The sequence below is a fragment of the Streptomyces sp. NPDC087901 genome (assembly GCF_044742205.1).
GTDB lineage: Bacteria > Actinomycetota > Actinomycetes > Streptomycetales > Streptomycetaceae > Streptomyces.
The window spans coordinates 56,535-169,838 of record NZ_JBIUUC010000016.1; the positions used below are offsets into that span (position 1 = coordinate 56,535).

Genomic DNA, 113,304 nt, shown 5'->3' on the forward strand with positions numbered 1-113,304 from the left:
ATCGGCTTCGTCTTCCAGAACTTCCACCTCTTCCCCCACCTCACCGTCCTGGAGAACGTCACCGAGGCCCCGGTGGCCGCCCTCGGCCGTACGAAGAAGGAGGCCGTCGACGCCGCGCACCGGCTCCTCGCCCGCGTCGGGCTCGACGACAAGGCGACGGCGTACCCGAAGCAGCTCTCCGGCGGTCAGCAGCAGCGCGTCGCCATAGCGCGGGCGCTGGCTCTCGAACCGAGACTGCTGCTCTTCGACGAGCCCACCTCCGCGCTCGACCCCGAACTCGTCGGCGAGGTCCTCGACGTGATCAAGGACCTGGCGGAGCAGGGCACCACGATGATCGTCGTCACGCACGAGATCGGGTTCGCCCGCGAGGTGGCCGACACCGTCGTCTTCATGGACGAGGGACGGATCGTCGAACAGGGCCCGCCCGCCGACGTACTCGGCCGGCCGCGCCACGACCGCACGCGCGCCTTCCTCTCCAAGGTCCTGTGACCCGGGATTCCCGGGCCTCGAAGCCACTTCCGAACCCTTCCGAAAGAGCCCGCCATGTCGCACCTCCGCCCTCTCCACCTGGCCGCCGAGATCGGCGGCCCGCCCCGCTACGACCCCGCGCACTACACGGGCCTTGCCCGGCTCGCCGAACGAGGGACCCTCGACTTCGTCACCCTCGGCGACTCGTTCGCCCGGCCCGGACCCGACGCACTCGCCGTGCTCTCCCGGGTCGCGCCCGGCACCCGCAGGATCGGGCTCGTGCCGACGGTCACCACCACCCACACCGAGCCCTTCCACGTGTCGTCCGCCGTGGCCACGCTGGACTGGGTCAGCGGCGGCCGGGCCGGCCAGTGGGTGGACGTGTCGACGACGGCCGCCGAGGCCCGGCTGTTCGGCCGCCGCGCCGCCGCGCCCGCCGCCGAACTGTGGCGGGAGGCCGGCGAGGCCGCCGACGTGGGAGCGCGTCTCTGGGACAGCTGGGAGGACGACGCCGAGATCCGGGACGCGGCAGGCGGCCGCTTCCTCGACCGCGACAAGCTGCACTACGCCGACTTCGAGGGCGCCGCATTCCGCGTCCGCGGACCCGCCATCGTGCCCCGGCCCCCGCAGGGCCACCCGGTCACGGTCGTCGACGGGACGGCGGACCCGGCCAGGGAGACCGCCGCCCGGCATGCCGATGTGGTGCTCGTACGGGCCGGCACACCCGAGCGGGCCGCCGGGATCCGTGACGACGTGCGCCGCCGTGCAGCGGCCCACGGCCGCGACCCCGGGACGCTGCGGGTGCTCGCCGCGCTCAGCGTCGACCTCGGCGACGCCGAATCGGCCCCGGAACCGGGGCTGGCGAGCGGGCCGCCGCTCGCCGGGCACGGCACGTACTACCGCGGCGGTCCGGTCGACCTCGCCGATCTGATCACCCAGTGGCACCGGGCCGGAGCCGTCGACGGATTCCACCTCACCCCGATCACGCCCGAGCGAGACCTCGAAAGGATCGTCAACGGCACGGTGGCCCTGCTCCAGCACCGCAGCCTGTTCCGCACCTTCTACCCCGGCGGCACCCTCCGCGAGCACCTGGGCCTGGCCCGTCCGGCCAACCGGTACGCCCGCCAAGGAGAACGGGTATGACGGCCGCCCCGAAGCAGATGCATCTCGCCGCGCACTTCCCGGGTGTGAACAACACGACCGTGTGGAACGACCCCCGCTCCGGCAGCCAGATCGAGTTCTCCTCCTTCGAACATCTCGCGCGTACGGCCGAACGCGGTCTGTTCGACTTCTTCTTCCTCGCCGAGGGGCTGCGGCTGCGCGAGCACAACGGCCTGATCCACGACCTGGACGTGGCCGGCCGCCCCGAGTCCCTCACCGTGCTCGCCGCGCTGGCCGCCGTCACCGACCGGCTCGGCCTCGCCGCCACCGTCAGCGCCACCTTCAACGAGCCCTTCGAACTGGCCCGCCGGCTCGCCACCCTCGACCACCTGAGCGCCGGCCGGGCCGCGTGGAACGTCGTCACCTCGTCCGACGCCTTCACCGGTGAGAACTTCCGGCGCGGCGGCTACCTCGACCGGGCCGACAGATACACCCGCGCCGCCGAGTTCGTCGCCACCGCTCGCGAGCTGTGGGACTCCTGGACACCCGACGGTGCCCCGCGCCCCTTCGTCCACCGCGGCCGGCACTTCAACGTCCAGGGTGAGTTCACCCTCCCGCGCTCCCCGCAGGGCCACCCCGTCGTCATCCAGGCGGGGGACTCCCCGGAGGGCCGCGAGTTCGCGGCGTCCGCCGCCGACATCGTCTTCACCCGGCACGGCACCCCGGAGGCGGGCCGCGCCTTCTGTGCCGACGTCAAGGGACGGCTCGCGAAGTACGGCCGGGAACCCGGCGAACTGAAGATCATGCCCGGCGTCGGTGTGGTGCTGGGCGACAGCGACGCCGAGGCGCGGGAACGGGCGGCGGGGATCCGCCTCCAGCAGGTCTCGCCGCAGAACGCGATCCTGGCCCTGGAGCAGGTCTGGGGCCGCGACCTCTCCTCGTACGATCCCGACGGGCCGCTTCCCGAGAGCGACCCGGTCCCCGAACCGGAGCTGAGCCAGGGCCGGGTCCGGCACGGCGACCCCCTCGTGGTCGCGGCGCGCTGGCGCGAACTGTCCCGGGAGAAGGGGCTGTCCATCCGGCAGACTGTCATCGAGGCGACGGGCCGGCAGGCGTTCGTCGGCAGCCCGCGGACCGTGGCGGCCGAGATGGCCGAATTCGTCGACACGGGGGCCGCCGACGGCTTCATCCTCGTGCCGCATCTCACCCCCGGCGGCCTCGACGACTTCGTCGACCTGGTCGTCCCGCTCCTCCAGGAACGAGGGGTGTTCCGCACCGCTTACACCGGTTCCACCCTGCGGTCGCACCTCGGGATCGCCGAGCCGGTATGGAAAGGTTGACCACATGAGCACGGACGCACAGCAGCAGGCAGCACGGGACTGGAACCACTGGCACCAGGAGCGGACCACCACGGTCGCCGCACCGTACGGGCCGCTCTCCCTCACCGGCACCCACTGGCTCTCCGACTACCCGGAAGGGCGAATTCCGGCCGTCCCGGGCCACTGGCGGGAGGACGGCGAGGAGGTGGTGCTCACCGCCGGAGCCGAGGACGGGCTGAGTGTCGACGGGAAACCCTTCACCGGCGAGGTCCGGCTCGGTGCCGACCGCGGCCCGATCGACGCCTCCCGGGTGGCGCACGGGGAGCGCCGGCTCGTCGTGCTGAGCCGCGAAGGCCTGTGGGCGGTACGGGACTTCGACCCGGACTCCGCGCCACGGCGCGCCTTCCGCGCCATCGAGGCCACACCGTACGACCCGCGCTGGGCCGTGCCGGGCCGCTTCCGCCCGTACGACACCTCCCGCACCGTCCGGGTCGAGAACGCCGACGGTGTCGAGCGCGGGCTGGGGCTCGGCGGGGAGATCGCCTTCGAGCTGGACGGCGTCGAGCACACCCTCCAGGTCGCCGTCGAGAGCGACGGCTCGCTCTGGGCGGTCTTCGCCGACACCACCAGCGGGGACACCAGTTACCGCTTCCGGTTCCTGCGGCCCGCCGCCCCGGCCGACGACGGATCGGTGACGGTGGACCTCAACCGTGCGCTGCTGCCGCCCTGCGCCTTCGCCGATCACTTCATCTGCCCCTTCCCGCCGCCCGGCAACACCCTCCCCGTCGCCGTCGAAGCGGGCGAGCGCCACCGGACCGACGGCTGATCCAGCGCCTCCGTCCGACCGCGTCCGGCCCCGGCAGACCCTTCTGCGCCGGGGCCGGACACATGCGCGGAGACATCCGGAATCCGGGAAGCTCAGGCCAGAAGGCGCTCTTGCGCAAGAAGTTGACGCCTTGAATACTCCCGAGCAGCGCTTGTCAGGGGCACGGCACATCCGGAACGCGAGCAGATGGCCGCGCCCATGACTGCGCCTCACGGGTCCGACCACCCCACGGGCGGACCCCCGACTCCCCTCGGGAGGAAACAAGTGAGGATCAAGCGCACCACCCCCCTCAGCACTGCCGCGAGACGCAGCAGGGCCGTCGCCATCGCCGCAGGTCTCGTGGCGGTTGCCGCACTCGCCGTCCCCAGCGCACAGGCCAGCTCCAACGGAACGTACAGCGCGAACCAGCTCTCCGCCGCGAGCGACGCCGTCCTCGGCGCCGACGTGGCCGGTACGGCCTGGAACGTCGACCCCGTGACGAAGAAGCTCGTGGTCACGGCCGACAGCACGGTCTCGGCCGCGGAGATCCAGCAGATCAAGGACTCCGCGGGCGTCAACGCCGGTGCCCTGCGCATCGAGCGCACATCCGGGAAGTTCAGCAAGCTGCTCTCCGGGGGTGACGCCATCTACGCGCCCGGCTGGCGCTGCTCCCTCGGCTTCAACGTCCGCAGCGGCAGCACGTACTACTTCCTGACCGCCGGTCACTGCACCGACGGCAACCCTCCCTGGTACACCAACTCCTCGAACACCACCTACATAGGCCCGACGGTCGGCTCCAGCTTCCCGACCAACGACTACGGTCTGGTGCGCTACGACAACGCCGCCGTCTCCCACGAGGGCACCGTCGGCAGCGTCGACATCACCAGCGCGGCGAACGCCACGGTCGGGATGTCCGTCACCCGCCGCGGCTCCACCACCGGCATCCACAGCGGCACCGTCTCGGCACTCAACGCCACGGTCAACTACGGCAGCGGTGACATCGTCTACGGCATGATCAAGACGAATGTGTGCGCGGAGCCCGGCGACTCGGGCGGCCCGCTCTACTCCGGCTCCAAGGCGATCGGACTCACCTCGGGCGGCAGTGGCAACTGCAGCTCCGGTGGTACGACGTTCTTCCAGCCGGTCACCGAGGCGCTCAGCGCGTACGGCGTCAGCGTCTACTGACATGCGGGGTGGCCGGTTCTGTCCCCCGGAACCGGCCCTTCCCTCGAAAGCGCATGTCGAACACGTCGAGCCCCCGCCCGAATTACGAGCGGGGGCTCCCGCTGAGGCCGCGGCTTTTGAGAGGATGTGACCAGGACGGTCACGCAGGAGCAACGGGGGCGGACGCTGCGCCTCCCGGAGGGACGCCCTCCGGGAACCCCCGGCAGACACCCCAGGGGGTTCCAGGTCCGTGAAACGCATCGGAGTGACCGGTCACCGCAGCATTCCGCAGGAAGTCCATGACCATGTGCTGGCGTCGATGCGAGCGGCGTTCCGCGGATTCGACGGCTCGGTCGAGGCGCTGTCCAGCCTGGCGGTCGGGGCGGACCAGCTCTTCGCGGACCTCGCCCTCGCCCACGGTGCCCAACTGACCGTGGTCATCCCCAGCGGCGACTACGAGGCGTGCTTCGCCGACGGAGCCGAACTGGCCCGCTACCGGGCTCTCAAGGCCCGCGCCGTGCGGGAGGTCAGGCTCGATTACCCGCACTCCACCGACGAGGCGTACTACGCGGCCGGCGCCTACATCGCCGACCACTGCGACCGGCTGATCGCCGTATGGGACGGCCGGCCCGCCCGTGGCCTCGGCGGCACGGGGGACATCGTGACCTACGCCCGCGGGCTGGGCCGCCCGGTCACCGTGATCTGGCGCGACGGGGTCGAACGGAGCTGACCCGCCGTCATGGGCGCCGGCAGGTCGCGCGCGTGCGGCCTGCACATCACCGGACCGGGTGCCGGGGTCGTCACATCTGGTGCCGGGCGAGCCAGTCGGTGTGCTGGGGGGAGACGATGCGCTCGGTCTCGAACACCGCCCGCGGCCACTGGCGCTCGTTCAGCGTGGTCTCCATCGCTATCTGCATCGACTCCAGATCCTTCTCCACCAGGGAGTGGGCCGAGATCAGCGGATGGTGGCGGCGCATCTCGCTCCAGGCGAGACAGGCGGCGGCAGCCGCCGAGAGCACCCCGGTCAGCGCGAAGGACTGGCCGGCCGAGAAGGCCCTGAGGAGGGCGAGGGCCAGGGCGAGCGCCGTCAGGGTGGCGATGGTGGTCGACCAGACCAGGGTGGCCCGCCGGGACACCTCCTGGCGGCTGCGATACCAGCTCCGCTGTTCGATCAGCCGGTCGCGCACATACGTTTCCTTGCGCACGGTGAATGCCTTGTCCCGTAATGCGTGCATGGAATCGGTGATGAGCCCGCCGGAATCGGCTGTCCGGTCACGGGGGTCGGCCCAGCCCACCTTGCGGAGCTCCTGCAGCCCCTCTTCGAGCCGGTTGGCGAACACCGCTTCGGGGTGCTGGGTGCCGGTATCGAAAGGTGAGCCATGCACGGAGTAGCGCCAGCACATCGATTTGATGAACTCTGCCGCGGAGCGATTGAGCTGCCAGTGCGACTTCGCTTTCCGCCGGGAGGTGAGGTAGGTGGCGACCAGGACGCCGAGGTAGGCCAACACGGCTACGCAGTCCGTCAGTTGGAGCGTTCCGGCAACCTCCGCATGCCAGGGTAGCGCCGCCGGGACCGTGCCCACGACCAGCAGGATGAGCTGCCATCGGGTGGTATTCACCGACTCCCGCTGGCGGGCGATCGCAATGGCGTCCGTGTGGTGAAAGAGCTCCGGCAGATCAGCGTTCCTGAAGACCATGCTCTGCAGTGGTCCGGGAATCGCCGTCATGTTCACTCCCGTCTGCGGTTATGTCATCACTCCGATGGCGGAAGTAACGGTTCCGCTTGATCGCGGCGGGTCCCATGTGACGCTCTTGTTCCAAGTGGGCGTCCTCAGTTGCCAACCGAGGTCATGAGAGTAAAGTCGTGCCGCCGGACACTGCAATGGTGCAGGTACCAACGCTGGTTTCCTGTCCGGAACCATTCCATCGGAACGAATCCCCTCAAGGACGGCCGTGAAGACCACTGAATCCTCCCTCTCCTTCGCCGTTGCGAAGAAGAGCCGTGTGCCGCTCGCCGCGATCGACGCGCGTGGTGGCGAAGCAGCCAGGAAGCTCGGTCGGGTGCATGTCGCCTCCGCCGGTCGCCCCAGCCAGGCATCCACCTTCAACTCCTCCCTCTGATCCCGCATTACGGATCACTCCTCCGGGACGGCCGGTCTGCCGGATCACCCTTCCACGCTGGCTAGACTGGTGGAATGACAGGACCCCTGGTCCCTTTCCGTGAAGTAGTCCTCAAGGTTCACAGCAGGTGTGATCTTGCCTGTGACCATTGCTATGTCTACGAACATGCCGATCAGAGCTGGCGAACCCGTCCGAAAACAATCTCTGACGAAGTCATCTTCCGGACTGCTCAGCGCCTGGCTGAGCATGCCAAGACACATGCACTGCCCTCCGTGTCAGTAATCCTGCACGGAGGGGAGCCTCTGCTGGCGGGCCCTGCCCGGCTGCGGCGCATCTGCGAAGAGCTCACCTCCGCCTTCGACGGCGTGGCCGCCCTCGATCTCCGGATCCATACCAACGGCCTGCAGCTCAGCCCGCGCTATCTCGACCTCTTCAGCGAGTACGACGTCAAGGTGGGCATCTCCCTCGACGGCGACCGCGCGGCCAACGACCGGCACCGCCGCTTCGCCGATGGCCGCAGCAGTCACCCCCTGGTCCTCAAGGCCGTCGAGCTGCTCCGGCAGGAGCGCTACCGCCATCTCAACCTCGGCCTCCTGTGCACCATCGACATCGCGAACGACCCGGTCGCGGTCCTCGACGCGCTCACGGAGCTCGAACCGCCGCTCATCGACTTCCTGCTTCCCCACGCCACCTGGGACGATCCGCCGCCGCGGCCGGACGGATCGCCCACCGCTTACGCCGACTGGCTCCTCGCGGTCTTCGACCGCTGGCAGGAGCAGGGGCGTCCCGTGCCGGTGCGGATCTTCTCCTCGGTCGCCTCCACGCTCACCGGCGGCCCCAGCCTCACCGAGTCGCTGGGCCTCGCGCCGACCGACCTCGTCGTCGTGGAGACCGACGGCCGGCTGGAGCAGGTCGATTCGCTGAAGAGCGCCTACGAGGGCGCGGCGGCCACCGGATTCGACGTCTTCGCGAACGCCTTCGACGAGGTCGCGGCACACCCCGGGGTGCGGGCCAGGCAGCTCGGCCTGGAGGGCGTCAGCGAGACGTGCCGCCGATGCCCCGTCGTACGTTCGTGCGGGGGAGGCCTGTACACCCATCGCTACAACTCCGCGGGCGACGGCGAAGGATTCGACAACCCGTCCGTGTACTGCCATGACCTCGCCGCCCTGGTGCGCGGCATCGAGGCTCGTACGCCCGCGGACACCGTGGCGCCCGCGGTGGCCGATCCGGTCGAACTGCTCACGGCCCAGGAGGACCTCACCCGCACCCTGCTGGCCCGGCTGCACGCGGACCTGGACGGCCTGGGCGGTGAGCGGTGGGCGGCGGCGTGGGAGCTGGCGGCCGTGCTGGAGGGCTCGGAGGAAGGGGCCAGGGGGCTGGACGGCGTACTAGCCCATCCGTACACCCGTACCTGGCTGCTCGACGCGCTGGACGCGCTGCACGAGGCCCGGCCGCAGGCGGCTTCCACAGCCGCGGACGGTCTGCAGACCCTTATCGCTGCGGCCGCCGTACGGGCCGGCCTCGATCTGCGGGTACCGGTGCCCTACCGGGACGGCGGGCTCGTGCTGCCCACCCTTGGCCGGCTGACGGTCGCCGGGCCGGGGGAGCGCGGCACCGTGCTGGTGCGCGCGGCCGGGGACGGGTTCCTGGCCGGTCCTGCCGCCGGAGCGGCGGAGCGGCGGATCCGGCGGTCCGCCGAGGCCGAGCCGGGCTGGCTGCCGGTGCGCGCGTTCGCCCTGCCGGGCGGCCCGTTCCCGGGCCACGGCTTCGTGATCGACGATCTCGACCCGTACCGGGACTGTTTCGGCGCACCCGCCGCCCCCACGCTCGACGCGGTGGGTGCGGGCCGTCTGGGTGACGCGCTCACCAAGGCCTGGGCGCTGATCGAGGAGCGGGCTCCCGCCCACGGTGCCAAGTGCGCGGACGGCCCGTTCCCGCTCACCTTCACCCCGCTCACCGGCCTGACGCCGGGCGAGCCCTCGGTGGGACGGCACGGATACGGCGCGTTCGGTATCGGGGCGGACGAGGAGGCCGGCACGCTGGCGCTCACGCTGCTGCGCGGAGTGCGGCGAGCGAGATTCCGGGCACTTGTGGACGTCACGGATCTTTACGCGGCGGACGGCTCCTGGGAACATCGAATGCCCTGGCGGGAAGAATTGGTTCCGTTTTCCCGGATGCTGGCCGACGTCCATGAACGGCTGGCGCTCGCGGCATTCGATTCCCGGTACCGGGACGGAGTGCCGCAGGCGCTCGATACGCTCGAAGGGGCGGCCGAACTCACCGTCGGCGGAAAACGGTTGCTGGCTCTGATGCGAAAGGAATTCTGAATACAGAATTCCGGTTCGAAGGGGAGGGGGGTCGCAGACTCGGGACAACCGGGAGGAACGGCATCAGACCGCATGCGCGCAGAGGCGTGATCGACGGGGCCCGGGAACAGATGACTGAAAAGTGGCGTTGATTGACCGAACGTCATGGGGGTGGAGCAAGGTCCGCTCCGGAATGATGAATTCGCTCGCATTCTCTTCACTCCTCGGGTGCGGGTGCTCACACAGGACGGGGGTCGTGTGCACGCGACGACGCAGCAGCGAGCGGCGGACCATCGGCCGTACTTCTTCTTGAGTTACGCCCACACACCGGGGTACGGCGGTGGCACGGACCCCGATATGTGGGTCGAGCGGCTCTTCCAGGATCTCTGTGGCCATGTGATGGCCATGACCGATCTGCCCGCGGGCGCACCCGCGGGCTTCATCGACCGCGAGATACGTTCCGGCGAGGGCTGGTCGGAACGGCTCGGCGAGGTGCTCGCCACCTGCCGGGTGTTCGTACCACTGTTCTCGCCGCGCTACTTCGCCAGCGAGATGTGCGGCAAGGAGTGGTACGCCTTCGCCCAGCGCGCCATTCACCACCGGGCCCGCTCCAACCAGCCCGCCGAGGCGATCGTCCCGGCGCTCTGGGTGCCGGTCCCGCCCAGCCAGCTGCCCGGGCCGGCCGAGCGATTACAGTTCAACCACCGTGATTTCGGGGACCGTTACGTCAGTGACGGACTCTACGGGCTGATCAAGCTCAAACTCTTCAACGAGGAGTACGAGCGTGCGGTGTACGAGCTCGCCAAACGCATCGTCAGCGTCGCCGACACGGTGCGGATCGGCACCGGCCGGCCCGTCGACTACCGGCTGGCCCCCAGTGCCTTCGGCTCGACGGGCAGCGGAGCCGGCGGCCCCCGTCCCATGCAGGTGACCATCGCCGCCGCCACCCGCCACGACCTGCCGGAGGGGCGCAACGCCGACTACTACGGCGACAACCCGCAGGACTGGAACCCCTACCACCCGGACGCCGCACGGCCCCTGGCCTATGTCGCCGAGGACCTGGTGCGCTCCCTCAACTACCAGGCCACCATCACCTCCTTCGACGAGGAGGCCGGCCTTCCGGTCGGAAAACAGCCCACCACACCGGAGATCCTCCTCGTCGACCGCTGGGCGCTCCAGGACGAGGACCGGTGCAGACGGCTCGCCGCCTTCGACGCCGAGCACCGGCCCTGGGTGACGATGGTCGTCCCGTGGAACCGCGACGACCACGAGAGCAGGGCCGCGGAGGCCGAACTGGCCGCCAAGCTCGAACAGACCATGCCGACCAAGATGCGCCAGGGCCGTGCCTACTGCCGTGCAGCCGCCAAGGGCGTACCGAGCATGGAGGCCTTCGGTCAGATCCTGCCGCAGGTGGTCGAGGTGGCCGCCCAGCAGTACCTGAGACACGCGGCTGTCTATCTGCCCGCCACCGGCGGCGGAGGACCCACCGAACGGACGCGCTTGATGGGACCGATGGCGCAGACCCAGTACATCCCCCGGACACATGACGCTGCGACGGATGCGGAGGACACGGATGACGGCCAGTCGTGACGGACGCATCGTCACCTTCTACTCGTACAAGGGCGGTACGGGGCGCACCATGGCCCTGGCGAACACGGCCTGGATTCTCGCCGCCAACGGCAATCGGGTGCTGGCTGTCGACTGGGATCTGGAGGCACCCGGACTCCACCGGTTCTTCCACCCGTTCCTCGACCCCTCGACCCTCGGCGCCACCACCGGTGTCATCGACCTGATCACCGAGTACGCCTGGGCCGCGACCAGCCCGGTGCAGCGGGCGGACGACTGGCACCGGGAGTACGCGCGGATCCAGCCGCACGCGGTCTCGCTCACCCCCGAGGCGCTCGGCTGGGAGTTCCCGCAGGGCGGAACGCTCGATTTCGTCTCCGCCGGACGGCAGAACCGCGAATACTCCGCGACCGTCTCCACCTTCGACTGGGACAACTTCTACGACCGGCTCGGCGGCGGCCACTTCTTCGACGCCCTGCGGGACGACATGAAGGCCAACTACGACTACATCCTCATCGACAGCCGTACCGGCCTCAGTGACATCGCCGACATCTGCACCGTCCACCTGCCCGACGTGCTCGTCGACTGCTTCACCCTCAGCGACCAGTCCATCGACGGCGCCGCCTCGGTCGCCCGGCAGATCTCCGAGCGGTACACCGGCCGCCCCATCTCCATCTTCCCCGTCCCGATGCGGATCGACGAGGGGGAGAAGGAGAAGGCGGACGCCGGCCGTGCCCTGGCCCGGCTGAAGTTCGACCGGCTGCCGCGTGACCTGTCGGGAGACGAACTCACCGCCTACTGGGGCGCGGTGGAGATTCCGTACCGTCCCTACTACGCGTACGAGGAGACGCTGGCCACCTTCGGGGACGAGGCGGGGCTCACCAACTCCCTTCTCTCCGCCTTCGAACGGCTCACCTCCGTCATCACGGACCAGCAGGTCACGTCGATGCCTCCGGTCGGGGAAGAGGTGCGGCTGCGCATCCGTGACGCGTTCACCCGCCGCAGGCCCGCGCTGCCCGCCGATCTCTTCCTCAGCTATGTGGCGGAGAACCGGATGTGGGCCGACTGGATCGAGTCCGTCCTCACCCGGGCCGGATTCCGTGTCGTGCCCCGCGACGTGTCCGCCGAGCGGGGGCCCCAGGACGAGGGCGCCACCACGGAGAACGCGGTCCGCACGGTGGTGCTGCTCTCCAGCGCGTACCTCAAGTCGCAGCGCGCGGTGAGCCTCTGGGACCGGGCCGTCGCCGAGGACCCGGGCGGCGGGCGGCGCCATCTGCTGCCCCTCAGAGTCGGTGACGTACGGCTGTCCGCGCCCTACATCGACCGCAACCCCGTCGACCTGTTCCGGCTCGACGAGGTGCACGCCACCGCCGCCCTGTTACGCGCCCTTGACCGGCCCGTACAGCTCACCGACGCGGTCTCGCCCGGCCCGCGCTTCCCCGGCACCGTCCCCCGGATCTGGAACGCACCGCCGCGCAACCCCGGGTTCACCGGCCGCTCCCTGGTCCTGGAGCGGATGCGCGACCAGCTCGGCGGCGGCATGGCCGTCGTGCTGCCTCAGCCACAGACCCTGTACGGACTCGGCGGCGTCGGCAAGACGCAGGTCGCCCTGGAGTACGTGCACCGGTTCATGGCCGACTACGACCTGGTCTGGTGGATATCGTCCGAACAGACCGACGACGTGGTCGCCGGGCTCGCCGAACTCGCCGTCCGGCTGGGCGCCCAGGGCGGCGACGACATGGCCGCCGCCTCCCAGGAGGCGGTCGACCTGCTGCGCCGCGGTGTCCCGTCGGACCGCTGGCTCCTGGTCTTCGACAACGCCGACGACCCCGAACGGCTGCGGCGCTACTTCCCGCAGGGCGGCTCCGGGCACATCCTGGTCACCTCCCGCAACCAGGCCTGGTCCCAGCACGGCGACGCGCTGCCCGTCGACGTCTTCCTGCGCGAGGAGTCCATCGAGCACCTCCAGCGCCGGGCGCCGGGACTGAGCGACGAGGACGCCGCCCAGGTGGCCACCGCGGTGGGGGACCTGCCGCTCGCCGTCGAACAGGCCGCGGCCTGGATCGCGGAGACCGCCACCCCGATCGACACCTATCTGGAACAGCTGGCCCAGCAGGCCCCGGAGGTCCTGGCGCTCAACCAGCCGGCCGGATACCCCGAGCCGGTCGCCGCGACCTGGAACATCTCCATCCAGCGCCTCAAGGAGCGCTCACCCGCCGCGGTGCGCCTCCTCCAGCTCTGCGCCTTCTTCGCCCCCGAGCCGATCTCGGGGAACCTGCTGTACAGCAAGGAGATGATCGAGGCGCTGAAACCGTACGACGCCTCGCTCCAGGAGAAGCTGGTGCTGGGCCGGGTCATCCGGGAGATCGGCAGGTTCGCCCTCGCCAAGGTCGACCAGGTCTCCAACTCCATCCAGGTGCACAGGCTCGTCCAGGCCGTCATCCGGGCCCAGCTCACCGAGGAGGAGCAGCGGGACGCCCGGCACGCCGTCCACCGCATCCTGGCAGGTGCCCGGCCCGATGACGACGAGCCGATCGACAACCCCGCCAACTGGCCGCAGTTCGCCTCGATATGGCCGCACCTGGGCCCGTCGGACGCCCGTAACTGCAAGGAGCCCGAGGCCCGCAGGCTCCTGATCGACCGGGTGCGCTACCTGTGGAAGCGCGGTGACTTCAGGACAGCCACCACGCTCTGCGAGGAGCTGCGCGACATCTGGCGCGAGACGCTGGGGGAGCGGGACATCCAGTACCTCTACCTCTGCTTCCACCTGTCCAACATCTACCGCTCGCGCGGCCGTTACGTGGAAGCCATGGAGCTCGACGAGATCACCCTGGCGACGCAGCGGGAGGTGCTGGGCCCGGAGCATCCGCACACGTACATGAGCACCAGCAGCCTGGCCACCGACCTCGGCACGCTCGGCGAGTACACCAGGGCGATCGAGCTGGCGACCGAGGCCACCGACGGGTTCAACCAGATCTTCCACGACTCCCACCCCAGGGCCCTGGCAGCGGCCAACAACCTGGCGTTCACCCTGCGGTCCATCGGCCAGTACGCCAAGGCCCGCGAGATCGACCAGGACGTCTTCGACCGGCGCCGCGAGGTGCTCGGAGAGGAACACCCGTACAGCCTCTCCTCGGCCATGAACCTGGCCCGGGACCTGCGGGACGTCGGCCGGTACGAGGACTCGGTCGGCATCCTCAGCCGTACGTACGACAGCTACAAGGCCACGCTGGGCCGGTCCTTCCCCGGCACGCTCAGCGCGGCCAAGAGCCTGGCGGTCTCGCTGCGCCGGGCAGGCAGGCTGGAGGACGCCCGCCGGCTCACGGTGGCGACGCGGGCCCGGTACCGGGCCAAGTACACCTCCGCCAACCCGGAGTCGCTGGCCTGCGATCTGAATCTGGCGGCCGACCTGTTCGCGGGCGGCGAGGCGACCGAGGCCCGCGACGCCGCCCAGGAGGTCGTCGACCAGTATGTGAAGGTGCCGGGCGAGAAGCACCCGTACACCCTGGCGGCCCTGAACAATCTGGGTGTCTATCTCTGGGGGAGCGGTGCGGCCGAGGAGGCGGAACAGGTACTGACCCGGGTGGTCGCCTCGATGCGCGAGGTGTACGGGCGGGCGCACCCCAACACGCTGTTCAGCGTGATGAACCTGGCCAATGCCACGGCGGAGCGGGGCGATCTCGACCTGGTGCTGAAGACCGAGCGGGAGCTGTCCACGCAGTTCCGGGAGGTGCTGGGCGCACACCATCCGGAGACGCTGGCCATGAAGTCGAACATGGCGGTCACGCTCGACTCGATGGGGCGCAAGGACGAGGCGCTCCAGGTCAGGATGGAGACGGTCGAGGAGCTGTCCCGGCAGCTCGGTGACGACCATCCGCTCACCCGGATCGCCCGGGACGAGCGCCGGTTCCAGCGCGAACTGGAACCGCAGGCGGTGTGAGCCGCGGGAGCGTCCGGCCTCCGCCGGACGCTCCCGCGTCCGCTGCTCACCCCTCGGACGTGTCCAGCAGCCAGTTGAGGATCCGGGGGAGTGCGTGCAGCGCGTCGAAATGCGCGGCCGCCGGTTCCACCACGACGGTGGCGCCCGGGATGCGGCTCGCCAGCCAGCGGGTGTGCCCGACCGGTGAGAACACGTCCTTCTCGCCGTGCCACAACAGCACCGGACCGGTGATGTCGGCCGGGTCGAATCCCCACGGGCGGCTGAACGCGAGTGCGTCGTCGATCCAGCCGTACGCCGAGGTACGCAGCCCCTCACGGTAGTTGCGCAACAGCATGGTGCGGACGCCGGCGTCGTTGACCACCATCCGGTCGGAGTCGGTCAGCTCCCGGCGCAGATCGTCGATGAGCCGGACAGGATTCTTCCTGATCACCGCGGACCGCGAGATGAACGATTCCGCGAGCCCGGCCGGGTCGGCGGTCGCCGTGGTGTACGCCAGCACATTGGAGGCGGCCATCCCGTTGAACCAGTCGAGGCCCTCGGCGTCCCGGGGGGCCAGTCCGACCAGGGCAGCGGTACGCGTGACCCGCTCGGGCATCAGCGCGGCGCAGGCCAGGGCGTGCGAGGCGCCACCGGACCGGCCCACCACGGCGAACCGGTCGAGTCCGATGTGGTCCGCGATGGCCCGTACGTCCTGGACGGCGTCGGCGACGCTTCTGCCCTGCAGTCGGTCGGAGTCGCCGTATCCCGGCCGGTCGTAGGTGATCAGCTGTGTCTTGCGCTGGTACAGCACCATGCCGCGCGGCGCCGGACCGAGCCTGCTGCCGGGCATCCCGTGCAGCAGGAAGACCGGTCTGCCACGAGGATCCCCCAGCCGCTCCACCACCAGTTGCCGCCCGTCGGCCGCGCGCACCCGACTGCGCACTCCGTGCCTCCTCGCGATTCCTGCGGGCACGACGTGCCCGGCTTTCCCCGCACCTTCCGATGATGACCCATCAGAGCCGTTACCGGGATGGCGCGTGGTGAGAATCTGGGAGGCTCCGGGGCGACGGGCCGGTGCGGGTGCCCCGGGGATGCGCCGGGAATCGGGTCCGCGGGGGCGAATACCGGACAGGACTAGTCCTCACCCGCTGCCGACCCGGCGGTTGCACCGGGTGTTCGCAGAAGGAATCGACAAGGCCTGACCACCGGTAAGTGAACGTGACACGACCGAACCGGTGTTGTCGTGTGTGCGTCCTGAAGTCGGCCTTGTGTGCTATCTGGGCGGTCGGAATAGTGGGCGCCCCATCCTCCGTGTACGGGCGACCCCACATCATCCGTGCGCGGCCCCACAGGAGGTCGAAGTTGAAGCATCGACGCATGTCCAGGAAGCGCGCAGTGCTGGCCGGTTCGGCCGTGGTCGCCCTGGTCGCGGCAGGAGTGACGTTCCAGAGTGCGAACGCCAGTGACGACGTACCGCAGTTCACCGCGCGGACGCTCGACGCGGTGGCGGCCGGAAAGCTCGCCACCGGTCTGGGCAAGGACCTGGGCACAGACGCGGCGGGCGCGTACTACGACGCCTCGTCCAAGAACCTCGTGATGAACGTGGTCGACGAGGCCGCCGCCGAGCAGGTGCGGCAGGCGGGCGGCAAGGCGAGAGTCGTGCAGAACTCGCTCGCCGAGCTGAAGGCGGCCAGGCAGACCCTGACCGGCAAGGCCACGATCCCCGGCACCTCATGGGCCGTCGACCCGGTCAGCAACAAGGTGGTCGTCACCGCGGACCGCACGGTCAAGGGCGATGCCTGGCAGAAGCTCAGCTCGGTGGTCGAGGGGCTGGGCGGAAAGGCCGAGCTCAAGCGGTCCGCCGGGGAGTTCAGGCCGTTCATCGCGGGCGGCGACGCGATCTGGGGCAACGGCGGGCGCTGCTCGCTCGGCTTCAACGTGGTCAAGGACGGCGAACCGTACTTCCTGACCGCAGGACACTGCACCGAGGCGATCTCCAGCTGGTCGGACTCCCAGGGCGGCGCGGAGATCGGTACGAACGCGGGCTCGTCGTTCCCCGACAACGACTACGGCCTGGTGAAGTACACCTCCGGCACCGCGCACCCCAGTGAGGTCGACCTCTACAACGGCTCCGCCCAGCCGATCACCCAGGCGGGCGAGGCGACCGTCGGGATGACGGTGACGCGCAGCGGCTCCACCACCCAGGTGCACGACGGCGAGGTGACCGGGCTGGATGCCACGGTCAACTACGGCAACGGCGACATCGTCAACGGGCTCATCCAGACCACGGTCTGCGCCGAGCCCGGCGACAGCGGCGGCTCGCTCTTCGCCGGCGACAAGGCGATCGGCCTGACCTCGGGCGGCAGCGGCGACTGCTCCTCGGGTGGCGAGACGTTCTTCCAGCCGGTGCCGGAGGCGCTGTCGGCGTTCGGGGCGGAGATCGGCTGACAGCTCTCCCGCAGTGGTGAATGGCCCCCGGCGTCGCCGGGGGCCATTCCTCTGTGTCCGGAAGGCGCGAGGCCCCCGTGCGGGTGAGCCGCCGGCACCCTTGCATAATTTTGCGGGAACGATTCGTCCCGCCGGGGCCGTCGTGGCCCCGACTGAGTCCCGCCCGGCGCCTGCGGTCCGTGGGTCCGGAGTGCTCTTCCCGGAGTGCTGATCGCTTCGTTCACCCTTCAATCGCTGGCGAAATAAGCAGGGTTGGCCTGTTTCCTGTGCTCGGGCACCGTCGTAATATCCCGATCGGGTGGCCCTTCGCGGCTCGCGCGAAGGGGTGCGTGTCGACATGAAAATTGTTGGCAAAGACCGGTATATGTATGCAGGTACCCGCAAAGGCGATGGGAAGACCACCCTGCGCGTGTGCATGCCGTCGCCGTGTGCCGCACCTTTCGGCCGAGGGCGGACCGGCCTTCCGGATTCCGCCACCGATCCACGCGACAGCCCCGTCGGACCTGACTCCGCCTCTGGCGTGGGGTCGACCGTCACGGCCGGTTCACGGCCGCATTCAAGGAGAGAGACATGCGCTACGGAAGCGCCCTGCGCGAGCAGATCCAAACGCCCGGAACCACCCCGCTCGTCGGCATCTACGACATGTACTCGGCGTCAGTGGCCGCCCGGCACTACGACGGCTTCTTCGTGTCCGGGTTCGGTTTCGCGGCCTCCTACTACGGGCTGCCGGACATCGGCTTCATCGCGTGGCCGGACATGGTCGCCTTCGTCGAACGGCTCCGGCTCGCCTTCCCGTCCCACCATCTGCTGGTCGATATCGACGACGGATACGTCGACCCGGAAGTGGCGTGCCATGTGGTGCGGCAACTGGAGCGGAGCGGGGCGTCCGGAGTCATTCTGGAGGACCAGAAGCGTCCGCGCCGGTGCGGCCACGCGGACGGCAAGACGGTGCTGCCGCTGGAGGAGTACCTCGAGAAGCTGAACCTCGTCCTCGAGAACCGGGGGGACCTCGTGGTCGTGGCCCGTACGGACGCCACGGAGGAGGAGGACATTCTGCGCCGAGCCCAGGCGCTCGCGGAGACCGACGCCGATGTGGTGCTGGTGGACGGGGTGCGGGATGTCGAGTGGATCCGCCGGATTCGGAAGGTCATCAACGACAAGCCGTTGCTCTTCAACCAGATCGCGGGCGGTAAGTCGCCGAGGCTCTCGCTGTCCGAACTCACCGACCTGGAATGCCAGGTGGCCATCTACAGCACGCCCTGCCTGTTTGCCGCTCACACCGCCATCGACACCGCGCTCAGCGAGCTGAGGGAAGCGGATGGACGGCTTCCGGAGTTCTCGCCCGGCTCGTCGGTGGGTGTGCGGGCCTCCACCGAACTGCTGGAGAGGAACCTCAGCCGGCACCACCCGGCCGAACCCCGGTTCGTCTCCGCCTGAGGCGGACAGCCGGGGAAGCCGTATCCGGGGGCAGGGGCCCGGGGCGCCCGACCGCGCCGTGCGCGGGTGCCCCGGCAGGCTTCGCGCCCGGTGCCGCATACGGGCCGGCACTGCAGCCGGCCCGTACGGCCGCACGTTCATCACGACAGTCACGGACAACACGTCCGGGAAGCGGGAACAGAGTCACGGACAACACGTCCGGGAAGCGGGAACAGAATAATGGGATTCACCGTGCCCAGGGCACGAGCCACCCTGGCGCTCGCCGTCGGTGTGCTGTGCGCGGCACAGTTCGTGGAAGGTACCGCGTGGGCCGACGCCCCCGACGGAGGCATGGAAACGACACACGGCCCCTCGCTGATCACCATCGACAATTCCAACGCCGACTCCTGGCTGGAGGTCGACAGAACGCTCAACGTGCTCGGACCACTGAGCAGGGGAACGGCGGGCAGCGACCACGACGGTGGCGGGGGCGCCATCGAACAGCACGTCGCGGGGCCTTCGGACGCACGGCTTCAGGCCGCGCCGGTGGAACAGGGCGAGGACGACGAGGAGGACGACCGCGAGGTGGGAGCGGCAGCCGGCGGCGACGACCCGGAGGGCGACGCCGACCGGGATGCCACTCCCGACACCGCACGGAACGCCGGAACCGATGGCACCGGGCCGCAGGAGGCGAGGCCGTGCGGATCCGGGACCGCCACGCCGCAGGAAGGACATCCGGCGTGTCCCTGACCTCGTCCGTGCGCGCGGTGTCGCGCCGCGTCGACCGGTACGTCCTGGCGCTGCTCGCCACCATCGGTCTCGCGGCGTTGCTGCCGGCCAGGGGCGCGTCCGCGGATGCCGTCGGCGGGGCCACCACCGTGGCGATCGGGCTGCTGTTCTTCGTCTACGGTGCCCGGCTCTCCCCGCAGGCAGCCTTCACCGGAATGCGGCACTGGCGGCTGCACCTGCCCATCCTCTGCTTCACCTTTGTGGTCTTCCCCGTGCTCGGCCTGGCGTTCACCGCTCTGCCGGCGTCCGTGCTGAGTTCCGATCTCGCCGCCGGTCTGCTCTTTCTGTGCGTACTGCCGTCCACTGTCCAGTCGGCCGTCGCCTTCACCTCGCTGGCCCGGGGCAATGTGGCCGCCGCGATCTGTTCCTCGTCGTTCTCCAGCCTGCTGGGCGTGTTCCTGACGCCCTTGCTCGCCGCCGCCCTGCTGCGCGGGGCGTCAAGTGGCGGTGTGCGGTTCTCGACGGACCAGATGCTGAGCATCGTGGTGCTGCTGATCGTGCCCTTCGCGCTCGGGCAGGCAGCGCGGCCCTGGATCGCGGACTGGGTCACCCGGCACCGCCGGATCACCCTCGTGTGCGACCGCGGATCCATCCTGCTGGTGGTCTACTCCGCTTTCAGTCAGGGGGTCGAGGCCGGAATCTGGGGACGGCTCTCCCCGGCGCGGCTCGGCGTGCTGCTGGTGCTGTGCGCGCTGCTTCTCGCCCTGGTGCTGGCCCTGACCGCTCTGGTGACCAGGAGGCTTGGCGTGGGGCACGAGGACCGTGCCACCGTCGTCTTCTGCGCCTCGACCAAGAGTCTGGCCAGTGGCCTGCCCATCGCCGGCGTCCTGTTCGCCGGGAAGGACGTAGGACTGGCCGTGCTCCCGTTGATGCTCTACCACACGCTTCAGCTCATGGTGTGTGCCGGCATCGCCCGTCGCTGGAGCGGGCCCGCGGTGACGGACCGACAGCGGCCGGCCGTCTCTCCCGCCCCGGCCTCCACGGTCTGACAACGACCGGGGCCCGGGCGACGGTCACTCGAGTTCTCGCGGTTGTCGTCACATCCCGGAGAGGCCCGGCACGGTGCGGTGCAGGCCGCCGCGGCCCCGGGAAACCCGGGAGTCCCGGGCCACGGCATGGTGGCCCGGGACTCCGAGCGGCGGGGCCGGTCAGGCGGACTGGGCCAGTCTGCCGGCGCCCGTCTTCGCCGGTGCGACTCCGAAGATGTCCACCGCGTGGTAATACGTCCAGGCCGTGGCGTTGCACGAGGTCAGCTTCGCGCCGGAGTAGGCGGTGCAGACGCGCTTGAGGTCCGAGTAGAGGGCGGAGTCGAGACGGGCCTTGTTGGCGGAGAACGTGCCGGCGGCCTTGTAGTTGCGGTAGCCGAAGTCGTGGCGGGCGCAGGCCGTCTGGAAGGGGAAGCCGAACGGGTTGTCGGGCGAGGTGCTGCAGTAGTCCGTCGACCAGTCGAAGCCGTAGGCGGCCCAGGAGCCCTGGTTGTTGCGGGCGGCGTTCCAGGTGTTGTAGCTGGAGGCGCTCGTCTGGGTCCATGAGCTGAGGACCTGGGGCTTGTCCGCAGGGGCGGCCGAAGCGGATGCGGCGGGCAGCAGGGCGAGCGGGAGCGAGAGGGTGACGGTGCCGAGCAGCATGGCGACGTGGCGACGCATGGCAATCTCCGTGGGGTGAGAAGGAGTTGGGGTGGCCGTGTACCTCGTGGGGTCATGAGGTCGCCCCAGGATGCCGTCATGCACCTGTCATGCCTAGTCGTTGCGCCGACTGGACGCCGAGAATTGCAGTGTTCGTCGAGCGATGGCCATGGGAACGCCGCTGCCGCCCCCGCCCATGACGGGGGCGGCAGCGGCAGCGAAGGGCGGTGAAGAGTGCGGACGGTTACCGGGCCGCTCCTCCCGTCACGTCAGTGTCGAGCCGCCGCCCGCCGTTCCGGCGAGCGGGGCGTCCGCCGCCTCCGGCTTCTTCCGCATCGCCATCAGCAGGGTGATGACCGTGCCCACCACCGCCCACGCGGAGAGCACCAGCAGCGGCCCGGTCACCGCGTTGCCCCTGAAGTACGCGATCGAGCGTGCCGTCCAGGTGGAGGCCCCCGGCGGCAGGGCGGGGCCGATCGCCCGCCAGAAGTCCGGGAGCATCGGGAGCGGGAAGGCGCCGCCCGCGCTCGGGTTGCCCGCGATCACGACGATCAGGACGGCCAGGCCGATGCCGACGATGCCGGTGAGCGCCTCCAGGGCGAGCGTGATCATGCCGACCGCGAAGACGGTCAGTGCGCCCAGGCCCGACATTCCCCAGAAGGATCCGGGCAGGGCTCCGAGGATCGGGCCGATGATGATCGCGCCGCCGATCCCGCCCGCGATCGAGTACAGCGCCATGACGCCGGTCCGGATCACCGCGCGCTGACGGTTGGCGGGACGGCTGCCCGCGCTGATCGCCAGGATCGAGGCGCAGAGGTAGCCGCCCACGCACCAGCCCACGGCCAGGTAGAACGAGGAGAGTCCGTCGAAGTCCTGGTCGGAGGCCGGGGCCACGTCCACGGCGCGGGCGGTGCGGTGCTGGGTGAGCTCGGCCTCCTTGATGATCTTCGTCAGGGAGGTGGCCAGGACGGTGCCCCCGCCGGAGGCGACCAGCACGGTGTCGGTCGTGCCCCTGGGATTGACGATCAGGGCGCCGTCGATGTCGCGGTCGAGGATCTGGCGGCGGGCGGTGGCCGCGTCGGTGACCGTGCGGGGGTCCAGGGGGCCGCCGGGGAGGTTCTTCAGTTCGGTGACGAGCTGGGCGGACACCTGCTGGGGTGCGACGACGCCGAAGGGGACGTCCGTCGGCTTCGGATTGTGGAGCGCTCCGATGTAGGACGCGATGAACAGCAGCTGCAGTGCCAGCACGCCGATGACGAGCAGTGCGGCCCGTGGAGTGACGGCGTTCTTCACCTCGTCGACGAAAGTCATGCCCCCACGCTCCGGGGTGTCCGACGTTCACGCAGGCGGGGCCGGGCCGAATGGCTGAGGGGTGGGGGAGATGGCTCACGCTCGAATATCGTACGAATGTTCGAAACTTGGTCTATGGTGGAGAGCGAGGGGGTGGTGAGTACGGATCGGTTCAGGAGGTGCGGGTGCCCGGGTTCACGCATCTGCATACCGTTTCCGGGTTCTCCCTGCGGTACGGGGCCTCGCACCCGGAGCGGCTGGCGGAGCGCGCCGCCGAGCGCGGGCTGGATGCCCTCGCGCTGACCGACCGCGACACCCTGGCGGGTACGGTCCGGTTCGCCAAGGCCTGCGAGCGGGCGGGAGTGCGGCCGCTCTTCGGGGCGGAACTCGCCGTGGCCCCCGCTGGGCGCGCGGAGGGCGACGGGCGTACGCACCGGCTGCGGACCCCGGTCCGTGGGGGTGCCTTTGTCGATGAATCCGCACCCAGGACCACCTTCCTCGCCCGCGACGGCGCCCAGGGCTGGGCCGAACTGTGCCGCCTCGTCACCGCCGCACATGGAGCCGTACCCGACGGCGGCCGCCCCCTGCTCGACCGCTCCGCACTGCCCGCCGAAGGGCTCACCGTGCTGCTCGGCCCCGCCTCCGAGGTGGGCAGGGCACTGGCCGCCGGCCGACCCGACCGGGCCGCGGCCCTGCTCGCCCCCTGGCGGGAGGTGTACGGCGACGACCTGCGGCTCGAAGCCGTCCACCACGGCCGCGACGGCACCGGACCCGGTTCGCTGCGGCTCGCCGCCCGTACCGTCGGCTTCGCCGCCGAGCAGGGGATACGGGCCGTGCTGACCAACGCGGTCCGGTACGCCGACGCGGGTCAGGGCCCGGTCGCCGATGTGCTCGACTCCGCCCGCAGGCTCGTCCCCGTCGACCCGCGCCGCTCCCCGCTCGACAGCGGGGAGCGCTGGCTCAAGGACGCCCACGCCATGGCGGAGACCGCCGAGCGGATCACCTCCGCCGCCGGACTCGGCCCCGGTGCCGGGGCGCGGCTGCTCGCGGAGACCCGGCGCACCGCCGACGCCTGCGTGGTCGACCCCCGGGGCGACATCGGCCTCGGCTCGGTCCACTTCCCCGAACCGCACCTCGTCGGCGCGGACCGCCGTACCGCCCAGCGGGTGCTGGCCTCCCGTGCCGCCGCGGGCATGGTGCTGCGCGGCTACGACCGCAGGCGCGAGTACTGGGACCGGATGCACCACGAGCTGGACATCATCGCCCACCACGGCTTTGCCTCGTACTTCCTGACGGTTGCTCAAGTCGTGGATGACGTACGGGAGATGAAGGTCAGGGTGGCCGCGCGTGGCTCCGGGGCCGGCTCCCTGGTCAACCACCTCCTCGGCATCGCCCACGCCGACCCGGTCGAGCACGGGCTGCTGATGGAGCGCTTCCTGTCCAAGCGCCGCTTCGTGCTGCCCGACATCGACATCGACGTCGAGTCCGCCCGCCGCCTCGACGTCTACCGCGCGATCATCGGCCGCTTCGGCGCCGAACGGGTCGCCACCGTCGCCATGCCCGAGACCTACCGGGTGCGCCACGCCATCCGCGACGTCGGCGCCGCACTCTCCATGAACCCGGCCGAGACCGACCGGCTCGCCAAGGCCTTCCCGCACATCCGGGCCCGCGACGCCCTCGCGGCCATGGAGGAACTGCCCGAGCTGCGCGAGGTGGCGAGGACGAAGGAGAAGTACGGGCGGCTGTGGGAGCTGGTGGAGGCGCTCGACGCACTGCCGCGCGGCATCGCCATGCACCCGTGCGGGGTCCTCCTCTCCGACGCCTCGCTGCTGCGCCGCACCCCCGTCATGCCCACCAGCGGCGAGGGCTTCCCGATGGCGCAGTTCGACAAGGAGGACGTGGAGGACCTCGGGCTGCTCAAGCTCGACGTGCTCGGTGTACGGATGCAGTCGGCGATGGCGCACGCGGTCGCGGAGGTGAAGCGGGCCTCCGGACAGGAGGTGGACCTGGACGGGGTGCCGCCGGGCGACCCGGAGACGTACCGGCTGATCAGGACCGCCGAGACGCTGGGCTGTTTCCAGATCGAGTCGCCCGGCCAGCGTGATCTGGTCGGCAGGCTTCAGCCGGCGGATTTCCACGACCTGGTGGTCGACATCTCGCTGTTCCGGCCCGGCCCGGTCGCCGCCGACATGGTGCGCCCGTTCATCGAGGCCCGGCACGGCCGGGCGCCGGTCCGCTATCCGCACCCCGACCTGGAGGGGCCGCTGCGCGAGACGTACGGGGTGGTGGTCTTCCACGAGCAGATCATCGAGATGGTCGACATCATGACCGGCTGCGGCCGGGACGAGGCCGACCGGGTCCGGCGCGGGCTCTCCGACCCCGAGTCGCAGGCCCGGATCAGGGTCTGGTTCGCCCAGCACGCGGCGGTGCGCAAGTACAGCGCCGAAGTGATCGCCCGTGCCTGGGAGATCATCGAGGCGTTCGGCAGCTACGGCTTCTGCAAGGCGCACGCGGTGGCCTTCGCCGTACCGACGTACCAGTCGGCCTGGCTGAAGGTGCATCACCCGGCGGCCTTCTATGCCGGGCTGCTCACTCATGACCCGGGGATGTACCCGAAGCGTCTGCTGCTCGCGGACGCGCGGCGGCGCGGAGTGCCGGTGCTGCCGCTGGATGTGAACCGGTCGGCGGCCGCCCATCGAATCGAACTGGTGTCTGACGCAGGGGAGAGGGAGGAGGCCTGGGGGCTGCGGCTGGCGCTCTCGGACGTCCACGGGATCAGTGCGGCCGAGGTCACCCGGATCGAGGCCGGACAGCCCTACACCTCGCTGCTGGACTTCTGGCAGCGGGCCCGTCCGGGGAAGCCCGCCGCCGAACGGCTGGCGCAGGTCGGCGCTCTCGACGCGTTCGGCGCCAACCGCCGCGATCTGCTGCTGCACCTGTCCGAACTCCACCGTGCCCAGCGGGGCGCGGGCTCCGGCGGCTCCGGCGCGCAACTGCCGCTCGGCGGCGGGCACCGCACCGGCTCCATCGGCCTGCCCGACCTCAACGAGGCGGAACGGCTCAGCGCCGAACTGGGCGTGCTGAGCATGGATGTCTCACGCCATCTGATGAGCGATCACCACGCCTTCCTGAAGGAGCTCGGCGCGGTCTCGGCCAAGCGGCTGCGCGAGGCACGGCACGGGGACACCGTGCTGGTCGCGGGCGCCAAGGCGGCCACCCAGACCCCGCCGATACGCTCCGGCCGCCGGGTCGTCTTCACCACCCTGGACGACGGTACGGGCCTGGTCGACCTGGCCTTCTTCGACGACAGCCACGCCTCCTGCGCGTACACCGTCTTCCATTCCTGGCTGCTGCTGGTACGCGGAGTGGTGCAGCGGCGCGGGCCGCGGAGCCTGAGCGTGGTCGGCGCGGCCGCCTGGAACCTGGCGGAGCTGGCCGAACTGCGGCGCACCGGCGGGCTCGACGCGGTCGCGGCCCGGCTGGCCCAGGTGCCTGCCGAGGCGGCCGCACCGGAGAAGGAGAAGGAGGGGGAGGAGGAGGCGTCCGCCGCCGACGACGGCCGCCGGATCCGGATGCCCACCGGCTACGAGATGAACCCCTGGTCGGACCTGCAGCCACCCGGCGAAGGGGCGCCCACCGGAAGGAAGCTGTGGCACCAGAGTCCGGGGAGTGCGGGATGAGCGAGCAGTCCGGCATCCTCTGCCTGCGGTTTCGCCGGGTCGGCGGCGGTCTCCCGGACGGCGCCGGCTACGCGGGGCTGCTCGCCCTGCTCGGTTCGTTCACCCCCCTCGTCGAGGCGGCCCCGCCCGACGGGGCGCTCGCCGATGTCCGTGGCGCGCTGCGCTACTTCGGGCAGGACGTGAAGGGGCTGGCCTCGGTGATCCGGGTCCGCGCGCTGGCCCTGCACGGGGTGGACTGCGCGATCGGGGCCGCGGAGAACCCGATGCTGGCCCGGATGGCGGCACGGCAGGCCGCACCCGGGACGACCTTCGTGGTGCCCGCCGGCGGGGCAGCCGCCTTCCTCGCGGACCGGCCGGCCGCCGCGCTGGACGGCGTCGGGGCGGCGACGGCCCGCACGCTGTGCGGATACGGGCTCGACTCCGTCGGCCGGATCGCGGCCGCCCCGCTCGGCACCTTGCAGCGGATCACCGGGGTACGGACCGGGCGCGAGCTGTGGGAGCGGGCGCACGGCATCGACCGTACGAAGGTCGTGCCGAACGCCGCGGCCCGCTCGCTCGCCGCCGAGCGGACCTTCCCGCGCGACGAACTGGACCGGGAGCGTCAGCGGCGTGCACTCATGTCGCTCACCGAGGAGCTGGGGGCGAGGATGCGCGGCGAGGGGCAGGTGTGCCGCTCGCTCGCGGTCTCCGTGCGCTATGCCGACCGGACCGGATACTCGACGCTGACCCGCAGCCGTACGCTCCGCGAGCCCACCGCGCACTCCGCGGAACTGACCGCGCTCGCCTACCGGATCCATGACTCGTTCGCCCTGCAGCGGGCCAGGGTACGGGGGATCGCGCTGCGCGCCGAGGGGCTCGGCGATGCCGGGCGGGCCGCGCACCAGCTGACCTTCGACCCGGTCGACGAACGGGCGCGGCGGGTCGAGGCGGTCGCGGACCGGCTGCGGGCCAGATTCGGTCCGCAGGCTGTGATGCCGGGGCGACTCGCGGCCTGACCTGCCCGTCGGCGACTGTCCTGAAGCTACGGTTACTACCGCGTCAGTTTTTACCGACGCGTAACTTCCCACGCAACCTTACTCATGCGTAAGTTGGCATGAGCACGTAGAACGTCGTCAGAACTTGTGGTCCGGGCCGCAGGGTGCACAGACATCGCAACTCCCTTGAGCCGCAAGGAGACCACACGATGCTGCCCTGGACCCGTGCGTCGCGTACCCCACGTGCGCGGACAACCCTCGCCGCACTGTTCCTCGCCGTCGCCGCAGTCGCCACCCCCACGGCCACTGCCGCTGCAGCCACCCCCACCGCCACTGCCACGGTCACCTCCCGTGGCTGGAACGACTACTCCTGCAAGCCCTCCGCAGCCCACCCCCGGCCCGTCGTACTCGTCCACGGGACCTTCGGGAACTCGGTCGACAACTGGCTCGTCCTCGCCCCCTACCTGGTCAACCGGGGCTACTGCGTCTACTCGCTCGACTACGGGCAGCTCCCCGGAGTGCCGCTCTTCAACGGCCTCGGCCCGATCGACAAGTCGGCCGGACAGCTTTCCGTCTTCGTCGACAAGGTGCTCGCCTCCACCGGAGCCCCGAAGGCCGATCTCGTCGGCCACTCCCAGGGCGGCATGATGCCGAACTACTACCTGAAGTTCCTCGGCGGAGCGGCCAAGGTCAACGCCCTGGTCGGGATCGCGCCCGACAACCACGGCACCACCCTCCTCGGCCTGACCAAGCTGCTGCCGTACTTCCCCGGCGCCGAGGACCTGCTCAACGCCGGCACGCCCGGACTCGCCGACCAGGTGGCCGGATCGCCCTTCGTCACCAAGCTCAACTCCGTGCCCGACACCGTGGCCGGCGTGCACTACACCGTCATCGCGACCAAGTACGACGAGGTCGTGACCCCGTACCGGACACAGTTCCTGAACGGGCCGGACGTACGCAACGTCCTGCTCCAGGACCTGTGCCCGGTCGACCTGTCCGAGCACGTGGCGATCGGGACGATCGACCGGATCGCCTACCACGAGGTGGCGAACGCCCTGGACCCGGCGCACGCCACCCCGACCACCTGTGCCTCGGTCATCGGGTAGGGACCGGCCCCTGACCGGACCGTCCGTCAGAGTCCGCGCCGGGTCGCTGCGGCGGCCCGGCGACGGACCGAGACCAGCAGCGCGCCCGCGCCCAGTGCGATCGCGGCCGCACCGCCCATGGCCAGCCGGCTCGTGGCGGCACTGCCGCCCGTCTCGGCGAGGTTGTCGGCCCCTGCGACGGGGACATCGCCCGACGCGCTGTCCGGCTCCGGGGCATTGGCCGGAGCCGTCGCCCCGGCGGCCTCGGTGACGGTCGCGGCCGTATCGGCGTCGTCGTCACCGTGGCCGCCGTGCTCGACCGAGGACTTCCGCGCACCCTCGGTGATCTCCTGTTCGGAGGGCGCCGACGCGGACGGCGCGGGCACGGCGGCGACCGAACCGCTGCCGCTCGCGGCGCTGCCGCCCGTACCGCCGAAGACCACGTCGGAGCACGCGTAGAACGCCTCGGGGGAGTCCGACCGCTGCCAGACGGTATAGATCAGCTGGCGCCCCGAGCGCTCGGGAACGGTGCCGTCGAAGACGTACGAACCGTCCACCAGCTCCGGGTCGGTGGCCTCGGCGAACGGCTTCTCCTCCAGGTCCGACCACTTCAGCGGTTTCGCCGGGTCGTAGCCGGTGGTGGTGAGATACAGCGCGAAGGACCCCTTGTGCGGGGCGGTGGCCCGGAAGCGGAAGGTGTGGGAGCCCGCCTTCATATCGGTGGCCGGCCAGTCGGCGCGCGGCAGATCGAGCCCCTTGAACTTGTCGTTGCCCGCGCTGCACAGCTTGCCGTCCGAGATCAACTGCCGATGCTGCCCTGCCGCGTTGGCGATGTTGACGCCGTTCCAGTCGTACAGCGCCTGGGTGCCTCCCGCCGCGACCGCGGCCACGCACGCGGCGGACCGCGGGTGTTCCGGACCCTCGGCGAAGCAGGCCGAGACCCTGCTGACCGGGTCCGTCAGCGAGCCGTGCGCCGAGGCCGGCGCCGCGGTCAGGGCGGTGAGTACGAGCGGCGTCGCACCGAGTGCGACGACAGCGGCGGCCCTGCGGCGGGCGGGAGTGATGGCAGGCATGGCGGGGTACTCCTTCAGCGGTCCACGGCGGTGTGCGGGGCGTCCCGCGAACAGCAAGCTAGCCCTGGACCGGCCCCGGAAAGGCCCGGGAAAGGGGCTGACGGCGATCGTTATGACGGCCTTAAGGGGCCACTCAAGAATGCTTAAGACCGGCCGTCGGCTGCCCCGGGACCGGGACGCCTCCCGGGGAGAGGGGCCGCCGCTGTCAGTGGCAGCTGGCACGATCGGTCCATGACGACGATCGACTGGGATTCGGCCGCAGGTTCCTTCGACGAGGAACCGGACCACGGCCTGCTCGACCCCGTGGTCCGGCACGCCTGGGCGCAGCGGTTGGAGAACTGGCTGCCCCGGGAACGGTCCGAGGTCCTCGACCTGGGGTGCGGCACCGGAAGCCTGGCGCTGCTCGTCTCCGGGCAGGGCCACCGGGTCACCGCCGTGGACCGCTCGCCGCGCATGGTGGAGCAGGCACGCGCCAAGCTGGCCGGTACGGGGACCGAGGTGCTGACCGGGGATGCGGCCGCGCCGCCGGTCGGCAAGCAGCGGTTCGACGTGATCCTGGTCCGGCACGTGGTGTGGCTGCTCCCCGACCCGGCGGCCGTCCTGAGCCACTGGTTCGGCCTGCTGCGGCCCGGCGGCAGACTGGTCCTGGTCGAAGGCGTGTGGAACGGGGTCGGGCTGTCCGCCGGGCAACTCACCGCGCTGATCACCCCGTTCACCGAGCGCATCCACCACGAGCGGCTCTCCGGCGACCGGGACCTCTGGGGCAAGGAGGTCGACGACGAGCGCTACGCCCTGGTGGCGCGGGCCGAACCCCCGCGCCGGCACGCCGAGGTCGTCGATGTGCATCTGATCCTCCGCCGCGGCTCCGACGTGCTGCTTGCCCGACGGGCCGGTACGGGGTACGCGGACGGGCTGCTGCACGCCCCGTCCGGGCATGTGGAGGACGGTGAGGACGTCCGTGACGCGGTGATCCGCGAGACGGCCGAGGAGATCGGGATCGCGCTCGAACCGGAGGAGCTCCGCATGGCCCTGGTCATGCAGCACCGGGGGCCGGGCGGCAACCCCAGGACGGGCTGGTTCTTCGAGGCGGAGTACGACCCGGACCGGCCGCCGTACAACCGTGAACCGGACAAGTGCTCCGGGCTGGAGTGGTTCCCGCTGGACGCCCTTCCGGACGACATGGTCGCGTACTGCCGCGCCGGCCTCGACGGTTACCGGGCGGGGGAGCAGTTCCTGATCCACTGGCACGAGGACGGCGACACCGTCGCGTACGAACCACGGGGCGTCCGCCGGGCCGTGCCGCTGCAGGCCGGCGGCGCTCGTACCGGGCGGCTGCACCACATCGAGCTGTGGGTGCCCGATCTGGCGGCCGCCGCGCCCGGCTGGGACTGGCTCCTCGGCGAGCTGGGTCATGTCCCGTACCAGCAGTGGGCGCACGGGCGCAGCTGGCGGCGCGGCGACAGCTATCTGGTGATCGAGCAGTCGCCCGACCTGGCCCCCGGAGCGCACGAGCGCCGACGCCCCGGGCTCAACCACCTGGCGTTCCACGTCGAGGACCGGGCCACCCTCGACGCGCTGGTGGCCCGGGCCCCCGACCACGGCTGGCGGCTGCTGTTCCCGGACCGCCATCCGCACGCGGGCGGCGACGGGCATGTGGCCGCCTACCTGGAGGACGCGGCGGGGTACGAGGTGGAACTGGTGGTGGGCTGAGGGGGCGGGCCAGAGGGCCCGGGGCGAGGGTTGGGCGAGGGGGCTGGCCGGCCGGGTTTCCCAGCCCTCTCTTTCGGGCCGGGACGAGGGCCCGGGTGCCGGACGGCCGGGCGCCCAGCCCCCTCTCTCGGCCGGGGCGCCTCAGCCCAGCAGCCCGGCGAACCCCTCCTCCGTGCGGGCGATGCGTTCCAGCTCGTCCAGCGCTTCCACGGCGGCCCTCGCCGCCTCCGGGTCGCGTCCGGCCAGGCCGCTCTCCTCGAACTCGTCCTCGTCCAGGCGCAGTACGGCGGAACGGTCCGCCGACACCCACAGATCGAGATCCAGGTCCTCGACGAGCAGCTCGCCGTCCCGCAGGACGGCCGGGCGGGTCACATCGCAGTACCAGCCCTTGAGTTCACCCGCCCCGGTGCGGACCTCCTTCACCGCGAACCACGCGTCGCGCCAGTAGTACTCGGTGAAGACGTCACCCGGCTCGAAACGTACGAAGCCGAAGTCGCGGACTCCGGGGGCGGCCCAGGGCGCACGTACCGTCACCCGGGTGCCGTCGTCGGCAACCAGGGCGGCGGGATAGCGGATCTTGGTCTTTCCGGCCTTGACCAGGACGACCGTCAGTTCGGACTCAGCCGAGTTTGCGGACATGGCGCACCTGCTTCGCACAGATCTCGTAGCCGAACCAGCGGTTGATCGCCAGCATCGGACCGTTGCCGGCGTCGTTGCCGGTGTAGGCGTCGGTGAACCCGGCGTCGCGCGCCCGGTGCAGCGAGTCGTTCTTGGCGAGCTTCGCCAGCCCGCGGTTGCGGAACGCCCGCCGGGTCCCGGTCATCCCCGACCAGTAGCGGTCCACTCCGTCGGTCTCCGCCGCGGTGAACGCCGCCACCTCGCCGTCGGCCACCACGACCGAGGTGAGGTGGTGGTCGAGGCCGGGACTGCCCCAGGTCTCCGTCAGCCACTCCTCGTAGTCCGACAGCCGGGCCGGTGTGTCGCTGGGCTCGTCCGTGGTGGTCTCGGCATCAGCCTCGAAGAGCGGGCGCGGATCGTCGGCGAAGTCGGCGCCGGTGCGCAGCTCGACACCGGCCGGCAGCTCCTGACGGGGCGGCAGTGTGGCGCCCGCCAGGCCGAGATGGAAGAAGTGCGCGGGCCTGCTCGACGCATAGTCGTGCTTCGCGGCGAACGCCCGGTCGCCGGGGGTGTCCAGGACCCAGACGTAGACCGAGGTCGCACCGGCCAGGGCCAGATACTCCTCGGCCGTACGCAGCAGCAGCGTGCCCGCTCCCCGGCCGGTCCGCTCCGGGTGGATGTACGGATTGCAGAACGCCTGCCCCGGCTCGGGGCTCTCGTACGCCAGCCCCGCCTGGGCCGTCCCGATGACCTCGCCCTCCTCCTCCGCGACCAGCAGCCGGTACCGCTTGTCAGGATGGGCGGTGGCCAGGTCGAACACGACCTGCTCCGGTGTGGTGACCAGGAATGGGAGCGCCGCGCGCCTCACCCGGACCCAGTCCTCGGCGTCGGCGGGCCGGAAATCGCGCACGATGACAGTCATGGCCCGGACCGTACCCGCAGGTCCGGCCCGTCCGCTCCCGAATTTCCGACGGTGGGGCAGAATCGGCCCGTGACTCTGAAGATCGCCGTTGACCCGGATTCCGGCACCGCTCCGTACGAGCAGCTGCGCACGCAGATCTCCGAACTGGCCCGCTCCGGCGCGCTGCCGGTCGGCTACAAGCTCCCGACCGTCCGCGGTTTCGCCGAGGAGCTCGGCCTCGCCGCCAACACCGTCGCCAAGGCCTACCGGGCGCTGGAGGGGGACGGGGTGATCGAGACACGCGGGCGCAACGGGACGTTCGTCGCCGCCGCGGGCGACGCGGCCGAACGCAACGCGGCGTCCGCGGCGCGCGAGTACGCGGAACAGGTCCGGCGGCTGGGGATGTCCCGGGCGCGGGCGCTGGAACTGGCGCAGGACGCGGTGCGGGCGGTGTACACGGGGTGAGGCGGGGCTGATCCGGCCGGGGAGTCCGCGCGGCCGCGGTCCGTTCAGAGGTACAGACCCGCGTCCGCGCCCGAGTCCTGCCTGGGGACCGATGCGGGGCCGGTGCCGCGGCGCAGCGCGTACAGCTCCGCCAGGGTCGCTCCCTCGCGCGCCACGTCCCGGCCGAGGCCCTCCTCCGTGCCGAGCCACGCCACGGACTCCTTGCGGGTCAGCGGTCCCACCTCGATCCGGGCCAGGCAGCGGCCGGGCCTGACGGCCGCCGGGTGGAGCCGTTCCAGGTCCTCGTTGGTGGTCACCCCGACGAGGACGTTGCGGCCCTGGCCCAGCAGCCCGTCCGTGAGGTTGAGGAGCCGGGACAGCGCCTGGCCGGCCGTGTGTTTGGCCTCGCCGCGGATCAGCTCGTCGCAGTCCTCGAGCAGCAGCAGCCGCCAGCGGCCTTTCGCGCTGCCCTCGTCCTCGCCGATCGCGATGTCCATCAGATAGCCGACGTCGTTGAAGAGCCGCTCGGGGTCGAGCACGCAGTCGACCTGGCACCAGTCCCGCCAGGACCTCGCCAGGGTGCGCAGGGCGGACGTCTTGCCGGTGCCGGGCGGTCCGTGCAGCAGGAGCAGCCGGCCCGAGATGTCGTCGGGCGTGACCTTCATCAGCCGGCCCATCGCATCGGCCACCGGTGCGGTGTAGTTGGCCCGTACCTCGTCCCACGTACCGGCCGCGATCTGACGGGTCGTGCGGTGCGGTCCGCGGCGCGGCGACATGTACCAGAAGCCCATCGTCACGTTCTCGGGCTGCGGCTCCGGTTCGTCCTGGGCGCCCTCCGTGGCGTCGTCGAGCACCTTCCGGGCCAGTTCGGGGGTGGTCGCGGTGACCGTGACGTCGGCGCCCCGGTTCCATCGCGAGATGAGCAGGGTCCAGCCCTCGCCCTCGGCGAGTGTGGCGCTGCGGTCGTCGTCGCGCGCGGCGCGCAGCACCTTCGCGGCCGGGGGCAGCAGCGTGGCCCCCGTCCGGACCCGGTCGAGGGAGGAGCTGTGCGAGTACGGCTGCTCGCCCGTCGCGAAGCGGCCGAGGAACAGCGCGTCGACGACGTCGGACGGGGAGTCGCTGTCGTCGACGGTGAGCCGGATCGGCAGAGCGGACTCGGGGTTGGCAGACATGGCGCCCATGATCCGGCACGGGGGCACCCCGCGCACCCAGGTTTCATCAGTGCCGATATGACGTGCGCCGGTGCTGATATGACGTGTGATCGGAGAGCGCCGGGAAAAGCTCATCCGTTCGACTTGGCATGGACACTTCCGGAATGGCCTTCGCTGCTGCTACCACGGACGTGGCAGAGATCCTGCCGGCAGATCCCTGGGAGGTTCCATGAAAATGTCCAGACTCGTGGCGTTCTCGTCCTCGCTCCTGCTCGGTGCAGTCATCGCCCTGACCGGGGCGGCCACCGCGAACGCCGCATCGTCCGTACAAGCCGTCGACTATGTCGCGCTGGGCGACTCCTACTCCTCGGGGGTCGGCTCCGGCAGCTATATCGGCTCCAGTGGTGACTGCAAGCGCAGCACCCTCGCCTACCCCTCGCTCTGGGCGGCCGCCAACGCGCCCGCCTCGTTCGCCTTCACGGCCTGCTCGGGTGCCCGCACCGGTGACGTGACGGCAAGCCAGCTCGGACCGCTCACCTCCTCGACCGACCTGGTCTCGATCTCCATCGGCGGCAACGACGCGGGATTCGCCGATGTCATGACGACCTGTGTCCTCCAGTCGGAGGCCACCTGCCTCAGCCGGATCGCCACCGCCCGCAGCTATGTGGACTCCACCCTGCCCGGCAAGCTCAACTCGGTGTACGACGCGATCAGCGCCAAGGCCCCGTCCGCCCATGTCGTCGTCCTCGGCTACCCGCGCTTCTACAAGATCGGCGGCAGTTGCGTCGTCGGTCTGAGCGACAAGGTGCGCACCGCCATCAACGGTGCCTCCGACTACCTCAACGCGGCCACTGCCAAGCGCGCCGCCGATCACGGCTTCACCTTCGGTGACGTCGCCGGAAAGTTCACCGGGCACGAGATCTGCTCCGGAAGTGCCTGGCTGCACAGTCTGAACTGGCTCAACATCGGTGAGTCGTACCACCCCTTCGCCTCCGGGCAGTCCGGTGGCTATCTGCCCGTCCTCAACGCGCTCGACTGACCGGCCCGCACCCACGTTCGTCACCCCGTCAGGCCGCCTCCCGGGGCGGAGGTCCCGCAGGCCGGGGCCTTCTTCCGGGGGCCGGCCCCGAGGTCGGTGAGGTGTCCAGAGGTTGGCGATCTGTCCAACTCGCCCTGGAATCGCAGTGATTCGCAGACAGGTCGTCAACCTCCGTATGTGTGTGCTCAATCCTGTGCCCGGGATACACGTGTGTCGCCGCGGGGCGATAGGGTTAACCTGCCCGGGCCGGGTGCCCTCGTACGGGTGGGGAGTGACATGGAACAGATAACGATGCACAGCAGGGCGCGTGTGCCTGCCATCACATGCGGGAGCAGCGCGACGAGTTCGCGCCTCGACCGTCACCTCGCAGTGCTGGGCGGCCCCGCCGTCCCGCAGCGCGAGTCCGCTGAGGCGACGCTGCTGATGCGCGAGCTCACCTCGCGTGATGCCGCGCACACCCGCCGGAGCAAGAGTGCGCGGGTCTCGCTCTTCGCCCCGCTGCGGCGACTGCGCCGCTCGCTCTTCGGCAGCCGCCGCTGAATCGACGAACCCGGTCCCCGGCGTCGCGCTGCTGCCTGCTCTTCCGTCATCCCCGGAGCCGGCAGTGGCGCTTCGCCATGTCCGCGCGAGCCCCTTGCGGGGTCGTGGCCGCATGGGTGTCGTCCGGTGACGTGAGGTCCGGTGAAGTGGGTGCCGAGATAATTCGGTGCCGAAATACTTCTACACTGTTCGCATGCCCGAGAAGCGAGCCGCGCGCCTGAGCCCCGACGAGCGAAGGGCGCAGTTGGTCGCCATTGGCGTGGACATGCTCGCCGATCGCTCGCTGGACGAGCTCTCCACCGACGATGTGGCGCGCCGCGCCGGCATTTCCCGGGGGCTGCTCTTCCACTACTTCGATTCCAAGCGTGACTTCTACCGCTCCGTGGTGCAGCAGGAGTGCGACGACTTCGCCGCAGCCACGGAGCCGGACTTCTCGCTGGAACCCGTCCCCTGGCTGCGGTCCTTCATCGCCGGGTTCGTGGCGTATGTGACGGAGCATCGCAGGGTCTATCTCGCCCTGGTCCGCGGCGCCGGAGGCAGTCACCCCGCCGTGGAGGACATCGTCGAGTTCACCCGCCACACTCTGGCCCGGCGGGTGGAGGAGGGGCAGCGGCGGCTGGGGATGCCGGACTCACCGCGGCTGCTGGTTGCCGCCCGGGCCTGGATGGCCTTCGCCGAGGAGGCTGTCACCAGCTGGCCGCTCGACGAACCGGACGCCCTCGACGAGCTCGGCGCCTTCCTGGAGTCGAGCTTCGTCTCCCTGCTGGGCGCGCTGGACCGGCCGGTCGCGCTGCCCGGCTGAGCGGCCCACCGACGACCTGATCCGCGCCGCGTCGCGCACCAGCCCGTTACGCCTTCATTCGCCGCCGCGCGCGTAGCGGCGTACGGACAGTGGCACGGCGACCGCGAGCAGCAGTGCGGACCAGAGCAGCGTCCCGGCCACCGGGTGGGCGACCGGCCATGCGGCGTCGGCGGCCGGCGAGGCATTGCCGAAGAGGTCGCGGGTGGCCGTGGCGACGGCGCTGATCGGATTCCACTCCGCGAGCGTGCGCAGCCACCCCGGCAGGTTGTCGGTCGGGATGTACGCGCTGGAGAGCAGCGGCAGAATGAACGTGGCGGCGCCCATCTGGCCGGCGGCCTCCTCGTTCCGGATCAGCAGCCCCAGCCAGCAGCCCACCCACGAGGTGGCGAACCGGAACAGCAGCAGCAGCCCGAACGCGCCCAGCGCGGCGGCCGGGCCGCCCTCGATCCGCCAGCCCACGGCGAGTCCGACCAGGATCAGCGGGATCAGGCCGACGGCCGTGGTCAGCAGATCGGCCGCGGTCTGCCCGAACGGCACTGCGGTCCTGCTCATCGGCAGGGTGCGGAACCGGTCCATCACGCCCCGGTGGCAGTCCTGCGCGGACTGGAACATCCCGGTCATGATGCCGTTCGCGGCGGTGGCCGCCAGCAGTCCCGGCACCAGGAAGGCGCGGTACTCCTGACCGGGCACGGCCAGGGCGCTGCCGAAGACGTACCCGAAGAACAACAGCATCGTGATCGGCATCGTCTGGGTCAGGATCAGGACGCCCGGGGCCGCCTTGATCCGTTGCAGATGGCGGCCGAGCATGGCCAGGGCGTCCGCGACCGGTGTGTTCGCGGCCCCGGTGGCGTCCGGGGTCCGGCGTTCCGTGACGAGTGCGTCGGTGCTCATGCTGCCGTCTCCTTCAGGGGGGCGCTGCGGCCGGTCAGACGCAGGAAGACCTCGTCGAGGGTGGGCGGCCGCAGGCTCGCGTCGTTCACCGCCGCGCCCGCCGCGTCGAGCTCGCGGACGATGCGGGGCAGGGTGAGCGTGGGGTCCGTGGCGACCGCGCCCACGGTGCGGCGTTCGTGGTCGAGCACCGGCGCGGCACCCGTCAGCTGGTCCAGGACGGCCGCGGCCGGGGCGAGCGCCGATGCGTGGGCGACGACGACCTCGGCGTAACTGCCGATCCGGGCCTTCAGTTCGGCGGGGCTGCCGCTGTGGGCGGCCCGGCCGCTGTCGACGAGGACGATGTCGTCCGCCAGCTGATCGGCCTCCTCCAGATACTGCGTGGTGAGCAGGACGGTGGTGCCGCCGCCCGCCAGCTCCCGTACCGCCGCCCAGATCTGATTGCGGCTGTGCGGGTCGAGTCCGGTGCTCGGCTCGTCCAGGAACAGCACCTGGGGCCGGGCCAGCAGACTGGCCGCGAGATCCAGGCGGCGACGCATCCCGCCCGAGTAGGTGCGGGCCGGGCGGTCGGCCGCGCCGGTCAGCTCGAAGCGTTCGAGGAGGTCGTCGGCGCGGGTGCGCACGGCCGCGCCCCGGTACTTGAGCAGCCGGGCGAAGAGCCGCAGGTTCTGCCTGCCGGACAGCTCGCCGTCGACGGAGGCGCTCTGCCCCGTGACGCCGATCGCCGCCCGTACGGCCCCGGGCTCATGCACCACGTCGTGGCCCGCGATCCGGGCGCTGCCACCGTCGGGGGCGGTCAGCGTGGTGAGGACGCGGACGGCGGTGGTCTTGCCGGCGCCGTTGGGCCCCAGGACTCCGCAGACGGTGCCCTCGGCCACGGCCAGATCGAGGCCGCTCAGCGCATGGACGTCGCCATAGCGCTTCTCCAGACCTTCACTAAGTACAGCGTACGTAGTTGTCATGCCGCAACGGTACCGTACTACGTACGGTGTACGTAACTACCATGGTGGTCGAGGTGATGATCAATGGTGGGGCGACCCGCTGTACCCGAAGTGATCTGGGCGCGCCCCGAGCGTGCGGGCCGCGGCCCCAAGCCCGCGTTCAGCCGCGCGGACATCGCGGCTGCCGCCGTGCGCATCGCGGACGCGGAGGGGCTCGACGCGGTGTCGATGCGGAAAGTGGCGGCCGAGCTCGGCTGCGGCACTATGTCGCTCTACAACTACGTGCCCCGCAAGGAGGACCTGCACGAGCTGATGCTCGACGCCGTCAGCGCGGGGTACGAGTACCCGGAGCCCTCGGGCGACTGGCGCGCCGACCTGCTCGCCCTGGCCCACCAGGCCCGGGGGATGATGCGCCGCCACACCTGGGTGCCCCGACTGATGTCACCCGTCTACGGGTTCAGCCCGAACGCCCTGCGGTACCTGGAGTACGCGCTGAGCTGTCTGGACGGCGTGGACGTGCGGTTCGGCGAGAAGATGGAACTCATCGCCATGGTCAACGGCGTGGTGACCACCTACACCGCCAACGAGATCGCCACGGCGGAGCGCAGCCGCTCGCTGCCCTGGTCCGAGGAGCAGGAGCAGGCTGCCCGCACCGGGTATCTGATCAGCCAGGTCATGACCGGGAAGTACCCGCGGATGGCGGCCGGGTTCGCCGAGGATCCCGGACCGATCGATCTGGACGGGGTGTTCGACCGGGCACTCGCCCGGGTGCTGGACTCGTTCGACCGGACATGATTCCGAACGCCTGCTCCATGCGTCGGAGGATTGGCCGCGCCGGGTGACGGGCGGTGCCGGCACGGACGACGGCCGGTGCTGCCCGGTGGGCGGGGGCGGCGGGTACGGCAAATACGGCGGGTACGGCAGGGCCGTGGGGGCGTGCTGCGGGACCTCTCCGTTCCGCGGCCGAGCGCTCGCGGGGCGGGCTCACCCCTCCGCGCGGGCCGCTCACCCTCCACCTGGGCAGCTCACCCTCCACCTGGGCAGCTCGCCCTCCACCCGGGCCGCTCACCCTCCGCGCGGGCCGTCCGGTGCTTCCGGCCGGCCGCCGTCCGTGGGGGCGGCGCGGCGCAGCGTGCGGATCGCCGGGATCGAGAGCAGCGCCACGCAGCCCACCAGGCAGGTGCCCGCAGAGACCAGCAGCAGCCGCTCCGGGGAGGCCAGTGCGGTGGCGGGCCCCGCCAGTATCTGGCCGACCGCGATCCCGGACACCGAGCCGGCCAGCTCGTACGCGGTGACCCGGTTGAGTACCGCGGGTGGGGTGTGGGTCTGCACGCTGGTCGCCCACATCACCGACCAGAACGCCAAGGCGCCGCCGCCGAGGACGTGGCCCGCCAGCAGCACCGGCAGCTCCGCGCCCAGTGCCACGCAGAGCGGCAACACCGTGAACAGTCCCATCGCCACCGCGCCTGCCGCCAGCGGCCGGGCGGGTCGCACCCGCAGCGCCAGCAGGCCGCCGAGCACGGTTCCGACGCCGAGGAACGAGACCGCCAGGCCGTAGGCGTTGGGGCCGGACCGGGAGCCGATCAGGGTCGAGGTGAGCGGGACCAGCGGGCCGAAGAGCAGCACGCCGTAGACCACCCAGATCAGGATCACCGCCCACATCCAGGTGCGGGAGCGGAACTCGTGCCAGCCCTGGCGCAGGTCGCGGCGGAGCGAACTCCCTCCGGGGGAAGGGGATCCGGCATCGGCCCGGGTGCCGGCGGGGGCGAGGCGGATGAGCGCCAGGCACAGGGCGCTGAGTACGAACGTGCCCGCGTCGATCGCGTACACGGTCCCGGCGCCGGTCAGCGCGATCAGCAGCCCCGCCAGGGCCGGACCGAGCAACTGGGCGAGCGCGTCGGCCACCTTCAGCGTGGCGTTGGCCCGCTGCGGCTCGCGGGTGACCAGCGGGACCATCCCGTTCACCCCCGGCTGGAACATCGCGGTGGCCGCACCGGCCAGGGCCGCCATGGTCACCAGCAGCCAGAAGGGCGGCGGCCCGGCGAGGAACGCGGCCGCCAGCACGCCCTGGGTGAGCACCCGGACGAGATCCGCGCCGACCATCATCCGGCGTGCGCCCCACCGGTCGGCGAACACCCCGCCGAACAGGACCAGGACGACGCATGTCCCGGTCCAGGTGCCGAGGACGAAGCCGACGCCGGAGACTCCGTAGAGCGCGCCCACCGCGAGCGCGGCGGCCACCGGCATCATCGCGTCGCCCACCAGCGAGACCGAACGGGCGACGAAGTAGAGCGTGAAGCGCCGGTCCCACAACGGAGGTCGTGCGGGCGGCCGTTCACCCGGTGGAGCACTGGGCTGCCCGCCGGGTGGATGGGCTGGGGGTGAGGACTGGTTCCGCGCTTGCGTAGTTGTCACAACGCACCATCCTGGTCCGGACCAATCGGCTGCCCCAGTGTCCCGAACGACATGATGGGGTACTTTCCCGCCATGACGCCTCGTTCGCTGCCGAAGTCCCCTGCGCCGCACCGGGTGGTGGCCCTGCTGCAGCCCCAGCAGTCGACCTTCCCGCTGGCCTGCGCAGCCGAGGTGTTCGGTGACCACGGCCCGGAGATCCCCGCCCGCTACGCGTTCGAGGTCTGTGCCGAGCAACCCGGGCCGGTGCGCACCCAGGCCGGCTACGACCTGCTGGTCACGGCGGGCCTGGACGCGCTGGAGCGCGCGGACACCTTGCTGGTGCCCGGTCGGCAGGGGCCGGCCGCCGCCGAGGTGCCGCCGGCGGTGGCCGCGGCGGTCAGCCGGGCGCACCGGCGCGGTGCGCGGATCGTGGCCATCTGCTCGGGTGCCTTCGTGCTCGCCGCCGCCGGGCTGCTGGACGGCCGGAGGGCCGCCACCCACTGGGCCAGGGCCGCCGAGCTGGCGGCAGGGTTCCCGCAGGTCCAGGTGGATCCTGGGGTGCTGTACGTGGACCACGGCGACGTCGCCACCAGTGCCGGATCGGCGGCCGGCGTGGACCTCTGCCTGCACCTCGTGCGTACCGACCACGGAGCCGCCTACGCGATGCGGATCGCACGGCAGATGGTGATGCCTCCGCACCGCGAGGGCTGCCAGCTGCAGTACGCCGAACTGCCCACGTCCGGGCCGGTCGCCGACTCACTGGCCCCGCTGCTGGAGTGGCTGGCCGGTCGCCTGGACCAGCCGGTCAGCGTCGCAGAGATGGCGGTCCGCTCCCAGGTCTCGGCCCGCACGCTGACCCGGCGCTTCGCCGAGCAGCTGGGCATCAGCCCCGGACGCTGGCTGCTCGACCGGCGGCTCGCCGCCACCCGGGCGCTGCTGGAGGAGACCGACCTGCCGGTGGAGACCATCGCGCGCCGGGTCGGCCTCTCCTCGGCCGTCAACCTGCGCAGGCGTTTCCACGAGGCGCTGCGCACCACGCCCGCCGCCTACCGGCGCACCTTCCGCGCGGACGAGGCCGGGTAGGGGCGCCGAAGCCGGCCTCCGGGGATGCCTTCCCCGAGGGGTGCCGAGCGGCGGTGTCACAGCTGCGGGAAGGTGCGGGTCCGCCGGTGTCACAGCAGCGCGAAGGTGCGGGTCCGCCGGTGTCACGGCTGCGCGAAGGCTCGGGTCCGGCGGTGTCACAGCAGCGCGAACTGGCCGTCCGGGCCCTCCTCCTGGTGGTCGAGCACGGACGCGGGCCGCCGGGCGGTGGCCGGCACCGGCAGCACGCCCGCCGCCCTCAGCTCGTGCACGCCGATCTCCGGGCCGTCCGCCAGCTCGTCCTGCCGGGGCCGCAGTTCGGCCAGCAGAGCGAGCAGCGCGATCAGTTCCAGCAGCTCCGACGTCCACTCCTGCGGCCAGGCACGGGGGCGTACCGCCTCCAGGCCGCCGGCCCCGGACACCGCCGCGCGGCGCTCGAACCAGAGCTCCAGCATCCGCACGCCGCCCACCCGGAACTCCCACGCACCCGCGGGCACCGGCGAGATGCGGCCCGAGCCTAGGCTCAGCACCTGCTCCTCGGCGTCGTACGACAGCTCCGACGGGACGGGCGGCACGGCGGCCCGCACATACGGGCGGCGCCCGCCCGGCAGCCGGGGGCGCTCCCCGCCCCGTGCCCCGCGCAACTGGAGCCGCAGCAGCTCCCGTCCCAGCTCCACCCCCGCCGACCAGCGCGCGGGGTCCGCGGGCAACGGCACCGCGCAGCCCGCGGGCGAGCGCCGGCCCGCCGCGATGATCCAGGCCAGCACGGACTCGGCGGTGACCGCGTCCCCGTGGCGGGCGCGCAGCAGGGCGAGGAGTCCGGGGGTCAGATTGGGTTCGGCGCCGCCGGGGCGCCGGTACAGCGGACGGATCCGGCCGGGCCGGCCCGCGGCGGAGTGGCCGTCGGGGAGCAGTGCGGTCACGGAGAGGGCGGGGCCCGTGTCCTGGGGGACTCGGCCGTGCTCGACGACGAAGACCTGGTGACCGTCGGCGACCCGCCACAGCTCGGGCCGGGCCACGTCGATCAGACGGTGGTCGGGGAGCAGCCACTGCTCGTCGAACGGCCCGTGCAGGATCCGTACCGGTTCCGGGCACGGCCCCGGCTCACGGGCGAACCGGCCGGTCCCGCCGGGCTGTCCGGGCAGGGCCGCCACCGGAGTCCACGGGGTACGCACACGGGTGGGCCCGAACAACTGCTCGCGCTCGGCGTCCGGTGCCTGCACCAGTCGATTCCAGCGGGCTCTGAGGGACGCCGCGTCCGGGGCGGTCACCCAGGGGCGCCCGGTCCGCAACGGCCGTACGGACCAGGGCATGAGGTCGTCGAGGAGCGGGCTGCGCGGGCCCTCGCCGGAGCCGGCCGCTGCCGGAGCTGCCACCGTGTCGTCCTCCCCGTCGCCACGTCTGCCGCCTTCCCCGGCATCGTAACGGCGTGGCCGCCGGTCCCGGCAGGGTGCCTGCCGGGACCAGCGGCCGTCAGTGGGCCTCCACCGTGACCGAGAAGGAGAACCGGTCGCCCCGGTAGCGGATCTGCGCCACATCGACCACCCGGCCGCTCTCGTCGTACGTCACGCCCGTGTAGTACAGGATCGGGCTGAGCAGCGGGACCCGGAGCAGTTCGGCGGTGACCGGATCGGCGAGCCGGGCCTCGACCGTGTCGGTGATCCGGGCGATGGGGACACCGACGCGGTCGCGCAGCACCTTGGTCATCGGCCAGCGTTCCAGGTCGGCGGGGTCGAGCCCGGCCGCGACCTCCGGATGGAGCCAGTTCTGCGCCCAGTTGGTCGGCTCGCCGGTGTCCTCCTCGCACCGCAGCCGTCGGTAGCCCGTGACCTCCGCGCAGTCGGGGAAGTACTCCACGACGTCGCCCGGCACCGGGCTCGGGCCGTGGTCGAGCACCGTGGTCCGCTCGCCCGACTGCTGGGCGACGATCGCGTCGATCGAACCGAGCAGCCGCACCGGCGACACCCGGCGGGCGCGCGGCTCGATGAAGGTGCCACGCCGGCGGTGCCGGCTGATCAGCCCCTCCGTCTCCAGCTCCTTGAGCGCCTGGCGCATGGTGAGGACGCTGACGCCGTAGTGCGCGGCGAGCTGCTCCTCGGTCGGCAGCCGCAGGGTGGCATCCGCCGTGCGGCCCAGTATCGAGGCCCGCAACGACTGCGAGACCTGGTACCACAGCGGGAGCTTGCGGTTCAGGACCAGCGAGTCGGGCGCGAAGGCGGCCCCCTGGGGCGCGGGGGGCTTCAGAGGCGTCTGCGGCACCTGGGTCACCTGCATTCGTTGTCGCTGAGGCACGTGGCCGGTTCACATGGGCCGTTACGGAGGGAGCCGTTACGGATGGAAGTTGCGGCTCAGACCCTGCCACACGTCGTCGTAGCCGTGCTGAAGATGGCCGGCCGTCGCCGCCTGCCCGGTCGCGACGACCGGCCAGCGGGTCTCGAACATGAAGGCCAGGCCGTCGTCGATCTTCTGCGGCTTCAGCTCCGCCGCGCTCGCCCGCTCGAAGGTCTCCCGGTCCGGGCCGTGCGCCGACATCATGTTGTGCAGGGAGCCGCCGCCCGGCACGAAGCCCCCCTTGCCGGCCGTCTTCGCGTCGTACGCGCCCTCGATCAGGCCCATGTACTCGCTCATGACGTTGCGGTGGAAGTACGGCGGCCGGAAGGTGTCCTCGCCCACCAGCCAGCGCGGCGCGAACACCACGAAGTCGACGCCGGCGAGGCCGGGGGTGTCCGTGGGCGAGGTCAGCACCGTGAAGATCGACGGGTCCGGGTGGTCGTAGCTGATCGAGCCGATGACGTTGAACCGGCGCAGGTCGTAGACGTACGGGGTGTGGTTGCCGTGCCAGGCGACCACATCGAGCGGCGAATGGTCGTACGTCGCCGACCAGAGGTTCCCGCAGTACTTGTTGACCACCTCGACCGGGTGTTCCACGTCCTCGTACGCGGCGACAGGGGCGAGGAAGTCCCGGGCGTTCGCCAGGCCGTTGGCGCCGATCGGGCCGAGGTCGGGGAGGACGAACGGCTGGCCGTAGTTCTCGCAGACATAGCCTCGGGCGGTGGCGTCGAGCAGTTCGACCCGGAAGCGGACACCGCGCGGGATCAGGGCGACATGGCCCGGCTCGGCACGCAGCAGGCCCAGTTCGGTGCGCAGCAGCAGCCCGCCCTGCTCGGGGACGATCAGGAGCTCCCCGTCGCTGTCGCTGAACACGCGGTCGGTCATCGCGGTGTTGGCGGCGTAGAGGTGGACGGCCATGCCGGTGCGCTGCGCGGCATCGCCGTTGCCGCCCACCGTCCACAGACCGGACAGGAAGTCCGTACCGGGCTCGGGCTCCGGGAGCGGGTCCCAGCGCAGCCGGTTGGGGTCGGGGACGGATTCGGTGAACGGGGCGGTGCGCAGAGTGCCGTTGCCGGTCCGGACGAACGGCGGATGGGCCGCGGAGGGGCGGATCCGGTAGAGCCAGGAGCGGCGGTTGTGGGCGCGCGGCTCGGTGAAGGCCGAGCCGCTCAGCTGCTCGGCATAGAGCCCCAGTGGTGCGCGCTGCGGTGAGTTGCGGCCGTGCGGCAGCGCCCCCGGTACCGCTTCCGAGCTGTGCTGATTGCCGAATCCGGCGGAATGTGCGAGCCCTTCCGCCGTCGTCCGCGCCTGCTCGATGCCGCTCATATGTGCTCCCGGTGCAAGGGGAAGGGATCGGAGTCCTGGAATCCTATGGGTAACCGTAGGAATCGAATCGCGGCGAGTCAACGGCATTCGTGCGGCACAGGGGGGTTCCAAAAGATGAACAATGCTCTACTCTCCGGCTCATGTCGTGGACACGAAGACTTCTGGTGGTTCTGGCGGCGCTCGCGGCCGCTCTTCTCGCGGCCCCGGCCGCCCAGGCGCACGAGGAACGGCCGGTCACCCTGCCCGATGGCACCGGCAGCGTCCCCGTGTACCGCGCGGGCGAGCCCGATCTCCTGGTCTGCAAGAGCGACCGGGCCGACTTCGAGCGCCGGATATCCGGATTCCCGGACGCCCTTCGGGCCAGGAATCTCACGCTCTTCGACCGGTGCCAGAAGTCCGGGTACCGCCATCTCCAGCAAGCCGTGGACGCCGTCACCGGGCCTGGGAAGAACATCGCGATCCTGCCCGGCCTCTACGAGGAGGAGCCCTCACTGCCGGCGCCGAAGGGGGAGTGTGCCCGGCTGAAGGCCCCCAACTCGCAGCTCGGCTACCAGATCCTGAGCTACGCCCAGCAGGCGAAGTGCCCACACAACCAGAACCTGGTGGCGATCCTCGGCAAGAAGGACCTCCAGATCGAGGGCACCGGCGCCGCGCGGACCGATGTCGTCATCGACGCCAAGTACCAGAAGCTCAACGCGGTCCGTGCGGACGGCTCCGACGGCGTCTACTTCAAGAACTTCACCGCCCAGCGCACGACGTTCAACTCGCTGTACATCCTGGCCCAGGACGGCTTCGTCATCGACGACGTCCTGACCCGGTGGAACGACGAGTACGGCTTCCTGACCTTCGCGAGCGACCACGGCCTGTACAAGAACTGCGAGTCGTACGGCAACGGCGACTCCGGCATCTACCCGGGCAGCGCGTCGGACATCAACGACGCGTACGGCTACAAGGTGCCGCGCTACTCGATCGAGATCACCGGCTGCCGCAGCCACCACAACATGGTCGGCTACTCCGGCACCGCGGGTGACTCGGTCTACGTCCACGACAACGAGTTCGACCACAACATGGGCGGCGCCTCGATGGACAGCGCCTTCCCGGGCCACCCCGGCCTGCCGCAGAACCACGCCCGCTTCGAGCGCAACCTGATCCACGACAACAACGCCGACTACTACCCGTACGTCGCCGACGGCACGTGTGCCAAGCCGCCCGTCGAGCGCGGTTACGAGGACGGGGTGGTCTGCCCGCAGATCTCCATGCCGCCGGGCACCGGCATCATCACCGCGGGCGGCAACTGGAACCTCTACGAGGACAACTGGGTCTACGGGCAGAAGCGTGCGGCGTTCTTCCTCAGCGCCGTACCCGCCTTCATCCGCGGCGAGGACGCGCTCGGCAAGCAGACCGACACCTCGCACCACAACCGGTACGCGAACAACCACCTCGGCACCGACAAGCAGGGCCGCTCGCGCCCCAACGGCGCCGACGTGTGGTGGGACGGTCAGGGGGCGGGCAACTGCTGGCAGCCGGACGCGGGTGCCTCCACGCCGCGCTCCCTGCCCGCGTGCGGGTCCGACCGGGGTGACGTCACCGGCAGCACCGACCGGCTGGTGGGCGAGCCCGTCAAGCTCGCCCAGCTGCTGGTCTGCGCCGACTACAACGTGCAGGCACGCAGGCTGCCGGCCGGCTGCGACTGGTACGGGGCGCGCGGCATCGAGCGCATCGAGGTGCAGGCGGCCCTGGGCATCGCGGTGGTGCTGGTGCTGGTCGGCGGGGTGCTGTGGTGGCGCAGGCTGCGGGCGAGCCGGCTCGCCACGGCTGCCACGGTCCTCGGCCTCATCGGCCTCGGTCTGGACGTGGCCGGCTCGACCATGGGCCTCGCCTCCTCGTACGTGCCCGCCCTCGCACTGCTCCTGACCGGGCTCTGGTGGACGGGCATCGGACTGGTGCTGCGGCGGGAGCGGCCGGGGCTGGGCTGGGTCACGGTGGCGCTGGGCGGCCTGACGCTGCTCGACGCGCTGGACAAGGGCGTGTTCATGATCCCGTGGATCCCGCTCAGTCCGGCCTGGGTGCGGGGGCTGCTCGGCCTGGTCTGGGTGGTGTGGGCCGTGGTGGCCGCCGCCCGTCACGGCGAGCGGGCGAAGGCGACGCCGGAGCCGGCGGAGGCGGAGCCGGCCCCGGACACCGATGCGGAACGTGCGCCGGCGCCGGAGAGCGCGACCGCGCCGGCCTCGCCCACGTCACCGGCCACCGCCCCGGACGGAGAACCGTCGTGAAGCGGCACTCGGTGCAGGCGCAGGGGCAGGCGCAGGCGCGAAGGCAGGGGCAGGCGCAGGGGCAGGCGACGGCGCCGGCGATGGTGACTGCGACGGCGACGGCGCCGGCCGGGCTCCGGGGCTCGGCCGCTCCGGCCCGGCGGCGCGGCCGCCGCGTCGCCCTTTCGCTGCTCGCCGCCGCCCTCCTGCTCGGCGCGAATGCCTGTGGAGGGCGGGCCACCACCCATCACAAGCCGGGCACCAGCCATGAGCAGGCCACCGGCAGCAACGGCCGGCTCCTGACCGCGGACGACGGCTCCGGCCACCGGCTGCGCCAGGTCGACGCCCAGGACGCGCCCGAGGTGGACCTGGCCGTGCGGCCGGACTCGGAGGACGGCTGGAACGTCCACCTCACGGTACGGAACTTCCGGTTCACCCCGGACAGTGTCGGCGGCGCCGCGCTCCTGGGACGCGGCCACGCCCGGCTCCTCCTCGACGGCCACCCCCTCGCCCGCGTCTACGGCACCTGGTTCCACCTTCCCGAGTCGCTCCTGCGCGCCGCCGGGGGCGGCACCCGGCTGACCGCCCGCCTCTACGCGGACGACCACACCGCCTGGGCGGTCGATGCAGCCCCGGTCCAGGCCACCGCCACGCTCGGCGGCGCCACTTCGACACCCACGCCCACACGCACCCCCGACGCCACCGTGGAGATCTCCGTCCGCGACGGCAAGGTCAGTCCCACCCCCGGGCGCACCGAGGTCAAGAAGGGCCGGACCGTGCGCCTCCAGGTCCGCAGCGACCGCGCCGACACCCTTCACGTACACGGCTACGACAAGGAGGCACGGCTGCCCGCCGGCCGGACCGTCACTCTCACCTTCACCGCCGACCGCACCGGGCTCTTCGAGGTCGAGACACACGAGTCCGACCTGCTCCTGACCCAACTCGTCGTACGGTGACGGCCCTCGACGACTCCCGTGCCGTGAGCGTCCTCGCCCACGGCATCGGCGCCCAGCACGACCTGCCCCTCTCGCCCTTCTATGCGTTCGCCGGAGCCTTCGCCGCGCTCTTCGTCTCCTTTCTCGCCCTCGGTCTGCTCTGGTCGTCCTCCCGGTTCCGGGGCGACCGGGCGGGCCGCCCGCTGCCCGCCGCCGTCCAGCGCGCGGCCGACGCCCGCCCCACCCGCGTCGCGGCCCGCGCGCTCGGCCTGGCCGCCGCGCTCCTGGTCGTGCTGCACCTCCTCCTCGGTCCGGCCGACCCGGACCGTAACCCCGCCCCCGGCGCCGTCTACGTACTCCTCTGGGTCGGGCTCGTCCCGGCCTCGCTGCTGCTCGGGCCCGTCTGGCGGCTGCTCAACCCGCTGCGCACCGTCCATCTCCTCGGCTGCCGCGCGCTCGGACGCGACCAGGCCGCCGGCCGCCCCCTGCCCCCACGCCTGGGGATGTGGCCCGCTGCCGCCGGGCTCCTCGCCTTCACCTGGCTCGAACTCGTCGCCCCCGACCCTGCCTCACCCACCGCCCTGCTGGTCTTCCTCACTCTCTATTCAGCCGCCCAGCTCGCGGGCGCCGCCCTGTACGGGGCCCGCTGGTTCGACCACGCCGACGCCTTCGAGGCCTACTCGGGCCTCCTCGCCCGGCTCTCCCCCCTCGGCCGCCGCCCCGCCGACCGCCGCCTCGTCCTGCGCTCCCCGTTCAACGGACTCGACGCCACACCCCCGCTTCCCGGACTTGTCGCCACCGTCTGCGTGATGCTCGGCTCCACGGCCTACGACGGTTTCTCCGACGGGCCCTCCTGGATCACCACCGTCCAGACCTCGGCGCTGGGCCGTACCACCACCGCCACTCTCGGACTCCTCGGAGCCGTCGCCCTCGTCGTCACCCTCTACGCCCTCTGTGCCGGTGCCACCCGGCTTCTCTCCGGCCGACTGCCGCACCCCCTCACCGCCTTCGCGCACTCCCTCGTCCCGATCGCCCTCGGCTATCTCGTCGCCCACTACTTCACACTCTTCGTCACCGAAGGCCCACGTACCGTCATGGTGGCACTCGGCACTGACAATCCCGCGCCGCCCGAACCGTTCCTGGGGCCGGGCGGCATCGCCACCCTCCAGGTCGTCGCGATCGTTCTCGGCCATGTCCTCGGCGTCGTCGCCGCACACGACCGCTCCGTCCGGCTCTTCCCGTCCGGACGTGCCGTCGTCGGTCAGCTTCCGCTCCTGGTCCTGATGGTCGCGTACACGATCGGCGGACTGGCGCTGCTCATCGCCTGAGCCCGCGGGCGGGGCGGTCCTCCGCCCCGTCGGTGTCCGGGACAGAGGACGGACCCCCGCCCCCGGCCGAGGAGGCCCACGGCATCATGGAACCCGTGCCCCATGCGAACACGAACCTCCGCCGCGCCCCCGTGCAGCAGCGCAGCGCCGAGCGCCTCGCCCGGATACTCGACGCCTGTGCCGAACTCCTCGACGAGACCGGCTACGAGCAGCTCTCCACCCGGGCCGTGGCCGTGCGTGCCGGGGTGCCCATCGGCTCCGTCTACCGGTTCTTCTCCAACAAGCGGGCGCTGGCCGACGCCCTCGCCCGTCGCAACCTGGACAGCTACGCCGAGCGGATCACCACCCGGCTGACCGCCATCCCGGTCGCCGACTGGCGCCGCGCCATCGACGCGGTGCTCGACGAGTACCTGGCGATGAAGAGCTCCGTCCCGGGCTTCTCCCTTGTCGACTTCGGTGCCCCCGGGCCCGACGACGACCCGGCCGACGACGCCAACCAGCGCGTCGCGGGGCGGCTCGCTGAACTGCTCGCCGGTCATCTGGAGCGCGACCCCGACGAGGATCTCCTTCGCTCCATACTGGTCTGCGTGGAGGCGGCCGACGCCCTGCTCCAACTCGCCTTCCGTACCGACCCGTCCGGCGACCGGGCCATCGTCGCCGAGACCCGGGTACTGCTTCAGGCCTACCTCGCGCGAGTGCTGGACTGAGACCGGCCTGACCGGCACCGGGGGGCCGGACCTCAGAGGCGGCCCCCTGTTCCGCGACGAGAACGCCCTCGGGGCAACCCGGCCCCCGGTACCGATGCGCTTCCCCGATCACCAGTTGCACGATGACGAAGGAGGGCTTCGATGAGGCGTGAGACGGTCACCGAGGAGTCCATAGCCGAGGCACGGGCGTTGGCCCAGGAGCAACCGAGCACCGGACTGCCGGTACTGGCCCGGCGCCTGCTGGGGTTCGGATGGCGGATCGATCGCGAGAGGCCGTCCGCGCGCATCCCGTATTTCGAGGAGGCCGCGGCCGTCTTCCGGAGCCTTCTCGCCGACGGATCCGATGAACACCTCGGAGCTGCGGCGCAGGCGATCTACTCGCTCGGTCTGCAGTACTCGCTCGCGCACGCCGATGATCGCTCCTTGGCCGCGAAGGGCGAGGCCGCGGTGCTCGCACGGCGGTTGAACCGTCACCGCGAGGACGGGAGGAAGGAGATCAAGATCCTCGGCGCGTTCGCCCACGGCCTTGCCGAGGCCGGCCGGTTCGACCGGGCCGTGACCGTTCAACGCGAGGTGGTCGACATCTACCGTGCGGCAACGGGCCCTGGAGACCACTTGTCACCTACCGGTCTCGCGTGGTCGCTCCTGGATCTGGCGATCTACCTTGATCTGGCCGGACGGACCGACGCGAGCCTGGAGATCGAACGCGAGGCGCTTCACCTCGAGCGCCGCATGGCCGAAGCAGAACCAAGCTGTCCGCCCGGACTGGTGATCTGGCTCGCGGGGGTCTCGCTCCGGTTTGCCGACACCGGGCATCCGCGGGAAGCCGGAGAACTCCTGGACGAGGCCATCGCCGCCTGCGACCTGCTTCCTCCGGAGGGCGACTGCGTGAACTTCGGATTCCATCAGGGAGTCCAGGCCGCGTTGTTCGCCAGGTCCGGTGCCCGGGACGAGCGGAGCGGCGGCGACGGGGCGATCCCGATCGGCGTCAGCCCGGATCCCCGGGCTCTCCGACCAGTGGCCGGCGTGGCCTTTCACTGGTGGGCGTTCAGCGTCCGGGAGGCCTACCGTGCCGGGCGCGAGGCCATCGATGACGCGATTTTCGCGACAGGAGACCGGTCTGCGCTCGATCCCGCACGGCTGGCCGGTCTCGGGACCCTTGTGCGCCGCCGCAACATCCGCCAATCGGTCGCCTTCGACTGCGCTCCGCGGCTGTTCAACGAGAACGTCATCCCTGCTCTGGCCGAAAGCGTCGCTCTCGAACGCCTGATTGCCGCCGCTCGTCCGAACAACGGCCCTCGACGCCTGATCCGGTCTCTGACCGACCAGGCGATGGGGCACCTGGTCGCCGGCGCGCATTCGGCAGCAGGCGAGGCTCTCCGTGAGGCCCGCGACCTCCACGTCGTCGCCGAAAGCACCCGGACGCCGACGACGAGGGCGACGACGGGCGGGCAGGACTGAGCGTCACCGGCCGGCCTGTGGTGCGCCTCAGCTGAACTTGTACCCGGCGAAGTCGGCGAGGTGGACGTACCCGATGCGCTGGTAGAGGGCGTTGCTCGTGGGGTTGTCCGGGTCCGTGAACAGGACGACGTCCGTCGCGCCCGCGGTCAGCGCGGCCCTGCTCGCCTCGACCGTCACGGCGCCCGCGTAGCCGCGGCCGCGGAGGCGGGCCGGGGTGTAGACGGGGTCCACCCGGACCATGCCGCCGATGACCGAGGTCGCGGCCGCCATGGAGACGGGGGTGCCGTCCGGGGTCTCCCAGAACGTGAAGTGCCTGTCGCCGAACCGCGAGTCGCCCCAGGAGCCGGCGTCGATGAGGTCGATGGAGGGCTGTTCCCCGACGTCGGCACAGAACTCACGGCACCAGCGCACGACTTGGTCATGGTCCTGTCCACCCGTGGTACGGCCCCGCCCCTCCGGGTGCGGCTGCGCCGGGGTGAGTGTGCCGAGGCGGTAGAGATGCGTCCGCCAGAAAAGTACCGGCGCTGCGTTCGTGTGCCGGTGCCACGAGTCGGCGAAGGCGCCGGCGGTGTCGTGGTCGGCGATGACGGTGGAGGGCGAGTGGCCGAGGCCGGCCAGGTGAGCGGCGAGGGCGTCGGCCCGCTCGGCAGGGAGAGGGGTGAGGCCCAGGCGGCCGCGCGGAGCGAGATGGAAGACCGCACGGATTTCGCCTCCCGACTCCAGCCGGCCGAAGACGGGGGCTTCGGCGCCGGGCTCGGCCGCCCCGCGGATCCGCAGCTTCTCGATGTCCGTCAGCGGTGTGTTGTGCATGGCTGGGCGCGAGCGCAGGAAGTCCCCGGCTCGGGCGAGGAAGTCGTCGATGTCCTGAGTGAGGTGCCAGTCGTCCGGGAGCATGCTTCATGATCCCGGATGTCCTCGACTCGGGAAACCTGATCGAGCGGGCCGGCCTGCACCCGGTCGCCGAACTCCGGATTCCCTCGGAGGAGTACGGCGGGCCGCGTCCGGTGGTCATTGCCAGGAGCCCGGGCTGAGCACCAGGCGCCTGAGGCGGTGAAGCGTCCTGTGCCTGGAGGACGTGCCTGGAGGACGCACCGGGAGGACCTGCCGAGAGTACGTACCGGGAGGACGTACCGGGATCCGTCCCCTGAGGCATGCCGCTGCTTTCCGTACGGATACCCCCTCGGCAGTCCGCGGGGGGCAACCTTCTCGCCCTCACACCTCCCCACCATGCGTACCGGTCGGTATGCTCGTCCGTGCTTGACCGTGCATGGCCGTGTCCGCGCCACCGTAGCCGCCGCCCCGGGAGGGCCCATGTCGCACGACCCCAGCAGCTCCCGTACCGCCCTGCGTATCTGCCCCCTCTGTGAAGCCACCTGCGGGCTCACTCTCACCATCGAGGGGACCAGGGTCACCGGCGCCCGCGGTGACCGGGAGGACGTGTTCAGCAAAGGGTTCATCTGCCCCAAGGGTGCGTCGATCGGCGGACTCGACGAGGACCCCGACCGGCTGCGCACCCCTCTCGTCCGCAAGGACGGCGTGCTGACGGAGGCGAGCTGGGGCGAGGCGTTCGACGCGATCGCCCGCGCCCTGCCGGCCATCGCGCAGGAACACGGACCGCAGGCCGTCGGCGTCGTCCTCGGCAACCCCAATGTGCACACCATGGCCGGCGCGCTCTACCCGCCCGCACTGCTCGCGGCCCTGCGGACCCGGGCGCTGTTCACCGCGAGCACCCTGGACCAGATGCCCAAGCACGTCTCCAGCGGGCTGCTCTTCGGCGACCCGAACACCATCCCGGTGCCGGACCTCGACCGCACCGACCACGTGCTGATGCTGGGCGCCAACCCTCTCGAATCCAACGGCAGCCTGTGCACCGCCCCCGACTTCCCCGGCAAGCTCAAGGCGCTGCGCCGCCGCGGCGGCAGCCTCACCGTCGTCGACCCGCGCCGCACCCGCACCGCACGCCTCGCCGACCGGCACGTTGCCATCCGGCCCGGCACCGACGCCCTCCTGCTCGCCGCGATGGCGCACGTCCTCTTCGAGGAGAAGCTCACCGACCCCGGCGTGCTCGCGGACCATGTCGAAGGGATCGACGAAGTCGCCGACGCCGTACGTGACTTCACGCCGGAGGCCGTCGCTGCGGCCTGTGACGTGGACGCCGCGACCATCCGCACCCTCGCCCGGGAGCTCGCGGCCGCCCCCACCGCCGCCGTGTACGGCCGTATCGGCAGCTGCACCGTCGAACACGGCACCCTCGCCAGCTGGCTCGTCGACGTCCTCAACGTCCTCACCGGCAACCTCGACCGCCCCGGCGGCGCCCTCTTCCCGCTCTCCGCGACCGCCCGCGCCCCGCGCCCCGCCGCCCCCGGCAAGGGGTTCGCCCTCGGCCGCTGGGCGAGCCGCGTCTCCGGCCACCCCGAGGCCAAGGGTGAACTGCCCCTCTCCGCACTGGCCGAGGAGATCGGGACGCCGGGCGAGGGGCGGATCCGCGCCCTGATCGTCCTGGCCGCGAACCCCGTGCTCTCCGCCCCCGACGGCGACCGGCTCGACGTCGCACTTGCCGACGGGCTCGACTTCATGGTGAGCGTCGACCCCTATCTCAACGAGACCTCCCGCCACGCGGACGTGGTGCTGCCCCCGCCGCCGCCCTCGCAGAGCGCCCACTTCGACTTCGCGTTCAACACCCTGGCCGTACGCAACCAGGTCCGCTACACCCGCCCCGCCGTGCCCCTGGACGCCGACCGGATGGACGAGGCCGAGATCCTCGCCCGGCTCGTCCTCGCCGTCTCCGGGATGCACGGAGCGGAACCGGACGCCGTGGACACCATGGTCATCGACCGCGCCCTCGGCAAGGCGGTCGCCGACCCGCTCTCGCCCGTGCACGGCCGTACCCCCGCCGACGTCTCCGCCGCGCTCACCGGCCGCACCGGGGCGGAGCGACGCCTCGACCTGATGCTCCGCCTCGGCCCGTACGGCGAAGGCTTCGGCGCCGACCCCGACGGTCTGAGCCTGGAGCGGCTGCTCGCCCACCCGCACGGCATCGACCTCGGCCCCCTCGCTCCCCGCGTCCCGGAGGTCCTCACCACGCCCAGCGGACGCATCGAGCTGTTCCCCGCCCCGATCGCCGCCGATCTGCCCAGGCTGCGCCGCGCCCTCGACGGCCGAGGCGACCCCGACGCCCTCGTCCTCATCGGCCGCCGCCACCTGCGCTCCAACAACAGCTGGCTGCACAACGTCGCGGCGCTCCGCGGCGGGTCGAACGTCTGCACCCTCCAGATACACCCCGAGGACGCCGCACGCATCGGACTGGCCGACGGCGCATCGGCCACGGTCACCGCGGACGGCGGCGAGCTGACGGTCCCGGTCGAGGTCACCGACGGCGTACGGACCGGCGTGGTGAGCCTTCCGCACGGCTGGGGGCACAACCGCCCCGGCACCAGGATGTCCGTCGCCTCCGAGCAGCCCGGCGTCAACGTCAACCAGCTCCTCGACGGCAGCCGCCTCGATCCGCTCTCCGGCACCGCCGTGCTCAACGGAATCCCCGTCACCGTGACACCCTCGCGTTGACCTGGGGTTTTGCTCGTATTGCTCGCATGTCAACGTCTTGTTAACGCCATATGGCGCGCCCTAACGTCATCCGCACCGCCGGCTCCGGCGGGAGTTCAAGGGTGAACGATAGGTATCCATATGCTGACAGTCCTCGGCTTTGCCATGATCGCGACCTTCCTGGTCCTGATCATGATGAAGAAGATGTCGCCGATCGCGGCGCTCGTCCTGATCCCCGCGCTGTTCTGCGTAGCCGTGGGGAAGGGTGCGAAACTCGGCGACTACGTCATCGAGGGCGTCGGCAATCTGGCGCCGACCGCCGCCATGCTGATGTTCGCGATCGTCTACTTCGGCGTGATGATCGACGTCGGGCTCTTCGATCCGATCGTCCGGGGCATCCTGCGCTTCTGCAAGGCCGACCCGATGCGCATCGTCGTCGGGACGGCGGTGCTCGCCGCGATCGTCTCGCTGGACGGTGACGGCTCCACCACTTTCATGATCACCGTCTCGGCGATGTATCCGCTCTACAAGCGCCTGAAGATGAGCCTCGTCGTGATGACCGGGGTCGCCGCCACGGCGAACGGTGTCATGAACACCCTTCCCTGGGGCGGCCCCACGGCCCGCGCCGCCACCGCGCTGAAGCTGGACGCCGGCGACATCTTCGTCCCCATGATCCCGGCGCTCGGCGTCGGACTGCTCGCGGTGATCCTGCTGGCCGTGGTCCTTGGCCGGCGCGAGCGCAAGCGGCTCGGCACCCTCACCCTCGACGAGGCCCTGACGACCGGCACCGTCACGGAATCCGAGACCGTTCTCGTCGCTGCGGGCGGCGGCAGCGACCGCCTGCGCAAGGGCACCGGCTCCGCCGGTACGGGCGGCGCGGCACCCGACGACGAGGCGGCGGAGGACGCGGCCGACGAGGGCTTCAAGGGCCTCGACCCCCACCGCGCCACCCTGCGGCCGAAGCTCTACTGGTTCAACGCGGGCCTCACCATCGCCCTGCTCACCGCGATGATCATGGAACTGATGCCGATCCCGGTGCTCTTCCTCCTCGGCGCGGCCCTCGCCCTCACGGTCAACTACCCCCACATGCCCGACCAGCGGGCCCGGATCGCCGCCCACGCCGACAACGTCCTCAACGTCTCCGGCATGGTCTTCGCCGCCGCTGTCTTCACCGGCGTGCTGACCGGCACCGGCATGGTCGACCACATGGCCGACTGGCTGGTCGGCGCCATCCCGGACGGCATGGGCCCGCACATGGCCCTCGTGACCGGCGTGCTCAGCATCCCGCTCACGTACTTCATGTCCAACGACGGCTTCTACTTCGGCGTCGTGCCCGTGCTCGCCGAGGCCGGTGCCGCGCACGGGGTCTCCCCTCTGGAGATCGCCCGCGCCTCCCTGGTCGGCCAGCCCCTGCACATGTCGTCCCCGCTGGTGCCCGCCGTCTACGTCCTGGTCGGCATGGCCAAGGTCGAATTCGGCGACCACACCCGCTTCACCGTCAAGTGGGCCGCGCTCACCTCCCTGGTCGTGCTCGGGGCCGGACTCCTGTTCGGGATCATCTGATCCATGACCGACACCACCGGGCCCGGCCGGAGCTGGCTGCTGCGCCTCGTCATCGCCTTCGCCTTCGCGCAGGGGGCGGTGTCGATGGCGCGGCCCGCCGTCTCCTACCGGGCCCTGGCGCTCGGTGCGGACGAGCGGGCGATCGGCGTCATCACCGGGGTGTACGCGCTCCTCCCGCTCTTCGCCGCCGTACCCCTGGGGCGCCGGACGGACCACGGCCGGTGCGCACCGCTGCTGCCTCTGGGCGTCGTCCTGATCGCCGGGGGCTGCGCCCTCAGCGGCCGGGCGGACTCGCCGGCCGCGATGGCGGCCTGGAGCGGGGTCATGGGGCTCGGCCACCTCTGCTTCGTGATCGGCGCCCAGTCGATCGTCGCCCGCCAGTCCGCCCCTGCCGAACAGGACCGCAACTTCGGCCACTTCACCATCGGCGCCTCCCTCGGCCAGCTCATCGGCCCGATCGCCGCCGGTTATCTGATCTCGGAGCGCGACGGCGCGATGGGCCGCACCAGCGCCCTCGCGCTGATGGTCTCGGCGGCCGTCGCCGCCGTCTCCTTCACCTCGCTCTGGCGCATCGAGCACCGGACCGCCCCGGCTCCCCGCCGCCGGGATCCGGCCGCCAAGGTGCCCGTCGGCAGCATCCTGCGCGCCCGCGGAGTCCCTGCCGGGATCTTCATCAGTCTCGCCGTGCTCTCCACGACCGACATCCTCACCGCGTATCTGCCGGTCGTCGGGGAGCACCGCGGCATCGCCCCCGCCACGGTCGGCCTGTTGCTGAGCCTGCGCGCCGCCGCCACCATCGCCTGCAGGCTGGTGATGACCCCGATGCTGCGCGTGCTGGGCCGGGCGGCCCTGCTCGCCTCCACCTGTCTGCTGGCCGGGGTGCTCTGCGCCGGCATCGCGCTCCCCGTCCCCGTCTGGGGGCTCGCCCTGATGCTTGCAGTCCTCGGCTTCTGCCTCGGAGTCGGCCAGCCCCTGTCGATGACCACCGTCGTTCAGGCGGCCCCGGCGGCCGCACGCTCCACCGCGCTCGCCCTGCGGCTGACCGGCAACCGGCTGGGGCAGGTGGCGGCCCCCGCTGCCGCAGGACTCCTCGCCGGAGCGGCGGGCACGGCCGCGCCCTTCGTCATGCTCGGCGCGCTGCTGATCGCGGCGGCCGGCCTCGGTGCGCGCGGCAAGGACGGCCGTGTACCACCCCGGGGCCGGCTCCCGGAACCGGATCCGGCCGTTCCCGAGACCGGCCCGGCGCGGGCCGGTCTCAACCGGAATCCCACCTGACACTTCCATTTCCGCACTCCCCGTACGGTGCAACCTTTGTGCGAGTCATTCCCTCACCCTGCGCAGTGGGTTAATTTCAGGCCACTGCTGCCGCTCCCCACCGCTCCACCTTCATCCTCCCGGGCGGAACCACATGACTCGCGCCATCACTCTGAACAACGTAAGCAAGGCCTACGGACGCTCCGCGCGTGCCGTGGACCGCCTCTCGCTCTCCATCGACCCGGGCGAGTTCCTCGTCCTGCTGGGCCCTTCGGGGTGCGGCAAGTCGACCGTGCTCCGCATGATCGCCGGCCTGGAGGACGTCACCGAGGGCGAGATCCTGCTCGACGGTGAACCTGCCAATCACCTGACACCCCGCGAACGCGGCATGGCCATGGTCTTCCAGAACTTCGCGCTCTACCCGACCATGACCAACCGGGCCAACATCGGCTTCCCGCTGAAGCTGGAGAACCCGCGCCAGGACCACAATGCGCGCATCGAGAACACGGCCAGGATGCTCGGCATCGAGAGCGTCCTGGACCGGTTCCCCGGCCAGCTCTCCGGCGGTGAGCGCCAGCGGGTCGCGATGGGCCGGGCGATTTCGCGCCAGCCCTCGGCCTTCCTGATGGACGAGCCGCTCTCCAACCTCGACGCGAAGCTCCGCAACCACCTGCGGGCCGAGATATCCCAGCTGACCCGGGAGCTCGACGTCACCACGGTCTACGTGACGCACGACCAGGCCGAGGCGATGTCGCTGGGCCACCGGGTCGCCGTGATGCGCGGGGGAGTGCTCCAGCAGGTCAGCCCGCCGCGCGAGGTGTACTCATTGCCGGAGAACGTGTTCGTGGCCGCGTTCATCGGCACCCCGCGGATCAACCTGCTCCAGGCCGTCGTGCACGCGCCCCTGGAAGGGCGGATGTCGATCGACCTCGGCCGCCAGCGCCTCCCGCTGCCCGAACCGCTCAGCCCCGACCACCAGTTGCTCCGCATCCAGCAGGGCAGGCGCATCATCGTCGGGCTGCGCTCAGAGGCGGTCCGGATCGCCCCGCCCAGCCAGGCCCGCCCCGGCGAGGTCGCCCTCAGCGGCATCGTCGAGCACGTCGAGTACCAGGGACACGAGGCGCTGGTCCACCTCAACACCGGGTCGCAGCCCGCCGTGGTGCCGGACCTGGAATCAGCCCGCCCGGACCGCGGCACCCAGCGCAGGCGCCGCGGAGCCGGGGGCGGGGTCGGCGTCCTGGAACGGCTGAAGGAGCGGGCCACCGGACAGGCCGGCGCATCCGTCGCGGTCCTCGACGAACCGGGGTTCGATTCGCTCCCGCCCGGTGTGCACAGCCCGGACCGCCCCGCGGTCACGTCCAGCGACCTCGTCGTCCGCACCGGTCCCGACATGCGGCTGCGCACCGGGGGCCAGGTTCCGCTCCTGGTCGACCTGGCGCACCTGTACGTCTTCGACCACCAGGGACGCCGGATCTGCCCGCTGCCGAAGGACGTGCCGGGCCTGGAGGTGTAGGGCCCGTCGGTCCTGGAGGTGCGGGGACTGTTGGTCCTGGAGGTGCGGGGACCGTCGGACCTGGAGGTGTAGGGCCCGTCGGTCCTGGAAGTGCAGGGTCCGTGCGGGCCGGAGGTGCAGGGCCCGGCCCGTGAGGGCCTGGTCGTGGCGGCCTGGTCCGTCCGGGCCTGGTCCGTCCGGTGGAGGCGACTCAGCCGACTGACGGGCCCGCTGCCTCGCGGGCCCGCTCCACACGGAACGCCCCCGCCGGATAGGGGAGTTCGGCCGCGAGGTCTGCCGCCCGGTCGAGCTCCTCGCGGGCCGCGTCCGGCCGGCCGCACGCCGCGAGCGCGGCCCCGAGCACCGTACGCGCCTCGGTCTCCGCGAGCCGCTCGCCGACCTGTTCCGCGCGTGCCGTCTCCTTGGCGGCGCGCCGGACCGCCGCCTCCGGGCTGCCCGCGTACAGCTCCGCCCACGCCACCAGATGGGCGGTGCCGGGGCCGCTGTCCTCGGCCAGCAGGGCCAGGGCCCCGGCCGGAGCGCCCTCGCGGACCAGGAGTTCGGCCTGTGCCGCCCGTACCTCGTGCAGCGCCTGCCGGTCCGCCTGCGCCTCGGCCGCCTCTCCGGCCCGGTCCAGCAGCTCTCCCGCGCCCGCCTCGCCGGTCCGGATCCGGACGCGGGCCAGCGCCGCGAGTGCGTAAGGGGTGCACCAGCTCCGGTGTGAATCGCCCTCCTGCGCGGCGGCCTGTGCGTGTTCCTGTGCCTCGGCGAACTCCCGCAACAGCAGATGGAGTTCGGCGAGATTCGCGCGTTCGAAGGCGACCGCCGTCGGATCGCCGGTGTGCTCGGCGAGCTTCAGTGCCCGCTGCCCGATGGCGACGGCCTCGCCGAGCCGGCCGGACCTGCGGGCGTGCTCCCGAAGCACCGAGAGCGTGGTCACCAGGAGCTCCTGGTCCCCGTACGCCTCCGCGTGCGGCAGGGCCGCCTCCGCCGCGGGCCGGGCCAGGTCGAACCGGCCGGCCAGGGCCAGCGAGGTCGCCTGCATCCCCAGCGCCCGGGCGAGCAGCCCTCTGCGCTCGCCGCCGGAGACCGTGTCCGCCGCGTCCTGCGCGATGCGGGCCGAGGCGTGTGCCTCGTCGTACCGGCCGGTCACGAACCGCAGGCCTCCCGCGGCCAGATGGTGCGTCGCCACGGACAGTGCCGGGGTGCGGGGGCCGGGCCGGTGGGTACGCAGCAGCTCCTCGCCCTCCTCGGTCCCGCGGTACTTCATGAGGATCTCGCTCAGCCGGGCCGCCGCCAGCACCTGCCCGTCCTCGTCACCCCGGCGCACCATGTCCTCCAGCGCCTCGCGCAGCACGGTGGCCGCGTCCCGGTAGCGGGCCATCCGGCGCAGCACGGCCCCCCGGTCGATCCGGGCCCGGGCCGCGTCGGCGGCAGACGCGTCCAGCCGGGCCGTCAGCTCGGCGTAGTAGCGGTCCGCCGTGTCGTTGGCGCAGAGCGCCGCAGCGCGTTCGGCGGCCTGGCGCAGATAGCCCGTCGCCCGGGGGTCGTCGGCCCGGGTCAGCTGGGTGGCCAGGGTGTCGACCGCGTCGGGGCGGTGGCGCAGCACCGCCTCCGCGTAGGCCGAGTGCAGTTGGCGGCGCCTGGCCGTGGACAGGCCGTCGTAGCAGGTCAGCCGTACCAGTGGATGACGGAAGGCGAGGCCGGGCAGGGATCTGCCGCCCACCATCACCGGACGCTCGCTCACGACCGAGGCCGTCACCGCCGCGTCCACGGCGTCGGTCGCCTCGGCCGGCGAAAGCGGCGGGTACAGACCCTGCCCGGCCACGTCGAGGATTTCCGTGAGGGCCGCGCCGCCGCCGGTCACGGAGATCGCTTCGACCACCCGCCGGGCCGCCGGACCCAGCCGGGCCAGCCGCGCAGCCACCAGCTGGCGCACGCCCTCCGGGGTGCCCGGGGCGCCCGGGTCCGTGCCCTCGCGGACCGTACGGGCCAGCTCCAGGGCGAAGAGCGGGTTGCCCAGGGAAAGTTCCCACACCCGGTCCAGACCGGTCACGGCTCCCGCGTCCCGGGCGACCGCCAGGCACTGGTCCCGGTCCAGCCGCCCCAGCTCGACCGGCTCGGCGAGCTGCCCGCGCACCAGGGTCTCCAGAGCGGTGCGGCGCGGGTCGTCCGCGTCGAACTCCTCCGCGCGGTAGGTGACCACGAAGCGCCATCCCGTACCGGTGGTCGCTGCGCGCCGGGCCAGATGGCTCAGCAGCTGGTACGAACCGGTGTCCGCCGCATGCAGGTCGTCCAGGACCAGCAGGACCGGCGCGCCTGCCGCGAGATCGCCCAGCAGCCCGGCCGTGGCCCGGAAGAACCGGTCGCGCTCCTCTTCGGGGCTGCGTTCCCGGCCGGCCCCGATCTGCCCCAGTGACGGCAGGAGCGCGGCGAGTTCGGGATACTCGCCGCCGATCCGGGCCCGCTCCACCGGAGGCCGGTCGGCCAGCCACGCGTCCAGTGCCTCCACGAAGACGCCGTACGGCGTGTGGCCCTCCGCGTCGTGGCCCGCGCCCCACAGGACCGTCGTGCCCGCCGCGGCGGCCGCCCGTGCCGCTTCGGTCGTCAGCCGGGTCTTGCCCACCCCGGCCTCGCCGCCGATCAGCCGCACCGGCGGGCCCTCGTCGGAGAGCAGGGCCCGCAAGGCCTTGTCCCGGCCGCGCAGCGGGGGACCCGCCGGGGTGCGGATCGCGGCGGGCAGGACCGGGGACGCGGAGGCGGGCAGCACGTTCGTGGTGGCGTCCAGCGCGAGCAGGTGCAGCCGTTGGGTCGCCGGTCCCGGCTGTACGCCGAGTTCGGCGTCGAGCGCCTCCCGGCACAGGTGGTACTGGCGCACCGCCTGCCGGCGCAGCCCCTGGCGCAGGTACGCCTCGATGACGACCCGGTGGGCCCGCTCCTCCGCCGGGGCGGCGGCCAGGGCGCGCAGCGCCACCTCGGTCGCCGGTTCGTTCTCGTCGTCCGCGAGATGGGCCTCGGCCAGAGCCAGCCGCACCCGGTCGTGCAGAGCGGCCATCTGTGTGCGCCGGGCATCGGCCCAGGTGGCGTAGCGGTCCTCCGGCAGCAGCTCCCCGGTGAACGCTGCGAGTGCCGCGGCGAGCGGCGCGGTGCCACCACCGGCCAGCGCGCGTTCGGCCAGGGCCTCCGCCTCGTCCGCGTCGATCACGACGGTCTGCGGATCGAGCCGCAGCAGGGTGCCCTCGCCGGTGAGGTAGGACGAGGAGGAACGGGGGGCGAGTTCGGGCTCGATGGCGCGGCGGGCCGCGTGCAGCGCGACCCGGAGGCTGCCGATCGCCGCCTGAGGATCGGCGTCCGGCCAGCAGATCTCCGTCGCCTGTTCCCGGTGGAGGCTGTGACCGGGGGAGACGGCGAGCAGTTTGACCAGGGACCGGGCGCTCGGCCGGGGCCACCGCTCGGCAAGCGGCGGGCCGCCGTCGCGAGTCACCCGGAACCCGCCGAAAAGGTGCAGACGCAGTAGCGGTGGGGCGGTGTGTGTGCTGTGGTTCGTCGCGTCTGTGCCCATCAGGGCGTCACTGTAACGCGCGGATTCGGACATGCAGCAGGCCCCTCGAAGGGATGTCCGGGTGGCTTGTGGGGGCGGGTGGTCAGGAGCGAGTGCTGACCGCACTCCGGCCGCCTGCCGCGCAGGTGGGGGAGGCAGTCAGGGGGTGCTCCTCCGCGGCTGGTACGAGAGGTCCCGCCCCCGGTCCGCCACAAGGGAGTGTGGACGGGGGGCGGGTTGATCCGGAACGTTGGGGGGAGGCCGTTACCGGTGTAGTGCCGGGCCCCCGGTGAACTCCGGGGGCATCTCGGGGGCAGGCGTGACGGGCGTCTCTGGCGCCTGAAAACTAACAGCGCTAGTTTGGGGCGCGGACGACCTCGTCCGTCACCGCGTCCGGGAGGAACAGCCATGAAGGCCCATGACGGTATGTACATCGGCGGCGCGTGGCGGCCCGCCGCCGGAACGGACACCATCGCGGTGGTGAATCCGGCGGACGAGCAGGTCATCGCTCACGTCCCGGCGGGCACCGCCGAGGACGTCGACGCCGCGGTACGTGCCGCCCGCGCCGCCTTCCCGGGCTGGGCCGCGACCCCGCCCGCCGAACGGGCCGCCCGGATCGGCGCCCTGCGCGATGTGCTGGCCGCCCGCAAGGACGAGATCGCCGGGACGGTCACCGCCGAACTGGGCTCGCCGCTGCCTATGTCGCAGGCCGTGCACGCGGGCGTGCCGGTCCTGGTCGCCGGTTCGTACGCCGAACTCGCCGCGTCGTACGCCTTCGAGGAGCGGCACGGCAACTCCACCGTGTTCCTCGAGCCCGTCGGCGTGGTCGGCGCGATCACCCCGTGGAACTACCCGCTGCACCAGATCGTCGCCAAGGTCGCCCCCGCACTCGCCGCCGGCTGCACGGTCGTCCTCAAGCCCGCCGAGGACACCCCGCTCACCGCGCAGCTCTTCGCCGAGGCCACTGAGGAGGCAGGGCTGCCAGCCGGTGTCTTCAACCTGGTCACCGGCCTCGGCCCGGTCGCCGGACAGGCGCTCGCCGAGCACGAGGGCGTCGACCTCGTCTCCTTCACCGGCTCCACCGCGGTCGGCAGGCAGATCGGCGCCACGGCGGGCGGCGCCGTCAAGCGCGTCGCGCTGGAGCTCGGCGGCAAGTCCGCCAACGTCATCCTGCCCTCGGCCGATCTGGCCAAGGCGGTCAACGTCGGCATCGCCAACGTCATGTCCAACTCCGGCCAGACGTGCAGCGCCTGGACCCGGATGCTGGTGGACGCCGAGCGGTACGAGGAGGCAGTCGCCCTCGCCGCCGCGGCCGTCGCCAAGTACGTACCCGGTGAGCGGGTCGGGCCGCTCGTCAACGCCAAGCAGCAGGCCCGGGTGCGCGGCTACATCGAGAAGGGCGTCGAGGAGGGCGCCCGCATCGTGGCCGGGGGCCCGGAGGCGCCGCTCGCCACCGGCTACTACGTCAGCCCCACGGTGTTCGCCGACGTCACTCCGGAGATGACCATCGCCCAGGAGGAGATCTTCGGCCCGGTCGTCTCGATCCTGAAGTACGAGGACGAGGCGGACGCGCTGCGCATCGCCAACGGCACGGTGTACGGGCTGGCAGGCGCCGTCTGGGCCGCCGACGACGAGGAGGCCGTCGCCTTCGCCCGCCGGATGGACACCGGGCAGGTCGACATCAACGGCGGCCGCTTCAACCCGCTCGCGCCCTTCGGCGGTTACAAGCAGTCCGGCGTCGGGCGCGAACTCGGTGAGCACGGCCTCTCCGAGTACCTCCAGACCAAGTCCCTGCAGTTCTGAACCGCCCTTCGAGTCCGCTGAGTCCGTATCCCCGATCAGCAAGGAGCCAGTCCGTGGTCCGCGCCGCCGTACTGTCCGCCGTCGGAGCTCCGCTGGAGATCACCGACATCACCCTGCCCGAGCCCGGCCCCGGCCAGGTGCGCGTCCGTCTCGCCGCCGCCGGGGTCTGTCACTCCGACCTCTCACTGTCCAACGGCACCATGCGGCTGCCCGTCCCCGCCGTCCTAGGCCACGAGGGCGCGGGCACCGTCGTCTCGGTGGGCGAGGGCGTCGGCGACCTCGCCCCGGGTGACGGGGTCGTCCTCAACTGGGCGCCGTCCTGCGGCAGCTGCCACCATTGCGGCATCGGCGAGGTCTGGCTCTGCACCAACGCCCTGGCCGGTGCGGCGAACATCCACGCCCGCACCGCGGACGGCACCGAACTGCACCCCGGACTGAACGTCGCCGCCTTCGCGCAGGAGACCGTGGTCGCCGCGAACTGCGTCCTGCCCGCCCCGGACGGCATCCCGCTCACCGACGCGGCCCTGCTCGGCTGCGCGGTCCTGACCGGGTACGGCGCGGTCCACCACAGCGCACGGGTCCGCACCGGCGAGTCCGTCGTCGTGTTCGGCATCGGAGGCGTCGGCCTCGCCGTGCTCCAGGCCGCCCGGATCGCGGGAGCCTCGAAGATCATCGCGGTGGACGTCTCCCCGGAGAAAGAGGATCTCGCGCGCCGCGCGGGTGCCACGGACTACGTGATCGCCTCCGCCACCACGCCCCGCGAGATCCGGGGGCTCACCGGAGGCCAGGGCGCGGACGTGGCCGTCGAGTGTGTCGGCCGGGCCGCCACCATCCGTACCGCCTGGGAGTCCACCCGACGCGGCGGCCGCACCACGGTCGTCGGCATCGGGGGCAAGGACCAGCAGGTGACGTTCAACGCCCTGGAGATCTTCCACTGGGGCAGGTCCCTGACGGGCTGTGTGTACGGCAACAGCGACCCGGCCCGCGATCTGCCGGTGCTGGCCGACCACATCCGGGCGGGCCGCTTCGACCTGTCGATGATGGTCACGGAACGGATCGGGCTGGACGGCATCCCGGCGGCCTTCGACAACATGATCGCCGGAAAGGGCGGCCGGGCCCTGGTGGTCTTCTAATTCTCCGGCCCTGCTCCGGACCGTCCTGTGGTGAGCAGCCGGGCCTCCATCTCGCCCTGCTCGAAGAGCCGGGAGGCCGGGCCCACGATCAGTGGGTCCGGCTCCCCGGCCACCCTGGCGTCCTTGTCCGGATAGTCGAAGCGGTGCAGGACGTGCCGGATCGCCTCCAGCCGGGCCCGCTTCTTGTCGTTGCTCTTCACCACGGTCCACGGCGCGTCCGCCGTGTCCGTGTGGAAGAGCATCAGCTCCTTGGCCTCGGTGTACGCGTCCCACTTGTCGAGCGATGCCAGGTCGACCGGGCTCAGCTTCCACTGCCGCACCGGATCGGTCTGCCGGCTCATGAACCGGCTGCGCTGCTCGTTGCGCGAGACGGAGAACCAGAACTTCACCAGATGGATGCCGTCACGGGCGAGCATCCGCTCGAACCCCGGGGCCTGGTGCATGAATTCGAGGTACTCGGGGGTCGAGCAGAACCCCATCACCCGCTCCACACCGGCCCGGTTGTACCAGGACCGGTCGAACATCACGATCTCCCCGGCGGCCGGCAGATGCGCCACGTACCGCTGGAAGTACCACTGGGAGCGCTCGCGTTCGGTGGGCGTCTCCAGCGCCACCACCCGCGCACCACGGGGATTGAGGTGCTCGGTGAACCGCTTGATGGTGCCGCCCTTGCCGGCGGCGTCCCGCCCCTCGAAGAGGATGACGAGCCGTTCGTCGTGCTCCTTGACCCAGTGCTGGAGCTTCAGCAGCTCGATCTGCAGGGCACGCTTGGACTTGTCGTACGCCTTGCGGCCGAGCTTCGTGGTGTACGGATAGTCCTCGCGCCAGGCGTCACCCGGCCGGCCCTCGGGCGTCACCAGAACCGGGCCTTCGGCCCCCTTCGCCTTCTTACGGCCGGTCGGCTGCCTGGTGCTCCGCGTCATGAGAGGGTCCTTCCACCTGCGGGGCCGGATTCCTCCGCGTCGCACCAGTCTGCGGACGCTTCCGGGAGACCGCCACCCCGGCCAGACAGAGCAGTCCGCCGGCGACCGTGAGCAGCGCGGGCACCTCGTCCAGCAGCAGCCACGACATCAGCACCACCAGTGCGGGCACCGCGTAGGTGGTGGCGCCCATCCGCCCAGCCGTGGTGCGGGCGAGCGCGTAGGCCCAGGTGGTGAAGGCCAGCGCGGTCGGGAAGATCCCCAGATAGACCATGTTCAGGGTGGCCGGCAAGGGTGCGTCGGCCGCGTCCGACACCAGCGCACCGGCGAAGGGCAGACACGCCACGGTGCCGACCAGGCAGCCGAACGTGGTGATCTGGAGCGCCGAGCCGTGCCGCAGCGCGGGCTTCTGGCCGACGACTCCGCCCGCGTACGCCACAGCGGCCAGCAGGCAGAGCAGCACACCCAGCACGGAGGAGCTCCCGTGCCCCGACATGGAGAGTCCCACCACCGCCGCGCCCGCGAAGGACACGCCCATGCCCAGCAGCAGCCGGCGCGGCAGCCCCTCGCCGAGCAGCCGGGCGCCGAGCAGGGCGATCAGCAGGGGCCCGATGTTCACCACCATCGCGGCGGTGCCCGCGTCCACCTGCTGCTCACCCCAGTTGAGTACCACCATGTACAGGCCGAACCACAACAGCCCGGACCAGAGGATCCCCGGCAGGGCGGCCCGCGGCGGCAGCCCCTCCCGCCGCAGGAGCAGGAGGGTGCCGAGAGCCAGGGAGCCGGCCAGCAGCCGCCCGAGAGCCAGCGCGCCGGGGGAGTAGGCATCGCCCGCGCTGCGGATGGAGACGAAGGCGGAGGCCCACAGCACCACGGTGGTGCAGGCGGCGGCCGCGGCCCGCCAGTCACGGTGCTCCGGGGGTGCGGCGGGGGGAGGGGGCGTCGTCATGGTCCCGACCGTAGGGCCAGGAGGGTTCGGCGCCCACCGAACAGTCGTGGGACCGGCGGACGCGGCCGGCGCGGCCCTCTACCGCGCGCCCTGCGCGCGAGCGGCGTACTGGAGGGCGAGGCCGTCGATCAGTGCCCGCAGTCCCGTCTCGAAGGCCCCCTCGTCGACCTTCTGACGGCGCTCCGCCAGCAGATGTGCCTGGCCCAGGTGCGGATAGTCGGCCGGGTCGTACGCCGTCTCGTCGTCGACGAAGCCCCGGGCGAACGAGCCGAGAGCCGATCCGGTGACGAAGTAGCGCATGAGGGCTCCGATGTAGGTGGCCTGGGCGGGTGGCCAGCCCGCGCGGACCATCGCGCCGAACGCGGCGTCGGCGACCCGCAGGCCGGCCGGGCGGCGGCCGGGGCCCTGGGCGAGCACCGGGACGATGTGCGGATGCGCGCTGAGCGCCGCACGGTAGGAGACGGCCCAGTCGTGCAGCGCGGCCCGCCAGTCGCGGGCGTCGGACTCGTCGAACATCGACAGATCGACCTGCGCGGAGACGGAGTCGGCGACCGCGTCCAGGATCTCGTCCTTGTTGCGGAAGTGGTTGTAGAGCGACGGCCCGCTGACCCCGAGCTCGGCCGCGAGACGGCGGGTCGACACCGCGCCGAGACCCTCGGCGTCCACGAGGGCGCTCGCCGTCTCGACGATGCGGACTCTGCTGAGGAGGGGCTTGCGCGGGCGGGCCATGCGGCACATAGTAGGCCCTGCAAGCCTAAAACTAGCAGTGCTAATTAATGTGGAGAGTCGAAGGATGAACCTGGAGCTCAGCGAGGAGCAGGAAGCCGTCCGGCAGCTCGCCAAGGACTTCGTCGCCCGTGACGTCGCCCCGTACGTCGTCGAGTGGGACCGGGTCGAGAACGTCGACAAGTCGATCGTGAAGAAGCTGGGCTCCCTGGGCTTCCTCGGTCTGACCGTCCCCGAGGAGTACGGCGGCTCGGGCGGCGACCACCTCGCGTACTGCCTGGTGACCGAGGAGCTCGGCCGCGGTGACTCCTCGGTCCGCGGGATCGTCTCGGTCTCGCTGGGTCTGGTCGCCAAGACCATCGCGGCCTGGGGCGACGAGGAGCAGAAGCGGCAGTGGCTGCCGCGGCTGACCTCCGGGGACGCGGTCGGCTGCTTCGGTCTCACCGAACCGGGCACCGGGTCGGACGCCGGGAACCTGACGACGAAAGCCGTGCGGGACGGCGGCGACTACGTCATCAACGGCAGCAAGATGTTCATCACCAACGGCACCTGGGCCGATGTGGTGCTGCTCTTCGCCCGCACCAACGACACCCCCGGCCACAAGGGCGTATCCGCCTTCCTGGTCCCCACCGACACCCCCGGCCTCACCCGGCGCACCATCCACGGCAAGCTCGGCCTGCGCGGCCAGGCGACCGCCGAGCTGGTGCTGGAGGACGTCCGTGTCCCCGCCGCCACCCTCATGGGACCCGAGGGCAAGGGCTTCTCCATAGCCATGTCCGCGCTGGCCAAGGGGCGGATGTCGGTCGCCGCCGGCTGTGTCGGCATCGCCCAGGCCGCCCTGGACGCGGCCGTGGGATACGCGGGCGAGCGCGAGCAGTTCGGCAAGTCGATCGCGAGCTACCAGCTCGTCCAGGAACTCATCAGTGACATCGCCGTGGACGTCGACGCCGCCCGCCTGCTGACCTGGCGGGTGGCCGACCTGATCGACCGCGGTGAGGCCTTCGCCACCGCCGCGTCCCAGGCGAAGCTCTTCGCCTCGGAGGCCGCCGTCCGCGCCGCGAACAACGCCGTCCAGGTCTTCGGGGGCTACGGCTACATCGACGAGTACCCGGTCGGCAAGCTGCTGCGCGACGCCCGCGTGATGACGCTCTACGAGGGCACCAGCCAGATCCAGAAGCTGATCATCGGCCGCGCCCTGACGGGGGTCTCCGCCTTCTGACTCCCGTAGGACCCGAACGGGCGTCTGAGTACCGGCCTGAGTACGCGGGCGGATGTGTTGTGCGCCATGCCGCCCGATGCTGGACGGCATGAGTGAGACGACATCGGTCAAGCAGCAGAGCACCGCCGCCTTCTACGGACAGGCCGTCGCGTCCTTCGGGGTGGCGATGGGGGCGGTCGCCCTCGGGATCTACTTCCTCGACGCCGACGGCTGGGTGCGCGGCTTCCTCGCCATCGGCGTTCTCTACCTCGTCACGTCGGCCTTCACGCTGGCCAAGGTGATCCGGGACCGGCAGGAGGCCGGCCAGATCGTCAGCCGGGTCGACCAGGCCCGGCTGGAGAAGATCCTCGCGGAGCACGACCCCTTCCAGAAGCGTTGACCATCTCACCCCTCGGCCCTCTAAGCGCTTGCTCAGGATCGGGGTATGGTGTTCGTCCTGCTGACTGAGAGGGGCGACCGACGATGAGCACGGCGGAGGAGACCGACGGCGAGAACACGCCGTGGGCCGAAGTGACGCCCGAGGCCGCCCGGCGGCTCCTCGTCGCGGCCGTCGACGCCTTCGCCGAGCGCGGGTACCACGCGACCACCACCCGGGACATCGCCGGCCGCGCCGGGATGAGCCCCGCCGCGCTCTACATCCACTACAAGACGAAGGAAGAGCTGCTCCACCGGATCAGCAGGATCGGTCACGACCGGGCCCTGACGCTCCTGGAATCAGCCGCCGACGGCGAGGGCACGGCCACCGAGCGGCTCGCCGGTGCCGTGCGGGCCTTCGTCCGCTGGCACGCCGAGCGGCACACCACCGCGCGCGTGGTCCAGTACGAGCTCGACGCGCTCGGTGACGAGCACCGCACCGAGATCGTCGAACTGCGCCGCAGGAGCGATGCGGCGGTGCGGCGGATCATCGGCGAGGGCGTGGCGGCGGGGGAGTTCGACGTCTCCGACGTGCCCGGCACCGCGCTCGCCGTGCTCTCGCTCTGCATCGACGTGGCGCGGTGGTTCAACGCGCAGGGCAGCCGTACGCCGGACGAGGTGGGCGAACTGTACGCCGGGCTCGTGCTGCGGATGGTCGCGGCCAAGCGCTGACGCGGCCGACCCGGGCAGTGGGAAGGGCGTTGTCCGCGACCCCGGCAGGGGCCCGGACAACGCCCTCGTCCAGCTCAGAAGTAGAAGCGCGACACCGACTCGGCGACGCACGCCGGCTTCTCGCCGCCCTCGCGCTCGACCGTGACGACGGCGGTGACCTGCACGCCGCCGCCCGCCTCCTCGACGCTCTTCAGGACGGCCGTCGCCCGCAGCCGTGAGCCCACGGGCACGGTCGAGGGGAAACGGACCTTGTTGGTCCCGTAGTTGATGCCCATCTTCGTGTTCTCGACCTGCATGACCTGCGGTACGAGCGCCGGCAGCAGCGAGAGCGTGAGGTAGCCGTGCGCGATCGTGGTGCCGAACGGCCCGGCCGCGGCGCGCTCCGGGTCCACATGGATCCACTGGTGGTCGCCGGTGGCCTCGGCGAAGAGGTCGATCCTCTTCTGGTCGACCTCCAGCCAGTCACTGTGTCCCAGCTGCTCGCCCACACCGTCACGCAGCTCCTGCGCGGACGTGAAGATCCTCGGCTCTGCCATGTCCCTGGTCCCTGCCTTCCCGCTCTCGACCAACGTCGTCGCCTGTCCGGCCGGCGGGCGGGGGCGGAGCCGCCCGCGATCACCAGCCTGTCTAAGCGCTTGCTCAGCATGGTTGGCGGGTGCGTTCCTGTCAACGACGGACCGGCCGGGAGTGGGCCGCGTAGGGTTCGATGAGTGCCCCAGATCCCACAGACGCTCCATGAGCTCACGGTCGGCCAGCTTTCCGCGCGCAGCGGCGCCGCGGTCTCGGCCCTGCACTTCTACGAGGCCAAGGGCCTGATCAGCAGCAGCCGCACCAGTGGCAACCAGCGCCGCTACACCAGGGACGCGCTGCGCCGGGTCGCCTTCGTCCGTGCGGCGCAGCGGGTCGGCATCCCGCTGGCAACGATCCGTGACGCCCTGGCCGAGCTCCCGGAGGAGCGCACCCCGAACCGGGACGACTGGGCCCGGCTCTCCGCGGCGTGGCGCTCCGAGCTGGACGAGCGGATCCGGCAGCTGAGCAGGCTGCGCGACCACCTCACCGACTGCATCGGCTGCGGCTGCCTGTCGCTGGACACTTGTGTGCTCTCCAACCCGGACGATGTCTCCGGTGACCGGATCAGCGGTTCGCGCCTGATGCCGGAGCTCAAGGCCGTGAACCGGTCCGCAGGAGGGTGCTGAGCGCCCTGGTGGGTCCGCGGATGCCCGTCCGGCGGTCTCCTGGTGCCGGGCGGGCCGTTCCGCGCCTCAGGAGACCGCCGCCAGACCGCCGATCCGGGTGCGCCGGGCCCTGGCCAGTGCGTCGGGGGTGAGCACGGGCTGCGGCACCACGATCCCGCACCCGGCACAGACCGGACCGGACCACGGCTCGCTGTCCAGGTCCTGCCGCCAGATGATGCGGGCCCGGGTGCACACCGGGCAGCCCGTACCCGGCTCCGACTCCAGGGCCGAGATCAGCCGGAGCAGCACGTCGGCGAGCGGTGCCGCCGGGTGGACGGCCGGGTCGTCGCATCGCGCGACCCCGTTCCCGCCCCAGGTGCGCCGGTGCCAGTCGTCGAACGCGCCCGGCCTGCGCAGTCCATCGTGCTTCTCCCGCCTGCGGCGCTCGGCGAACCCCGCCTCGTACCCGAGCCAGACCGCCCGCGCCTTCTCCAGCTCCTCCAGTGCGCGCATAAGCCGCGCCGGGTCGGGCGCCCGGTCCTCGGGGCCTATCCCGTGCCGGACGCACAGGTGGTCCCAGGTCGCCCGGTGGCCGTACGGTGCGAAGCGTTCCAGGCATTTGCGCAGCGAGTACCGCCGCAGCGCCAGATCGCTCCGCGGATCGCGGACCTGTCTCGCAAGACTCCGGAAACCGGCCATTGCACCGCCACCTCCGTCGCTCGTACTCCGTCGCCCGCACTTCGGCGTCAGTGAATGGACGTACGAGTGCCCGGATCGGCTCCATCCAATGACGAGTTGGTCCATCTGCTGAGATGACGGCTCGTCATGCGACGGGATGTGGTGATTCGGAAAAGGTGACCGATGTTCACCTTACCGGCGGGTCATACCGTCGGTAACCTCCGGCGCATCGGCCTCTCTGAGGAGCACGCATGCCCCCACGCACCCGCATGTCCGTACGCACCGGCAGGACAAGAGCCGCCACCGTCGCGGCCGTTCTCGCCCTCGGCACGTCCCTGCTGGCCTCCGCACCTCATGCGGGCGCCAGCGAGGCGGACCCCGTGCCCGTCGTCGACTACTGCCAGGGGCAGTGCGACGACATCCTGCCGCCCGGCGAGAACGGCAACGCCACCCTCGTCGAGATCCTCGGCAACAAGGCGTTCGGCACCCATCCCGCGCACAGCGACGACCAGCTCGACCGCTACGACGGCCTGGTGGCCGGGCACACGGGCCTCACCGACCAGAAGCTGAACGACTTCTTCAACGACGCCTCCTTCGGCGTCGCGAAGGACCAGGTCGAGTCCGTCACCTCGCCCCGCGACGACGTCACCATCACCCGGGACAAGGTGTCGGGCGTCCCGCACATCAAGGGCACCACCCGCTACGGCACCGAGTTCGGCGCCGGATTCGCCGCCGGGCAGGACCGGTTGTGGCTGATGGACCTTTTCCGTCACATCGGGCGCGGGGAGCTGACCTCGTTCGCCGGCGGCGCGCTGGCCAACCAGGGACTGGAGCAGCAGTTCTGGCCGCAGGCCCCGTACACCGAGGCCGATCTGGAGGCTCAGGTCGAGTACATCAGGACCCATGAGGGCCCCCGCGGCGAACAGGCCATGGCGGACGCCCAGGCCTATGTGGACGGCATCAACTCCTACCGCGAGAAGTCGAAGAAGGGCCGCTACTTCCCCGGTGAGTACGTCCTCACCGGCAAGATCGACGCGATCACCAACATCGGTGAGATCCAGCCGTTCCGGCTGACCGACCTGATCTCGATCGCCTCGGTCGTCGGCGGCCAGTTCGGCGGCGGCGGTGGCGGCGAGGTGCAGGCGGCACTGTCCCTGCTCTCCGCCCAGCAGAAGTACGGCGTCGCCGAGGGCACCAGGGTCTGGGAGTCGTTCCGCCAGCGCAACGACCCCGAGGCCGTGCTGACCGTCCACGACGGCACCTCGTTCCCGTACGCCAACAAGCCCGACAAGGCCGTCGGCACCGCTCTCCCGGACCCCGGCTCCGTCACCGCCGAGCCGCTGATCCACGACCGCACCGGCTCCGCGGGCACCAACGCGAAGGCCCCCGTCAAGGCCCCCGCCACGCTCAAGAAGGCCCAGGGCATCTACGACGACGGAGTCATCCCGGAGGGCTCGCTCCCCGGCTCGGGCTCCGGCGCCCAGAAGCGCGGCATGTCCAACGCCCTGCTGGTCTCCGGCAAGAGCACCGCGAGCGGAAATCCGATCGCGGTCTTCGGCCCGCAGACCGGCTACTTCGCCCCGCAGCTGATGATGCTCCAGGAGCTCCAGGGCCCCGGCATCAGCGCCCGCGGTGTCTCCTTCGCCGGCGTCGGCATGTACATCCAGATGGGCCGTGGCCAGGACTACGCCTGGAGCGCCACCTCCGCCGGACAGGACATCACCGACACCTACGCCGTCGACCTGTGCGAACCCGACGGCTCCGCGCCCACCAAGGCCTCCACGCACTACCTCTACCGGGGCGCCTGCACCGCCATGGAGAAGCTGGAGAAGTCCAACTCCTGGAAGCCGACCGTCGCCGACTCCACGGCGAAGGGCTCCTACCGGATGCAGGTGTGGCGCACCGGCTACGGCATCGTCACCCACCGGGCCACGGTGGACGGCAAGCCGGTCGCGTACACCTCGCTGCGCACCACCTACCGGCACGAGGCCGACTCGATCATCGGCTTCCAGATGCTCAACGACCCGTCCTACGTCACCGACGCCGCCTCCTTCCAGCAGGCTGCGAGCAACATCGACTACGCCTTCAACTGGTTCTACGCCGACTCCCGCACCGCCGCCTACTACAACAGCGGCATGAACCCGGTCCGTGCGGCCGGCGTCGACCCGGCCCTGCCCATCAGGGCCGAGAAGGCGTACGAGTGGCAGGGCTACGACCCGGCGGCCAACACCGCCGCCCACACCCCCTTCGCCGAGCACCCGCACTCCAGCGGCCAGGACTACTACGTCTCCTGGAACAACAAGCAGGCTGAGGGGTACGCCTCCGCGGGCTTCGGACTCAGCGCGGTGCACCGGGCCGATCTGCTCGACGACCGGGTGTCGAAGCTGGTGGAGGAGGGCGGTGTCACCCGCGCCTCCCTCACCCGGGCGATGGCGGACGCCGCGCTCACCGATCTGCGCGGCGAGCAGCTGCTGCCCGAACTGCTGAAGGTCATCCGCTCCCAGCCGGTCACCGACCCGGGCCTCGACGCGGTGGTCCAGCAGCTGGACTCCTGGCGGGCGTCGGGCGCCCAGCGCAAGGAGAGCAGCCCGGGCTCGCACACGTACACCAACGCCGACGCGGTGCGGATCATGGACGCGTGGTGGCCGAAGCTGATCGAGGCGGAGTTCAAGCCGGGCCTCGGTGACGATCTGTACGGGGCGCTGACCGCGAACCTCGCCACCGACGAGTCCCCGGCGGCCAGCCACGGGCCGAGCGGCGCGCACAGCGGTTCGGCGTTCCAGTACGGCTGGTGGGGCTTCGCCGACAAGGACCTGCGCCAGGTGCTGGGACAGCCGGTCAAGGGCCCGCTCGCCAAGTCCTACTGCGGCAACGGCGATCTGAGCAGCTGCCGCGCGGCGCTGCTGTCCACGCTGCAGCAGGCGGCGGCGGTTCCGGCGGCCGAGGTGTACCCGGCCGACGACAGCTGCAAGGCCGGTGAGCAGTGGTGCACCGACTCGATCATCCACCGGGCACTGGGCGGGATCGCGCAGAAGGCGATCCACTGGCAGAACCGCCCGACGTACCAGCAGGTGGTGGAGTTCCCGGCCCACCGCTAGGGCCTCTCGTTCGGATCGTGCCGGGCTCGCGGGCGGAGTCCGCCGGGCGGGCCCCACCCGTGGGGCCCGCCCGGCACCACCTCACCGGTACTGCAGATACCGCTTGCGCACGGCCCGGAACGCGGCCAGGTCCTGCGCCCACGCCCCGACGACCTCATCCGTGTCCGCACCCGCGTCGATCATCGTGCGGACCCGGGTGTTGCCGGTGAGCTTGTCGATCCAGTTGTCGGGCCGCCAGGCGAACCCGCTCCAGGTCTGCTTCGCCGTCACGAGCAGCGCGATCCCGGTGCGCACCGGGTCGAAGACCTCGCGGTCCTGCACGTGCAGCTGGACGCCGCCCACCGTCTTGCCCTGGAACTTGGAGAACGTCGGCGCGAAGTACGCCTCGCGGAACGCCACTCCGGGCAGGTTCAGCGCGTTCGCCGCGGCCGCCCAGGTGTGGTCGACGCCCTCCGCGCCCAGCAGTTCGAACGGGCGGGTCGTCCCGCGCCCCTCGGAGAGGTTGGTGCCCTCGAAGAGGCAGGTGCCCGAGTAGACCAGCGCGGTGTCGGGTGTCGGCATGTTGGGGCTCGGCGGGACCCACGGCAGCCCGGTCCCGTCGAAGAAGTCCGCGCGCGACCACCCCGACATCTTCACGATCTCCAGCTCGGCGGGACGGTCCGCCAGGAACTCCCCGTTGAACAGCAGCGCCAGCTCGGTGACCGTCATGCCGTGCGCCTGCGCGATCTCCCGGCGGCCCACGAAGGTGCCGAACGCGGGGTCGAGCACCGGTCCGAGCGCCGCCCGCCCCGTCACCGGGTTCGGCCGGTCCAGCACGACGAGCTTCTTGCCCGCGAGGGCGGCCGCCTCCAGGCAGTCGTACAGCGTCCAGATGTACGTGTAGAAGCGGGCGCCCGCGTCCTGGATGTCGAAGACGATCGTGTCCACACCGGACGCGGTGAACACGTCGGCGAGCGCCTGACCGCTCTTCAGGTACGTGTCGTAGACCGGCAGCCCGGTCGCCGGGTCGTCATAGCGCCCCTCCGAGCCGCCCGCCTGCGCCGTGCCACGGAAGCCGTGCTCGGGGCCGAAGACGGCGGTCAGGTTCACGCGCTCGTCCGGGTGCATCACATCGACGATGTGCCGGACGTCGGAGGTGATCCCGGTCGGGTTGGTGACGACGCCGACCCGCTGCCCCTTCAGCAGCGCGTACCCGTCCGCCGCCAGCCGGTCGAAGCCGGTGCGGACCCGGCCGTGTCCGCCGCCGTGCCCCTTGCCGGGCGAGGGGAGGGCGGCTGCGGGTCCGGCCGAAGCGGCAGTCGCCGCGAGAGCTCCCACCGCACCGCCGGCGGCCAGCAATCCACGTCTGGACAGGCTCATTCGGCTACCTCCATGATCGCGACGTCTGTCATGGTCACGCACGCTAGCGCGCGAGAGGGCCGCAGGGAACGAGCCGGACGGGGCTGCTGTGCACGGAGTGGCGGATGAGAGGCCCAGACCCCTTCCCCGACGACATACCGACCGGTTAGTCTGCCGGTGCAGTCGGCTGAGAGAGGCGGGACCGATGAGTACGGTGCAGGGCGCGGGCGTAGTGGTCACGGGGGCCGGAGGCGGCATCGGCGCCGCACTGGCCCGCAGATTCGCCGCCGAAGGCGCACGGGTCGTGGTCAACGACCTCGACGAGAGCCGGATCAAGGCGCTGGCCGAGGAGATCGGAGCCGTGGCGGTCGCCGGCGACGCCTCGCGGATCGTCGACGCCGCGCGGGACGCGCTGGACGGCACCGTGGACGTCTACTGCGCCAACGCCGGCCTCGCCTCGCCCGGCGACGTCTTCGCCGACGAGGAGGTCTGGGCCGCGGCCTGGGACGTCAACGTGATGGCCCACGTCCGCGCGGCGAAGGCGCTGCTCCCGGACTGGCTGGAGCGCGGCAGCGGCAGGTTCGTCTCCACGGCCTCCGCCGCCGGACTGCTGACGATGATCGGCGCGGCGCCTTACAGCGTCACCAAGCACGGCGTGGTCGCCTTCGCCGAGTGGCTCTCCCTCACCTACCGCCACCGCGGCGTCAAGGTCCACGCCATCTGCCCGCAGGGTGTGCGTACGGACATGCTCACCGCCGCCGGATCGGCCGGGAAGCTCGTTCTCGCCCCCAGCGCGATCGAGCCCGAGGACGTCGCCGACGCCCTCTTCGACGCCATGGCCGCGGACCGGTTCCTCGTCCTGCCGCACCCCGAGGTCGCCGGCTACTACCGGGCCCGCACCAAGGACACCGACCACTGGCTCGGCAATATGAACCACCTCCAGCGCAAGTGGGAGGAGACCGGCGCATGAGCGAGTCCGTCTACGCGGCCAAGCCCTGGCTCCCGCTGCTCAGCGAGGCACAGCGGGCCCCCGTCAGCCCCGCCGAAACGCTGGTGCACGCCTTCCGCGACTCCGTGGCCCGGGCACCCGGCCACCCGGCGCTCGCCTACTTCGACGGACGCCTCACCTACGCCGAGACCGACGAGCTCTCCGACTCCGTGGCCGGCCACCTCGCCGCCCGGGGGCTGAAGCGCGGCGACCGGGTCGCGATCATGCTGCAGAACTCCCCGCAGTTCGTCCTGGCGCTGCTCGGCGCCTGGAAGGCCGGGGCGACGGTCGTGCCGCTCAACCCGATGTACAAGTCCGCCGAGGTCGGCCACGTACTGAAGGACGCGGACGTCACGGCGCTGATCTGCTCCGACCGGGCCTGGGAGGCGTATCTGCGGGACACCGCGGCCGGTGCCCCGTCCGTCCGGATCGCCGTCACCGCCTGCGAGCTGGACCTCCAGACGAAGAACGACGAGCGGGTGCTGAACTTCGAGCGGCTGCCGGCCGCCGGTGACGCCGACGACCTGGTGGCCGTCGCCCGACAGGGCCTCGCGGCCCCGGCGGACCGGGAGCTCGCCGCCGGTGACGTGGCGCTGATCAGCTACACCTCCGGGACCAGCGGCACCCCCAAGGGCGCCATGAACTCCCACGGCAACATCATGGTCAACGCCGAACGCCAGCGCACCGGCCACCCCATCACCGAGGGCTCCTCCTACTTCGCCCTCGCCCCGCTCTTCCACATCACCGGCATGGTCTGCCAGCTGGCCGTCTGCCTCACCAACGCGGGCACCCTGGTCCTGGCGTACCGCTTCCACCCCGGCGTCGTCCTCGACGCCTTCGCCGAGCACCGGCCCGCCTACACGGTCGGCCCGTCGACCGCCTTCATGGCGCTCGCCGCGACCCCCGGCGTGTCCCCCGAGCACTTCGCGTCCTTCCAGGTGATCTCCTCCGGCGGCGCACCACTGCCGCCCGCGCTCGTCGAGAAGTTCCGGGCGGGCTTCGGCCCGTACATCCGCAACGGCTACGGCCTCACCGAATGCACCGCCCCCTGCGCCTCGGTGCCGCCGGAGCGCGAGGCGCCCGTCGACCCGGTCTCCGGCACCCTCTCGGTCGGCGTTCCCGGCCCGGACACGGTCGTGCGGATCATCGACGAGAACGGGGCGGACGTGCCCTTCGGCGAGCAGGGCGAGATCGCGGTGCGCGGTCCCCAGGTCGTCTCCGGATACTGGCGGCTGCCCGAGGCCACCGCCACCGCCTTCCCGGACGGAGAGCTGCGCACCGGCGACATCGGCTTCATGGACCGCGAGGGCTGGCTCTATGTCGTCGACCGCAAGAAGGACATGATCAACGCCTCCGGATTCAAGGTCTGGCCGCGCGAGGTGGAAGATGTCCTCTACACCCACCCGGCTGTGCGCGAGGCCGCCGTCGTCGGCATCCCCGACGCCTACCGCGGCGAGACGGTCCGCGCCTATGTCAGTCTGCGGCCCGGTGCCTCGGTCGAACCCGGTGAATTGGGTGCGTACTGCAAGGAACGGCTTGCCGCGTACAAGTACCCGCGCGAAGTCGAGATCCTGACGGAACTTCCCAAGACGGCAAGTGGGAAGATCCTCAGGCGGGAACTGCGTTCACCCCGTTAGAACGGTTCACCACAGCACGGAAGGAAGGTGGCGGCTATGGCCAAGGCAACGGACGGGAGCGGTACCCCCGTCCCCCAGCGGCTGCTGGCCGCCGCCACCCGGCTCTTCGCCGAACAGGGGTACGACCGCACCTCGGTCCAGGAGATCGTCGAGGCGGCCGGGGTCACCAAGGGTGCGCTGTACCACTACTTCGGCTCCAAGGAGGACCTCCTCCAGGAGGTGTACGCCCGGGTGCTGCGGCTCCAGCAGGAGCGGCTCGACGCCTTCGCGGACGCCGACGCGCCGGTCGAGCAGCGGCTGCGTGACGCCGCGGCCGACGTGGTCGTCACCACCATCGAGAACCTCGACGACGCGTCGATCTTCTTCCGCTCCATGCACCACCTGAGTCCCGAGAAGAACAAGCAGGTACGGGTGGAGCGGCGCCGCTACCACGAGCGCTTCCGGGCACTGGTGGAGGAGGGGCAGCGCAGCGGGGTGTTCTCCACGGCCACTCCGGCGGACCTGATCGTCGACTACCACTTCGGCTCGGTCCACCACCTGTCGACCTGGTACCGGCCGGACGGCCCGCTGTCCCAGCAGGAGGTCGCCGACCACCTCGCCGATCTGCTGTTGCGCGCGCTGCGGCCGTAGGACCGCTCAGGACCCGCTGCCGGCCAGCCGGCCGAGCAGCGCCTCCGCCGCCGGGTTCCGTGGCCGGGGAGCCCGGCCCACCAGCACGACGGTCCGGCCCGGCTCGGGCTGGCGGATGCTCACACACGGCAGCCCCGCCTCCTGGCCGATCCGGCGCGGCACGATCGCGACGCCGATGCCCGCCCGTACGAGATCGACGAGCAGCCGGATCTGCGTCACATCACAGGTGATCCGGCGCTCCAGACCGCAGTGAGCGGCCAGCCGTCGTACCGCCGTCTCCAGGCCGGTTCCCGCGCGGAAGTCCACGAAGGGCTCGTCGGCCAGGTCCTTGATCAGGGTGCGCCCGGCGGTCGCCAGCCGGTGGCCGGGCGCCGTGATCAGCACCAGGTCCTCCTGCCAGGAGGCGAAGGCGACGATGCCCTCCGGGAGCTCGGCCGCGTCCGGCGCCAGATAGGCGAGATCCAGCTCGCCCGCGCGCACCCCCGCCACCAGCTCCGGAGTCGTCGCCTCGCGGAGCGAGATCTGCACCCCGGGCCACAGCCGGTGGTACGCGGCGAGCTCGGCGGCCAGGTCCACGCAGGTCAGCGTCTGGATCGTGCCGATACGTACCCGCCCGGTGGCCAGCCCCGAGACTGCGGCCACCGCGTCGCGCGCCGCGTCGGTCCCGGCCAGCACCGTCCGGGCCGACGGCAGGAGTGCCCGGCCCGCCTCGGTCAGTACCACCCGGCGGCCGGTCCGCTCGAAGAGGTCGGCCCCCAGCTCCCGTTCGAGATTGCGTACGGAGGTGCTCAGTGCGGACTGCACGATCAGTTCGGCGCGCGCGGCGGCTGTGAAACTGCCGTGCGTGATCACCGCCATGAAGTGGCGGAGCTGGCGAATCTCCATCCATCTACGGTAGCGATCGCAGCCAGCTAATCCATCTGTTGGACCGAATGCCTTGGCGGGGTGAAGGTGGATACATGGCGCATATCCAGACTTCGACGCGTGTCCCGGCCCTGTGGAACGCGGCCTACGGGCCGCACCGGCCGAGGTCCTTCCGGCTCCTGGCCCGGTGCCTGTTGCGGGTGAGGGCCTTCGCCCGCGAGCTGGCGCTCGCCGACCACGTACCGTACGGCGGCTACTGAGGCGCTGCAGGGAGGGCGCGAAGGCCCGGAACGCGTCGGTGGAGCCGCAGGGTGCGCGGCTGGGGGCTGTCCCGTAGTTCCTGGTGGATCGGTGCGCGATGTCGGATGTGGTGCATCGGAAGGCGGAGGGACGCCCGAGTGCCGGCGGTCCGGACGCTCTGCCGGGCGGGCCGGGAGCCGGCGGTTCCCGCGGTGACAGCGCTGCTGGGGCACCCGCACGCCGTCGTGCGAGAGGCGGCGGGCGAGGGGCTCGTCGAGCTGGGCGGGGCGGCGGTCCCGGCACTCCGCCACGCCTCCGCCCGTGCCCGGCCCGACCGGCGCTCCCTGTACACGGAGGTACTGGACCGGATCGGGGCCGGCGAGCACTGACGTGATCCGCCGCCCCGGCCAGCCGCCGGCCACCCCCTACAGGTACTTCTTGATCTCCCGGCGGGCCAGCGACCGCTGGTGCACCTCGTCCGGACCGTCCGCCAGCCGCAGCGTCCGTGCCGCCGCCCACAGCTCGGCCAGCGGGAAGTCCTGGCTGACGCCGCCCGCACCGTGCAGCTGCACCGCCTGGTCGAGGATGGAGACCACCGCGCGCGGGGTGGCGATCTTGATGGACTGGATCTCCGTGTGCGCGCCGCGGTTGCCGACGGTGTCCATCAGCCAGGCCGTCTTCAGCACCAGCAGCCGCAGCTGCTCCACCGTGACCCGGGCGTCCGCGATCCAGTTCTGCACCACGCCCTGCTGGGCGAGCGGCTTGCCGAAGGCGTTCCGGGCCACCGCGCGGCGGCACATCAGCTCGATGGCGCGCTCGGCCATGCCGATCAGCCGCATGCAGTGGTGGATCCGGCCCGGGCCGAGCCGTGCCTGGGCGATGGCGAAGCCGCCGCCCTCCTCGCCGACCAGGTTGGCCGCAGGCACCCGCACGTTGTCGAAGACGACCTCGGCGTGGCCGCCGTGGTAGTGGTCCTCGTAGCCGTACACCTTCATGGCGCGCTTCACGGTCAGGCCCGGGGTGTCGCGCGGGACGAGGATCTGCGACTGCTGGCGGCGGATGTCCTCACCGTCCGGGTCGGTCTTGCCCATCACGATGAAGATCGCGCAGTCCGGGTTCATCGCCCCGGAGATGTACCACTTGCGGCCGTTGATGACGTAGTCCTCGCCATCCCGGGTGATGCGGGTCTCGATGTTGGTCGCGTCCGAGGAGGCGACCTCCGGCTCCGTCATCGCGAACGCGGACCGGATCTCCCCGGCCAGCAGCGGCTCCAGCCACTGCTTCTTCTGCTCCTCGGTGCCGAACTGCGCCAGCACCTCCATGTTCCCGGTGTCCGGCGCCGCGCAGTTCAGCGCGGTCGGCGCCAACTGCGGTGAGCGGCCCAGGATCTCGGCCAGCGGGGCGTACTGGAGGTTGGTCAGCCCGGCGCCGAACTCGGCGTCCGGCAGGAAGAGATTCCACAGCCCCTGCTTGCGGGCCTCGGCCTTCAGGTCCTCGACCACCTGCGGGGTGTCCCATGGCGACGCGAGCAGCTCGCGCTGCTCGTCCGCGGTCTTCTCGGCCGGGTAGACGTGCTCGTCCATGAAGGTGAGCAGCTTGGCGCGCAGCTCTTCGGTGCGGGCGTCGAATGCGAAGTCCATGGGGTGGGTCAGCCTTCCTGGAGGGTGGTGAGGCCGTGCTCGATGAAGACGGGGACGAGGTCGCCGATGCGGTCGAAGCCGCCGCCGACCGTCTGGCCCAGGGTGTAGCGGTAGTGGATGCCCTCCAGGATCACGGCGAGCTTGAACCAGGCGAACGCCGTGTACCAGGAGATGCCGGAGGTGTCCCGGCCGGAGCGGACGGCGTAGCGCTCGATCAGCTCGGCGGGGGAGGGGTGGCCGGCCGCCCCGCTGGTGGTGGAGACCGGCGACTCGGGCAGACCCAGGTCGGAGCTGTACATGACCAGCAGCCCGAGGTCGGTGAGCGGGTCGCCGAGCGTCGACATCTCCCAGTCGAGGACGGCCTTGATCTCGTCGTCGGACCCGATCAGCACGTTGTCCAGGCGGTAGTCGCCGTGGATGACCGTGGGCGCGGGGGAGCCGGGCAGCTGCCGGCCGAGGGCCGCGTGCAGCTCGTCGATACCGGGCAGTTCGCGGTTGCGGGAAGCGTCCAGCTGCTTGCCCCAGCGGCGCAGCTGCCGGTCGAGGAAGCCCTCGGGGCGCCCGAAGTCGCCGAGGCCGACGGCCTGGGGGTCCACGGCGTGCAGTTCCACCAGGGTGTCGACCAGGCCCAGCACGGCCTTGCGGGTGCGCTCGGGGCCCAGCTGGGCGAGCTGCTCCACCGTGCGGTACGGGGTGCCCTCGACGTACTCCATGACGTAGAACGGCGAGCCGATGACCGAGTCGTCCTCGCAGAGCAGCAGGGTTTCCGGGACCGGGACGGCTGTCGGGTGCAGCGCGCTGATCACCCGGTGCTCGCGCTTCATGTCGTGCGCGGTGGCCAGCACATGGCCCAGCGGCGGCCGGCGGACGACCCAGCGGCCGGTGCCGTCCGTGTCCGTGACGACGTAGGTCAGGTTCGAGCGGCCGCCCTCGATGAGCCCGGCGTCGAGCGGTCCGTTCACCAGACCCGGCCGCTCGCGGTCGAGATGTCCGCGCAGGCGGTCGAGGTCGAGACCTGGCGGGTGGACTGGGCTCATCGTGCGCACCTCCGGGGTGGATAAGACGTCGGTGTTCATGATGCCGACCAGTCGGTATGTCGTCCAGTGAACTTCCGGAACCGGATGTGGGGAATCCGGCCCGAAAGGCGGCCGAGCCCTGGCGCTCAGTCGCACCTCTGAATAGAGTTCACGTATGGATACTGCGCTGTTGATCGACGAAGTCCGGCTGACGCCGATCCTCATAGCCGACCCGCCGCTCCTCAACACCCAGGGCGTCCACCAGCCGTACACCCCACGGCTCATCGTGGAGGTCGTCACCCGCGGTGGTGTGACCGGCATCGGGGAGACCTACGGCGACGGCAAGTACCTCGAACTGGCCGAGCCGCTCGCCAGGGCGCTGGCCGGGCGCCCGGTCAGCGATGTGAACGGCCTCTTCGCCCTCGCCGACGAGGTGTGCGGAGATTCACGCGCGGCCGACGGCCGGGTCGACGCGGGCGGTCTGCGCGGCGTCCAGACCGCGGACAAGCTGCGGCTCTCCGTGGTGTCCGGCTTCGAGGTCGCCTGCCTGGACGCCCTGGGCAAGTCCCTCGGCCTGCCCGTGCACGCGCTGCTCGGCGGCAAGGTCCGCGACAGCGTCGAGTACAGCGCGTACCTCTTCTACCGCTGGGCCGGGCACCCGGACGGCGGCGAGAGCGACGACTGGGGTGCGGCCGTCGACCCGGCCGGAGTCGTCGCCCAGGCCCGGCGCTTCGCCCGTGACTACGGCTTCTCCTCCTTCAAGCTGAAGGGCGGTGTCTTCCCGCCCGACGAGGAGATCGCCGCGGTCCGCGCGCTGGCCGAGGCTTTCCCCGGACAGCCGCTGCGCCTGGACCCCAACGGCGCCTGGTCCGTCGAGACCTCGCTCCACGTCGCCGAGCAGCTGAAGGACGTGCTCGAATACCTGGAGGACCCGGCGAGCGGCACGGAGTCGATGGCCGCCGTCGCCGCCGGCACCGACGTACCTCTGGCCACGAACATGTGCGTCACCACGCTCGCCGAGGTCCCGGAGGCCTTCGCCCGGGGCGCCGTCCAGGTCGTCCTCTCCGACCACCACTACTGGGGCGGGCTGCACCGCACCCGCGAACTTGCCGGCATCTGCCGCACCTTCGGCGTCGGCCTGTCCATGCACTCCAACACCCACCTCGGGATCAGCCTCGCCGCCATGACGCACGTCGCGGCCACCGTCCCCAACCTCGACTACGCCTGCGACAGCCACTACCCCTGGCAGAGCGAGGACGTCATCACCACCCGCCATGTCTTCGAGGACGGCCGGCTGACCGTCCCCGACGCCCCGGGCCTCGGTGTCGAACTCGACCGGGAACGCCTGGCCGCACTGCACCGCCGCTGGCTCGACGACGACGGCACGATGCGCGAGCGCGACGACGCCGCCGCGATGCGCAAGGCCGAGCCGGAGTGGCGGACGCCGTCGGTCCCGCGCTGGTGAGAGCCGGTCCGTCCGGGCCACATCCGGCCTGAGTTGCGGGCGCCCCGCCACGCGCCGAGGGTCGTTACATGAAGGCGATCAGCTACAGCAGGTACGGCGGGGCCGACGTCCTGGAATACGGCGAGCGGCCCGACCCCAAGGTCGGTCCCGACACCGTCCTGGTGAAGGTGCGGGCCGCGGCCGTCAACCCGGTCGACCGTGTCGCACGGGAGGGGCACCTCGATGGCGCTCTGGAGGCGGTCTTCCCGGTGATCCCCGGCTGGGACGTGGCGGGGGTCGTCGTCCAGCCCGGTATCGCCGTCGACGAGTTCGCCGTCGGCGACGAGGTCATCGGATACGTGCGGGAGGACTTCCTCAGCCGCGGCACCTTCGCCGAGTACGTGGCCGCACCGGTGCGCACCCTCGCGCGCAAACCCCTGAGCCTGAGCTTCGAGGAGGCCTCGGGCCTGCCCCTGGCCGGCCTCACCGCCTACCAGGTACTCCACCGGACCCTGCGGATCCGCAACGGGGACACCGTCCTCGTCCACGCGGCGGCGGGAGGCGTCGGATCGTTCGCCGTGCAGATCGCCCGTCACACCGGCTGCCGGGTCATCGGGACCGCGAGCGAACGCAACCACGACCATCTGCGGCAGCTCGGCGCGGAACCCGTGGCTTACGGGGACGGGCTCGCGGACCGGCTGCGGGAGCTGGCTCCCGACGGGATCGACGCCGCCTTCGACACCGTGGGCGGTGAAGCCCTGCGGGTGTCCGCCGAGACGCTCGCGCCGGACGGGCGCCTCGCGTCCATCGTCGACGACGAGGTGTTCTCGTACGGCGGCAAGTACGCCTTCGTCCGGCCCGACGCCAAGGACCTGGCCCATCTGGCGGAGCTGGCCGAGCGGGGCATCGTCTCCGTCCACGTGGACCGGGTCTTCCCCCTGGCCGAGGCCGCCGAGGCCCACCGGCTCAACGCGCAGGGCCGCACCCGCGGAAAGATCGTCGTCACCGTGGACTGGGAGGGCGAGGACTGACCGCCGGTCCGCGGCTCAGAACAGCATGGCGGCGGCGAACACGGCCAGCGCTACCGTGCACGCCGTAGCCGTCAGGGCCTCCCGGGACCCGAGTGTCCGCGGGCGGGCGGTCCCCATGCCCTGCACCCGTCGGTTCGCCACGCGCAGAAACCCCAGCCAGGCGAGCACGCTCAACGACAGGGCGATCACCCCGGCCGGGGTGGCCCCGCTGTGCAGCGCCTGCTTGCCCGCCAGCAGTGCCACCACGGTGCAGGAGAGCGTGGTGCGCCGCCAGGCCAGCCTGGTCCGCTCCGGCTGCAGGCCGGGATCCCGCTCCCCGGTGCTCACCGGCCCTCCCAGCCGAAGAGGACCACCACCACCATCGCCACGGCGACGACGGCGACCGCGAGACTCAGCAGCGTCGGGAACCGGGAGACCGGCAGGTCCTCGCCGCGGCGCATCGCCCGCTCGCACCGCACCCAGTGGTTGACGGCCCGCAGCGCGCACAGCACACCGGCCGCAAGCAGCGCGAGCGCCAGACCCGCGCGGACACCCCATGCCAGCTCGGGCAGGAACTGGTCGACCGCGAAACCGCCGCCGATCAGCGCGAGAGCCGTCCGGATCCAGGCGAGAAAGGTCCGCTCGTTGGCGAGCGAGAAGCGGTAGTCGGGGGTGTCGCCTTCTTCGCGGATCCGCTGCGGCGCGAACCACAGCCGCATGCTCTGCACAAATTCGTTCACGTACGGACCCTATCGGCCACTTTGGAGCGCATCTTCGGCCGGTTCAGGAGGACTCCCGGAACGCCTGGAGCCGCCGGTAGCTTTCCAGGCCGTCCGGCACCCACTGCCAGTCGCCGAGCCGCTGCTCCAGCTCCGCATCCGTGAGGAAGGTGTGCCAGGCGACCTCCTCCACCTGCGGCTTCACCGGCAGCTCGCACCGTACCCGGTAGACGGACGACCACCAGGTGTGGCCGCCGCCCTCGTAGAGGAACTTGAACACCGGCTCCGGACGGGGCAGTCCCGTGACGCCCAGCTCCTCCTCGGCCTCCCGCAGTGCCGCCTCGTCGTAGGACTCACCGGCCCCGACGACCCCGCCGACGAACATGTCGTAGTGGGAGGGGAAGACCAGCTTGGTCGCGGTCCTGCGGTGCACGAAGATCTTGCCCTCGGCGTCCCGGGCCTCGATGAAGACGCAGCGGTGACGCAAGCCCTGCGCGGTCGCCTCGCCGCGCGGGGCCTGTCCCACGACGACGTCGTTCTCGTCCACGATGTCCAGGATCTCGTCAGAAGGGGTCATGCCCCTCATCCAACATCAGCCCGCTGACACACAGGTGACGGACCGCCCTCAACGCGGCTGGAGACGCTGCGTGCGGCGCCCGCCCACCGGCCCCTCCGGCATCGCCGGATGCAGCCCGAGCAGCACGATCCCGGTCACGATCGCGGCGAGCCCGGCCGCCTGCCAGGCCAGCGCGGCGGTGTCGGTACGCACCTGGTCGCCCATGAAGCCGATCCCGCAGGCGATCCCGGCCAGCGGCTGGGCCGCGGTCAGCGCCGGCAGCGACATCCGCAGCGGGCCGGTCTCGAACGCGCTCTGCACGAGGATCAGCCCCGTCACCCCCAGCACCAGCACCGCGTACGGCTGCCAGCCGGTGACCAGCGCCGCCCAGCCCCCGTCCGAGAGCCGCTGCCCGCTGACACGGGTGAGGGCGTCCTGGAGTCCGTAGAGCAGTCCCGCCGCGACCGCGAGAAGCGCGGGGGACACCCCCGACCTGGAGCGCTTGGCGAAGGCGGTCAGCAGCAGGGCCAGGCCCACCACCACGCCGATCACCAGCCAGTGCCGCAGTGGACTCGACACCGCCTGTCCGCCCTTCGGCTCGCCCGCCACCAGGAACGCGGCGACCCCGCCGGCCAGCAGCCAGAGCCCCGCCCAGCCCTGCCGGCCCAGCCGCTGACCGGTCCGGTGACGGGACAGAGCCATCGCGAAGAGCAGATTGGTGGCGAGGAGCGGTTCGACGACGGAGACCTCGCCCTTGCCCAGGGCCAGGGCGCCCAGCACCATGCCGCAGACCATCAGGCCGATGCCGGCCAGCCAGCTGCGCACCCGCATCAGGTCCAGCAGCAGCCGGGGCGACAGGTAGTCGCTTCTCGGGGCGTGGCTGGCGGCGGCCTGTTGCAGCACGAAGCCGAACCCCAGACAGCAGGCGGCGCTCACGGCGAGCACCAGGACCAGCACCGACACGCTTCTCCACCCCAAGTCAGGCCGGAAGAGGGTGATTTGTTTCGACGATAGCGCCTGGGGGCCGCCGGTGCGGCCGGAGTGCGGCCGACCGGGCGGTTGACGCCGGGGCGGCAGGTGCCGAAGATCTGACGCACGAGTAACTTCGCCAGCGTCCGCACGGGTGACCTGCGGTCGCTCCGCGGCCGACGGCCCGGTCGCCCCGACAAGGATGGAACCCATGGCGTACGACGCTGATGTGATCGTGATCGGGGCGGGACTCGCGGGGCTGGTCGCCACCGCGGAACTCGTCGACGCGGGCCGTTCGGTCATTCTGCTCGACCAGGAACCCGAGCAGTCGCTCGGCGGCCAGGCGCACTGGTCCTTCGGCGGACTCTTCCTCGTCGACTCGCCCGAACAGCGCCGGATGCGGATCAAGGACAGCCACGAGCTGGCCCTCCAGGACTGGTACGGCACGGCCGGTTTCGACCGCAAGGAGGACCACTGGCCGCGGAAGTGGGCCGAGGCGTACGTCGACTTCGCCGCCGGCGAGAAGCGCTCCTGGCTGCACCAGCAGGGCATGCGGTTCTTCCCCGTCGTCGGCTGGGCCGAGCGCGGCGGCTACGACGCCAACGGCCACGGCAACTCCGTCCCCCGCTTCCACATCACCTGGGGCACCGGCCCCGGCGTCGTCGCCCCCTTCGAGCGGCGGGTGCGCGAGGGCGTCGCCAAGGGGCTCGTCACCTTCCGCTTCCGCCACCGCGTCACCGGCCTCGGCCGCACCGGGGGAACCGTCGACACCGTGAGCGGCGAGATCCTTGCGCCCAGCGACGCGGCCCGCGGCACGGCGAGCAGCCGGGAGGCGGCCGGCACCTTCGAGCTCAGGGCCCAGGCGGTGATCGTCACCTCCGGCGGCATCGGCGGCAACCACGACCTCGTCCGCAAGCAGTGGCCCGAGCGGCTCGGCACCCCGCCGGAGAAGATGCTCTCCGGGGTGCCCGCCCATGTCGACGGGCTGATGCTCGGCATCACCGAGGAGGCGGGCGCCCACCACATCAACCGCGACCGGATGTGGCACTACACCGAGGGCATCGAGAACTGGAACCCGATCTGGGCCAAGCACGGCATCCGGATCCTGCCCGGCCCGTCCTCGCTCTGGCTGGACGCCCGCGGCAAGCGGCTGCCCGTCCCGCTCTTCCCGGGCTTCGACACGCTCGGCACCCTCGAACACATCATGCGCAGCGGCCACGACTACACCTGGTTCGTCCTGGACCAGAAGATCATCGGCAAGGAGTTCGCGCTCTCCGGCTCCGAGCAGAACCCCGACCTGACCGGCAAGTCCATCCGTGACGTGATCGGCCGGGCGCGCGCGGACGTGCCGGGACCGGTGAAGGCCTTCATGGACAACGGCGTGGACTTCGTCGTCGAGAAGGACCTCGGCGCCCTGGTCCGCGGAATGAACGCCCTCACGGGCGAATCGCTCATCGACGAGGACGAACTGCGCCGCGAGATCACCGCCCGCGACCGGGAGATCGCCAACCCGTTCACCAAGGACCTCCAGATCACCGCGATCAGGGGTGCCCGCACCTACCTCGGCGACAAGCTCATCCGTACGGCCGCGCCGCACCGCATCCTCGACCCCAAGGCCGGGCCGCTGATCGCCGTACGGCTCAACATCCTGACCCGCAAGTCGCTCGGCGGACTGGAGACGGACCTGTCCTCCCGGGTCCTCACCGCGGACGGCACCCCGCTGGCCGGGGTGTACGCGGCCGGTGAGGCGGCCGGGTTCGGCGGCGGCGGGGTGCACGGCTACCGCTCCCTGGAGGGCACCTTCCTCGGCGGCTGCATCTTCTCCGGCCGGGCGGCGGGCCGCGCGGCCGCGGAGGCGGTCGGCTAAGGCGGTCGGTCAGGCCGGCGCTCCGGCAGTCGTTCGGCGCCTCCGCGCGTCCGTCCGGTGGTGTTCGGGCGGGAAACCGGGCGGGGGCGCCGGATCCGGGCATGGGAATGAGATGCCAGGAGTAGCCGAGCCCGTGATCAAACTCGTCCAGCGCACCACCGAACCCGTGGGGGCACAGACCCTGCGCTCCACGGGAGCGGCGGTGATCGCCTACGCCGTGGCGACGGCGACGCTGTCCCAGCCCGCACCCCTGACCGCTCCGCTCACTGCGCTGCTCGTCGTCCAGGTCACCCTCTACGCCACCCTCACCACGGGGATCCGGCGCGTGAACTCCGTGATCGTCGGGGTGCTCATCGCGAGCGGGTTCAGCTCGCTGGTGGGGCTGTCCTGGTGGAGCCTCGGGCTGACGATCTTCACCTCGCTGATCATCGGCCGGCTGGTCCGGGTGAACGAGTTCGTCCCCGAGGTGGCGATCAGCGCCATGCTGGTGCTCGGCGTCGCCCAGGTCGCCGACACCGCATGGGAGCGCATCTTCGAGACGCTGATCGGTGCGGGCGTGGGGCTGCTGTTCAACCTGCTGTTCGCCCCGCCCGTGTGGGTCCAGTCGGCGGGGGCGTCGATCGACGGCCTGGCCCGTGAGATGGGGGACCTCTTCCGTGACCTGGGCGGCGACCTCGGCGGCCGGGTCACCGTCGAGGACGCTGCCGAGCGGCTGCACCGGGCCCGGCGTCTCGACCACGACATCGTCGAGGTGGACGCCTCCCTGCAGCAGGCTGAGGAAAGCCTCATGTACAACCCGAGGGTGCGGCAGGGGCTGCTCCACCGCGTGGTGCTGCGCACCGGTCTGGACACGCTGGAGATCTGCGCGGTCGTCGTGCGGGTGCTGTCCAGGACGCTGACCGACCTCGCCAAGGACCGGGTCGACGAACCCCTGTTCCCCGCCGAGGTCGCCGCCCACATCACGGAACTGTTCGAGCAGATGGCGGGGGCCATCGAAAGTTTCTCGGTGCTCATCACCACCCCGGTGGCCGCCAGCGCGGAGGAGGCCGAGGAACGGCTCGCCGACGCGCTCATCGCCAGCCGGACGACCCGCGACCGGGTGGCGGACATGCTGCTGGCCGCCGTCCAGGAACACCCCAGGAAGTGGCAGCTTCACGGGGCCCTGCTCGCTGAGGTGGACCGCATCCTGGACGAGCTGGACATCGAGAAGCGCGCCGAGCGCCTGGGCCAGGAACTCGACCGCCGGGCGGCCGACCTGCACGAGCGCCACCCCCGGCTGCTCGCGTTTCGGCGCCGGCTGGGCCTCGTGAAGGCCGCGGGCCGGGAGAAGAGGGCCGAGGTCGAGGTGCGGTGAGCGTCGGCCGGCCGCGCCGGCTCAGCCCTGTGCCGCGTCGGAGCCGATGCGCTCGACGACCCGGAAGCGCTCGGCGACGATCATCGTGTCGTCGTCCACGGTGAACTCCGGGTCGCCGAGCGCGTCCCGCATCTCCTCGCTGTGCCAGAACCGTTCGTGGCCCGCCCGCCACTCGGCGACCGACGCGTAGCCCTCGCCCTCGTCCAGTGCATGCTGGAGGTCGACGTCGGCGAGTCGCAGCACACGCACCTCGCTCACTTCGAGCACCGCGATCTCCCGTCCGTCCGAGTCGATGAGGGCGGACCGCTCACCGACCGGAGGCAGCTCCTCCTTCTCGATCTCGTACTCCAGGAGCAGGCCGGAGGTCGACACCTTGCGCCCGTCCAGGACCGCGGCGACCAACTGGTCGCGCAGCGGGCCGGGGAAGGCGAGCAGGAAGGGCTTGAGCGCTTCGCGGTTCGGCATGGCGCCAGTCTGGCATCCGTCCCGCGCCCGCCGCGCGGAGATTCTGACGGGTCGGTGACGTCCGGGCGCAGCCCCTGGCGTCCGGGAGCCCGGGGTGCTCGAATCAGGGGGTGAACAGTTCCCCCTCCGACGACGGCCCGGACGCGGCCGGACCGGTCCCCGACCCGGACGGCTCCGGCACCCCCGTGGGCCGCCGCCTGGTCCTGACGATGCTGGGTCTCGGCGCGGCCGGGCTCGTCGCCGCGCCCGTACTGCAACGGACCCTGGAATCCGGCCTGGGGGCGCTCTCCGACAAGGACCCCACCGGACTGACCGGCCTGCTGCCCAACGGCGGCGGCTTCCGCTACTACTCCGTCGCCACGTCCGTGCCGAAGAAGAGCGCCGACGACTACCGGCTGACCGTCGACGGCCTGGTCGACCGCCCGGCCACGTACACCCTGGACTCCCTGAAACGGATGGAGCAGACGCGGATGGTGCGGGACGTCCAGTGCGTCACGGGCTGGCGGGTGCCCGAGACGCCCTTCGAGGGCGTACGGCTCTCCGCCCTGCTGGACGCGGCGGGGGTGAGGCCCGGGGCGAAGGCGGTCCGCTTCACCTGCTTCGACGGCACCTACAGCGAGAGCCTCACCCTCGACCAGGCCCGCCGGGCCGATGTGCTGGTCGCGCTGCGGATGCAGGACCGGCCGGTGTCCCACTCGCACGGCGGCCCGGTCCGGCTCTACGTGGCCCCGATGTACTTCTACAAGTCGGCGAAATGGCTCTCCGGGATCACCGTCACGGACTCCGTACGCCCCGGTTACTGGGAGAAGCTCGGATATGACGTCGACGCCTGGGTCGGCCGGTCCAACGGCCGCGACGATGCCCCCACCACCTGAGGCGGCCGGCCGGGTCCGCCGGTTCAGCCGGCCGGTGCGGTGGGTGCACCGCGCCACGGCGGCGCTGATGCTCACCTGCGTGGCCACGGCGGCCTGTCTGTACGTGCCGCAGCTCGCCGAACTCGTCGGGCGCCGCCATCTCGTGGTCACCGTGCACGAGTGGTCCGGGCTGCTGATCCCCGTACCGCTGCTGGCGGGACTCTCCGCACGGTCGCTTCGGGCCGATCTGGGGCGGCTCAACCGCTTCGGGCCGCACGACCGGCAGTGGCTGCGGGCGGTACGCCGCCGGGACCACCGGCCCGCATCTCGTCCGGCCGGGAAGTTCAACGCCGGACAGAAGCTGTACGCGGCGTGGATCGCGGGAGCGGTGCTCGTCATGGCGGGCACCGGGCTGCTGATGTGGTTCACCGGCCTCGCCCCGCTGATGTGGCGCACCGGCGCGACGTTCGTCCACGACTGGCTGGCGCTCGCGATCGGCGTCGTGCTGGGCGGGCACATCGCGATGGCGCTCGCCGACCCGGAGGCACGCCGTGGCATGCGCACCGGGTCGGTCGAGCGCCGATGGGCCCGTCGCGAGCACCCGCTGTGGCGGGAGCCGGGGTAGCGGCCGAAAGTCCCTAGAGGACCAGTGACAGCAGCATGATGAAGGCCAGCGAGACCACGGAGATGATGGTCTCCATCACCGACCAGGTCTTCACCGTCTGGCCGACGTCCATTCCGAAGTACTCCTTCACCAGCCAGAACCCCGCGTCGTTGACATGGCTGAAGAAGAGCGAGCCCGCGCCGACGGCGAGGACCAGCAGAGCGGCGTGCGAGGTCGACATGTCGGCCGCCAGCGGGGCCACCAGGCCGGCCGCCGAGATGGTGGCCACGGTCGCCGAACCGGTCGCGAGCCTGATGCCCACGGCGATCAGCCACCCGAGCAGCAGCGCCGGGATCGACCAGTTCTCGGAGAACTCCAGGATCATCTGACCCACACCGGCGTCGATCAGCGTCTGCTTGAAGCCGCCGCCCGCGCCCACGATGAGCAGCACCCCGGCGATCGGGGCGAGGGACTTCTCCACGGTGGAGGAGAGACGGCCCTTGGTGAATCCGGCCGCCCGGCCCAGCGTGAACATGCCCACGATGACGGCGGCGAGCAGTGCGATCAGCGGCGAGCCGATGACATCGGTGACCTGCTGGAGACCCTGCTCCGGGTCGTCCACGACGATGTCGACGAGGGCCTTGACCAGCATCAGGACGACGGGCAGCAGAATCGTCGCGAGGGTGGCGCCGAAGCTCGGGCGGCGGTCCAGGTCCTCGGACGGGCGCTGCGGGATCATCGTCTCCGGCGCCTTGATGTCCACCCAGCGGGCGGCGTAGCGGGAGAAGACCGGACCCGCGATGATCACCGTCGGGATGGCGACCAGGACACCGAGGGCCAGCGTGACGCCGAGGTTGGCACCGAGGGCGTCGATCGCCACCAGCGGGCCGGGGTGCGGGGGAATGAGCCCGTGCATCACGGACAGGCCGGCCAGGGCCGGGATGCCGATCCGCATCAGGGAGTAGTTGCCGCGCTTGGCGACGAGCAGCACCACCGGGATCATCAGCACGATCCCGACCTCGAAGAACAGCGGCAGGCCGATGATCGAGGCGATCAGGACCATCGCCCACGGCATGGCCCGCTTGCTCGCCTTCGCGAGGATCGTGTCGACGATCTGGTCCGCGCCGCCGGAGTCCGCGAGCAGCTTGCCCAGGATCGCGCCGAGCGCGATGAGGACGCCGACACCCGCGACGGTCGAGCCGAGACCCGCGGTGAAGCTGGCTATCGTCTTCGCCGGCGCCGCGCCGGCGAACGAACCGAGGGCCAGGGAGCCGATGGTCAGCGCGAGGAACGCGTGCATCTTGAATTTGGTGATGAGCAGAACGATGACGGCGATGCCCGCCAGGACGGCGATGCCCAACTGCGCGTTGCCGGCCGAAGTGATCGGTTCGACGGCGTCCGCTGCCAACATCTCGACGCTGAGACTGGTCACGGTGATCCTTAGGTGTCGAGCCGGCGCAACGCGGCGACGGCTCGCTGGGTGATTTCCTGGGGGGTGCCGGACACATCCACGGCGACGCCGGCCTCGTCGTCCTCAAGGGGCTGGAGGGTGGCGAACTGCGAGTCGAGGAGCGCGGTCGGCATGAAGTGGCCCTTGCGGCCCGCCATCCGGTCCTCGATGAGCGACCGGTCGCCGCTCAGATGAAGGAAGACGGCACCGGGGGCCTCGCTGCGCAGCCGGTCGCGGTAGGCGCGCTTCAGCGCCGAACTGCTGACCACGCCGCCGAGCCCCGCCCGGCCGTGCGCCCACTGCCCGATCGCGTCGAGCCAGGGCCAACGGTCCGCGTCGTCCAGCGGGGTGCCGGCCGACATCTTGGCGATGTTCGCCGCGGGATGGAAGTCGTCGCCCTCGGCGTACGGAACGCCCAGTTCGGCGGCGAGCAGGGGACCGATCGTGGTCTTGCCGGTCCCTGCGACGCCCATCACCACAACGACGTGGGGGGTGCTCATTACGGTGCCTCGCTGTCTTCCTCGATGTCGTCCTCGACATCGGTCCGTCGCGCTACTGAAACCTATACGTACGACTTATTCAAGATGGTGTGACATAAACGTCGTACTTTTTGGCCGGGTGGGGATTTCCGGACAGGCCGCCCGAGGCCACCTCCCGAAGGTGCCCCCGTACTCTTGGCCCATGACCACACAGGGCCAGGGGCTGCATACACATGTGCTGGACACCCTGGGTCTGGAGATCGCCGCGGGTGAGCACCTGCCAGGCCAGGTCCTGCGTACGGACGAGCTGGCCCAGCGCTTCGACGTCTCCCGCACGGTCGTGCGGGAGGTGATCCGGGTTCTGGAGTCCATGCACCTGGTGGAGTCACGGCGCCGGGTCGGCGTGACCGTACGGCCGACCGAGGCGTGGAACGTCTACGATCCGCAGGTCATCCGGTGGCGGCTGGCCGGCGCCGACCGCCCACGACAGCTCCGCTCGCTGACGGTCCTGCGCTCGGCGATCGAACCCGTCGCCGCCTCACTCGCCGCTCGCAACGCCACCCCTGAGCAGTGCGCCGAGCTCACCGAACGGGCCCTCGGCATGGTCGCCACCTCGCGCGGCCAGCAGCTGGAGGGGTACCTGGAACACGACATCGCGTTCCACCGGATCGTTCTCAACGCCTCCGGCAACGAGATGTTCGCCCGCCTCGGGGACGTGGTGGCCGAGGTCCTCGCGGGGCGCACCCACCACCAGGTCATGTTCGAGGACCCCGACCCGGCGGCCGTCACCCTGCACGTCCGGCTCGCCGAGGCGGTCCGCGAGGGCGACTCGGCGGAAGCGGAGCGGCTGACGAAGGGGATCGCGGTGGGCGCCCTGCACGAACTGGACGTGCTCGCGCCCTGATCCGCCCGCCTACGGCTTGACGTGCTGCAGCCGTGCGGCAGCCGCGGCGAGCATCATCTCCAGCGCCGCCGGATAGCCGCTGCGGCTCATCTCCGCGACCAGCACGGGCGCGGTCGCCGCGATGTGGGGGTGCGTGTCCGCCGGCTGGCGGGCGTAGATCTCCGGCCAGGCCCGGACCTCCAGAGTCCTGGCCTGCTCCGAGAGCACCAGCGTCGATGCGTCCAGCGCCGCGAACGACAGCGTCTGGTCGACGAAGACGTGGTAGATCCGTACCGCCTCGGCGTCCGGGAATCCCGCGCCCCGCAGCACCCCGAGAATCGTCTCCACCGACCGGATCTCGTTCGTCCGCCCGGTCACCCGCGAGCAGGTCAGCATCGCCGCCTGCGGATGGGCCAGGTAGTCCGCGTGCATCCGCAGCCCCAACGACCGCAGGTCGGCGCGCCATTCACCCGTGGGCCGCCAGGTGCGCAGCGTCCGGCCGATCAACTCGTCGGCCACCGCGAGCAACAGCTCGTCCGTGTCCCGGAAGTACCGGTAGAGCGCGCTCGGATCGCATCCCACGGCCGCGCCGAGCCGGCGCACGGTGAGCGCCGCCGCCCCGTGCTCGCCGATCAGCCGCAGCGCCGTCTCCACGATCAGCTGCTCGGACAGCACGGTGCCCTGCTTGGTGGGACGCCTGCGCCGCCGCGCCCCCTCCGGCACCACCCGCTCGCTCGCGTTCATGGGCGCACCTTATGACAACAGCGTTGACGTGTGGAACCCCCGAGGAGTTCGATGTGCCGCCATCGGGGCCGAAAAGCGCCCCTCGGTGAAGGAGCGACCGTGACGTCCTCTCGTACGCCCTACCGCGATGAACCACCCGGAGCGGACCTGGCACCCGCGGCTCTGCGCAAGAGCCTCGGTGTGGTCGACGGCTTCGCCATCGCGGCCTCGTCGACCGCGGCCACCACCAGCATCGGCATCGGACTCGGCGTCACCGCCAGTGCCGTCGGACTGCACCTGCCGATCATCATGCTGCTCGCCTTCCTGCCGATCCTGGGCATCGCGAGCGCCTACTCCCGGCTCAACAGGGTCGAGCCGAACATGGGCAGCGGCTACGTCTGGGTCGGCCGCTCACTCAGCCCCTGGCTCGGCTTTCTCGTCGGCTGGATCGGCATCGTCTCCACGATCGTGTTCCTCGCCTACACCACGACGGTCACCGGTTCCGCCCTGCTCCAGCTCGCGGGTGAGGCAGGGCTCCACGAGGTGTCCGGGCTCCGGCTCGACCCGGACTCCACCGCGCAGTCGACCGCGCTCGGCATCGTCGTACTGGTCGCCGTCACCTTCACCGCGGTCACCGGCCTGCGGTCGGCCGCCACCTTCCAGAAGTACCTCCTGGTCTTCGAGTACGCCGTCCTGCTCGGCTTCTGCGGATACGGTCTGTTCGCCGGCTCACAGCCCTTCAGCCTCGACTGGCTCAACCCGTTCTCCATCCCCTCCTTCGAGCAGCTCGCCCAAGGACTCCTGCTCTCCGTCTTCTGCTTCTGGGGATTCGAGTCCACCTTCAGCGTCACCGAGGAGATCCGGGACCCGCAGGACGCTTCCAAGGCCGGGCTCATCACGCTCTTCACGATGCTGGGCCTGTTCCTGATCGGCTCCTTCGCCTTCCAGCGCGTCCTGTCGCTCGACGAGCTGACCGCCCACGGCGCCCAAGGGCTCACCTACTTCGGCAACCAGCTGGCCGACCAGCCGCTCGCCGCACTCCCGTTGATCGCCCTCACCGTGTCCGCCGTCGCGTCCCTGCAGTCCGGAGTGATCCCGACGGTGCGCGGCATGTTCGCCATGGGCCGCGACCGGACGCTCGGACCCCTGTGGACCAAGGTCAGCCCGCGGTACGGAACACCCGCCGCCGGTACCGTCGCGGTCGGCTGCGTCGCCGCCGCCATTGCCGTGCTCTCGCTCGTCATCCCGAAGGTCGGGGACCTGATCCTGGCGTCCGTGAACGCGATCGGGGTCGTCGTCTCGATCTACTACGCCCTCACCGCGCTGGCCGCCGCGTCCCGCTTCCGCGGCTCGTTCAGGGAGAGCTGGTCCCTGGCTGTGCGGGCCGTGGTGCTTCCCGTGACGAGCGCTCTCGTCCTGCTCGCGCTCGGCGGATACCTCTGCTGGACCTTCGCCACCTCGGTGGATCACTTCGAGGTCAGCCCGGACAACGGCTGGTTCATGCTTCTGTGCCCGGCCGCCATCCTGCTGACCGGCGTCGTCGCAGCCGCCTGGGCCAAGTGGGCAAGAAAATCGCCCTACTTCGACACCGGTCGCTCCGTGGCCCCGGACGTTCTCGCGGAACCCGCCCCCGGCCCGGCCTGATCCCCGCTCCTTGCCCATCAGCCCCCCACCACCCGACGAAACGGAACCACCATGCCCCGCACCCCCGCCGATCTCGTCTTCACCGGCGGCCCCGTCCACACCACGGTCGCCGGCCGCGCGACCACGGTCGCCGTCACCGGCGACCGGATCACCGCGGTAGGCCACGACGAGGTACGCGCACTCATCGGCCCGCGCACCGAGGTGGTCGATCTCGCCGGACGCCTCCTGCTCCCCGGCTTCCAGGACGCCCACATCCACCCCGTCACCGCCGGGCAGGAACTCGCGCAGTGCAACCTCACGGACGCCGGTGACGCCACCGCCACCATCGCCGCCGTCCGCGCCTACGCCGACGCCAACCCGCAGCAGGAGTGGATCACCGGCGGCGGCTGGTCCATGGACGCCTTCGACGGCGGCGCCCCCACCCGGCAGCAGCTCGACACCGCCGTACCCGACCGTCCCGCCTGCCTGGTCAACCGCGACCACCACGGCGCCTGGGCCAACAGCCGGGCCCTCGCCCTCGCCGGGATCGACCGCCACACCCCCGACCCGGCCGACGGCCGCATCGAACGCGACGACCGGGGCGAGCCCACCGGACTCCTCCAGGAGGGCGCCATGGACCTGGTCGCCCGCCACGCCCCGCGCTCCACCGCAGCCGACCGCCTCGCCGGCCTGCTCCGCGCCCAGCGCCTGCTCCACGCGTACGGCATCACCGCCTGGCAGGACGCCATCGTCGGCACATACGGCTCGATGGACGACGTGGCCGACGCCTACGTCGCGGCGGACCGCGACGGCACGCTCACCGCCCGCGTCACCGGAGCCCTGTGGTGGGACCGCGAACACGGCACCGAGCAGATCCCGGGACTCGTCGCCCGGCGCGAGGCGCTGACCGGCCGGAACTTCCGCGCCGGCTCCGTGAAGATCATGCAGGACGGGGTCGCCGAGACCGGCACCGCCGCCCTCCTCGCCCCGTACCTCGACGCCTGCGGCTGCGCCACCGCCAACAGCGGCACCAGTTTCGTCGACCCCGTCGAACTGCGCCGGTACGTCACCGAGCTGGACGCCCTCGGCTTCCAGACCCACTTCCACGCGCTGGGCGACCGGGCCGTGCGCGAGGCCCTGGACGCGGTCGAGGCCGCCCGCACCGCCAACGGGTTCACCGACACCCGACCCCACCTCGCGCACCTCCAGATCGTCCACCCCGACGACATCCCCCGCTTCCGCGCGCTGGGCGCCACCGCCAACATCCAGCCGCTCTGGGCCGCCCACGAACCCCAGATGGACGAGCTGACCATCCCCTTCCTCGGCGGCGAACGGGCCGCACTCCAATACCCCTTCGCAGCCCTGCTGCGCTCCGGCGCCACCCTGGCAGCGGGCTCCGACTGGCCCGTCAGCAGCGCCGATCCGCTGCACGGCATCCACACCGCGGTCAACCGCGTCGCACCCGGCGGCGCCGGCCCGGTCTTCCTCCCGGAGCAGCGCCTCTCCCTGGCCGAGGCGCTGACCGCGTACACGGCCGGCTCCGCGTACGTGAACCACCTGGACGACACGGGCAGCATCCGGGCCGGAGCCCTCGCCGACCTGGTGGTCCTGGACCGCGACGTCCACGCCGCGCCGCCCGAGGAGATCGCGGACGCCCGGGTCCTGGCGACGTACGTGGGCGGCCGACGGGTGTACGGGGACTGACGCGCGGGGTCCGGCCCGGCTGTACGGTGTGCGCCCACGCGGTGCGCTCCCGCGATGCGGGGCCTGTGCGGAGCCGCCCGGCGCCGCGACGCCCCGGGCAACTCGACACAGGCCCCCCACCGCGTACGGTTGCTCGTGATCGATCTCGGGAAAAGTCCTGAATCGATCTCAGGAAGAGTCGGGAAAGGGAGACCACGGGAATGGCGCAGCACGTACAAGGGGTCATCGCACCGGGAAAGAACGAGCCGGTACGGGTCGAGACGATCGTGATTCCGGACCCCGGCCCCGGTGAGGCCGTGGTGAAGATCCAGGCGTGCGGCGTCTGCCACACCGACCTGCACTACAAGCAGGGCGGCATCAACGACGACTTCCCCTTCCTCCTCGGCCACGAGGCCGCGGGCATCGTGGAGTCCGTGGGCGACGGCGTCACCGACGTCGAGCCGGGCGACTTCGTCGTCCTCAACTGGCGTGCCGTGTGCGGCCAGTGCCGCGCCTGTCTGCGCGGCCGTCCCTGGTACTGCTTCGACACACACAACGCCAAGCAGAAGATGACTCTGCTGGACGGCACCGAGCTGTCCCCGGCGCTCGGCATCGGCGCCTTCGCCGAGAAGACCCTGGTGGCCTCCGGCCAGTGCACCAAGGTCGACCCCGAGGTCTCCCCGGCCGTCGCCGGACTCCTCGGCTGCGGCGTGATGGCGGGCATCGGCGCCGCCATCAACACCGGCCAGGTCGGCCGCGGCGACTCGGTCGCCGTCATCGGCTGCGGCGGTGTCGGTGACGCGGCGATCGCGGGCGCCCGGCTGGCCGGAGCGGCGAAGATCATCGCCGTGGACATCGACGACCGCAAGCTGGAGACGGCGAAGAAGATGGGTGCCACGCACACCGTCAACTCCCGCTCCAGCGACCCGGTCGAGGCCATCCGGGCGCTCACCGGCGGCAACGGCGCCGACGTCGTCATCGAGGCGGTCGGCCGCCCGGAGACGTACAAGCAGGCCTTCTACGCCCGGGACCTCGCGGGCACCGTCGTCCTGGTCGGCGTCCCCACCCCGGAGATGCAGCTCGAACTCCCGCTCCTCGACGTCTTCGGCCGCGGCGGCTCCCTCAAGTCCTCCTGGTACGGCGACTGCCTGCCCTCGCGCGACTTCCCGATGCTCATCGACCTGCACCAGCAGGGCCGGATCGACCTCGGCGCGTTCGTCACCGAGACCATCGGCCTCGGCGACATCGAGCAGGCCTTCGCCCGGATGCACGACGGCGACGTCCTGCGCTCGGTGGTGGTCTTCTGATGACCGCCCGCATCGACCACCTCGTCACCTCCGGCACCTTCGCCCTCGACGGCGGCGAGTGGGACGTCGACAACAACGTCTGGATCGTCGGCGACGACACCGAGGCGGTCGTCATCGACGCCGCCCACGACGCCGCCGCCATCGAGGCCGCACTCGGCGGACGTACGCTGCGCGCCATCATCTGCACCCACGCGCACAACGACCACATCGACGCGGCCCCGGCGCTCGCCGAGGCCACCGGCGCACCGGTCCTGCTCCACCCCGACGACCTGCCGCTGTGGAAGCAGACCCACCCGGACCGGGCCCCGGACGGCGAACTGACCGACGGCCAGGAGATCCGGATCGCGGGTACGACCCTCACGGTCCTGCACACCCCTGGCCACGCCCCGGGCGCGGTCTGCCTGTACGCCCCCGAGCTGTCGACGGTCTTCACCGGTGACACGCTCTTCCAGGGCGGGCCCGGCGCCACCGGCCGGTCCTTCTCCCACTTCCCGACGATCGTCGACTCGATCCGGGACCGGCTGCTCGCCCTGGACCCGGCGACGACCGTCCGCACCGGACACGGCGACTCCACGACCATCGGCGCGGAGGCCCCGCACCTGGAGGAGTGGATCGCCCGCGGCCACTGACGGCCCGGGCTATCCCTCCGGCCACGCGGAGAGCCGCAGCCCGCTCTCGAAGCGGTGCGGCTCTCCCGTGACCGGGTCGGTGAACTCCAGTGCCTTGGCCAGGAGTTGCAGAGGGTGCACGAAGTCGTCGGGTGCGCCCTCCGCCTCGACCACGGGGTAGACGGGGTCGTGGACGAGCGGCAGCCCGAGGCTGTTCATATGGACCCGGAGCTGATGCGTGCGCCCCGTGGCGGGCCGCAGCCGGTAGCGGCCGAGCCCTTCCCGGTGCTCCAGCATCTCGATCCGGCTCTCGCTGTTCGGCTCGCCTGCCTCCTCGCGGGCGGCGATCACCCCGCGCTCCTTCACGATGCGGCTGCGCACGGTGCGGGGGAGCGCCAGCGAGGGATCGTACGGCGCCACCGCCTCGTACTCCTTGCGCACGAGACGGTCCCGGAACAGCGTCTGGTACGCGCCCCGTTCCTCCGGGCGTACGACGAAGAGGACGAGGCCCGCGGTCAGCCGGTCCAGCCGGTGTGCGGGCTGAAGGAGCGGCAGTCGCAGTTCGCGGCGGAGCCTGGCCACCGCGGTCTCGGTGATGTGCCGGCCCCGCGGGGTCGTCGCCAGGAAGTGCGGCTTGTCCGCGATGACCAGATGCGCGTCCCGGTACACCACGCCGACCGGGAAGGGCACCGGCTCCTCCGGTGCGAAGTCCCGGTGGAACCAGAGGTACCGGCCCACCGCGTACGGCTCGGCGCCCGCCACCGGGCCCTGGACGGAGACGAACCGGCCCCCGGCCAGCATGGCGTCGACCCGCTCCGCGCCGATCGCGTCGGCGAACCGCGCCAGCAGGTGATCGCGGACCGTCGGCCACTGCCCGTCCGGATCCTCCGGAAGCCGCACCCGCACCGGGTCGACCCCGTCGCGCTGGGGCAGCGGCGACGGCGGAGGCTTCGCGCGGCCTCTCATCGGGACCCGCCGGACGCCTCGGTGCTGGTTCTCATGGTGCCGGGCATCCTTCCACAGGGACGGAGCCCCACGGGCGGCCCGGGGGAGTGTCAGGCCTCGGGGAACGTCAGCTTCAGCGGCCCGCAGCCGATGCGTTCGGCCTCCGCCGCGGCGTAGCCCGGCAGCAGGTCGTGGGCGAGCGTGAACTTTCCGTCGCCCGTCTGCCGCAGCTGTTCCACCACGAAGACCACCGGGCCGGTCTGGCAGACCGCCCGGAACACAGCCCGGTTCCCGCCGGCCTTCCCGTACCCCCGGGTGCCCTTGACGGGGGCACCGGAGCGGAGCACGTCCCAGGAGTAGATCTCGGTCAGCGCCGGGTCCGCCACCGTCGTCATCCGCACGATCGCCTCCCGGTACTCCCCGGACGCCTCGCAGACCCGCGCCGGCCCGCCGTCGCCGCCGACGCGGACGCGGAACAGCTCCTTGCGGTACGCGGGCGGGAGGGCGAAGCCCTTGATGCCGCAGAAGGCTTTCGCGTCGGCGTCCTGCCAGGTCACGGTGGACGGCAGGGTGCGCGGGGCCCGGTAGACCCCCGAGCAGTCGAAGGACCGCATGACACCGTTGGCCGCCTCGACGAGGGCACCGGTCAGCGCGGCCCGGTCCTCCCGTTCGTACTCCGACGAGATGTCCAGACCCGCCCGGCCCATGCCGATGTCCACCACGGTGGGTCCGGTGAACTCGCTGCGTCCCGTGCAGCTCTGCGGCAGCGCGATCCAGGCACGCGACCCGGACGCCATGCCGGGCAGCCCGTCGCCGAGCGCCACCATGCCGGCGGCCAGGAACTCCCGCGGCCACTGCTGCGCGTCGGTGCCCCGAAGGCCGTCCAGCCGGTGCACCTTCACGGTCACCTGGCGGCGGGCCCGGTCGTCCTTGTAGCTGGTGATCCGGCACTGGCCGAGCGCCAGCCCGTCGCCCTGCGGATCGCTCCGCAGCGACTGCTCCTCGACCTCGGTCCTGCGGTCTCCGAACAGTTCCGTGAGCGTGGAGTCGCCGAGCGAGTCCCAGCAGGGCGCGGGCCCGAGCAGCGGAAGCGTGTCCGTGCGCCAGGCCACCGCCCCGGCGCCGACGAGCGCCCCGGCCAGCGCGGCGGCGGTGACGGCGCGGGCCGTACGGCTGCGCAGCAGGCGGCGTACGAAGCCGGGCGGAGCGGTGGTCTCCGGCGCGTCCTCGGGTCCGGCGTCAACCACGGACGTGTCCTCGCTCATGCGCCCTCACCGCTTCCGCACCCGATGCGCTTGGCGACGGACTCGGCGAACCGGTCGAACACCCGCTGGTCGTCGGGACGGCCCCGGTCCTCGAGACCGGTCTCGACGTGTCCGTAGAACACCGTCGGCCGTCCGCCGCAGGTGGTACGCAGCAACCCCTGGGCGGACCCCTCGGGAAGCCCGTCGAACAGGGCCACCATGCGCGGCCGGCGCGCCATCACGTAGTTCGCCGACGGCTCGTCGGGCATCCGCAGGGTCTTCCACACCACGGAACACGTCTGGAGACCGTCGGTGACCGTGCCCACCTGCTGCTCGTAGCGCGAGCCCTTCCCGAAGTCGAAGGTCATGCCGGGGATCCGGCACAGCGGTGACCGTGCCGACTCGTGGTCCTCGGCCACCGTCACCATCGGGGACGTCATGCGCAGGGGGCTGCCGGGCGCACAGCCCGCCTTCCTCATCCCGGTGTCGGCGGCGTCGAGCAGCATGCGGCCGACATCCTCGACGTTGCCGATCGTGAAGGGCATGGCCACCTCGCCGAGATGACCGTCGCCCGTGCTCTCGCTGCGGATCGTCACGACGGACGGCCTGCCGCCCTCGGCGTCGCATGCCTCGGGCAGCACCAGCAGGGCCCGGTCACCGGCCACCAGCCCGTCGAGCCCGTCCGGGAGGGGTGCGGCGGAACCGTGGAAGTACTGGGCTATCCAGGCCCGGCGCTCCTTGGCGCCGGCGGGGACGGGGCCGTACTCCAGGGTGATCTGCTCCTTGAAGACGAGCGGCTCGTCGGAGTCGTCGTCCTCGACCTCCGAGGTCACGGCCAGCGTGCAGGAGGCCTGGGGGCGGCCGGCGGAGGGCGGTGCGGACTCGGTGGCCCTCCGCTCCGATCCGGACTTGCCGAGTGCCTCGTCGCCGAGGAAGGACGCGCCGCTGTTCTGCTCCCAGGCGCCCCAGCAGTAGCTGTCCCGAAAGGGCCAACTGTCCGTCGACCACAGGACGGTGCCGGATATGAGCACCGCTCCGGCGACCGCCCCGGCGAGGACCGTGGCCCGCCGCCCGACACCGCTGCCCATCACATTCCCCCTGGTGAATCGCGAAGATCACAGCAAAACGTCGATGCTACGTCGTCACCGGCCTTGCACGGGACGGGGGTTGAGGTCCGAGGTGGGGGGCGAGGTGCGCAACTCCCCTTCTCTGAAAGGATTCAACGCCTGCGTCCCGGGGGTAGAAAGCGCTTGCGCGGAAGGCGTGGGGTCGACCCCGCGCCGCAGCGCACGCACCCGCACTCGCATCTCTCAAGGAGCCCCGCCGTGCCCGCTGTACGCAGAACCGGCCCCGCCCTGCTGACCGCCCTGGCGGCCATGACCGCCCTCGCCACGCCCGCCGTTGCCGCCTCCGCATCCGCATCCGCCACGCCCGCCGTTGCCGCATCCGCCACTGCCGTTCCCGCGGTTGCCGCGTCCGCGGTTCCCGATGAGGCGACGGCGGGATGCACGGGATCCGCCCCCGTGGTCTGTCACTTCGACGTGGCCCCGGCACCTACCGCGTCACCGCACGCATCGGCGGCGCGACCGAAGGCCGTACGACGGTCACGGCCGAGACGCGGCGCACCGTGCTGGGGGAGACGCCGACCGCCGCCGGACGGCAGGTGGTCCGCAGCTTCACGGTCAACGTGCGTGAGCCCGAGGGCGAACCCACCGGAGCGAGCGGCAGCCCCGGTCTCGACCTCACCTTCGGCGGCCCGGCCCCGCTCCTCGCGGGCCTGCACGTGACCCCGGCCTCGCGCACCCCGCAGCTGTTCCTCATCGGCGACTCGACCGTCTGCGACCAGCTCGGCAGCCCCTACACAGGGTGGGGCCAGGAGCTTCCGCAGTACCTCCGGGCGGGCATATCCGTAGCCAACTACGCCGACTCCGGGGAGAGTTCGCAGACCTACCTCGACCAGCCTCAGCTCTTCCCCACCGTCCGCCCGCTGATCCGCCGCGGCGACACGGTGCTCATCCAGCTCGCCCACAACGACAAGCAGACGACCGAGGCGGACTACCGCGCCAACCTCACCACCATGATCGACGCGATCCGCGCCGAGGGCGGCCGGCCGGTGCTGGTCACCCCGGTCGTCCGCCGCTGGTTCAACGCCGACGGCACGCTGGACAACGGCACCGCCCTGCTGGTCAACGGCCTCGGGGTCGACCTGCCCGCACAGATCCGCCTCCTGGCCGCCGCACACGACGTGCCGCTCGTCGACCTGACCGCGCTCACCCGGCAGCGCGTCGAGGAGCTGGGCCCCGACGCCTCCAAGGCGCTGTACCTCACCGACGAGAAGCGGGACAACACGCACACCTCCGAGCGCGGAGCGACGGAGTACGCGGCCATGGTCCGTGACGCGCTGCGCGATCAGCACCTGCTGCCGGGCCGCCTGTTCCGCTGACCGGAGCCCGCTCCGTCCCGGCGGGAGCCGGGGCGGAGCGGGGGTGCGGGATCAGCTCATCGCGGAGAAGACGAACGAGAACTCCGCCGACGCCGCGTCGAGCCGGTGCTCCGGCAGCACGCCCGGTCCGCAGGACTGCGAGCCGATGCCCTGCACCGCGTGGTCCAGGTTGACCCAGACGCGGTCCCCGGCCACCAGATCCGGCCCGTGCTCCGCCGCGTCCAGCTGCTCGCTCGTCCAGCGCCGCGCGGTGAACCAGAACGGTGCGCCGCCCTCGGTCCGCAGTCCCGCACCGTCCGTGCCCGCCAGCTCGGCCCACCGGACATCCGCCCGGGCGCCGTTCTCCTGAGGCCTGACGTACGGGGTCTGGAGTGCGTCGACCTCCCTCGCCCACGTCCCGAGCATCGCGGCCGCCCGGGTGTCCGGGTACGCCTCACCCGGCCCGCCGCCGAACCACCGCGCACCGCCGTACGCGGCGGGCAGCGCGAACCGGATGCCGAGCCGGGGCAGCGGCACCCGCCAGTCGCCCTCCGGCACCACGGACACCGTCAGCCCGAGCCGGTTCCCGGCGGCCGTCCACCGGTACGTGGTGCGCAGCCCCAGGTCCCAGCCGGCCGGGGCCACCCGGGTCCGCACGGTCAGCACGTCCCCGTCCGCCTCGACCGCGTCGATCCGGTGCCGCATCCGGTGCAGCCCCAGCTCCCGCCAGCGCAGCCCGTACCGCTCGTCCGGCTGCCAGGGCGCACCGTTGTCGTTGTCGGTGGGCGCCCGCCACACATCCAGTCGCAGCCCCTCCACCGGAATGCCCCCGATGCGCACCGGAGCCCCGGTCGCCGCGTCGAAGACGCCCGGTCCGAGCGTGATCACGCCACCGGACCGCACCGGCTGCTCACCGGCCGCCGGCGCCGGGGTGGCCGGTGAGCCTGTCTCCGCCTGGCCCCAGGCCACCACGTGGCCGCGCTCGGCCCAGGCGGTGGCCTCGGAGAGTACCGCCCGTACCGTCCACAGGCCGTCGCCCGCGGCGTCGGGCGTCACCTCTGCCGAGGCGCCCGGCGCCAGCTCCGGGACCGCCAGGACGCCCGAGGCGACGACCGTGCCGTCCACCTCGCGGTTCCAGACGAACTCCAGGTGCCCCAGACCGGCGAAGTCGTGGCCGTTGGTGACGGTGAACGAGCCTGCCGCGGAGCCCGGGCCGATCCGCACCGGCTCGATGACCTTCTTGTACTCGACGAGCCCTGGGGAGGGCGTACGGTCCGGGAAGAGCAGCCCGTCGCAGACGAAGTTGCCGTCGTGCAGCTCCTCGCCGAAGTCCCCGCCGTAGGCGAAGCCGTGCTCGGGGTGGGCGAAGCCGTGGTCGATCCACTCCCAGATGAAGCCGCCCTGGCAGCGCTCGTACCGCTCGAAGAGCCGCTGGTACTCACTCAGGCCGCCCGGCCCGTTGCCCATGGCGTGTCCGTACTCGCACATGATGAAAGGCATCGCACGCCGCCGGGCGTCGAGTCCGGCATCGCCCCAGGGCTCCTCCGCCCGCTTGCCGATGAGTTCGACCTCGGCGTGCGTCGGATACATACGCGAGTACAGGTCGACGTCCTTGCAGGACAGATCGCCCTCGTAGTGCACCAGCCGCTCCGGGTCCCGCCCCCGGATCCAGCCGGCCATCGCGGTCAGGCCGCTGCCCGAACCGCACTCGTTGCCCAGCGACCAGATGATCACCGAGGCGTGGTTCTTGTCGCGCTCGACCATGCGGGCCGCCCGGTCGAGCAGCGCGGGCGTCCAGCGGTCGTCGTCGACCGGGTTGCCCCGCCACTCCAGGTCGACAAAGCCATGTGTCTCCAGATCGCACTCGTCGATCACCCAGAGACCCAGCTCGTCGCACAGGTCGAGGAAGGCGGGATGCGGCGGATAGTGGCTGGTCCGCACCGCGTTGATGTTGTGCTGCTTCATCAGCACCAGATCCCGCCGCATGGTCCGCGCGTCGACGGCCCGGCCCGTCTCCGGGTGGAACTCGTGCCGGTTCACCCCGCGGAACAGCAGCCGCCGGCCGTTGACCTTGATGACGCCGTCCTCGACTAGGACCGTACGGAAACCGATTCGCAGCGGGATCCGCTCGCCGGGGGTCACCAGCTCCGCGTCGTACAGCCGGGGTGTCTCGGCGGTCCACGGCTCGACCGGCAGGGTCACGGACTCGCCCGCGGCGACGTCGACTCCCAGTTCGGGCACCAGGACCCGGCCCTCGGCCTCTTCGCACTCCACTCGCAGCGTCCCGGAACCCTCCCGGTGGTCGTAGCCCGCGTGCACGAAGAAGTCCCGGGCGGCGCCCCGCGGGCGGTGCAGCAGGGTGACCTCACGGAAGATGCCCGGCAGCCACCACTGGTCCTGGTCCTCCAGATAACTCCCCGACGACCACGCGTGCACCCGTACGGCAAGGACGTTCTCCCCGGAGTCCAGCAGATCACCCACGGCGAACTCGTGCGGCAGCCGGGATCCCTTGAAGTCGCCAAGCTCGCGCCCGTTGAGCCAGACCTTGGCACAGGACTCCACACCCTCGAACCGGAGAACGAACTCGCCGTCCTGCGGCCGGTCCCCGGGCAGTGTGAACGTCCGCAGATGGTCACCCGTCGGGTTCTCGGACGGTACGCGTGGCGGATCGACGGGGAAGGGGTAGACGACGTTCGTGTACGCGGGAGCGCCCCCGGCTCCCTGGAGCACCCAGTGACCGGGCACCGCGACCGTGCCCCATGCCGAGGCGTCGAACCCCGGCCGGGCGAACGACTCGTCCTCGGTGTCGGCTCCGGGCGAGAGCCGGAAGGCCCACTCGCCGTTCAGGGGCATCCGCCAGGCATCGGACGCCGCGCACCAGGACCGCGGAGCGAGCCCACCGGAACCCGGGCTCGGATCCTCGTACCAGGGCAGCGTGGCGGTGTCGGTGCGGCTCATGGTTCTCCTTGTTCGGAATCGCCCTTCTCCGGAGTGACCGTAACCAGGAATGAACCGTTTCAACAAGGGTGGCGGCCCGGCTGATTGAGCGCTCCGTGACGCCTCTGATCCGGTCCAGCGGCACGGGCCCGGTCCGGCGTGAGTCGATGCACTCGCGGCGGGCTTCGCCTCGCCGTCCCGTCCTCCCGGTTGTCCCCCGAGCGGTACCGCCGACCCCTCGGGCACCCGCCCGGGGTGACCGGGGGCGCCCCGGGGCAGCGGATCACCGGGCAGGGCCGCGATCCGCTGGTCCGGAGGTGGTGGTACGCGGAGCCGCGCGGCGGCAGGAGCGCCGCGCCGCCGGGGGGCCGCACCGGCTTGCGAAGAGCGGCTGTGAACGCGGCCGCGGGAGTCCTGTGCTGGACGATTCGTCGAACCGCTTCCCAGGCCCCGGCGGCCCGGCAACGCACCGGCAACGCAAAGTGCCGACCAGGATCTCTCCTGATCGGCACGTGCTCTGTGTCCGAGGGGGGACTTGAACCCCCACGCCCGATAAAGGGCACTAGCACCTCAAGCTAGCGCGTCTGCCATTCCGCCACCCGGACTAGGTGTTTGTCTCGCGGGCCCGGCCCGTTCCGACGTGGAAAACCATAGCAAACATTGGGGGGTGCTCGATCACGCCCCTGTCGGTGTGACAGGCGTGTGGCGGAGGGTGGGCGGCCTTGGGTACGCGGGCCGGGCGCGGGAGGATGAGGGAGAGCACCACAGCGACAGCGGAGGGAACCAGCGTGAGTGAGACCAAAGCGGCCAGGACCGGCTCGGGTGAGAGCGCCGAGAACGAGGTCGTCGACCTCTGTCGTGACCTGATCCGGATCGACACCAGCAACTACGGGGATCACTCGGGACCGGGCGAGCGGCTGGCCGCCGAGTACGTCGCGGAGAAGCTCGCGGAGGTCGGGCTCGAGCCCCAGATCTTCGAGTCCCACAAGGGCCGCGCCTCCACGGTGGCGCGGATCGAGGGCGAGGACCCGTCCAAGCCGGCCCTGCTGATCCACGGCCACACCGACGTCGTCCCGGCCAACGCCCACGACTGGACGCACCACCCCTTCTCCGGGGAGATCGCGGACGGCTGCGTGTGGGGCCGGGGCGCGGTCGACATGAAGGACATGGACGCGATGACCCTGGCGGTCGTGCGCGACCGGATGCGCAGCGGCCGCAAGCCCCCGCGCGACATCGTGCTCGCCTTCCTCGCGGACGAGGAGGCGGGCGGTACGTACGGGGCCCGGTATCTCGTCGACAAGCACCCCGACCTGTTCGAGGGCGTCACCGAGGCCATCGGGGAGGTCGGCGGCTTCTCCTTCACGGTCAACGAGAACCTGCGGCTCTATCTCGTCGAAACCGCGCAGAAGGGCATGCACTGGATGCGGCTGACCGTGGACGGCACGGCCGGCCACGGTTCGATGACCAATGACGACAACGCGATCACCGAGCTGTGCGAGGCGGTCGGGCGGCTGGGGCGGCACAACTGGCCGGTCCGGGTGACCAAGACCGTGCGCTCCTTCCTGGACGAGCTGTCCGACGCCCTCGGCACCCCGCTCGACCCCGAGAACATGGACGCCACGCTGGCCAAGCTGGGCGGCATCGCCAAGATGGTCGGCGCGACCCTGCGCAACTCCGCCGCCCCCACCATGCTCGGCGCCGGCTACAAGGTGAACGTGATCCCTGGGCAGGCGACCGCCCACGTCGACGGCCGCTTCCTGCCGGGGTACGAGCAGGAGTTCCTGGCCGACCTCGACCGGATCCTCGGCCCGCGCGTCAAGCGCGAGGACGTGCACGGCGACAAGGCGCTGGAGACCGACTTCGACGGCTCGCTCGTGGACGCGATGCAGATCGCGCTCAAGGCCGAGGACCCCATCGCGCGCGCGGTCCCGTACATGCTCTCCGGCGGTACGGACGCCAAGTCCTTCGACGACCTGGGCATCCGCTGCTTCGGATTCGCTCCGCTGAAGCTCCCGCCGGAGCTCGATTTCGCGGGCATGTTCCACGGTGTGGACGAGCGCGTACCGGTCGAGGGCCTGAAGTTCGGAGCGCGGGTGCTCGACCGTTTCATCGATCACAGCTGAAAAGTCGATAGCCCGTCGCAGTAATCGCCAGCGTGTACGCACCTAACCGGAACGAGTGAAAGGAGTGGATCGCTCGTAGCCCGGTTACTTCTTCCTCGTTACAGGTGATGCGGTCCGCGGCTGGGACCGCATTTGCCAACTAGGAGGAATAATGATCAAGAAGATCGTCGCCGCTGCGGCTGTCACCGGTGGTCTGGTGCTCGCGGGTGCCGGCATGGCCGTCGCCGACTCGGGCGCCCAGGGTGCCGCCATCGGCAGCCCCGGCGTGCTCTCGGGCAACGTCGTCCAGGTTCCCGTCCACGTTCCCGTGAACGTGTGCGGCAACACGATCTCCGTGATCGGGCTGCTGAACCCGGCCTTCGGCAACGCCTGCGTCAACGCCTGAGTTGTGCGTCAACCCGTAAGGGTTTGAACCCGCTCGACCCCGGAGCGCACGCCATGTGCTCCGGGGTCGTCGGGTCCTTTGCCCCCGCACGGTCAAGTCCGGGGGTATTCCGGAAGGTAG

The 113,304-nt window shown here is 71.5% G+C and carries 97 protein-coding genes and 1 tRNA gene (1 of these 98 cut by a window edge); 60 read left to right on the forward strand and 38 right to left on the reverse strand.

Annotated elements, in window-relative coordinates; all coding sequences use genetic code 11:
* From ACIOEW_RS34395 to ACIOEW_RS34420, 6 genes are all read left to right on the forward strand, one after another.
* Positions 1 to 489 carry the 3' portion of an amino acid ABC transporter ATP-binding protein gene (locus ACIOEW_RS34395; RefSeq protein ID WP_362548803.1) on the forward strand. It extends 264 nt beyond the left edge of the window, so the window shows 489 of its 753 coding nt (coding positions 265-753); its start codon lies off the left edge, out of view; the stop codon is at positions 487 to 489.
* A 54-nt stretch (positions 490 to 543) separates the two neighbouring features.
* A complete protein-coding gene (locus ACIOEW_RS34400; RefSeq protein WP_401968825.1) occupies positions 544 to 1,611 on the forward strand; it encodes an LLM class flavin-dependent oxidoreductase in 1,068 nt (355 codons plus the stop codon).
* Between the two features lie 17 nt (positions 1,612 to 1,628).
* Positions 1,629 to 2,909 (forward strand): NtaA/DmoA family FMN-dependent monooxygenase, encoded by a 1,281-nt coding sequence (locus ACIOEW_RS34405; protein WP_401968995.1) that lies wholly within the window; start codon positions 1,629 to 1,631, stop codon positions 2,907 to 2,909.
* 4 nt (positions 2,910 to 2,913) lie between these two features.
* Positions 2,914 to 3,714, forward strand: a complete 801-nt coding sequence (locus ACIOEW_RS34410) for a DUF1684 domain-containing protein (RefSeq protein WP_401968828.1) — start codon at positions 2,914 to 2,916, stop codon at positions 3,712 to 3,714.
* Positions 3,715 to 3,978: 264 nt separating this feature from the next.
* Positions 3,979 to 4,878, forward strand: coding sequence for a S1 family peptidase (locus ACIOEW_RS34415; protein ID WP_362548742.1), 900 nt, complete (start codon positions 3,979 to 3,981; stop codon positions 4,876 to 4,878).
* A gap of 229 nt (positions 4,879 to 5,107) precedes the next feature.
* The gene (locus tag ACIOEW_RS34420; RefSeq protein WP_362548739.1) at positions 5,108 to 5,587 is read left to right on the forward strand and encodes a hypothetical protein; all 480 of its coding nucleotides are present in this window, start codon (positions 5,108 to 5,110) and stop codon (positions 5,585 to 5,587) included.
* Between the two features lie 70 nt (positions 5,588 to 5,657).
* On the opposite strand, the gene ACIOEW_RS34425 is transcribed toward ACIOEW_RS34420, so the two are convergent.
* The gene (locus tag ACIOEW_RS34425; RefSeq protein WP_401968831.1) at positions 5,658 to 6,584 is read right to left on the reverse strand and encodes a DUF4231 domain-containing protein; all 927 of its coding nucleotides are present in this window, start codon (positions 6,582 to 6,584) and stop codon (positions 5,658 to 5,660) included.
* Between the two features lie 226 nt (positions 6,585 to 6,810).
* Here ACIOEW_RS34425 and fxsA point away from each other — a divergent pair, with 226 nt between their 5' ends.
* From fxsA to fxsT, 4 genes are all read left to right on the forward strand, one after another.
* Positions 6,811 to 6,978: an FxSxx-COOH cyclophane-containing RiPP peptide gene (gene fxsA / locus ACIOEW_RS34430; RefSeq protein WP_219571751.1), complete on the forward strand. Its 168-nt coding sequence runs from the start codon at positions 6,811 to 6,813 to the stop codon at positions 6,976 to 6,978.
* A gap of 74 nt (positions 6,979 to 7,052) precedes the next feature.
* The gene (gene fxsBH, locus ACIOEW_RS34435) at positions 7,053 to 9,305 is read left to right on the forward strand and encodes a radical SAM/SPASM protein FxsBH, inactivated beta-hydroxylase extension form (protein ID WP_401968834.1); all 2,253 of its coding nucleotides are present in this window, start codon (positions 7,053 to 7,055) and stop codon (positions 9,303 to 9,305) included.
* Positions 9,306 to 9,518: 213 nt separating this feature from the next.
* Entirely contained in the window at positions 9,519 to 10,874 is a 1,356-nt protein-coding gene (gene fsxC, locus ACIOEW_RS34440; protein ID WP_362548801.1) for an FxsC protein, read from the forward strand.
* Complete coding sequence (gene fxsT / locus ACIOEW_RS34445) at positions 10,858 to 14,790, forward strand: FxSxx-COOH system tetratricopeptide repeat protein (protein WP_401968836.1); 3,933 nt, start codon at positions 10,858 to 10,860, stop codon at positions 14,788 to 14,790. The genes fsxC and fxsT overlap by 17 nt, the downstream gene beginning before the upstream one ends.
* Before the next feature lie 46 nt (positions 14,791 to 14,836).
* Here fxsT and ACIOEW_RS34450 read toward each other — a convergent pair whose 3' ends face one another.
* On the reverse strand, positions 14,837 to 15,712 hold the full coding sequence (locus ACIOEW_RS34450; RefSeq protein ID WP_401968839.1) for an alpha/beta fold hydrolase: 876 nt from the start codon (positions 15,710 to 15,712) through the stop codon (positions 14,837 to 14,839).
* Between the two features lie 419 nt (positions 15,713 to 16,131).
* Between ACIOEW_RS34450 and ACIOEW_RS34455 the strand changes: the two genes are divergently transcribed.
* The 4 genes from ACIOEW_RS34455 (at position 16,132) to ACIOEW_RS34470 (ending at position 20,411) form a co-directional block, all read left to right on the forward strand.
* Complete coding sequence (locus ACIOEW_RS34455; RefSeq protein ID WP_401968842.1) at positions 16,132 to 17,217, forward strand: S1 family peptidase; 1,086 nt, start codon at positions 16,132 to 16,134, stop codon at positions 17,215 to 17,217.
* Between the two features lie 570 nt (positions 17,218 to 17,787).
* A complete protein-coding gene (locus ACIOEW_RS34460; RefSeq protein ID WP_362548721.1) occupies positions 17,788 to 18,654 on the forward strand; it encodes an isocitrate lyase/PEP mutase family protein in 867 nt (288 codons plus the stop codon).
* Between the two features lie 231 nt (positions 18,655 to 18,885).
* A complete protein-coding gene (locus ACIOEW_RS34465; protein ID WP_401968845.1) occupies positions 18,886 to 19,383 on the forward strand; it encodes a hypothetical protein in 498 nt (165 codons plus the stop codon).
* A complete protein-coding gene (locus ACIOEW_RS34470; RefSeq protein WP_401968848.1) occupies positions 19,374 to 20,411 on the forward strand; it encodes a bile acid:sodium symporter family protein in 1,038 nt (345 codons plus the stop codon). The genes ACIOEW_RS34465 and ACIOEW_RS34470 overlap by 10 nt, the downstream gene beginning before the upstream one ends.
* Positions 20,412 to 20,570: 159 nt before the next feature.
* Here ACIOEW_RS34470 and ACIOEW_RS34475 read toward each other — a convergent pair whose 3' ends face one another.
* Both ACIOEW_RS34475 and ACIOEW_RS34480 read right to left on the reverse strand, forming a co-directional pair.
* Positions 20,571 to 21,068, reverse strand: coding sequence for a phospholipase (locus tag ACIOEW_RS34475; protein ID WP_362548712.1), 498 nt, complete (start codon positions 21,066 to 21,068; stop codon positions 20,571 to 20,573).
* A 243-nt stretch (positions 21,069 to 21,311) separates the two neighbouring features.
* Positions 21,312 to 22,358, reverse strand: a complete 1,047-nt coding sequence (locus ACIOEW_RS34480; RefSeq protein ID WP_401968851.1) for a DUF3533 domain-containing protein — start codon at positions 22,356 to 22,358, stop codon at positions 21,312 to 21,314.
* Between the two features lie 164 nt (positions 22,359 to 22,522).
* On the opposite strand from ACIOEW_RS34480, the gene ACIOEW_RS34485 reads away from it, so the two are divergent.
* From ACIOEW_RS34485 to ACIOEW_RS34495, 3 genes are all read left to right on the forward strand, one after another.
* Entirely contained in the window at positions 22,523 to 26,017 is a 3,495-nt protein-coding gene (locus ACIOEW_RS34485; RefSeq protein WP_401968852.1) for a DNA polymerase III subunit alpha, read from the forward strand.
* Positions 26,014 to 27,012, forward strand: coding sequence for a hypothetical protein (locus tag ACIOEW_RS34490; protein WP_362548704.1), 999 nt, complete (start codon positions 26,014 to 26,016; stop codon positions 27,010 to 27,012). The genes ACIOEW_RS34485 and ACIOEW_RS34490 overlap by 4 nt, the downstream gene beginning before the upstream one ends.
* Positions 27,013 to 27,200: 188 nt before the next feature.
* Complete coding sequence (locus ACIOEW_RS34495) at positions 27,201 to 28,097, forward strand: esterase/lipase family protein (protein WP_401968854.1); 897 nt, start codon at positions 27,201 to 27,203, stop codon at positions 28,095 to 28,097.
* Between the two features lie 26 nt (positions 28,098 to 28,123).
* Here ACIOEW_RS34495 and ACIOEW_RS34500 read toward each other — a convergent pair whose 3' ends face one another.
* The gene (locus ACIOEW_RS34500) at positions 28,124 to 29,149 is read right to left on the reverse strand and encodes a lytic polysaccharide monooxygenase (protein ID WP_401968855.1); all 1,026 of its coding nucleotides are present in this window, start codon (positions 29,147 to 29,149) and stop codon (positions 28,124 to 28,126) included.
* 231 nt (positions 29,150 to 29,380) lie between these two features.
* Between ACIOEW_RS34500 and ACIOEW_RS34505 the strand changes: the two genes are divergently transcribed.
* Entirely contained in the window at positions 29,381 to 30,859 is a 1,479-nt protein-coding gene (locus ACIOEW_RS34505) for a trifunctional class I SAM-dependent methyltransferase/NUDIX hydrolase/VOC family protein (protein ID WP_401968857.1), read from the forward strand.
* Between the two features lie 141 nt (positions 30,860 to 31,000).
* Here the strand turns inward: ACIOEW_RS34505 and ACIOEW_RS34510 are convergent, their stop codons facing one another.
* Entirely contained in the window at positions 31,001 to 31,498 is a 498-nt protein-coding gene (locus ACIOEW_RS34510; protein WP_401968859.1) for a DUF402 domain-containing protein, read from the reverse strand.
* On the reverse strand, positions 31,479 to 32,399 hold the full coding sequence (locus ACIOEW_RS34515) for a GNAT family N-acetyltransferase (RefSeq protein ID WP_401968861.1): 921 nt from the start codon (positions 32,397 to 32,399) through the stop codon (positions 31,479 to 31,481). The genes ACIOEW_RS34510 and ACIOEW_RS34515 overlap by 20 nt, the downstream gene beginning before the upstream one ends.
* 69 nt (positions 32,400 to 32,468) lie before the next feature.
* On the opposite strand from ACIOEW_RS34515, the gene ACIOEW_RS34520 reads away from it, so the two are divergent.
* Positions 32,469 to 32,843, forward strand: a complete 375-nt coding sequence (locus tag ACIOEW_RS34520; RefSeq protein WP_350992381.1) for a GntR family transcriptional regulator — start codon at positions 32,469 to 32,471, stop codon at positions 32,841 to 32,843.
* A 44-nt stretch (positions 32,844 to 32,887) separates the two neighbouring features.
* Here ACIOEW_RS34520 and ACIOEW_RS34525 read toward each other — a convergent pair whose 3' ends face one another.
* Entirely contained in the window at positions 32,888 to 33,994 is a 1,107-nt protein-coding gene (locus tag ACIOEW_RS34525) for a DUF5925 domain-containing protein (protein ID WP_362548686.1), read from the reverse strand.
* Positions 33,995 to 34,202: 208 nt separating this feature from the next.
* Here ACIOEW_RS34525 and ACIOEW_RS34530 point away from each other — a divergent pair, with 208 nt between their 5' ends.
* From ACIOEW_RS34530 to ACIOEW_RS34540, 3 genes are all read left to right on the forward strand, one after another.
* Positions 34,203 to 35,012, forward strand: coding sequence for an SGNH/GDSL hydrolase family protein (locus ACIOEW_RS34530; RefSeq protein ID WP_362548683.1), 810 nt, complete (start codon positions 34,203 to 34,205; stop codon positions 35,010 to 35,012).
* Positions 35,013 to 35,288: 276 nt separating this feature from the next.
* The gene (locus ACIOEW_RS34535) at positions 35,289 to 35,552 is read left to right on the forward strand and encodes a hypothetical protein (RefSeq protein ID WP_350992387.1); all 264 of its coding nucleotides are present in this window, start codon (positions 35,289 to 35,291) and stop codon (positions 35,550 to 35,552) included.
* Between the two features lie 193 nt (positions 35,553 to 35,745).
* Entirely contained in the window at positions 35,746 to 36,354 is a 609-nt protein-coding gene (locus ACIOEW_RS34540; protein ID WP_362548680.1) for a TetR/AcrR family transcriptional regulator, read from the forward strand.
* A gap of 54 nt (positions 36,355 to 36,408) precedes the next feature.
* On the opposite strand, the gene ACIOEW_RS34545 is transcribed toward ACIOEW_RS34540, so the two are convergent.
* Together ACIOEW_RS34545 and ACIOEW_RS34550 are read right to left on the reverse strand one after the other, a co-directional pair.
* The gene (locus ACIOEW_RS34545; protein WP_401968999.1) at positions 36,409 to 37,161 is read right to left on the reverse strand and encodes an ABC transporter permease; all 753 of its coding nucleotides are present in this window, start codon (positions 37,159 to 37,161) and stop codon (positions 36,409 to 36,411) included.
* A gap of 80 nt (positions 37,162 to 37,241) precedes the next feature.
* Complete coding sequence (locus ACIOEW_RS34550; RefSeq protein ID WP_401968864.1) at positions 37,242 to 38,204, reverse strand: ATP-binding cassette domain-containing protein; 963 nt, start codon at positions 38,202 to 38,204, stop codon at positions 37,242 to 37,244.
* A 63-nt stretch (positions 38,205 to 38,267) separates the two neighbouring features.
* On the opposite strand from ACIOEW_RS34550, the gene ACIOEW_RS34555 reads away from it, so the two are divergent.
* Entirely contained in the window at positions 38,268 to 38,978 is a 711-nt protein-coding gene (locus ACIOEW_RS34555; protein ID WP_401968866.1) for a TetR/AcrR family transcriptional regulator, read from the forward strand.
* Between the two features lie 270 nt (positions 38,979 to 39,248).
* Here ACIOEW_RS34555 and ACIOEW_RS34560 read toward each other — a convergent pair whose 3' ends face one another.
* Positions 39,249 to 40,496, reverse strand: coding sequence for an MFS transporter (locus ACIOEW_RS34560; protein ID WP_401968869.1), 1,248 nt, complete (start codon positions 40,494 to 40,496; stop codon positions 39,249 to 39,251).
* Between the two features lie 174 nt (positions 40,497 to 40,670).
* Here ACIOEW_RS34560 and ACIOEW_RS34565 point away from each other — a divergent pair, with 174 nt between their 5' ends.
* The gene (locus tag ACIOEW_RS34565) at positions 40,671 to 41,660 is read left to right on the forward strand and encodes a GlxA family transcriptional regulator (RefSeq protein ID WP_401968871.1); all 990 of its coding nucleotides are present in this window, start codon (positions 40,671 to 40,673) and stop codon (positions 41,658 to 41,660) included.
* Positions 41,661 to 41,815: 155 nt separating this feature from the next.
* On the opposite strand, the gene ACIOEW_RS34570 is transcribed toward ACIOEW_RS34565, so the two are convergent.
* From ACIOEW_RS34570 to hmgA, 3 genes are all read right to left on the reverse strand, one after another.
* A complete protein-coding gene (locus tag ACIOEW_RS34570) occupies positions 41,816 to 43,033 on the reverse strand; it encodes a type ISP restriction/modification enzyme (RefSeq protein ID WP_401968873.1) in 1,218 nt (405 codons plus the stop codon).
* Positions 43,034 to 43,130: 97 nt separating this feature from the next.
* On the reverse strand, positions 43,131 to 43,931 hold the full coding sequence (locus tag ACIOEW_RS34575; protein ID WP_401968875.1) for a GntR family transcriptional regulator: 801 nt from the start codon (positions 43,929 to 43,931) through the stop codon (positions 43,131 to 43,133).
* A 54-nt stretch (positions 43,932 to 43,985) separates the two neighbouring features.
* Positions 43,986 to 45,314 carry a homogentisate 1,2-dioxygenase gene (gene hmgA, locus ACIOEW_RS34580; protein ID WP_401968876.1) on the reverse strand — a complete coding sequence of 443 codons (1,329 nt, stop codon included), beginning with the start codon at positions 45,312 to 45,314 and terminating at the stop codon, positions 43,986 to 43,988.
* 140 nt (positions 45,315 to 45,454) lie between these two features.
* On the opposite strand from hmgA, the gene ACIOEW_RS34585 reads away from it, so the two are divergent.
* The 5 genes from ACIOEW_RS34585 (at position 45,455) to ACIOEW_RS34605 (ending at position 51,997) form a co-directional block, all read left to right on the forward strand.
* On the forward strand, positions 45,455 to 47,587 hold the full coding sequence (locus ACIOEW_RS34585; protein WP_401968877.1) for a right-handed parallel beta-helix repeat-containing protein: 2,133 nt from the start codon (positions 45,455 to 45,457) through the stop codon (positions 47,585 to 47,587).
* Between the two features lie 80 nt (positions 47,588 to 47,667).
* The gene (locus tag ACIOEW_RS34590) at positions 47,668 to 48,522 is read left to right on the forward strand and encodes a hypothetical protein (protein ID WP_401969001.1); all 855 of its coding nucleotides are present in this window, start codon (positions 47,668 to 47,670) and stop codon (positions 48,520 to 48,522) included.
* Positions 48,519 to 49,829: a hypothetical protein gene (locus tag ACIOEW_RS34595; protein ID WP_401968878.1), complete on the forward strand. Its 1,311-nt coding sequence runs from the start codon at positions 48,519 to 48,521 to the stop codon at positions 49,827 to 49,829. The genes ACIOEW_RS34590 and ACIOEW_RS34595 overlap by 4 nt, the downstream gene beginning before the upstream one ends.
* Before the next feature lie 86 nt (positions 49,830 to 49,915).
* Positions 49,916 to 50,536 (forward strand): TetR/AcrR family transcriptional regulator, encoded by a 621-nt coding sequence (locus ACIOEW_RS34600; protein WP_362548650.1) that lies wholly within the window; start codon positions 49,916 to 49,918, stop codon positions 50,534 to 50,536.
* Between the two features lie 189 nt (positions 50,537 to 50,725).
* Entirely contained in the window at positions 50,726 to 51,997 is a 1,272-nt protein-coding gene (locus ACIOEW_RS34605) for a tetratricopeptide repeat protein (RefSeq protein WP_401968881.1), read from the forward strand.
* A 27-nt stretch (positions 51,998 to 52,024) separates the two neighbouring features.
* Here ACIOEW_RS34605 and ACIOEW_RS34610 read toward each other — a convergent pair whose 3' ends face one another.
* Positions 52,025 to 52,891 (reverse strand): GNAT family N-acetyltransferase, encoded by an 867-nt coding sequence (locus tag ACIOEW_RS34610; protein ID WP_401968882.1) that lies wholly within the window; start codon positions 52,889 to 52,891, stop codon positions 52,025 to 52,027.
* Positions 52,892 to 52,896: 5 nt separating this feature from the next.
* On the opposite strand from ACIOEW_RS34610, the gene ACIOEW_RS34615 reads away from it, so the two are divergent.
* The 5 genes from ACIOEW_RS34615 to ACIOEW_RS34635 all read left to right on the forward strand — a co-directional run bounded on the left by ACIOEW_RS34615 (position 52,897) and on the right by ACIOEW_RS34635 (position 59,870).
* Positions 52,897 to 53,028, forward strand: a complete 132-nt coding sequence (locus ACIOEW_RS34615) for a hypothetical protein (protein WP_401968885.1) — start codon at positions 52,897 to 52,899, stop codon at positions 53,026 to 53,028.
* A 280-nt stretch (positions 53,029 to 53,308) separates the two neighbouring features.
* The gene (locus tag ACIOEW_RS34620; protein WP_401968886.1) at positions 53,309 to 55,561 is read left to right on the forward strand and encodes a molybdopterin-dependent oxidoreductase; all 2,253 of its coding nucleotides are present in this window, start codon (positions 53,309 to 53,311) and stop codon (positions 55,559 to 55,561) included.
* A 120-nt stretch (positions 55,562 to 55,681) separates the two neighbouring features.
* The gene (locus ACIOEW_RS34625) at positions 55,682 to 57,103 is read left to right on the forward strand and encodes a CitMHS family transporter (protein ID WP_401968888.1); all 1,422 of its coding nucleotides are present in this window, start codon (positions 55,682 to 55,684) and stop codon (positions 57,101 to 57,103) included.
* Positions 57,104 to 57,106: 3 nt separating this feature from the next.
* Positions 57,107 to 58,378 (forward strand): MFS transporter, encoded by a 1,272-nt coding sequence (locus ACIOEW_RS34630; protein ID WP_362548634.1) that lies wholly within the window; start codon positions 57,107 to 57,109, stop codon positions 58,376 to 58,378.
* Positions 58,379 to 58,511: 133 nt separating this feature from the next.
* Positions 58,512 to 59,870, forward strand: a complete 1,359-nt coding sequence (locus ACIOEW_RS34635) for an ABC transporter ATP-binding protein (RefSeq protein ID WP_362548632.1) — start codon at positions 58,512 to 58,514, stop codon at positions 59,868 to 59,870.
* A gap of 190 nt (positions 59,871 to 60,060) precedes the next feature.
* On the opposite strand, the gene ACIOEW_RS34640 is transcribed toward ACIOEW_RS34635, so the two are convergent.
* Positions 60,061 to 63,411 carry an ATP-binding protein gene (locus ACIOEW_RS34640; RefSeq protein WP_401968891.1) on the reverse strand — a complete coding sequence of 1,117 codons (3,351 nt, stop codon included), beginning with the start codon at positions 63,409 to 63,411 and terminating at the stop codon, positions 60,061 to 60,063.
* A 387-nt stretch (positions 63,412 to 63,798) separates the two neighbouring features.
* On the opposite strand from ACIOEW_RS34640, the gene ACIOEW_RS34645 reads away from it, so the two are divergent.
* Positions 63,799 to 65,193, forward strand: a complete 1,395-nt coding sequence (locus ACIOEW_RS34645; protein ID WP_401968893.1) for an aldehyde dehydrogenase family protein — start codon at positions 63,799 to 63,801, stop codon at positions 65,191 to 65,193.
* A 53-nt stretch (positions 65,194 to 65,246) separates the two neighbouring features.
* Positions 65,247 to 66,326, forward strand: a complete 1,080-nt coding sequence (locus tag ACIOEW_RS34650) for a Zn-dependent alcohol dehydrogenase (RefSeq protein ID WP_362548624.1) — start codon at positions 65,247 to 65,249, stop codon at positions 66,324 to 66,326.
* On the opposite strand, the gene ppk2 is transcribed toward ACIOEW_RS34650, so the two are convergent.
* The 3 genes from ppk2 to ACIOEW_RS34665 form a co-directional block, all read right to left on the reverse strand.
* Complete coding sequence (gene ppk2 / locus ACIOEW_RS34655) at positions 66,323 to 67,249, reverse strand: polyphosphate kinase 2 (RefSeq protein ID WP_362548621.1); 927 nt, start codon at positions 67,247 to 67,249, stop codon at positions 66,323 to 66,325. The genes ACIOEW_RS34650 and ppk2 overlap by 4 nt on opposite strands.
* Positions 67,215 to 68,195, reverse strand: coding sequence for a DMT family transporter (locus tag ACIOEW_RS34660; protein ID WP_401968895.1), 981 nt, complete (start codon positions 68,193 to 68,195; stop codon positions 67,215 to 67,217). Before ACIOEW_RS34660 ends, ppk2 begins: the two co-directional genes overlap by 35 nt.
* 78 nt (positions 68,196 to 68,273) lie before the next feature.
* Positions 68,274 to 68,924, reverse strand: a complete 651-nt coding sequence (locus ACIOEW_RS34665; protein ID WP_362548615.1) for a TetR/AcrR family transcriptional regulator — start codon at positions 68,922 to 68,924, stop codon at positions 68,274 to 68,276.
* Between the two features lie 64 nt (positions 68,925 to 68,988).
* On the opposite strand from ACIOEW_RS34665, the gene ACIOEW_RS34670 reads away from it, so the two are divergent.
* The 3 genes from ACIOEW_RS34670 to ACIOEW_RS34680 all read left to right on the forward strand — a co-directional run bounded on the left by ACIOEW_RS34670 (position 68,989) and on the right by ACIOEW_RS34680 (position 71,226).
* Entirely contained in the window at positions 68,989 to 70,140 is a 1,152-nt protein-coding gene (locus tag ACIOEW_RS34670) for an acyl-CoA dehydrogenase family protein (protein WP_362548612.1), read from the forward strand.
* Between the two features lie 88 nt (positions 70,141 to 70,228).
* The gene (locus tag ACIOEW_RS34675; protein ID WP_362548609.1) at positions 70,229 to 70,519 is read left to right on the forward strand and encodes a YiaA/YiaB family inner membrane protein; all 291 of its coding nucleotides are present in this window, start codon (positions 70,229 to 70,231) and stop codon (positions 70,517 to 70,519) included.
* Positions 70,520 to 70,602: 83 nt separating this feature from the next.
* Positions 70,603 to 71,226 carry a TetR/AcrR family transcriptional regulator gene (locus ACIOEW_RS34680; protein ID WP_362548606.1) on the forward strand — a complete coding sequence of 208 codons (624 nt, stop codon included), beginning with the start codon at positions 70,603 to 70,605 and terminating at the stop codon, positions 71,224 to 71,226.
* Positions 71,227 to 71,300: 74 nt separating this feature from the next.
* Here the strand turns inward: ACIOEW_RS34680 and ACIOEW_RS34685 are convergent, their stop codons facing one another.
* A complete protein-coding gene (locus ACIOEW_RS34685) occupies positions 71,301 to 71,762 on the reverse strand; it encodes a MaoC family dehydratase (RefSeq protein ID WP_326735322.1) in 462 nt (153 codons plus the stop codon).
* A 174-nt stretch (positions 71,763 to 71,936) separates the two neighbouring features.
* Here ACIOEW_RS34685 and soxR point away from each other — a divergent pair, with 174 nt between their 5' ends.
* Positions 71,937 to 72,422, forward strand: coding sequence for a redox-sensitive transcriptional activator SoxR (soxR, locus tag ACIOEW_RS34690; RefSeq protein WP_362548603.1), 486 nt, complete (start codon positions 71,937 to 71,939; stop codon positions 72,420 to 72,422).
* A gap of 66 nt (positions 72,423 to 72,488) precedes the next feature.
* Here soxR and ACIOEW_RS34695 read toward each other — a convergent pair whose 3' ends face one another.
* Positions 72,489 to 73,100, reverse strand: a complete 612-nt coding sequence (locus ACIOEW_RS34695; protein WP_362548600.1) for a hypothetical protein — start codon at positions 73,098 to 73,100, stop codon at positions 72,489 to 72,491.
* 230 nt (positions 73,101 to 73,330) lie between these two features.
* Between ACIOEW_RS34695 and ACIOEW_RS34700 the strand changes: the two genes are divergently transcribed.
* Entirely contained in the window at positions 73,331 to 76,177 is a 2,847-nt protein-coding gene (locus tag ACIOEW_RS34700) for a penicillin acylase family protein (protein ID WP_362548597.1), read from the forward strand.
* Between the two features lie 81 nt (positions 76,178 to 76,258).
* Here ACIOEW_RS34700 and ACIOEW_RS34705 read toward each other — a convergent pair whose 3' ends face one another.
* Positions 76,259 to 77,536, reverse strand: a complete 1,278-nt coding sequence (locus ACIOEW_RS34705; RefSeq protein ID WP_362548594.1) for a DUF1343 domain-containing protein — start codon at positions 77,534 to 77,536, stop codon at positions 76,259 to 76,261.
* 184 nt (positions 77,537 to 77,720) lie between these two features.
* Between ACIOEW_RS34705 and ACIOEW_RS34710 the strand changes: the two genes are divergently transcribed.
* The 3 genes from ACIOEW_RS34710 to ACIOEW_RS34720 are packed head-to-tail and all read left to right on the forward strand — an operon-like array spanning position 77,721 to position 80,770.
* Complete coding sequence (locus tag ACIOEW_RS34710; RefSeq protein WP_362548591.1) at positions 77,721 to 78,485, forward strand: SDR family oxidoreductase; 765 nt, start codon at positions 77,721 to 77,723, stop codon at positions 78,483 to 78,485.
* Entirely contained in the window at positions 78,482 to 80,140 is a 1,659-nt protein-coding gene (locus ACIOEW_RS34715) for a class I adenylate-forming enzyme family protein (protein WP_401968902.1), read from the forward strand. Before ACIOEW_RS34710 ends, ACIOEW_RS34715 begins: the two co-directional genes overlap by 4 nt.
* Before the next feature lie 36 nt (positions 80,141 to 80,176).
* On the forward strand, positions 80,177 to 80,770 hold the full coding sequence (locus tag ACIOEW_RS34720; RefSeq protein ID WP_362548585.1) for a TetR/AcrR family transcriptional regulator: 594 nt from the start codon (positions 80,177 to 80,179) through the stop codon (positions 80,768 to 80,770).
* Between the two features lie 6 nt (positions 80,771 to 80,776).
* Here the strand turns inward: ACIOEW_RS34720 and ACIOEW_RS34725 are convergent, their stop codons facing one another.
* On the reverse strand, positions 80,777 to 81,655 hold the full coding sequence (locus ACIOEW_RS34725) for a LysR family transcriptional regulator (protein ID WP_401968905.1): 879 nt from the start codon (positions 81,653 to 81,655) through the stop codon (positions 80,777 to 80,779).
* Positions 81,656 to 81,729: 74 nt separating this feature from the next.
* Between ACIOEW_RS34725 and ACIOEW_RS34730 the strand changes: the two genes are divergently transcribed.
* Together ACIOEW_RS34730 and ACIOEW_RS34735 are read left to right on the forward strand one after the other, a co-directional pair.
* Positions 81,730 to 81,894: a hypothetical protein gene (locus ACIOEW_RS34730; RefSeq protein WP_401968908.1), complete on the forward strand. Its 165-nt coding sequence runs from the start codon at positions 81,730 to 81,732 to the stop codon at positions 81,892 to 81,894.
* 105 nt (positions 81,895 to 81,999) lie between these two features.
* Complete coding sequence (locus ACIOEW_RS34735) at positions 82,000 to 82,263, forward strand: HEAT repeat domain-containing protein (RefSeq protein WP_401968911.1); 264 nt, start codon at positions 82,000 to 82,002, stop codon at positions 82,261 to 82,263.
* Between the two features lie 36 nt (positions 82,264 to 82,299).
* Here the strand turns inward: ACIOEW_RS34735 and ACIOEW_RS34740 are convergent, their stop codons facing one another.
* Positions 82,300 to 83,514: an acyl-CoA dehydrogenase family protein gene (locus ACIOEW_RS34740; protein WP_362548573.1), complete on the reverse strand. Its 1,215-nt coding sequence runs from the start codon at positions 83,512 to 83,514 to the stop codon at positions 82,300 to 82,302.
* Between the two features lie 8 nt (positions 83,515 to 83,522).
* Complete coding sequence (locus ACIOEW_RS34745) at positions 83,523 to 84,551, reverse strand: phosphotransferase family protein (RefSeq protein WP_401968914.1); 1,029 nt, start codon at positions 84,549 to 84,551, stop codon at positions 83,523 to 83,525.
* Between the two features lie 154 nt (positions 84,552 to 84,705).
* On the opposite strand from ACIOEW_RS34745, the gene ACIOEW_RS34750 reads away from it, so the two are divergent.
* Both ACIOEW_RS34750 and ACIOEW_RS34755 read left to right on the forward strand, forming a co-directional pair.
* Positions 84,706 to 85,995 carry a glucarate dehydratase family protein gene (locus ACIOEW_RS34750; protein ID WP_362548567.1) on the forward strand — a complete coding sequence of 430 codons (1,290 nt, stop codon included), beginning with the start codon at positions 84,706 to 84,708 and terminating at the stop codon, positions 85,993 to 85,995.
* A 68-nt stretch (positions 85,996 to 86,063) separates the two neighbouring features.
* A complete protein-coding gene (locus tag ACIOEW_RS34755; protein WP_401968916.1) occupies positions 86,064 to 87,005 on the forward strand; it encodes an NADP-dependent oxidoreductase in 942 nt (313 codons plus the stop codon).
* Positions 87,006 to 87,020: 15 nt separating this feature from the next.
* Here the strand turns inward: ACIOEW_RS34755 and ACIOEW_RS34760 are convergent, their stop codons facing one another.
* From ACIOEW_RS34760 to ACIOEW_RS34775, 4 genes are read right to left on the reverse strand one after another with little or no spacing between them, the layout of a single operon-like run.
* Positions 87,021 to 87,332, reverse strand: coding sequence for a DUF202 domain-containing protein (locus tag ACIOEW_RS34760; protein WP_401968918.1), 312 nt, complete (start codon positions 87,330 to 87,332; stop codon positions 87,021 to 87,023).
* The gene (locus ACIOEW_RS34765; RefSeq protein ID WP_362548558.1) at positions 87,329 to 87,724 is read right to left on the reverse strand and encodes a DUF202 domain-containing protein; all 396 of its coding nucleotides are present in this window, start codon (positions 87,722 to 87,724) and stop codon (positions 87,329 to 87,331) included. The genes ACIOEW_RS34760 and ACIOEW_RS34765 overlap by 4 nt, the downstream gene beginning before the upstream one ends.
* 43 nt (positions 87,725 to 87,767) lie before the next feature.
* Complete coding sequence (locus tag ACIOEW_RS34770) at positions 87,768 to 88,280, reverse strand: NUDIX hydrolase (RefSeq protein ID WP_401968920.1); 513 nt, start codon at positions 88,278 to 88,280, stop codon at positions 87,768 to 87,770.
* A 48-nt stretch (positions 88,281 to 88,328) separates the two neighbouring features.
* The gene (locus ACIOEW_RS34775; RefSeq protein WP_362548552.1) at positions 88,329 to 89,222 is read right to left on the reverse strand and encodes a DMT family transporter; all 894 of its coding nucleotides are present in this window, start codon (positions 89,220 to 89,222) and stop codon (positions 88,329 to 88,331) included.
* A 217-nt stretch (positions 89,223 to 89,439) separates the two neighbouring features.
* Between ACIOEW_RS34775 and ACIOEW_RS34780 the strand changes: the two genes are divergently transcribed.
* Both ACIOEW_RS34780 and ACIOEW_RS34785 read left to right on the forward strand, forming a co-directional pair.
* A complete protein-coding gene (locus ACIOEW_RS34780; RefSeq protein WP_362548549.1) occupies positions 89,440 to 91,095 on the forward strand; it encodes an FAD-binding dehydrogenase in 1,656 nt (551 codons plus the stop codon).
* Between the two features lie 112 nt (positions 91,096 to 91,207).
* Positions 91,208 to 92,449 (forward strand): aromatic acid exporter family protein, encoded by a 1,242-nt coding sequence (locus ACIOEW_RS34785; protein WP_401968924.1) that lies wholly within the window; start codon positions 91,208 to 91,210, stop codon positions 92,447 to 92,449.
* 21 nt (positions 92,450 to 92,470) lie between these two features.
* Here ACIOEW_RS34785 and ACIOEW_RS34790 read toward each other — a convergent pair whose 3' ends face one another.
* Positions 92,471 to 92,914, reverse strand: a complete 444-nt coding sequence (locus ACIOEW_RS34790) for an ASCH domain-containing protein (protein WP_362548543.1) — start codon at positions 92,912 to 92,914, stop codon at positions 92,471 to 92,473.
* A 110-nt stretch (positions 92,915 to 93,024) separates the two neighbouring features.
* Between ACIOEW_RS34790 and ACIOEW_RS34795 the strand changes: the two genes are divergently transcribed.
* Positions 93,025 to 93,789, forward strand: a complete 765-nt coding sequence (locus ACIOEW_RS34795) for a molybdopterin-dependent oxidoreductase (protein WP_401968926.1) — start codon at positions 93,025 to 93,027, stop codon at positions 93,787 to 93,789.
* A complete protein-coding gene (locus tag ACIOEW_RS34800) occupies positions 93,773 to 94,393 on the forward strand; it encodes a cytochrome b/b6 domain-containing protein (protein ID WP_401968928.1) in 621 nt (206 codons plus the stop codon). Before ACIOEW_RS34795 ends, ACIOEW_RS34800 begins: the two co-directional genes overlap by 17 nt.
* 13 nt (positions 94,394 to 94,406) lie before the next feature.
* Here the strand turns inward: ACIOEW_RS34800 and ACIOEW_RS34805 are convergent, their stop codons facing one another.
* Together ACIOEW_RS34805 and ACIOEW_RS34810 are read right to left on the reverse strand one after the other, a co-directional pair.
* The gene (locus ACIOEW_RS34805; RefSeq protein ID WP_362548537.1) at positions 94,407 to 95,804 is read right to left on the reverse strand and encodes a gluconate:H+ symporter; all 1,398 of its coding nucleotides are present in this window, start codon (positions 95,802 to 95,804) and stop codon (positions 94,407 to 94,409) included.
* A gap of 8 nt (positions 95,805 to 95,812) precedes the next feature.
* Positions 95,813 to 96,322, reverse strand: coding sequence for a gluconokinase (locus tag ACIOEW_RS34810; RefSeq protein ID WP_401968930.1), 510 nt, complete (start codon positions 96,320 to 96,322; stop codon positions 95,813 to 95,815).
* 181 nt (positions 96,323 to 96,503) lie between these two features.
* Between ACIOEW_RS34810 and ACIOEW_RS34815 the strand changes: the two genes are divergently transcribed.
* Positions 96,504 to 97,205: an FCD domain-containing protein gene (locus ACIOEW_RS34815; protein WP_362548534.1), complete on the forward strand. Its 702-nt coding sequence runs from the start codon at positions 96,504 to 96,506 to the stop codon at positions 97,203 to 97,205.
* A 9-nt stretch (positions 97,206 to 97,214) separates the two neighbouring features.
* On the opposite strand, the gene ACIOEW_RS34820 is transcribed toward ACIOEW_RS34815, so the two are convergent.
* Positions 97,215 to 97,928, reverse strand: coding sequence for a TetR/AcrR family transcriptional regulator (locus ACIOEW_RS34820; protein ID WP_401968933.1), 714 nt, complete (start codon positions 97,926 to 97,928; stop codon positions 97,215 to 97,217).
* A gap of 51 nt (positions 97,929 to 97,979) precedes the next feature.
* Between ACIOEW_RS34820 and ACIOEW_RS34825 the strand changes: the two genes are divergently transcribed.
* From ACIOEW_RS34825 to ACIOEW_RS34840, 4 genes are all read left to right on the forward strand, one after another.
* Positions 97,980 to 99,551 (forward strand): APC family permease, encoded by a 1,572-nt coding sequence (locus ACIOEW_RS34825; protein ID WP_401968936.1) that lies wholly within the window; start codon positions 97,980 to 97,982, stop codon positions 99,549 to 99,551.
* Positions 99,552 to 99,602: 51 nt separating this feature from the next.
* Positions 99,603 to 101,234 carry an amidohydrolase gene (locus ACIOEW_RS34830; protein ID WP_401968938.1) on the forward strand — a complete coding sequence of 544 codons (1,632 nt, stop codon included), beginning with the start codon at positions 99,603 to 99,605 and terminating at the stop codon, positions 101,232 to 101,234.
* 200 nt (positions 101,235 to 101,434) lie between these two features.
* The gene (locus tag ACIOEW_RS34835) at positions 101,435 to 102,520 is read left to right on the forward strand and encodes an S-(hydroxymethyl)mycothiol dehydrogenase (protein WP_362548524.1); all 1,086 of its coding nucleotides are present in this window, start codon (positions 101,435 to 101,437) and stop codon (positions 102,518 to 102,520) included.
* Positions 102,520 to 103,149 carry an MBL fold metallo-hydrolase gene (locus ACIOEW_RS34840; protein WP_350992507.1) on the forward strand — a complete coding sequence of 210 codons (630 nt, stop codon included), beginning with the start codon at positions 102,520 to 102,522 and terminating at the stop codon, positions 103,147 to 103,149. Before ACIOEW_RS34835 ends, ACIOEW_RS34840 begins: the two co-directional genes overlap by 1 nt.
* Before the next feature lie 9 nt (positions 103,150 to 103,158).
* On the opposite strand, the gene ACIOEW_RS34845 is transcribed toward ACIOEW_RS34840, so the two are convergent.
* The 3 genes from ACIOEW_RS34845 to ACIOEW_RS34855 all read right to left on the reverse strand — a co-directional run bounded on the left by ACIOEW_RS34845 (position 103,159) and on the right by ACIOEW_RS34855 (position 106,405).
* Complete coding sequence (locus ACIOEW_RS34845) at positions 103,159 to 104,094, reverse strand: pseudouridine synthase (protein WP_401968940.1); 936 nt, start codon at positions 104,092 to 104,094, stop codon at positions 103,159 to 103,161.
* A gap of 89 nt (positions 104,095 to 104,183) precedes the next feature.
* Complete coding sequence (locus ACIOEW_RS34850; RefSeq protein ID WP_362548516.1) at positions 104,184 to 105,338, reverse strand: hypothetical protein; 1,155 nt, start codon at positions 105,336 to 105,338, stop codon at positions 104,184 to 104,186.
* Complete coding sequence (locus ACIOEW_RS34855) at positions 105,335 to 106,405, reverse strand: hypothetical protein (RefSeq protein WP_401968941.1); 1,071 nt, start codon at positions 106,403 to 106,405, stop codon at positions 105,335 to 105,337. Before ACIOEW_RS34855 ends, ACIOEW_RS34850 begins: the two co-directional genes overlap by 4 nt.
* Positions 106,406 to 106,821: 416 nt before the next feature.
* Here ACIOEW_RS34855 and ACIOEW_RS34860 point away from each other — a divergent pair, with 416 nt between their 5' ends.
* The gene (locus ACIOEW_RS34860; RefSeq protein ID WP_401968943.1) at positions 106,822 to 107,760 is read left to right on the forward strand and encodes a rhamnogalacturonan acetylesterase; all 939 of its coding nucleotides are present in this window, start codon (positions 106,822 to 106,824) and stop codon (positions 107,758 to 107,760) included.
* Between the two features lie 51 nt (positions 107,761 to 107,811).
* Here ACIOEW_RS34860 and ACIOEW_RS34865 read toward each other — a convergent pair whose 3' ends face one another.
* Positions 107,812 to 110,697, reverse strand: coding sequence for a glycoside hydrolase family 2 TIM barrel-domain containing protein (locus tag ACIOEW_RS34865; protein WP_401968944.1), 2,886 nt, complete (start codon positions 110,695 to 110,697; stop codon positions 107,812 to 107,814).
* A gap of 499 nt (positions 110,698 to 111,196) precedes the next feature.
* Positions 111,197 to 111,281 (reverse strand) — tRNA-Leu (locus tag ACIOEW_RS34870).
* Positions 111,282 to 111,464: 183 nt separating this feature from the next.
* Here ACIOEW_RS34870 and ACIOEW_RS34875 point away from each other — a divergent pair.
* The gene (locus ACIOEW_RS34875; RefSeq protein ID WP_362548504.1) at positions 111,465 to 112,799 is read left to right on the forward strand and encodes a M20/M25/M40 family metallo-hydrolase; all 1,335 of its coding nucleotides are present in this window, start codon (positions 111,465 to 111,467) and stop codon (positions 112,797 to 112,799) included.
* Between the two features lie 151 nt (positions 112,800 to 112,950).
* Positions 112,951 to 113,184 (forward strand): chaplin ChpH, encoded by a 234-nt coding sequence (gene chpH / locus ACIOEW_RS34880; protein ID WP_362548501.1) that lies wholly within the window; start codon positions 112,951 to 112,953, stop codon positions 113,182 to 113,184.
* Positions 113,185 to 113,304 lie beyond the last annotated feature (120 nt).

Coding starts and splice junctions, on each gene's coding strand:
- ACIOEW_RS34400 (WP_401968825.1), top strand. CDS start 544: ATGTCGCACCTCCGCCCTCTCCACCTGGCCGCCGAGATCGGCGGCCCG.
- ACIOEW_RS34405 (WP_401968995.1), top strand. CDS start 1,629: ATGCATCTCGCCGCGCACTTCCCGGGTGTGAACAACACGACCGTGTGG.
- ACIOEW_RS34410 (WP_401968828.1), top strand. CDS start 2,914: ATGAGCACGGACGCACAGCAGCAGGCAGCACGGGACTGGAACCACTGG.
- ACIOEW_RS34425 (WP_401968831.1), bottom strand. CDS start 6,584: ATGACGGCGATTCCCGGACCACTGCAGAGCATGGTCTTCAGGAACGCT.
- fxsBH (WP_401968834.1), top strand. CDS start 7,053: ATGACAGGACCCCTGGTCCCTTTCCGTGAAGTAGTCCTCAAGGTTCAC.
- fxsT (WP_401968836.1), top strand. CDS start 10,858: ATGACGGCCAGTCGTGACGGACGCATCGTCACCTTCTACTCGTACAAG.
- ACIOEW_RS34460 (WP_362548721.1), top strand. CDS start 17,788: ATGCGCTACGGAAGCGCCCTGCGCGAGCAGATCCAAACGCCCGGAACC.
- ACIOEW_RS34475 (WP_362548712.1), bottom strand. CDS start 21,068: ATGCGTCGCCACGTCGCCATGCTGCTCGGCACCGTCACCCTCTCGCTC.
- ACIOEW_RS34480 (WP_401968851.1), bottom strand. CDS start 22,358: ATGACTTTCGTCGACGAGGTGAAGAACGCCGTCACTCCACGGGCCGCA.
- ACIOEW_RS34490 (WP_362548704.1), top strand. CDS start 26,014: ATGAGCGAGCAGTCCGGCATCCTCTGCCTGCGGTTTCGCCGGGTCGGC.
- ACIOEW_RS34495 (WP_401968854.1), top strand. CDS start 27,201: ATGCTGCCCTGGACCCGTGCGTCGCGTACCCCACGTGCGCGGACAACC.
- ACIOEW_RS34500 (WP_401968855.1), bottom strand. CDS start 29,149: ATGCCTGCCATCACTCCCGCCCGCCGCAGGGCCGCCGCTGTCGTCGCA.
- ACIOEW_RS34505 (WP_401968857.1), top strand. CDS start 29,381: ATGACGACGATCGACTGGGATTCGGCCGCAGGTTCCTTCGACGAGGAA.
- ACIOEW_RS34510 (WP_401968859.1), bottom strand. CDS start 31,498: ATGTCCGCAAACTCGGCTGAGTCCGAACTGACGGTCGTCCTGGTCAAG.
- ACIOEW_RS34515 (WP_401968861.1), bottom strand. CDS start 32,399: ATGACTGTCATCGTGCGCGATTTCCGGCCCGCCGACGCCGAGGACTGG.
- ACIOEW_RS34525 (WP_362548686.1), bottom strand. CDS start 33,994: ATGTCTGCCAACCCCGAGTCCGCTCTGCCGATCCGGCTCACCGTCGAC.
- ACIOEW_RS34530 (WP_362548683.1), top strand. CDS start 34,203: ATGAAAATGTCCAGACTCGTGGCGTTCTCGTCCTCGCTCCTGCTCGGT.
- ACIOEW_RS34535 (WP_350992387.1), top strand. CDS start 35,289: ATGGAACAGATAACGATGCACAGCAGGGCGCGTGTGCCTGCCATCACA.
- ACIOEW_RS34540 (WP_362548680.1), top strand. CDS start 35,746: ATGCCCGAGAAGCGAGCCGCGCGCCTGAGCCCCGACGAGCGAAGGGCG.
- ACIOEW_RS34545 (WP_401968999.1), bottom strand. CDS start 37,161: ATGCTCGGCCGCCATCTGCAACGGATCAAGGCGGCCCCGGGCGTCCTG.
- ACIOEW_RS34550 (WP_401968864.1), bottom strand. CDS start 38,204: ATGACAACTACGTACGCTGTACTTAGTGAAGGTCTGGAGAAGCGCTAT.
- ACIOEW_RS34555 (WP_401968866.1), top strand. CDS start 38,268: ATGGTGGGGCGACCCGCTGTACCCGAAGTGATCTGGGCGCGCCCCGAG.
- ACIOEW_RS34565 (WP_401968871.1), top strand. CDS start 40,671: ATGACGCCTCGTTCGCTGCCGAAGTCCCCTGCGCCGCACCGGGTGGTG.
- ACIOEW_RS34575 (WP_401968875.1), bottom strand. CDS start 43,931: ATGCAGGTGACCCAGGTGCCGCAGACGCCTCTGAAGCCCCCCGCGCCC.
- hmgA (WP_401968876.1), bottom strand. CDS start 45,314: ATGAGCGGCATCGAGCAGGCGCGGACGACGGCGGAAGGGCTCGCACAT.
- ACIOEW_RS34585 (WP_401968877.1), top strand. CDS start 45,455: ATGTCGTGGACACGAAGACTTCTGGTGGTTCTGGCGGCGCTCGCGGCC.
- ACIOEW_RS34590 (WP_401969001.1), top strand. CDS start 47,668: ATGGTGACTGCGACGGCGACGGCGCCGGCCGGGCTCCGGGGCTCGGCC.
- ACIOEW_RS34600 (WP_362548650.1), top strand. CDS start 49,916: ATGGAACCCGTGCCCCATGCGAACACGAACCTCCGCCGCGCCCCCGTG.
- ACIOEW_RS34610 (WP_401968882.1), bottom strand. CDS start 52,891: ATGCTCCCGGACGACTGGCACCTCACTCAGGACATCGACGACTTCCTC.
- ACIOEW_RS34615 (WP_401968885.1), top strand. CDS start 52,897: ATGATCCCGGATGTCCTCGACTCGGGAAACCTGATCGAGCGGGCCGGC.
- ACIOEW_RS34620 (WP_401968886.1), top strand. CDS start 53,309: ATGTCGCACGACCCCAGCAGCTCCCGTACCGCCCTGCGTATCTGCCCC.
- ACIOEW_RS34625 (WP_401968888.1), top strand. CDS start 55,682: ATGCTGACAGTCCTCGGCTTTGCCATGATCGCGACCTTCCTGGTCCTG.
- ACIOEW_RS34630 (WP_362548634.1), top strand. CDS start 57,107: ATGACCGACACCACCGGGCCCGGCCGGAGCTGGCTGCTGCGCCTCGTC.
- ACIOEW_RS34635 (WP_362548632.1), top strand. CDS start 58,512: ATGACTCGCGCCATCACTCTGAACAACGTAAGCAAGGCCTACGGACGC.
- ACIOEW_RS34640 (WP_401968891.1), bottom strand. CDS start 63,411: ATGGGCACAGACGCGACGAACCACAGCACACACACCGCCCCACCGCTA.
- ACIOEW_RS34645 (WP_401968893.1), top strand. CDS start 63,799: ATGAAGGCCCATGACGGTATGTACATCGGCGGCGCGTGGCGGCCCGCC.
- ppk2 (WP_362548621.1), bottom strand. CDS start 67,249: ATGACGCGGAGCACCAGGCAGCCGACCGGCCGTAAGAAGGCGAAGGGG.
- ACIOEW_RS34660 (WP_401968895.1), bottom strand. CDS start 68,195: ATGACGACGCCCCCTCCCCCCGCCGCACCCCCGGAGCACCGTGACTGG.
- ACIOEW_RS34665 (WP_362548615.1), bottom strand. CDS start 68,924: ATGGCCCGCCCGCGCAAGCCCCTCCTCAGCAGAGTCCGCATCGTCGAG.
- ACIOEW_RS34670 (WP_362548612.1), top strand. CDS start 68,989: ATGAACCTGGAGCTCAGCGAGGAGCAGGAAGCCGTCCGGCAGCTCGCC.
- ACIOEW_RS34675 (WP_362548609.1), top strand. CDS start 70,229: ATGAGTGAGACGACATCGGTCAAGCAGCAGAGCACCGCCGCCTTCTAC.
- ACIOEW_RS34680 (WP_362548606.1), top strand. CDS start 70,603: ATGAGCACGGCGGAGGAGACCGACGGCGAGAACACGCCGTGGGCCGAA.
- ACIOEW_RS34685 (WP_326735322.1), bottom strand. CDS start 71,762: ATGGCAGAGCCGAGGATCTTCACGTCCGCGCAGGAGCTGCGTGACGGT.
- ACIOEW_RS34695 (WP_362548600.1), bottom strand. CDS start 73,100: ATGGCCGGTTTCCGGAGTCTTGCGAGACAGGTCCGCGATCCGCGGAGC.
- ACIOEW_RS34700 (WP_362548597.1), top strand. CDS start 73,331: ATGCCCCCACGCACCCGCATGTCCGTACGCACCGGCAGGACAAGAGCC.
- ACIOEW_RS34705 (WP_362548594.1), bottom strand. CDS start 77,536: ATGAGCCTGTCCAGACGTGGATTGCTGGCCGCCGGCGGTGCGGTGGGA.
- ACIOEW_RS34710 (WP_362548591.1), top strand. CDS start 77,721: ATGAGTACGGTGCAGGGCGCGGGCGTAGTGGTCACGGGGGCCGGAGGC.
- ACIOEW_RS34715 (WP_401968902.1), top strand. CDS start 78,482: ATGAGCGAGTCCGTCTACGCGGCCAAGCCCTGGCTCCCGCTGCTCAGC.
- ACIOEW_RS34720 (WP_362548585.1), top strand. CDS start 80,177: ATGGCCAAGGCAACGGACGGGAGCGGTACCCCCGTCCCCCAGCGGCTG.
- ACIOEW_RS34725 (WP_401968905.1), bottom strand. CDS start 81,655: ATGGAGATTCGCCAGCTCCGCCACTTCATGGCGGTGATCACGCACGGC.
- ACIOEW_RS34730 (WP_401968908.1), top strand. CDS start 81,730: ATGGCGCATATCCAGACTTCGACGCGTGTCCCGGCCCTGTGGAACGCG.
- ACIOEW_RS34735 (WP_401968911.1), top strand. CDS start 82,000: ATGTGGTGCATCGGAAGGCGGAGGGACGCCCGAGTGCCGGCGGTCCGG.
- ACIOEW_RS34740 (WP_362548573.1), bottom strand. CDS start 83,514: ATGGACTTCGCATTCGACGCCCGCACCGAAGAGCTGCGCGCCAAGCTG.
- ACIOEW_RS34745 (WP_401968914.1), bottom strand. CDS start 84,551: ATGAGCCCAGTCCACCCGCCAGGTCTCGACCTCGACCGCCTGCGCGGA.
- ACIOEW_RS34750 (WP_362548567.1), top strand. CDS start 84,706: ATGGATACTGCGCTGTTGATCGACGAAGTCCGGCTGACGCCGATCCTC.
- ACIOEW_RS34755 (WP_401968916.1), top strand. CDS start 86,064: ATGAAGGCGATCAGCTACAGCAGGTACGGCGGGGCCGACGTCCTGGAA.
- ACIOEW_RS34770 (WP_401968920.1), bottom strand. CDS start 88,280: ATGACCCCTTCTGACGAGATCCTGGACATCGTGGACGAGAACGACGTC.
- ACIOEW_RS34780 (WP_362548549.1), top strand. CDS start 89,440: ATGGCGTACGACGCTGATGTGATCGTGATCGGGGCGGGACTCGCGGGG.
- ACIOEW_RS34785 (WP_401968924.1), top strand. CDS start 91,208: ATGCCAGGAGTAGCCGAGCCCGTGATCAAACTCGTCCAGCGCACCACC.
- ACIOEW_RS34790 (WP_362548543.1), bottom strand. CDS start 92,914: ATGCCGAACCGCGAAGCGCTCAAGCCCTTCCTGCTCGCCTTCCCCGGC.
- ACIOEW_RS34800 (WP_401968928.1), top strand. CDS start 93,773: ATGCCCCCACCACCTGAGGCGGCCGGCCGGGTCCGCCGGTTCAGCCGG.
- ACIOEW_RS34810 (WP_401968930.1), bottom strand. CDS start 96,322: ATGAGCACCCCCCACGTCGTTGTGGTGATGGGCGTCGCAGGGACCGGC.
- ACIOEW_RS34815 (WP_362548534.1), top strand. CDS start 96,504: ATGACCACACAGGGCCAGGGGCTGCATACACATGTGCTGGACACCCTG.
- ACIOEW_RS34820 (WP_401968933.1), bottom strand. CDS start 97,928: ATGAACGCGAGCGAGCGGGTGGTGCCGGAGGGGGCGCGGCGGCGCAGG.
- ACIOEW_RS34825 (WP_401968936.1), top strand. CDS start 97,980: ATGTGCCGCCATCGGGGCCGAAAAGCGCCCCTCGGTGAAGGAGCGACC.
- ACIOEW_RS34830 (WP_401968938.1), top strand. CDS start 99,603: ATGCCCCGCACCCCCGCCGATCTCGTCTTCACCGGCGGCCCCGTCCAC.
- ACIOEW_RS34835 (WP_362548524.1), top strand. CDS start 101,435: ATGGCGCAGCACGTACAAGGGGTCATCGCACCGGGAAAGAACGAGCCG.
- ACIOEW_RS34840 (WP_350992507.1), top strand. CDS start 102,520: ATGACCGCCCGCATCGACCACCTCGTCACCTCCGGCACCTTCGCCCTC.
- ACIOEW_RS34845 (WP_401968940.1), bottom strand. CDS start 104,094: ATGAGAGGCCGCGCGAAGCCTCCGCCGTCGCCGCTGCCCCAGCGCGAC.
- ACIOEW_RS34850 (WP_362548516.1), bottom strand. CDS start 105,338: ATGAGCGAGGACACGTCCGTGGTTGACGCCGGACCCGAGGACGCGCCG.
- ACIOEW_RS34855 (WP_401968941.1), bottom strand. CDS start 106,405: ATGGGCAGCGGTGTCGGGCGGCGGGCCACGGTCCTCGCCGGGGCGGTC.
- ACIOEW_RS34860 (WP_401968943.1), top strand. CDS start 106,822: ATGCACGGGATCCGCCCCCGTGGTCTGTCACTTCGACGTGGCCCCGGC.
- ACIOEW_RS34865 (WP_401968944.1), bottom strand. CDS start 110,697: ATGAGCCGCACCGACACCGCCACGCTGCCCTGGTACGAGGATCCGAGC.
- chpH (WP_362548501.1), top strand. CDS start 112,951: ATGATCAAGAAGATCGTCGCCGCTGCGGCTGTCACCGGTGGTCTGGTG.